General features: G+C 73.0%; 98 protein-coding genes and 1 tRNA gene (2 of these 99 only partly in view). 39 read left to right on the top strand and 60 right to left on the bottom strand.

Translation table 11 applies throughout. From position 1 onward, the window contains the following. Window positions 1-251: the 3' portion of a tRNA (cytidine(34)-2'-O)-methyltransferase gene (locus PO879_RS02810; RefSeq protein ID WP_278236423.1), read on the top strand. 241 nt of this gene lie to the left of the window's left edge; only the last 251 of its 492 coding nucleotides appear in the window; its start codon lies beyond the left edge, outside the window; the stop codon is at window positions 249-251. A gap of 29 nt (window positions 252-280) precedes the next feature. Here the strand turns inward: PO879_RS02810 and PO879_RS02805 are convergent, their stop codons facing one another. From PO879_RS02805 to pdhA, 10 genes are read right to left on the bottom strand one after another with little or no spacing between them, the layout of a single operon-like run. Continuing rightward, window positions 281-1000: a ThuA domain-containing protein gene (locus PO879_RS02805; protein WP_278236422.1), complete on the bottom strand. Its 720-nt coding sequence runs from the start codon at window positions 998-1000 to the stop codon at window positions 281-283. 13 nt (window positions 1001-1013) lie between these two features. Beyond that, window positions 1014-1613, bottom strand: a complete 600-nt coding sequence (locus PO879_RS02800; protein ID WP_278236421.1) for a thymidine kinase — start codon at window positions 1611-1613, stop codon at window positions 1014-1016. 53 nt (window positions 1614-1666) lie between these two features. After that, window positions 1667-2533, bottom strand: a complete 867-nt coding sequence (locus tag PO879_RS02795; protein WP_278236420.1) for an aldolase/citrate lyase family protein — start codon at window positions 2531-2533, stop codon at window positions 1667-1669. Then, complete coding sequence (locus tag PO879_RS02790) at window positions 2530-3027, bottom strand: MaoC family dehydratase (protein ID WP_278236419.1); 498 nt, start codon at window positions 3025-3027, stop codon at window positions 2530-2532. Before PO879_RS02790 ends, PO879_RS02795 begins: the two co-directional genes overlap by 4 nt. 10 nt (window positions 3028-3037) lie before the next feature. Further along, complete coding sequence (locus PO879_RS02785; RefSeq protein ID WP_278236418.1) at window positions 3038-4219, bottom strand: acyl-CoA dehydrogenase family protein; 1182 nt, start codon at window positions 4217-4219, stop codon at window positions 3038-3040. After that, window positions 4216-6297 (bottom strand): biotin carboxylase N-terminal domain-containing protein, encoded by a 2082-nt coding sequence (locus tag PO879_RS02780; protein WP_347568612.1) that lies wholly within the window; start codon window positions 6295-6297, stop codon window positions 4216-4218. Before PO879_RS02780 ends, PO879_RS02785 begins: the two co-directional genes overlap by 4 nt. A gap of 5 nt (window positions 6298-6302) precedes the next feature. Next, entirely contained in the window at window positions 6303-7925 is a 1623-nt protein-coding gene (locus tag PO879_RS02775) for a carboxyl transferase domain-containing protein (RefSeq protein ID WP_278236417.1), read from the bottom strand. Beyond that, window positions 7922-9334 (bottom strand): dihydrolipoamide acetyltransferase family protein, encoded by a 1413-nt coding sequence (locus tag PO879_RS02770; protein ID WP_278236416.1) that lies wholly within the window; start codon window positions 9332-9334, stop codon window positions 7922-7924. The genes PO879_RS02775 and PO879_RS02770 overlap by 4 nt, the downstream gene beginning before the upstream one ends. Further along, complete coding sequence (locus PO879_RS02765; RefSeq protein ID WP_278236415.1) at window positions 9331-10368, bottom strand: alpha-ketoacid dehydrogenase subunit beta; 1038 nt, start codon at window positions 10366-10368, stop codon at window positions 9331-9333. The genes PO879_RS02770 and PO879_RS02765 overlap by 4 nt, the downstream gene beginning before the upstream one ends. Next, complete coding sequence (gene pdhA, locus PO879_RS02760) at window positions 10365-11672, bottom strand: pyruvate dehydrogenase (acetyl-transferring) E1 component subunit alpha (protein ID WP_278236414.1); 1308 nt, start codon at window positions 11670-11672, stop codon at window positions 10365-10367. Before pdhA ends, PO879_RS02765 begins: the two co-directional genes overlap by 4 nt. Window positions 11673-11932: 260 nt before the next feature. Here pdhA and PO879_RS02755 point away from each other — a divergent pair, with 260 nt between their 5' ends. Together PO879_RS02755 and PO879_RS02750 are read left to right on the top strand one after the other, a co-directional pair. Beyond that, a complete protein-coding gene (locus PO879_RS02755; protein WP_278236413.1) occupies window positions 11933-12406 on the top strand; it encodes an Lrp/AsnC family transcriptional regulator in 474 nt (157 codons plus the stop codon). A gap of 67 nt (window positions 12407-12473) precedes the next feature. Further along, window positions 12474-14063 carry a DHA2 family efflux MFS transporter permease subunit gene (locus PO879_RS02750; RefSeq protein ID WP_278236412.1) on the top strand — a complete coding sequence of 530 codons (1590 nt, stop codon included), beginning with the start codon at window positions 12474-12476 and terminating at the stop codon, window positions 14061-14063. Window positions 14064-14094: 31 nt separating this feature from the next. Here PO879_RS02750 and PO879_RS02745 read toward each other — a convergent pair whose 3' ends face one another. From PO879_RS02745 to mgrA, 3 genes are read right to left on the bottom strand one after another with little or no spacing between them, the layout of a single operon-like run. Further along, complete coding sequence (locus PO879_RS02745) at window positions 14095-14724, bottom strand: nucleoside/nucleotide kinase family protein (protein WP_278236411.1); 630 nt, start codon at window positions 14722-14724, stop codon at window positions 14095-14097. Continuing rightward, window positions 14721-15608 carry a PfkB family carbohydrate kinase gene (locus PO879_RS02740; RefSeq protein WP_278236410.1) on the bottom strand — a complete coding sequence of 296 codons (888 nt, stop codon included), beginning with the start codon at window positions 15606-15608 and terminating at the stop codon, window positions 14721-14723. The genes PO879_RS02745 and PO879_RS02740 overlap by 4 nt, the downstream gene beginning before the upstream one ends. A gap of 20 nt (window positions 15609-15628) precedes the next feature. Beyond that, window positions 15629-16690: an L-glyceraldehyde 3-phosphate reductase gene (gene mgrA, locus PO879_RS02735; RefSeq protein ID WP_278236409.1), complete on the bottom strand. Its 1062-nt coding sequence runs from the start codon at window positions 16688-16690 to the stop codon at window positions 15629-15631. A gap of 65 nt (window positions 16691-16755) precedes the next feature. Between mgrA and PO879_RS02730 the strand changes: the two genes are divergently transcribed. Together PO879_RS02730 and PO879_RS02725 are read left to right on the top strand one after the other, a co-directional pair. Continuing rightward, window positions 16756-17559, top strand: a complete 804-nt coding sequence (locus PO879_RS02730) for a MerR family transcriptional regulator (RefSeq protein WP_278236408.1) — start codon at window positions 16756-16758, stop codon at window positions 17557-17559. 91 nt (window positions 17560-17650) lie between these two features. After that, window positions 17651-17929, top strand: coding sequence for a hypothetical protein (locus PO879_RS02725; protein ID WP_278236407.1), 279 nt, complete (start codon window positions 17651-17653; stop codon window positions 17927-17929). A 101-nt stretch (window positions 17930-18030) separates the two neighbouring features. On the opposite strand, the gene PO879_RS02720 is transcribed toward PO879_RS02725, so the two are convergent. Further along, the gene (locus PO879_RS02720; protein WP_278236406.1) at window positions 18031-20298 is read right to left on the bottom strand and encodes an LLM class flavin-dependent oxidoreductase; all 2268 of its coding nucleotides are present in this window, start codon (window positions 20296-20298) and stop codon (window positions 18031-18033) included. Window positions 20299-20418: 120 nt separating this feature from the next. Between PO879_RS02720 and PO879_RS02715 the strand changes: the two genes are divergently transcribed. After that, window positions 20419-20910 carry a MarR family transcriptional regulator gene (locus tag PO879_RS02715; RefSeq protein WP_278236405.1) on the top strand — a complete coding sequence of 164 codons (492 nt, stop codon included), beginning with the start codon at window positions 20419-20421 and terminating at the stop codon, window positions 20908-20910. 53 nt (window positions 20911-20963) lie between these two features. On the opposite strand, the gene PO879_RS02710 is transcribed toward PO879_RS02715, so the two are convergent. From PO879_RS02710 to PO879_RS02695, 4 genes are all read right to left on the bottom strand, one after another. Continuing rightward, entirely contained in the window at window positions 20964-22559 is a 1596-nt protein-coding gene (locus PO879_RS02710; RefSeq protein ID WP_278236404.1) for an altronate dehydratase family protein, read from the bottom strand. A 169-nt stretch (window positions 22560-22728) separates the two neighbouring features. Then, entirely contained in the window at window positions 22729-24084 is a 1356-nt protein-coding gene (locus PO879_RS02705) for an extracellular solute-binding protein (protein WP_278236403.1), read from the bottom strand. 78 nt (window positions 24085-24162) lie between these two features. Continuing rightward, window positions 24163-25119, bottom strand: coding sequence for a carbohydrate ABC transporter permease (locus PO879_RS02700; RefSeq protein WP_278236402.1), 957 nt, complete (start codon window positions 25117-25119; stop codon window positions 24163-24165). After that, the gene (locus tag PO879_RS02695) at window positions 25112-26035 is read right to left on the bottom strand and encodes a sugar ABC transporter permease (protein ID WP_278236401.1); all 924 of its coding nucleotides are present in this window, start codon (window positions 26033-26035) and stop codon (window positions 25112-25114) included. The genes PO879_RS02700 and PO879_RS02695 overlap by 8 nt, the downstream gene beginning before the upstream one ends. Before the next feature lie 250 nt (window positions 26036-26285). On the opposite strand from PO879_RS02695, the gene PO879_RS02690 reads away from it, so the two are divergent. Then, window positions 26286-28253 carry a DUF6807 family protein gene (locus PO879_RS02690; RefSeq protein ID WP_278236400.1) on the top strand — a complete coding sequence of 656 codons (1968 nt, stop codon included), beginning with the start codon at window positions 26286-26288 and terminating at the stop codon, window positions 28251-28253. Between the two features lie 19 nt (window positions 28254-28272). Then, window positions 28273-29418, top strand: coding sequence for a Gfo/Idh/MocA family oxidoreductase (locus PO879_RS02685; RefSeq protein WP_278236399.1), 1146 nt, complete (start codon window positions 28273-28275; stop codon window positions 29416-29418). A gap of 34 nt (window positions 29419-29452) precedes the next feature. Here PO879_RS02685 and PO879_RS02680 read toward each other — a convergent pair whose 3' ends face one another. The 5 genes from PO879_RS02680 to PO879_RS02660 form a co-directional block, all read right to left on the bottom strand. Continuing rightward, window positions 29453-30505, bottom strand: a complete 1053-nt coding sequence (locus tag PO879_RS02680; RefSeq protein WP_278236398.1) for a hypothetical protein — start codon at window positions 30503-30505, stop codon at window positions 29453-29455. A 203-nt stretch (window positions 30506-30708) separates the two neighbouring features. Continuing rightward, window positions 30709-32061: a Gfo/Idh/MocA family oxidoreductase gene (locus PO879_RS02675; protein WP_278236397.1), complete on the bottom strand. Its 1353-nt coding sequence runs from the start codon at window positions 32059-32061 to the stop codon at window positions 30709-30711. Window positions 32062-32166: 105 nt separating this feature from the next. Next, on the bottom strand, window positions 32167-33192 hold the full coding sequence (locus PO879_RS02670; protein WP_278236396.1) for a beta-ketoacyl-ACP synthase III: 1026 nt from the start codon (window positions 33190-33192) through the stop codon (window positions 32167-32169). A gap of 154 nt (window positions 33193-33346) precedes the next feature. After that, window positions 33347-38746 carry a fibronectin type III domain-containing protein gene (locus PO879_RS02665; protein WP_278236395.1) on the bottom strand — a complete coding sequence of 1800 codons (5400 nt, stop codon included), beginning with the start codon at window positions 38744-38746 and terminating at the stop codon, window positions 33347-33349. A 381-nt stretch (window positions 38747-39127) separates the two neighbouring features. Next, window positions 39128-42364, bottom strand: coding sequence for a hypothetical protein (locus tag PO879_RS02660; RefSeq protein ID WP_278236394.1), 3237 nt, complete (start codon window positions 42362-42364; stop codon window positions 39128-39130). A 293-nt stretch (window positions 42365-42657) separates the two neighbouring features. Between PO879_RS02660 and PO879_RS02655 the strand changes: the two genes are divergently transcribed. Further along, window positions 42658-43872 carry an AGE family epimerase/isomerase gene (locus PO879_RS02655; RefSeq protein WP_278236393.1) on the top strand — a complete coding sequence of 405 codons (1215 nt, stop codon included), beginning with the start codon at window positions 42658-42660 and terminating at the stop codon, window positions 43870-43872. On the opposite strand, the gene PO879_RS02650 is transcribed toward PO879_RS02655, so the two are convergent. Then, window positions 43869-44576: an FCD domain-containing protein gene (locus PO879_RS02650; RefSeq protein WP_278236392.1), complete on the bottom strand. Its 708-nt coding sequence runs from the start codon at window positions 44574-44576 to the stop codon at window positions 43869-43871. The genes PO879_RS02655 and PO879_RS02650 overlap by 4 nt on opposite strands. 99 nt (window positions 44577-44675) lie before the next feature. Here PO879_RS02650 and PO879_RS02645 point away from each other — a divergent pair, with 99 nt between their 5' ends. Genes PO879_RS02645 through PO879_RS02635 form a run of 3 tightly spaced genes read left to right on the top strand, consistent with a single transcriptional unit; the run spans window position 44676 to window position 47745 of the window. Beyond that, a complete protein-coding gene (locus PO879_RS02645) occupies window positions 44676-45479 on the top strand; it encodes a (Fe-S)-binding protein (protein ID WP_278236391.1) in 804 nt (267 codons plus the stop codon). Beyond that, window positions 45476-47035: a LutB/LldF family L-lactate oxidation iron-sulfur protein gene (locus PO879_RS02640; RefSeq protein ID WP_278236390.1), complete on the top strand. Its 1560-nt coding sequence runs from the start codon at window positions 45476-45478 to the stop codon at window positions 47033-47035. Before PO879_RS02645 ends, PO879_RS02640 begins: the two co-directional genes overlap by 4 nt. Further along, window positions 47032-47745 carry a lactate utilization protein C gene (locus PO879_RS02635; protein ID WP_278236389.1) on the top strand — a complete coding sequence of 238 codons (714 nt, stop codon included), beginning with the start codon at window positions 47032-47034 and terminating at the stop codon, window positions 47743-47745. Before PO879_RS02640 ends, PO879_RS02635 begins: the two co-directional genes overlap by 4 nt. Window positions 47746-47846: 101 nt before the next feature. Here the strand turns inward: PO879_RS02635 and PO879_RS02630 are convergent, their stop codons facing one another. Continuing rightward, on the bottom strand, window positions 47847-49004 hold the full coding sequence (locus PO879_RS02630) for an endo-1,4-beta-xylanase (RefSeq protein ID WP_278236388.1): 1158 nt from the start codon (window positions 49002-49004) through the stop codon (window positions 47847-47849). A 146-nt stretch (window positions 49005-49150) separates the two neighbouring features. Here PO879_RS02630 and PO879_RS02625 point away from each other — a divergent pair, with 146 nt between their 5' ends. Continuing rightward, window positions 49151-49804 (top strand): ATP-binding protein, encoded by a 654-nt coding sequence (locus PO879_RS02625; protein WP_278236387.1) that lies wholly within the window; start codon window positions 49151-49153, stop codon window positions 49802-49804. A gap of 135 nt (window positions 49805-49939) precedes the next feature. Next, window positions 49940-51142 carry a glycosyltransferase gene (locus tag PO879_RS02620; protein WP_278236386.1) on the top strand — a complete coding sequence of 401 codons (1203 nt, stop codon included), beginning with the start codon at window positions 49940-49942 and terminating at the stop codon, window positions 51140-51142. Window positions 51143-51290: 148 nt separating this feature from the next. Here PO879_RS02620 and PO879_RS02615 read toward each other — a convergent pair whose 3' ends face one another. Continuing rightward, entirely contained in the window at window positions 51291-53654 is a 2364-nt protein-coding gene (locus PO879_RS02615) for a rhamnogalacturonan lyase (RefSeq protein ID WP_278236385.1), read from the bottom strand. Window positions 53655-53912: 258 nt separating this feature from the next. On the opposite strand from PO879_RS02615, the gene PO879_RS02610 reads away from it, so the two are divergent. Further along, window positions 53913-54530 carry a GNAT family N-acetyltransferase gene (locus PO879_RS02610; protein ID WP_278236384.1) on the top strand — a complete coding sequence of 206 codons (618 nt, stop codon included), beginning with the start codon at window positions 53913-53915 and terminating at the stop codon, window positions 54528-54530. Between the two features lie 13 nt (window positions 54531-54543). Here PO879_RS02610 and PO879_RS02605 read toward each other — a convergent pair whose 3' ends face one another. Then, the gene (locus PO879_RS02605) at window positions 54544-55566 is read right to left on the bottom strand and encodes a LacI family DNA-binding transcriptional regulator (protein WP_278236383.1); all 1023 of its coding nucleotides are present in this window, start codon (window positions 55564-55566) and stop codon (window positions 54544-54546) included. Between the two features lie 239 nt (window positions 55567-55805). Between PO879_RS02605 and PO879_RS02600 the strand changes: the two genes are divergently transcribed. The 5 genes from PO879_RS02600 to PO879_RS02580 all read left to right on the top strand — a co-directional run bounded on the left by PO879_RS02600 (window position 55806) and on the right by PO879_RS02580 (window position 60830). Beyond that, window positions 55806-56942 carry a Gfo/Idh/MocA family oxidoreductase gene (locus tag PO879_RS02600; protein WP_278237438.1) on the top strand — a complete coding sequence of 379 codons (1137 nt, stop codon included), beginning with the start codon at window positions 55806-55808 and terminating at the stop codon, window positions 56940-56942. Window positions 56943-57046: 104 nt separating this feature from the next. Continuing rightward, a complete protein-coding gene (locus PO879_RS02595; RefSeq protein ID WP_278237437.1) occupies window positions 57047-58222 on the top strand; it encodes a dihydrodipicolinate synthase family protein in 1176 nt (391 codons plus the stop codon). Between the two features lie 85 nt (window positions 58223-58307). Next, window positions 58308-59189 carry a sugar phosphate isomerase/epimerase family protein gene (locus tag PO879_RS02590; RefSeq protein ID WP_278236382.1) on the top strand — a complete coding sequence of 294 codons (882 nt, stop codon included), beginning with the start codon at window positions 58308-58310 and terminating at the stop codon, window positions 59187-59189. Window positions 59190-59405: 216 nt separating this feature from the next. Continuing rightward, window positions 59406-60185, top strand: a complete 780-nt coding sequence (locus tag PO879_RS02585) for an ATP-binding cassette domain-containing protein (RefSeq protein ID WP_278236381.1) — start codon at window positions 59406-59408, stop codon at window positions 60183-60185. Window positions 60186-60326: 141 nt separating this feature from the next. Beyond that, window positions 60327-60830, top strand: coding sequence for an ATP-binding protein (locus PO879_RS02580; protein WP_278236380.1), 504 nt, complete (start codon window positions 60327-60329; stop codon window positions 60828-60830). Here the strand turns inward: PO879_RS02580 and PO879_RS02575 are convergent. The 5 genes from PO879_RS02575 to PO879_RS02555 are packed head-to-tail and all read right to left on the bottom strand — an operon-like array spanning window position 60820 to window position 66879. Beyond that, window positions 60820-62301, bottom strand: a complete 1482-nt coding sequence (locus PO879_RS02575; RefSeq protein ID WP_278236379.1) for a rhamnulokinase family protein — start codon at window positions 62299-62301, stop codon at window positions 60820-60822. The genes PO879_RS02580 and PO879_RS02575 overlap by 11 nt on opposite strands. Then, the gene (locus tag PO879_RS02570) at window positions 62298-64352 is read right to left on the bottom strand and encodes a bifunctional aldolase/short-chain dehydrogenase (RefSeq protein ID WP_278236378.1); all 2055 of its coding nucleotides are present in this window, start codon (window positions 64350-64352) and stop codon (window positions 62298-62300) included. Before PO879_RS02570 ends, PO879_RS02575 begins: the two co-directional genes overlap by 4 nt. Before the next feature lie 31 nt (window positions 64353-64383). Then, window positions 64384-65358, bottom strand: a complete 975-nt coding sequence (locus PO879_RS02565) for an alpha/beta hydrolase fold domain-containing protein (protein WP_278236377.1) — start codon at window positions 65356-65358, stop codon at window positions 64384-64386. A gap of 3 nt (window positions 65359-65361) precedes the next feature. After that, complete coding sequence (gene rhaI / locus PO879_RS02560; protein WP_278236376.1) at window positions 65362-66528, bottom strand: L-rhamnose isomerase; 1167 nt, start codon at window positions 66526-66528, stop codon at window positions 65362-65364. 12 nt (window positions 66529-66540) lie between these two features. Beyond that, entirely contained in the window at window positions 66541-66879 is a 339-nt protein-coding gene (locus tag PO879_RS02555) for an L-rhamnose mutarotase (RefSeq protein WP_278237436.1), read from the bottom strand. 257 nt (window positions 66880-67136) lie between these two features. Between PO879_RS02555 and PO879_RS02550 the strand changes: the two genes are divergently transcribed. Then, window positions 67137-68153 (top strand): LacI family DNA-binding transcriptional regulator, encoded by a 1017-nt coding sequence (locus PO879_RS02550; RefSeq protein ID WP_278236375.1) that lies wholly within the window; start codon window positions 67137-67139, stop codon window positions 68151-68153. A gap of 1 nt (window position 68154) precedes the next feature. Continuing rightward, window positions 68155-69159 carry a hypothetical protein gene (locus tag PO879_RS02545; protein WP_278236374.1) on the top strand — a complete coding sequence of 335 codons (1005 nt, stop codon included), beginning with the start codon at window positions 68155-68157 and terminating at the stop codon, window positions 69157-69159. A 104-nt stretch (window positions 69160-69263) separates the two neighbouring features. Here PO879_RS02545 and PO879_RS02540 read toward each other — a convergent pair whose 3' ends face one another. Continuing rightward, a complete protein-coding gene (locus tag PO879_RS02540) occupies window positions 69264-71921 on the bottom strand; it encodes an LPXTG cell wall anchor domain-containing protein (protein ID WP_278236373.1) in 2658 nt (885 codons plus the stop codon). A gap of 375 nt (window positions 71922-72296) precedes the next feature. On the opposite strand from PO879_RS02540, the gene PO879_RS02535 reads away from it, so the two are divergent. After that, window positions 72297-74369, top strand: coding sequence for a beta-galactosidase (locus tag PO879_RS02535; RefSeq protein ID WP_278236372.1), 2073 nt, complete (start codon window positions 72297-72299; stop codon window positions 74367-74369). Between the two features lie 138 nt (window positions 74370-74507). Here the strand turns inward: PO879_RS02535 and PO879_RS02530 are convergent, their stop codons facing one another. The 9 genes from PO879_RS02530 to PO879_RS02490 all read right to left on the bottom strand — a co-directional run bounded on the left by PO879_RS02530 (window position 74508) and on the right by PO879_RS02490 (window position 84266). Continuing rightward, entirely contained in the window at window positions 74508-75248 is a 741-nt protein-coding gene (locus PO879_RS02530; protein ID WP_278236371.1) for a cupin domain-containing protein, read from the bottom strand. Continuing rightward, complete coding sequence (locus PO879_RS02525; protein ID WP_278236370.1) at window positions 75245-76252, bottom strand: PmoA family protein; 1008 nt, start codon at window positions 76250-76252, stop codon at window positions 75245-75247. Before PO879_RS02525 ends, PO879_RS02530 begins: the two co-directional genes overlap by 4 nt. Next, entirely contained in the window at window positions 76252-77394 is a 1143-nt protein-coding gene (locus PO879_RS02520) for a Gfo/Idh/MocA family oxidoreductase (protein WP_278236369.1), read from the bottom strand. The genes PO879_RS02525 and PO879_RS02520 overlap by 1 nt, the downstream gene beginning before the upstream one ends. 36 nt (window positions 77395-77430) lie before the next feature. Next, window positions 77431-78075 carry a Poxvirus protein I5 gene (locus tag PO879_RS02515; RefSeq protein WP_278236368.1) on the bottom strand — a complete coding sequence of 215 codons (645 nt, stop codon included), beginning with the start codon at window positions 78073-78075 and terminating at the stop codon, window positions 77431-77433. Window position 78076: 1 nt separating this feature from the next. Next, window positions 78077-78994: a carbohydrate ABC transporter permease gene (locus PO879_RS02510; RefSeq protein WP_278236367.1), complete on the bottom strand. Its 918-nt coding sequence runs from the start codon at window positions 78992-78994 to the stop codon at window positions 78077-78079. Beyond that, window positions 78991-79992, bottom strand: coding sequence for a sugar ABC transporter permease (locus PO879_RS02505; RefSeq protein ID WP_278236366.1), 1002 nt, complete (start codon window positions 79990-79992; stop codon window positions 78991-78993). Before PO879_RS02505 ends, PO879_RS02510 begins: the two co-directional genes overlap by 4 nt. Before the next feature lie 64 nt (window positions 79993-80056). Next, entirely contained in the window at window positions 80057-81370 is a 1314-nt protein-coding gene (locus tag PO879_RS02500) for a sugar ABC transporter substrate-binding protein (RefSeq protein ID WP_278236365.1), read from the bottom strand. Window positions 81371-81757: 387 nt separating this feature from the next. Further along, a complete protein-coding gene (locus tag PO879_RS02495; protein WP_278236364.1) occupies window positions 81758-83287 on the bottom strand; it encodes a mannitol dehydrogenase family protein in 1530 nt (509 codons plus the stop codon). Next, window positions 83265-84266, bottom strand: coding sequence for a LacI family DNA-binding transcriptional regulator (locus tag PO879_RS02490; protein WP_278236363.1), 1002 nt, complete (start codon window positions 84264-84266; stop codon window positions 83265-83267). The genes PO879_RS02495 and PO879_RS02490 overlap by 23 nt, the downstream gene beginning before the upstream one ends. Before the next feature lie 127 nt (window positions 84267-84393). Between PO879_RS02490 and uxaC the strand changes: the two genes are divergently transcribed. Then, complete coding sequence (uxaC, locus tag PO879_RS02485) at window positions 84394-85812, top strand: glucuronate isomerase (RefSeq protein ID WP_278236362.1); 1419 nt, start codon at window positions 84394-84396, stop codon at window positions 85810-85812. A 40-nt stretch (window positions 85813-85852) separates the two neighbouring features. Here uxaC and PO879_RS02480 read toward each other — a convergent pair whose 3' ends face one another. The 3 genes from PO879_RS02480 to eda all read right to left on the bottom strand — a co-directional run bounded on the left by PO879_RS02480 (window position 85853) and on the right by eda (window position 88504). After that, window positions 85853-86527: a glycosyltransferase gene (locus PO879_RS02480; RefSeq protein WP_278236361.1), complete on the bottom strand. Its 675-nt coding sequence runs from the start codon at window positions 86525-86527 to the stop codon at window positions 85853-85855. Between the two features lie 215 nt (window positions 86528-86742). Then, window positions 86743-87849 carry a sugar kinase gene (locus PO879_RS02475; RefSeq protein WP_278236360.1) on the bottom strand — a complete coding sequence of 369 codons (1107 nt, stop codon included), beginning with the start codon at window positions 87847-87849 and terminating at the stop codon, window positions 86743-86745. 1 nt (window position 87850) lies between these two features. After that, on the bottom strand, window positions 87851-88504 hold the full coding sequence (gene eda / locus PO879_RS02470) for a bifunctional 4-hydroxy-2-oxoglutarate aldolase/2-dehydro-3-deoxy-phosphogluconate aldolase (RefSeq protein ID WP_278236359.1): 654 nt from the start codon (window positions 88502-88504) through the stop codon (window positions 87851-87853). A gap of 68 nt (window positions 88505-88572) precedes the next feature. Between eda and PO879_RS02465 the strand changes: the two genes are divergently transcribed. From PO879_RS02465 to PO879_RS02450, 4 genes are all read left to right on the top strand, one after another. After that, on the top strand, window positions 88573-89238 hold the full coding sequence (locus PO879_RS02465; RefSeq protein ID WP_278236358.1) for an IclR family transcriptional regulator: 666 nt from the start codon (window positions 88573-88575) through the stop codon (window positions 89236-89238). 83 nt (window positions 89239-89321) lie between these two features. Beyond that, a complete protein-coding gene (locus tag PO879_RS02460) occupies window positions 89322-90323 on the top strand; it encodes an NAD-dependent epimerase/dehydratase family protein (protein ID WP_278236357.1) in 1002 nt (333 codons plus the stop codon). Between the two features lie 27 nt (window positions 90324-90350). Continuing rightward, window positions 90351-91031 (top strand): HAD hydrolase-like protein, encoded by a 681-nt coding sequence (locus PO879_RS02455; protein WP_278236356.1) that lies wholly within the window; start codon window positions 90351-90353, stop codon window positions 91029-91031. A 49-nt stretch (window positions 91032-91080) separates the two neighbouring features. Continuing rightward, the gene (locus PO879_RS02450; protein ID WP_278236355.1) at window positions 91081-92145 is read left to right on the top strand and encodes an FAD-dependent oxidoreductase; all 1065 of its coding nucleotides are present in this window, start codon (window positions 91081-91083) and stop codon (window positions 92143-92145) included. A gap of 242 nt (window positions 92146-92387) precedes the next feature. On the opposite strand, the gene PO879_RS02445 is transcribed toward PO879_RS02450, so the two are convergent. Further along, a complete protein-coding gene (locus PO879_RS02445; RefSeq protein ID WP_278236354.1) occupies window positions 92388-94955 on the bottom strand; it encodes an ATP-dependent Clp protease ATP-binding subunit in 2568 nt (855 codons plus the stop codon). A 204-nt stretch (window positions 94956-95159) separates the two neighbouring features. Here PO879_RS02445 and PO879_RS02440 point away from each other — a divergent pair, with 204 nt between their 5' ends. Then, the gene (locus tag PO879_RS02440) at window positions 95160-95822 is read left to right on the top strand and encodes a hypothetical protein (RefSeq protein WP_278236353.1); all 663 of its coding nucleotides are present in this window, start codon (window positions 95160-95162) and stop codon (window positions 95820-95822) included. A 79-nt stretch (window positions 95823-95901) separates the two neighbouring features. Continuing rightward, complete coding sequence (locus PO879_RS02435; protein WP_278236352.1) at window positions 95902-96765, top strand: universal stress protein; 864 nt, start codon at window positions 95902-95904, stop codon at window positions 96763-96765. On the opposite strand, the gene PO879_RS02430 is transcribed toward PO879_RS02435, so the two are convergent. Together PO879_RS02430 and PO879_RS02425 are read right to left on the bottom strand one after the other, a co-directional pair. Continuing rightward, a complete protein-coding gene (locus PO879_RS02430) occupies window positions 96755-98092 on the bottom strand; it encodes an oligosaccharide MFS transporter (protein WP_278236351.1) in 1338 nt (445 codons plus the stop codon). The two genes, PO879_RS02435 and PO879_RS02430, sit on opposite strands and share 11 nt — an antisense overlap. Next, on the bottom strand, window positions 98089-99135 hold the full coding sequence (locus PO879_RS02425; RefSeq protein ID WP_278236350.1) for a glycoside hydrolase family 43 protein: 1047 nt from the start codon (window positions 99133-99135) through the stop codon (window positions 98089-98091). Before PO879_RS02425 ends, PO879_RS02430 begins: the two co-directional genes overlap by 4 nt. 207 nt (window positions 99136-99342) lie before the next feature. Here PO879_RS02425 and PO879_RS02420 point away from each other — a divergent pair, with 207 nt between their 5' ends. Together PO879_RS02420 and PO879_RS02415 are read left to right on the top strand one after the other, a co-directional pair. Then, window positions 99343-99921: an alpha/beta family hydrolase gene (locus PO879_RS02420; protein WP_278236349.1), complete on the top strand. Its 579-nt coding sequence runs from the start codon at window positions 99343-99345 to the stop codon at window positions 99919-99921. Window positions 99922-100003: 82 nt separating this feature from the next. Further along, complete coding sequence (locus tag PO879_RS02415; RefSeq protein ID WP_278236348.1) at window positions 100004-100792, top strand: hypothetical protein; 789 nt, start codon at window positions 100004-100006, stop codon at window positions 100790-100792. 3 nt (window positions 100793-100795) lie between these two features. On the opposite strand, the gene def is transcribed toward PO879_RS02415, so the two are convergent. After that, a complete protein-coding gene (gene def / locus PO879_RS02410; protein ID WP_278236347.1) occupies window positions 100796-101482 on the bottom strand; it encodes a peptide deformylase in 687 nt (228 codons plus the stop codon). Window positions 101483-101517: 35 nt separating this feature from the next. On the opposite strand from def, the gene PO879_RS02405 reads away from it, so the two are divergent. Continuing rightward, window positions 101518-102450 (top strand): CPBP family intramembrane glutamic endopeptidase, encoded by a 933-nt coding sequence (locus PO879_RS02405; RefSeq protein WP_278236346.1) that lies wholly within the window; start codon window positions 101518-101520, stop codon window positions 102448-102450. 81 nt (window positions 102451-102531) lie between these two features. Beyond that, window positions 102532-103347: a DUF4239 domain-containing protein gene (locus PO879_RS02400; RefSeq protein WP_278236345.1), complete on the top strand. Its 816-nt coding sequence runs from the start codon at window positions 102532-102534 to the stop codon at window positions 103345-103347. Between the two features lie 33 nt (window positions 103348-103380). Here the strand turns inward: PO879_RS02400 and PO879_RS02395 are convergent, their stop codons facing one another. Together PO879_RS02395 and PO879_RS02390 are read right to left on the bottom strand one after the other, a co-directional pair. Next, entirely contained in the window at window positions 103381-103770 is a 390-nt protein-coding gene (locus tag PO879_RS02395) for a DUF1622 domain-containing protein (protein ID WP_278236344.1), read from the bottom strand. Window positions 103771-103805: 35 nt separating this feature from the next. After that, window positions 103806-104474, bottom strand: coding sequence for a GAP family protein (locus tag PO879_RS02390; RefSeq protein ID WP_278236343.1), 669 nt, complete (start codon window positions 104472-104474; stop codon window positions 103806-103808). A 125-nt stretch (window positions 104475-104599) separates the two neighbouring features. On the opposite strand from PO879_RS02390, the gene PO879_RS02385 reads away from it, so the two are divergent. Beyond that, window positions 104600-104860: an ester cyclase gene (locus tag PO879_RS02385; RefSeq protein ID WP_278237435.1), complete on the top strand. Its 261-nt coding sequence runs from the start codon at window positions 104600-104602 to the stop codon at window positions 104858-104860. 24 nt (window positions 104861-104884) lie between these two features. Here the strand turns inward: PO879_RS02385 and PO879_RS02380 are convergent, their stop codons facing one another. Next, on the bottom strand, window positions 104885-105589 hold the full coding sequence (locus PO879_RS02380; RefSeq protein ID WP_278236342.1) for a methyltransferase domain-containing protein: 705 nt from the start codon (window positions 105587-105589) through the stop codon (window positions 104885-104887). A gap of 97 nt (window positions 105590-105686) precedes the next feature. Here PO879_RS02380 and PO879_RS02375 point away from each other — a divergent pair, with 97 nt between their 5' ends. Further along, complete coding sequence (locus tag PO879_RS02375; RefSeq protein ID WP_278236341.1) at window positions 105687-106529, top strand: hypothetical protein; 843 nt, start codon at window positions 105687-105689, stop codon at window positions 106527-106529. Here the strand turns inward: PO879_RS02375 and PO879_RS02370 are convergent. From PO879_RS02370 to tmk, 5 genes are all read right to left on the bottom strand, one after another. Further along, a complete protein-coding gene (locus PO879_RS02370) occupies window positions 106498-107061 on the bottom strand; it encodes a DUF2199 domain-containing protein (protein ID WP_278236340.1) in 564 nt (187 codons plus the stop codon). The two genes, PO879_RS02375 and PO879_RS02370, sit on opposite strands and share 32 nt — an antisense overlap. Before the next feature lie 108 nt (window positions 107062-107169). Beyond that, window positions 107170-107242 (bottom strand) — tRNA-Thr (locus PO879_RS02365). A gap of 280 nt (window positions 107243-107522) precedes the next feature. Beyond that, the gene (locus tag PO879_RS02360; RefSeq protein ID WP_347568611.1) at window positions 107523-109103 is read right to left on the bottom strand and encodes an alpha/beta hydrolase; all 1581 of its coding nucleotides are present in this window, start codon (window positions 109101-109103) and stop codon (window positions 107523-107525) included. Between the two features lie 121 nt (window positions 109104-109224). Continuing rightward, entirely contained in the window at window positions 109225-110361 is a 1137-nt protein-coding gene (locus tag PO879_RS02355; protein ID WP_278236339.1) for a DNA polymerase III subunit delta', read from the bottom strand. After that, window positions 110358-111080 carry a dTMP kinase gene (tmk, locus tag PO879_RS02350; protein ID WP_278236338.1) on the bottom strand — a complete coding sequence of 241 codons (723 nt, stop codon included), beginning with the start codon at window positions 111078-111080 and terminating at the stop codon, window positions 110358-110360. The genes PO879_RS02355 and tmk overlap by 4 nt, the downstream gene beginning before the upstream one ends. Before the next feature lie 126 nt (window positions 111081-111206). Here tmk and PO879_RS02345 point away from each other — a divergent pair, with 126 nt between their 5' ends. Next, window positions 111207-111605: a pyridoxamine 5'-phosphate oxidase family protein gene (locus PO879_RS02345; protein ID WP_278236337.1), complete on the top strand. Its 399-nt coding sequence runs from the start codon at window positions 111207-111209 to the stop codon at window positions 111603-111605. A gap of 44 nt (window positions 111606-111649) precedes the next feature. Here PO879_RS02345 and PO879_RS02340 read toward each other — a convergent pair whose 3' ends face one another. Then, the gene (locus tag PO879_RS02340) at window positions 111650-112723 is read right to left on the bottom strand and encodes a Gfo/Idh/MocA family oxidoreductase (protein WP_278236336.1); all 1074 of its coding nucleotides are present in this window, start codon (window positions 112721-112723) and stop codon (window positions 111650-111652) included. Further along, window positions 112720-113193 carry a MarR family transcriptional regulator gene (locus PO879_RS02335; RefSeq protein WP_278236335.1) on the bottom strand — a complete coding sequence of 158 codons (474 nt, stop codon included), beginning with the start codon at window positions 113191-113193 and terminating at the stop codon, window positions 112720-112722. The genes PO879_RS02340 and PO879_RS02335 overlap by 4 nt, the downstream gene beginning before the upstream one ends. An 81-nt stretch (window positions 113194-113274) precedes the next feature. Between PO879_RS02335 and PO879_RS02330 the strand changes: the two genes are divergently transcribed. Together PO879_RS02330 and PO879_RS02325 are read left to right on the top strand one after the other, a co-directional pair. Next, entirely contained in the window at window positions 113275-113493 is a 219-nt protein-coding gene (locus PO879_RS02330; protein WP_278236334.1) for a hypothetical protein, read from the top strand. Between the two features lie 22 nt (window positions 113494-113515). After that, window positions 113516-114586 carry a hypothetical protein gene (locus tag PO879_RS02325; RefSeq protein ID WP_278236333.1) on the top strand — a complete coding sequence of 357 codons (1071 nt, stop codon included), beginning with the start codon at window positions 113516-113518 and terminating at the stop codon, window positions 114584-114586. Between the two features lie 6 nt (window positions 114587-114592). Here PO879_RS02325 and topA read toward each other — a convergent pair whose 3' ends face one another. Further along, a protein-coding gene (gene topA, locus PO879_RS02320) for a type I DNA topoisomerase (RefSeq protein WP_278236332.1) crosses the window boundary here: on the bottom strand, window positions 114593-114923 show its 3' portion. Its footprint extends 2444 nt past the window's final position; 331 of the gene's 2775 nt are visible here — the last part of the coding sequence; its start codon lies off the right edge, out of view; it ends in the stop codon at window positions 114593-114595.

Raw genomic sequence — 114923 nt, 5'->3', positions numbered from 1 at the left:
CCGACGCCCGCGTCTTCGCCTTCTCCACCCGCGCCACGACGTCGTACACGGACGTGACCTACGCGCCCGGCGACGTGCTCCTCTTCGGCCCCGAGCCCACCGGTCTCCCGGAGGAGGTGCTGGCGCACCCGCGGGTCACCGACCAGCTGAAGATCCCGATGCTGCCCGGACGCCGCTCGCTGAACCTCACGAACTCGGCCTCGATCGCCATCTACGAGGCATGGCGGCAGACCGGCTTCGCCGGGTCCTGAACCGGGCCGTCCCCCGGGGGACGCGGCGATCAGGACAGCAGCCAGGTGGCCGCCCGCGCCAGCAGCCGCAGGTACGACGGCGAGTCGTAGGCCCGGACGTCGTGGCCCAGCCCGCAGTACACGGTCCGGCCGCCGTGCTCCTCGGTCGCCCAGAGCACCGGCTGCGAGGCGCCCTCGTCGTCCGGCACCCAGCCCAGCACCTCCGAGGACTCCGCGACCCGCAGGTCGCAGTAGCGCTCGTCCTCCAGCTCGACCGTGTCGGGCGCCCCGGCGACGATGGGGTGCCCGCCGGTGGCGAGCCGCACCGTGGCCGGGCCGAACGGCGGGTGGTACGACTCCCCCGGGACCCAGCGGCCGCCCAGCAGGTCCCGCCAGTCCTCCGAGTCCGCGAACGTGTTCGCCGCTTGGTGCACGGCCAGCACGCGGCCGCCGTCCCGGGCCCAGCGGGACAGCGCGGAGTGGAAGGGCCGCCACGCCTCGTCGTCGGGCCCGATACCGGCCTCGAGGAACCCCGGCCAGGACGTCCCGGAGTTGACGACCAGCAGGTCGACCGCGTCCAGGTCGTCGAGCGCGTCCGGGAAGGTGGACCGCACGACCACGGAGGTCGAGCGGCCATGCACGGTGAGGTCCCCCAGCACCTCGGCCAGGCGGTGGCTCGTGGCGGCGTGGTCGTGCCACGGGTCCTCGTAGCGGCCGCGGCCGGCCAGGACGAGGATCCGGTGGGAGCGGTCGTCGCGCGTCGTCGTCACGTCTCCGATCGTGTCACGGACGGGCCGGACGCGGCACGGTGGAACCGGTGACGATCGCCGTCTCCGGCAGCACGAAGCAGCGTCGGCACAGCGCCTCGTAGGTGAAGGTGCCGTCGTCGGGCAGCGGCTCGGACGCGCCGAGCGGCTCCAGGAACGGCACGCCGTCGCGCAGCACCTGGGTGAACGCGGCGTGCAGGTCCTGGCAGCGGTCGCACACCGCCCGCCGGTAGCGCACGTCGGTCGGCCCGAGCTCCAGCAGGGCGCGGATGGTGGCGAACAGCTCGCCGCGGTGGTCCAGGTCGATGCCGCAGGCCAGCACCCGGGTGCCGCGCAGCACGAGCTCCTCGACGACCCGCACGTCGGCCGGGGTGAACATGTGGACCTCGTCGATGGCCACGACGTCCTCGGTCGTGTGCAGCAGCGGTTCGAGGGTCTCCAGCTTGATCGTCGGCACCGACGCGCCCGTGCGCGAGACGATCTTGTCGTCGCGCACGTGGCGGGACGACTGCACCACCGCGCAGCTGAGCCGCGAGTAGGCCAGCGGCGCCATCTGCGCGATGAGGTCGAGCGACTTGCCGGACTTCATCGGGCCGAGCACCAGCGACAGCTCCACCGGTGCACCTCCCCCGCTCGTCGGTGGCGGGCCGGGTCCCGCCGGACAGCACCCTAACGCCCGCCGCTCGTGACCCCCTCGGCCCGGGCGAGCACCGACTCGGCGTGCCGCAGCAGCGGCGCGTCGACCATCTGGCCGTCCACACGGCTCGCACCGCTGCCCGACGACGACGCCCCCGGCGAGCCGGCCGCCGCCGCGAGCACGGCCCGCGCGTGGGCCACCTGGTCCGGCGACGGCACGTAGGCCTCGCGCACCGCGGCGGCGTGCGAGGGGTGCACGCACAGCGTCGCCGCGAAGCCCACGGCGACCGCGTCCTCGGCCTCCGCCCGCACCCCGTCGAGGTCCTCCAGGTCGAGGTGCACGGCGTCGATCGCGGCCTTGCCCGCCGCCGCGGCGGCCAGCAGCACCGCCGACCGGGCGTGCCGGGCCACGTCCCGGTAGCCGCCGTCGGCCCGTCGGCTCGAGGTCCCGCCGAGCGAGGCCACGAGGTCCTCGGCACCCCAGGCCAGTGCCACCACGTCCGGCCGCGCGGCGAGCGCCGGGGCCGCCACCACGCCGGCCGCCGTCTCGCACAGCGCGACGATGGCGTACGGGCCGCCGTCGGGCCGCAGCAGGGGTCCGACGTACCGGCCGTCCGCCTTGGGCAGCATGAGCACCCGGTAGGGGGTGTCGGCCAGCGCGTCGAGGTCGCGCTGGTGGTCCGCGGTCCCGACGGGGTTGACCCGCACGATCGTGCGTGCCGGGTCGAGGGGATGCTCGCGCACGGCCCGGCGCGCGTCGGCGCGGGCCGCCGGGTCGACGCCGTCCTCCAGGTCGAGGATGACGGCGTCGGCCCGCTCGGCGGCCTTGGCGTACCGGTCGGCACGGTCGGCGGGGCAGAACAGCAGCGCCGGGCCGAGGGTGAACGGTCGCGGGCTCATGGGGTCTCCCCGGCGGTGTCGGCCTCGTGGGCGGCGCGGGTCCACATCAGCACCGACCGGGTCGCGGTCGCGACCACGTCCCCGTCCTGGTTCCGTCCGGTGTGCTCCAGGGTGACGATGCCCTGGCCCGGGCGCGACGCCGAGAGGCGCCGACCCGTCACGACGGTCTCGCCGTACAGGGTGTCCCCGTGGAACATCGGGGCCGGGAACCGGACGTCGGTGAACCCGAGGTTGGCCACGATGGTGCCCCGGGTCAGGTGCGCCACCGACAGCCCGACGAGCGTGGCGAGGGTGAGCATCGAGTTGACCAGGGGCCGCCCGAACGGCTGGGTCGCCGCCCACGCCGCGTCGAGGTGCAGGGCCTGCGGATTCATCGTCACCGAGGTGAACAGCACGTCGTCGGCCTCGGTCATCGTGCGCCCGGGCCGGTGCACGTAGCGCACGTCCGGCTCCAGCTCGTCGTAGTAGTACCCGCGCTGGGTCTCCTCACGCATGGCGTCTCCTTCAGGCGGTGAGCCCGAGGTCGCGGGCGATGATCATGAGCTGCACCTCGGTGGTGCCCTCGCCGACCTCGAGCACCTTGGCGTCGCGGTAGTGCCGGGCCACGGGGTTCTCGTTGAGGAACCCGTAGCCGCCGAAGATCTGCGAGGCGTCGCGGGCGTTGGCCATCGCCGCCTCGCCGGAGGTCAGCTTGGCGACGGACGCCTCGGCCTTGAAGGGCTTGCCGTGGATGAGCTTCTGGGCGGCGTCGAGCCAGCACAGCCGGGCGGCGTGCACGCGGGCCTGCATGCGCGCGATGGTGAACGCGATGTGCTGGTTCTGCCCGATGGCGTGGCCGAACACCTCGCGCTCCGTCGCGTACCGCACGGCCTCCTCGAGGCAGCCCTGGGCGGCACCGGTGGCCAGCGCCGCGAAGGCGATGCGCCCCTCGTCGAGCGCCCGCAGGAAGTTCGCGTACCCGCGCCCGCGCTCGCCGAGCAGGTTCGACGCCGGCACCCGCACGCCCTCGAGGGTCAGGGGGTGGGTGTCCGAGGTGTGCCAGCCGACCTTGTCGTAGCTCTCCCCGACCGTCAGGCCCGGGGTGCCGGCCGGGACGAGGATGGTGGACAGCTCGGGCGTCCCGTCGTCGCGCCGGTCGGTGACGGCGGTGATGGTCACGACGCTGGTGATCGGGGTCCCGGAGTTGGTGATGAACTGCTTGGACCCGTCGATGACCCACTCGTCGCCTGCCGCTCCGGACTCGAGGCGGGCAGTGGTGCGGGTGGCTCCGGCGTCGGACCCGGCACCGGCCTCGGTGAGCCCGAACGCGCCCAGCGCGCGGCCCGAGACGAGGTCGGGCAGCCACTGCTCGCGCTGGGCGTCGGTGCCGTGCCGGTAGATCGGCATGATGCCGAGCCCGACGCCGGCCTCGAGCGTGACGGCGATGGACTGGTCGACGCGGGCGAGCGCCTCGACCGCGAGGCACAGCGAGACGTAGTCCTCGCCCTGCCCGCCGACCTCGGTGGGGAACGGCAGCCCGAACAACCCGAGCTCGCCCATCTGGTGGATGATCTCGATCGGCAGGCGCCGCTCGGTGTCGTACTGGTACGCCGCCGGCGCGACGACCTCGTCGGCGAACTCGCGGACGGTCTGGCTGAGCTTGCGCTGACGGTCGGTCAGGGCGGTGGACGAGGTATCGGCGATCATGACGCTCCTTCGCGCTCGACGACGGCGACCACCTGGTCGAGGCGGACCTGGTCGCCGGGGCGCACCAGGACGCGCAGGGTCCCTGCGGCCGGTGCGGTGAGGGGGTGTTCCATCTTCATGGCTTCGACGACGACGACGGCGGCGCCGGCGTCGACGGGTCCTGCGGGGTGGGTCGCGGTGACCGTGCCGGGCATCTTCGCCCGGAGCTCGAGGGGGCCGACGGCGGTACCGCCGTCCGGTGCGGCGCCGGCGACCCGCTCGGCGCGGCGCAGGCTCGCCCGGGCGGCACGGTCGAGCACCGTCCACGCGGAGGTGCGGCCGTCGACGGCCACCCACACGGTGTCGGTGTCGCCGGCGATGACCCGCAGCGCCGAGACCGGCCGGGTCCGCCCGGCCGTGGTGAGCAGCCACCGGTGCGCCGGACCGCCGGCGGGCCGGAGCGCGGCGTCGACGGGGTCACCGTCGTCGGGCACGAGGGTGGCGCCGTCCCGCGCACCGGCGAGCTCGAGGTCGGCCACCGTGCCGTCCGGGCCCCGCAGGCCGATCCGGCGCGGTGCGGCCCCGGCGTTGAGACGCCAGCCGTCGGCGGCCCACGGGTCGGGCACGCCACCGTCGGACGGTGCCGGCAGTCCGGCGAGCAGCGCCGCGGCCACCTGGCCCGCCCCACCTGCTCCGACGGTCCCGCCCGCGTCGTCGGTCCCGGCCGGACGCGCGGTGAGGCGGTCCACCAGCCCCGTGTCCAGGCGGCCGGCCCGCACGTCGGGGTCGGCGAGCAGGTCCCGCAGGAACCCGGTGTTGGTCTCGACGCCGAGCACGGTGAGGCGTGACAGCAGACCGTCCAGGCGGGCCAGGGCCTCGTCGCGGTCGGCCCCGTGCGCGACCGCCTTGGCGATCATCGGGTCGAAGTGGCCGGAGACGGCGTCCCCCGCGGCGACGCCGGCGTCCAGCCGCAGCGGCATCGCGGACGGCCCGGCCGCCACCCCGGCGTCGTCGAGGACGAGGACGTCCCCGACCGAGGGCAGGAAGTCCCGCGCCGGGGACTCGGCGTAGATCCGCGCCTCGATCGCGTGCCCGGTCAGGTGCACGTCGTCCTGGGCGAACCACAGCTTCTCCCCCGCGGCGACCCGGAGCTGGGCCTCGACCAGGTCGTGGCCGGTGACCATCTCGGTGACCGGGTGCTCGACCTGCAGGCGGGTGTTCATCTCGATGAACGAGAACGCCTCGGGCGCACCGGCCGGCACGAGGAACTCCACCGTGCCGACGCCGACGTACCCGACCGAGCGGGCGACCTCGCAGGCGGCCCGCCCCATCCGGTCGCGGGCGACGTCGTCCAGCGCCGGGGAGGGGGCCTCCTCGACGATCTTCTGGTGCCGGCGCTGCAGGGTGCACTCGCGCTCGCCGAGGTGGACGACGGTCCCCGCGGAGTCGGCGAGCACCTGGACCTCGACGTGCCGCGGGGTGTCCACGAGCCGCTCCAGCAGCAGGCCGTCGTCGCCGAACGCGGAGGTCGCCACGCGACGGGCCGAGGCCAGCGCGTCCGGGAGCTCGCCCGCGGACCGCACGACGACCATGCCCTTGCCGCCCCCGCCCGCGACGGGCTTGACCAGCAGCGGGAAGCCGACGTCGTCGGCCGCGGCGACGAGGGCGTCGTCGGGCAGCAAGGCGTCCAGCGTCCCGGGCAGCACCGGGACCTCGTGCTGGGCGACGAGGCGCTTGGCGGCGACCTTGTCGGCCATCGTCTCGATCGCCGCGACGGGCGGACCGACGAACACGATCCCGGCGGCTTCGCAGGCCCGGGCCAGCGCCGGGTTCTCCGACAGGAAGCCGTACCCGGGATGGACCGCCTCGGCGCCGGACGCGACGGCGGCCGCCACGACGGCGTCCGGGTCCAGATAGCCGGCGGGTCCTTCGCCGAGCGACACCGCGACGTCGGCCTCGCGCACGTGGCGCGCGTCGGCGTCGGCGCCGGTGTGCACGGCCACGGAGCGGATACCGAGGCGGCGCAGGGTGGTCATGACGCGGCAGGCGATCTCGCCGCGGTTGGCGACCAGGACGGTGGAGAACATCTCGGTGCGCACGGTCCTCACATCCGGAAGAGCCCGAAGGCGGGCTCGGGCAGCGGGGTGCGCGCGCAGACCGCGAGCGCCATGCCGAGCACCCGGCGGGTGTCGGGCGGGTCGAGGATGCCGTCGTCCCACAGGCGCGAGGTGGCGTGGTACGCCTCGCCGGCGGCCTCGTAGGTGTCGCGGATGCCGCGGCGGAACGTGGCCTCCTCGTCGGCGTCCCACTCCTCGCCGCGGGCGGCGAGCTGGTCGCGCTTGACGGTGGCGAGCACGGCCGAGGCCTGCTCGCCGCCCATCACGGACACGCGGGCGTTCGGCCAGGTCCACAGGAACCGGGGCGAGTAGGCGCGTCCGCACATCGCGTAGTTGCCGGCGCCGAAGGACCCGCCGACGACGACGGTCAGCTTCGGCACCCGGGTGGTGGCCACGGCGGTGACCATCTTGGCGCCGTCCTTGGCGATGCCGCCGGCCTCGGCGTCCGGGCCGACCATGAACCCGGAGATGTTCTGCAGGAACAGCAGCGGCACGCCGCGCTGGTCGCACAGCTCGACGAAGTGGGCGCCCTTGAGCGCGGACTCGCCGAGCAGCACCCCGTGGTTGGCCAGGATCCCGACCGGGTGCCCGTGGATGCGCGCGAACCCGCACACCAGCGTGGTGCCGTACTCGGCCTTGAACTCGTCCAGGCGGCTGCCGTCGACGATCCGGGCGATCACCTCGCGCGGGTCGTACGGCTGCTGGACGTCCACGGGCACGACGTCGTAGAGCCCGGCCGGGTCCGCGGCAGGTTCCTCGGCGGGGTGCACGGCCCACACGGGGTCCGGGTCCGGCGGCAGCGTCGCGACGATGCGCCGCACCCGGTCCAGCGCGTCCTCGTCGTCCTCGGCGAGGTGGTCGACGACGCCGGAGCGGCGGGCGTGCAGCTCGCCGCCGCCGAGCTCCTCGGCGGTGACGTCGGCGCCGATGGCCGCCTTCACCAGCGGCGGGCCGCCGAGGAAGATGGTTCCCTGGCCGCGCACGATGACGGTCTCGTCGCTCATCGCCGGGACGTAGGCGCCCCCGGCGGTGCACGACCCGAGCACGGCGGACAGCTGCGGGATCCCCGCCGCGGACAGCCGGGCCTGGTGGTAGAAGATCCGCCCGAAGTGGTCGCGGTCGGGGAAGACCTCGTCCTGGCGGGGCAGGAACGCCCCGCCGGAGTCGACGAGGTAGACGCACGGCAGCCGGTTCTCCAGCGCGATCTCCTGGGCACGCAGGTGCTTCTTCACGGTCAGCGGGTGGTAGGTGCCGCCCTTGACCGTGGGGTCGTTGGCCACGACCATCACCTGCCGCCCGGCGACCCTGCCGATGCCGGCGACCACGCCGGCGCCGGGCCACTCGCCCCGGCCGCCCGCCGCGTCGTCCACGCCGTACGCCGCCAGCGGGGAGATCTCCAGGAACGCGCTGCCCGGGTCCAGCAGCCGCTCGACCCGTTCGCGCGGCAGCAGCTTGCCGCGCCCGACGTGCTTGGCCCGCGCGTGCTCGGGACCGCCGCGCGCGGCGACGGCGGTGCGCTCGCGCAGGGTGGCCGCGAGCGCCCGCTGCGCGTCGGCGTTGGCCCGGACCTCCTCGGTGGCCGGGTCGACGGCGGAGGTCAGCACGGTCATACGGTCACCGCCTCGCGCGGCGCGGCCGTACCGTTGCGCCCCGCGGCGCCGTCGTGGGGCTCCGCGTCGTCCTGCTCCGTCGCGTCGGGCGCGGGCTCGTCGCGGCCACCCAGCAGCACCGCCAGCGCCGGGTCGGTGAGCAGCCCGCCCAGGTCCGCGAGGAACCGGGCGCCCTGCTCGCCGTCCACGACCCGGTGGTCGAAGGTCAGGCTGAACGTCACCACGTCGCGCAGCGCGATCTCGCCGTCGTGCTCCCACGGCCGGCGGGCGATCTGCCCGATGCCGAGGATCGCCGACTCGCCCGGGTTGAGCAGCGGGCTGCCCGCGTCGACGCCGAAGACCCCCACGTTGGTCAGCGTCAGGGTGCCGCCGGTGAGGCGGTCCGGACGGGTGCGCGCGGACCGGGCGGTCGTGGTCAGCTCGCGCAGGGCGCGCGCCATCCCCACCAGCGACAGCTCGTCGGCCCGCGGGACGTGCGGCACCACCAGGCCCCGGTCGGTCGCGACCGCGATGCCCAGGTTGACGTGCGGCGAGCGGACGAGCTCGGCCGCGCCGTCGTCGTGCTCCTCCCAGCGGGTGACGAGCGCCGGGTGCTGCGGGACCAGCCCGCAGACCGCGCGGGCGACGACCGTGAGCAGCCCGACCTTCGTGTGCCGGGTGCGCGGGTGCTCGCGCAGGCGGGCCACCAGGGCGAGCGTCTCGGTCACGTCGCAGGTGAGGTGGACCGTGGCCTGCGGGACCCGCGCGCTGGCGACCATCGCGGCCGCGGTGTGCTTGCGCACGCTGCGCACCTTCACGCGGTGCTCGGCCGGCCTCCCGGTGGTCGAGGTGGCGGCCGGGGCGGTGGCCTGCCCGGCGCTGGGTCCGGTGTTCCGCACCGGGGCGGGCGGGGCCTCGACGGGTGTGCGGGGCCGTCGCGTCGGCCTGCCCTTGCGGGCGGCGCGGGTGCCGTAGCCGACGAGGTTCGCGCCGGAGGACTCCCCCGACGTCCCGTTCGCCGACGCCGAGGACGGCGAGGACGGCGACCCGGTGGCGGGGCTCGGCTCCGGCGTCGTCGCGGGGACCGTGGGCCCGGGTGCCGTCGACTCGGGCGCCGGCTCGGGGGCGGAGGCGACATCGTCGGCCGAGGCACCGGCGGGGGCGTCGTCGCCCGCGTCGTCGCCGTCGCCGGTGCCGAAGGTGACCAGCGGCTCGCCGACCTCGACGACGTCGCCCTCCGCGGCGTGCAGCGCGGCCACGGTCCCGGCGAACGGCGACGGGATCTCGACCATCGCCTTGGCCGTCTCGACCTCGGCGATCGCCTGGTTGAGGGTGACCGTGTCGCCCACGGACACCTTCCACTCGACGATCTCGGACTCCGTCAGGCCCTCGCCGAGGTCCGGCAGGCGGAAGATCTCCTGGGCGCTCATGCGGCCACCTCTCCGGTCGTCATGGTCGGGGCGGGTGCGAAGGTCTCCAGCGGCAACCGGCCGAGCGCCTGGTCGATGCCGAAGCACACCCGGTCCAGGTCGGGCACGTAGTGCCCCTCGACCTTCGCCGGCGGGTAGGGCACGTCGTGGCCGGTCACCCGCACCGGTGGCATCGCCAGCTCGGCGAAGCACCGTTCGGTGACGGCCGCGCAGATCTCCGCGCCGACGCCACCCTGGCGGGGACCCTCGTGCACGACGACGAGCCGACCGGTGCGGCGCACCGACGCCACCACGGCGTCGGAGTCCCAGGGCGACAGCGAGCGCAGGTCGACGACCTCGACCGAGGCGCCGTCGTCGGCCATCGCCTCGGCCGCGTCCAGGGACGTCGACACGTGCGAGCCCCAGGTGACGACGGTGACGTCCTCGCCCGGGCGGACCACGCGGGCCGCGCCCATCGGACGGACGGCGGTCAGGTCCTCCACCTCCACCGGACCCTTGACGTGGTACAGCCGCTTCGGCTCGAAGAAGACGACCGGGTCGTCGCTGGCGATCGCCTGGCGCAGCACCGTGCAGGCGTCCTGCGGGTTCGACACCGACACCACGCGCAGCCCGGCGGTGTGCACGAAGTACGCCTCCGGCGACTCCGAGTGGTGCTCGGCGGCGCCGATGCCCCCGGCCACGGGGATGCGCACGGTGATCGGCATCCGCACGGCCCCGCCGGTGCGGGCGTGCATCTTGGCGACCTGGTTGACGATCTGGTCCCAGGCCGGCTGGACGAACCCGTCGAACTGGATCTCCACCACCGGCCGGAACCCGCGCCAGGCCATCCCGACGGCGGTGCCCAGGATGCCGGACTCGGCCAGCGGGGTGTCGATCACGCGGTGCGGGCCGAACTCGCGCTGGAGCTGGTCGGTCACGCGGAACACGCCGCCGAGGGTGCCGATGTCCTCCCCGAGGAGCACGACCTTGTCGTCGTCGCCGAGGGCCTGCCGCAGGCCGGTGTTGAGGCCCTGGCCCAGGGTCATGTCGGTCATCGGGCTGCCTCCTCGGGGGCGTCGGCGAAGCCGTCGAGGTAGCGCCCGTAGGCGTCCCGCTCGGCGTCCAGCGGCGCGTGCGGCTCGGCGTAGACGTGGTCGAAGACCGTGGTCCACGACGGGTCGGGGATCTCGGTGATGCCGGCACGCAGCTCGGCGGCCAGGTCGTCCGCAGCCTGCTGCGCCGCGGCCCGGGCGTCGTCGTCCAGCACGCCGCGCTCGCTCAGGTGGGCGGCCAGCCGGTCGATCGGGTCCCGCTCGGCCCACGCCTCCAGGTCGTCGGGGGTGCGGTACCGCGTGGGGTCGTCGGCCGTGGTGTGCGGGCCCATCCGGTAGGTGACGGCCTCGACGAGGGTCGGTCCGCCGCCGGTGCGGGCCCGGTGCAGGGCCTCGCGCGTGACCGCCAGGCAGGCGAGCACGTCGTTGCCGTCGACGCGCACGCCGGGCATCCCGTAGCCGCGGGCGCGCTCGACCAGCGGCACCTTGGACTGCAGGGCCACCGGCTCGGAGATCGCCCACTGGTTGTTCTGGCAGAAGAACACGGTCGGGGCGGCCCACGTGGCGGCGAAGGTCATCGCCTCGTGGACGTCGCCCTGGCTCGTCGCACCGTCGCCGAAGTAGGAGATCGTGGCCGCGGTCCGCTCCGGAGCGTCCTGGTCGCCCGCCGCGGGCGGGGCGATGCCGATCCCGCCGTCCGGCCCTCCATCGGCCGTGGCGTTCTCGATGAGCATCCCGACGGCGTAGCCGACGGCGTGCAGGGTCTGGGCGCCGATGATGACCTGCATCGGGGCGATGCGGTGCTCGTACGGGTCCCACCCGGAGCCGGAGACACCGCGCCACACGCGCAGCAGGTCGGTGGGCGCGACGCCGCGCACGTGCGCCACGCCGTGCTCGCGGTAGCTGGAGAACACGAAGTCGTCGGGCCGCAGGGCGCGGGCCGACCCGATCTGCGCGGCCTCCTGGCCGAGCAGCGGCGGCCACAGGCCGAGCTGGCCCTGGCGCTGCAGGGCGGTCGCCTCGGTGTCGATCCGGCGCGCGACCATCATGTCGGTGTACAGCCGCAGCATCGCGGCGTCGTCCACGTCCTCGAGCCAGCGGTCCAGGTCGGGGTCGCCGTGCCGGGTGCCGTCCGGGTCCAGGAGCCGCACGGGCTCGGCGGTGCTCCCGCCGTCGGGCCGCGTGCCGGCCTCCGGCGCCGTCCCGCCGTCGGCCGGGACGTCGTCGGACCGGCCGTTCTCGTGCTGCACCCACCCGGCCGGCACGTGGTCACGTGCGCCGCCGTGGGCACTGTCCGCCGAGGACACCGATTCTCCCGCTCGTGACAGGTCGTGGTGCGTCCTCGGATCCGTGGTGCTGGGCATGGGTGGCCTCACCTCGCATCGGGGTCGACGCTCCTCGTCGAGCGCCGTTGTGGCGAAGGTAACGCTGGTACGTCACACCGCACCACCAGCCCTCGGCGGGCTGCGCACCGTGCATCGTCCCGGCCGGGCACGGTGAGCAGACTGCTCACCGGGGGCCGGTCCGGTCGGCAGCTCGACCCGGCGTTCGGGACTAGGCTGACCGCGTGCACAGCATCGACGCCGTGGACCTGGACCTGCTGCGGGCGCTCGCCGACGACCCCCGCGCGACCACGGTCGCCCTCGCCCAGAACCTGGGGATCTCCCGCAACACCGTGGCCGCCCGGCTGGCGCGGCTGGAGGACGCGGGCGCGTTCCTCTCCTTCGACCGCCGCATCGACCCCGCGGTGCTGGGCCACCCGCTGCTGGCCTTCATCGAGATCACCGTCCACCAGCGCGACCTGGCACGGATCGTCGAGCACCTGGCCCGGATCCCCGAGGTCGTGCAGGCCTACGGGCACAGCGGCACCGCCGACCTGCGGGTGCACGTCGTGTGCCGGGACACCGACCACCTGTTCCGCATCGACGCGGCGATCCTGCGCGTCGACGGGGTGGAGCGGACCGAGACCTCCCTGGCCATGGGCGAGCTCATCCCCTACCGGGTGCAGCCGCTGGTGGAGAAGCTGCGCCGCGAGGTCTGACCCCCGCGGCCTCAGCGCCAGGGGGTAGAGTCACCAATACTCAGCATGCTGTGCATTGGGAGGGCTCGTGCCGGACCGCCGTCGATGGCTCGCGCTGGTGACCGTGTCGGTCGCCGTCTCGCTCATCATCGTCGACTCGACGATCGTCAACGTGGCGATCCCGTCGATCGTCGACGACCTGGGGATCGACTCCACCCAGGTCCAGTGGGTCCAGGAGTCCTACACCCTCGTCTTCGCCTCGCTCCTGCTCGTGCTCGGCGTGCTCGCCGACCGCTGGGGCCGGCGCCGCATGATGATGACCGGCGTCGTGGTCTTCGCCGCGTCCTCGCTGCTGGCCGCCACCGCACCCGACGGCACCGTCCTCGTCGGCGCCCGCCTCGTCCAGGGCCTGGGCGGCGCGATGATCCTGCCGACGACGCTCTCGATCATCAACGCGACCTTCCGCGGCCGCGAGCGCGGCATCGCCTTCGCCGTGTGGGGATCGACCATCGGCGGCATGGCCGCCGTCGGCCCGCTGCTGGGCGGCTGGCTCACCACCGACTACTCGTGGCGCTGGGCGTTCGGCATCAACATCCCGCTCGGGGCGCTGATCCTCGTGGCCGCGGCGCTCGTGGTGACCGAGTCGCGGGCGGACGAACGACGCGGGACCGACGGCGTCGCGGCGCTGCTGTCCGTCGTGGCCTTCGGCGGCCTCGTCTTCGGACTCATCGAGGGGCGCTCGCTCGGCTGGTGGACCACCCTCGACGACGCCGCCACCTGGTGGCCGTGGGCGCTGTCGCCCGTACCCGTCGCGCTGGGCGTCGGGGTCGTCGCGGCAGCGCTGTTCGTGCGCCGCGGCCTGCGCCGCGCCCGACAGGGGCGCCCGACGCTGATCCCCCTGGACCTGTTCGCCATCGCCTCCTTCCGCAACGGCAACGTCGCCGCTCTCGTGGTGTCCCTCGGCGAGTTCGGCATCCTGCTCTCGTTGCCGATCTGGCTGCAGAACGTCCTCGGCTACGACGCGCTGGCCACCGGCTGGATCCTCGTCGCGCTGGCCGGCGGGTCCTTCCTGGCCAGCGGCGCCGCCCAGGCGCTCACGGTCCGGTACGGCGCCGTGCCGATCGTGCGCCTGGGCATCGCGGCCGAGATCGTCGGCGTCGTGGGCCTCGGCGTCGTGGCCCGTCCTGACTCGACGTGGGTGTCGGTGGTGCCGTTCCTGGTCGTGTACGGCTTCGGCGTCGGACTGGCCACGGCCCAGCTCACCGGGGTCGTGCTGGCCGACGTGCCCGTGCGGGTCTCGGGCGCGGCGTCGGGGACCCAGAGCACCGCACGTCAGGTCGGGTCCGCCCTCGGCATCGCGATCCTGGGCACCATCCTGTTCACCACCACCGCGGCGGACCTCGACGCACGGCTCGCGGACCAGGGCGTTCCCGAGGCGCAGCGCGCCACCACGGTCACGGCGGTGGTGGACAGCGCCGGCGGCGCGATCGCCGGGCTCGAGCAGGACCCGGCCACGGCCTCGGTCGCCGACGACGCCCGGGCGGCCCTGACCCAGGGCACCCGGTGGTCGGCGTGGGCGGCCGGCGGGTTCCTGCTGCTCGGGCTCGGGGCGACCCTGACGCTGGGCCGACGCTCCCGGGAGACGACGGAGGCCCCGGTGGCCGACGACCGCGCCTGACGGGGTCGCCCGTCGACCCCGCCCCCGGCACTCAGCCGGGTGTGACGACGAGGTCCGCGGCGTCCCGCGTGCTCTCGATCAGCTCGGCGTTGACCTGGTCCGAGCCCCGCGCCCACCGGGACGCGTCGGCGGGGCTCTTGCCGAACGCCCGGTGCCGCGCCTCCAGCCGGGCCAGCCGGACGTCGTCGGGCACCTCGACGTACCAGACCTCGGTCATGCAGGCCCGTGCCCGCGGCCAGGCACCCGAGGGCGCCAGCAGGTAGTTCCCCTCGGTCACCACCAGGGACACGTCGGAGGGCACCTCGACGCCGGCCGCGACCGGCTCTTCGATCTCGCGCCGGAACACCGGGGCGTAGACCGGCGGGTCGCCGGGCCGGGCGTCCGCGAGCCGGTCGACCAGCGCCGCGTAGCCGCCGTCGTCGAACGTGTCGATCGCACCCTTGCGCCCCCGGCTGCCGTGGGCCGCCAGCACCGCGTCCGACAGGTGGAAACCGTCCATCCCGACGACGACGGCGAGGTCCGGTCCCAGCGCCTCGCCGAGTGCCGCGGCCAGCGTGGACTTGCCGGAGCCGGGCGCCCCGACGATCCCGAGGATCGCCCGCCGGCCCGGCACCGCGAGCGCCCGCGCACGCCCGACGAGCTCCGCCGTCGTCCCCGTCACCGGGGGGCCTCGGCACGCGTCTCGGCGCGCACCTCGGTGAGCCAGGCGCGCGGCCCGACGTGCGCCACGCGGGTCGAGGCGACCTCGTTCGCGGCCGCGCAGGCCACGGGCAGCGTGGCGCCGTCGGCCAGCTCGACGGCGAGCGCCCCGTGGAACGCGTCCCCCGCGCCGAGGGTGTCGCGGGCGTCGACCGGCGGCACGGCGACGGTCCCGGCCTCGCCGCCGGTGGACCACTCGACCGGCCCGCCGCCGTGGGTGACCACCACGCCACGCGCGCCGAGGGCGTGCGTCCCGGACACGACGTCGTCGTGCCCGGGCACCGTGAACCGGGCGGAGACCGCCGCCACGTCCGCGACGGGCAGCAGCTCGGCGAACAACGGCCGCCAGCGTCCGGCGTCGAGCAGCACCTGCGGCCGCGGGTCACGGTTCTCGAGGTGCCCGACGGCGGCACCCGCGATCACCGGGTGGTGCCCGTCGAACAGGACGACGTCGGGCGCGGGCAGGTCGCGCAGGAACGTCGGCGGCGGGGCCTCGGCCAACGCCGCGTCGGCCGAGACGACCGACCGCTCGCCGGTCGCGTCGTCGACCAGCACCGCCGAGACCGCGAGCGGGAAGTCCTCCCCGGGGGCCACGACGTCGTGCACCTCGACGCCGCAGGCCTCCAGGTCGGCGCGGGCGGCCCGGGCGACGGGGCTGCTGCCGAGGGCGGTGACGAGGACGGCCCGGGCCCCGAGGGCGGCGGCGGTGACGGCGGCGTTGGCGGCCGGGCCGCCCGCGGCGACGTCCTGGCGCGAGGCGGTGACCTTCTCGTCGCGGCCCGGTCGCCCGGCGGCGCGGTGCACGACGTCGAGGGTCGTCAGTCCGACGAACCAGCAGGTGCGCATGTCGTTCCTCCCCGGGTCGCTCAGCGTCCGGTGCCGTCGACGGCGTAGGGCTCGACGGCGGCGATCTCCTCCTCGGTCAGCGGCCCGGCGGCCAGCGCCCCGAGGTTGTCCTCGAGCTGTTCCACCGACGAGGCGCCGACGAGGGCCGAGGTGATCCGCGGGTCGCGCAGCACCCAGGACAGCGCGAGCTGGGCGAGGCTCTGGCCCCGCCCGGCCGCGATCTCGTGCAGGGCCCGCGCCCGGGTCAGGTACGTCTCGCTCAGGGCGTCGCTCGACAGGAACGGCGAGTCGGAGCGCGCCGCGCGGGAGCCCGCCGGAGCGTCACCCGACAGGTACCGCCCGGTCAGCAGACCCTGCTGCAGCGGGGAGAACACGATGGTGCCCACGCCCAGGTCCTCCACGGCGTCGAGCAGCGACTCGCTCTGGCGACCGTCGTAGGGGTCCTCGCGGTGCGGATCCTCGACATGCCGGTTGAACATCGAGTAGCTGGGCTGGTGGATGAGCAGCGGCGTGCCCAGGTCCGCCAGGATGCGCGCGGCCTCACGGGTGCGCGCCGGGGAGTAGTTGGACACCCCGACGTACAGCGCCTTGCCCTGCTGCACCGCCGAGGCCAGCGCCCCCATGGTCTCCTCGAGCGGCGTCGAGGGGTCCGGGCGGTGGTGGTAGAAGATGTCGACGTAGTCGAGCCCCAGGCGTCCCAGCGACTGGTCGAGCGAGGCCAGCAGGTACTTGCGCGAGCCGTGGTCGCCGTACGGGCCGGGCCACATGTCGTACCCGGCCTTGGTCGAGATCACCAGCTCGTCCCGGTAGGGCGCGAGGTCGGCGGCGAGGTGTCGCCCGAAGTTCTCCTCGGCCGAGCCGTAGGGCGGACCGTAGTTGTTCGCCAGGTCGAAGTGCGTCACCCCGAGGTCGAACGCGCGGCGCAGGATGGCGCGCTGCGTCTCGAACGGGTTGACGTCGCCGAAGTTGTGCCACAGGCCCAGCGACAACGCGGGCAGGTCGAGCCCCGATCGTCCCGTGCGGCGGTAGGTCATGGACTCGTAGCGGGTCTCGGCGGCGAGATATCGCGGTGCGAGAGGCATGCCGCCATCCTGGCACGCAGGAGGGGGCTTGACCCTCACACGATGGCAGACGGGAGAACGGTGTCATGTTGTCCATCGGAGCCTTCGCGCAGATCGGCCAGGTGACCCACCGCATGCTGCGGCACTGGGACGCCACCGGGCTGCTCGTGCCCGCCCACGTGGACGAGCTCACCGGGTACCGGTCCTACGACCCGTCCCAGCTCGCCCGGCTGCACCGGATCGTCGCGCTGCGCGAGCTCGGGTTCGGGATCGACGACGTCGCGGCGATCCTCGCCGACGGCGTCGCGGACGAGCGGCTCACCGAGCTGCTCGAGACCCGGCGGGAGGCGGTCGAGCGCGAGCACGCGCTCGCCTCCGCCCGGCTCGCGGACGTGGAACGCCGGCTCCGGCTCATCAGTGAGGAGCAGACCATGTCCACCATCGAGATCGTCGTCAAGCCCCTGCCCGCGCTGCGTCTGGCCGCGCGTCGGGCCCACGTGACCGAGCAGCCCGAGATCGGCGCCGTCGTCGGGCCGCTGTTCGGGGCGGTCGCCGAGGCGCTGCAGCCGAACCGCGGCCTGCTCGAGACCCCGGTCGCGCAGTACGCGATCGGCGAGGACGGGATCGACGTCGTCGTCGGGTACGCCTACGACGGCGAGCCGCGCGACGGGTTCGAGATCGTCACCCTGCCGGCGGTCGCCCAGGCGGCGTGCGCCGTCCACCTCGGGCCGATGGAACGCATCCCGGCCAGCTGGCAGTCGCTGCACGGCGAGGCGGCGGCGCGCGGACTCGCACCGGACGCACCGTGCCGCGAGCTCTACGTCCGGGCCGAGGGCACCGACCAGACCGACTGGGTGACCGAGCTGCAGCAACCCGTCGCGCCGGTCTGACCCCGCGCCGCAGGTACGATCTCTGCGCCCGGGAGATCGACGTCACGGGCACGACGGGCCGGATCCCCTGCCCGCGACACGAAGGGCGGGCATGCAGGACGACGGTACGCGGCACGGTGCGCCACGGTCCTGCGAGTGGGCCCTCGCTCTGGGGATCGCGGCGCTGGCCTGCGCGGTCGTGCCGGTCGTCGGGGACTGGGTGTCGGCACCGCTCGGCGTGGCCGCGCTCGGACTCGGTTCGTTCGGCAGCCACGTCGCCGACCGGGACGGCCTGCCCGGCATGTGGCACGGGCTCGTCGGGGCGCTGCTGGGGCTGGCCGCGCTCGCGGCCGTGCTGTTCTCCGTGGCGATCGGCGCTCTCGGCCCCTGACCGGCCGCGCCCCCGCCCGAGCCGTTGTGGGCGTGAAATCTGCAGGTCGGACCGGGGTCCGACCTGCAGATTTCACGCCCACAACGAGGGGCAGGTCGGGGTCAGAGGGCCGGGCGGACCGGAAAGTTCGCCCGGAAGAGGTTGTCCGGGTCCCACTCGGCCTTGACCTCGCGCAGCCGCGACAGCGTCGGCTCCGGGAACGCCTCGGCCAGCCGCTCGGGCCGGGTGTCCGTGTCGAAGGAGAGGTAGAGCCCCTCGGTGTACGGCGCCATCTCGGCGTCCCAGGCGCGGTCGATCCGCTCCTGGCTCGACGACATGGCCGACAGCAGGAAGTTCTGTCGCCGGTGCGCGTACGCGGTCGCGTCGTCCGGCACGTCGTGGGCAGCCCCGCCGGTGGCCCGGACCTGCAGGAAGTAGGCGTCGCCCGAGTGCGCGAGACGCTCGAAGGCGCGGCTCGTCGCCGTGTCCAGGTGGGGCACCAGCCCCGACCGCACGGCCGGGTCTCCCCCGCCGGAGTGGTGCTTGTCCCCCGCCTGGACGACGCCGGAGTACGGCATGAGGTAGGCCTGGTGCCCGAGCAGCGGTCCGGCGTCGGCGAGCCGTTCGAGCTGCTCGACGGCGGCGTCGGTGTCGTGGCCGGCGTAGACGGTCATGAGCTGGGCGACCGGTCCCTGGCCCGCACGCGCCGGGGACAGGATGAGGAAGCTGGTCAGCTCGCGCGGCGCGGACTCCACCGCGGCGCCCCAGCGTTCCAGCAGGCCGGCGGTGTCGGTCGCGTCGAGCGCCATCTGGGAGAAGACGACGTTCTCCAGCGCCATGGCCTCGATCTCCACCCAGGTGACGACCCCGAGGTTGCCGCCGGCGCCGCGCAGGCCCCAGAACAGGTCCGGGTTCTCCTCGGCGGAGGCGTGGGCGACCCGGCCGTCGGCCGTGACGACCTCCGCCGCGACGACGTGGTCGATGGTCAGCCCGTAGGTCCGTCCGAGGAACCCGACCCCGCCCGCGGTGGCGAGCCCGCCGACGCCGACACCGCCGTAGTCGCCCGAGCTGATCGCCCAGCCGCGCGGCGCGAGCGCCTCGGCGACCTGCCCCCAGGTGGCACCGGCGCCGAGCCGCACCCGCCGCGTCGCCTCGTCCACCACCTCGATCCGGTCCAGCGCGCCGAGGTCGACGACGATGCCGCCGTCGTTCGTGGACCGGCCGCTGATGCCGTGCCCGCCCGAGCGGATGCCCAGCGGGACGTCCTGCGACCGCGCCCAGGCGACGGCGTCGGCCACCTCCGCGGTGGTGCGCGGCCGCAGCACCAGGCCGGGGGCGCCGGAGCGCAGGTAGTTGTGGCGCACGGCGTCGTAGGCGCGGTCGCCGGGCTCGACGGCGCGCTCGGCCAGCGCGGCGGGCACCGCGTCGTAGTCGATGCCCTCGCGCCGCAGCTCGATCGCGGAGCGGCCGCGCCGGGTGGCCGCCGCGGGGGTGCCGGCCGAGGCCCGTTCGCGGGCCACCAGCTCGCGCACGGCCGGGGCGATCTCGCCGCCGAGGACGGCGAGCATCTGGGGGTCGTCGGTGGCCGTGATGAACGTGCCGACGCCGTCGTGCAGGGCCAGCCCCGCGAGCTCCTCGACCCACTGGTCCACCGGACCCTGCAGGAAGCCCTGCCGGTCGGCCGTGACCGCGCCCTGGACGTTCAGCAGGCGCCGGATCTCGGCCGGGTGCCGCCCGGCCTCCTCGGCCGTGGCGTCGATGATCGCGTTGCCGCGGGCCAGGTCGCCGTCCTTCATGTACCCCAGCGACGGCAGCCACCCGTCGGCCTGCCGCGCCACGAGCCGCAGCATGCGGGGCTTGTACGCGCCCAGCCAGATCGGCACGTCGTGCGCGGGGGCGGGACCACGCTTGGCACCGGAGACCCGGTGGTGCTCCCCGGCGGTGCGCAGAGGACGTCGCTCGCCGGCGTCCCAGACGCCCCGGATGATCTCGATCGCCTCGGACAGCGCGTCGACGGACTCCCCAGGAGTGAGCCGCTCGCCGCCCATCGACTCGATCGCGTCCCAGAACCCGCCCGCACCGAGGCCGAGGTCGATGCGCCCGCCGCTGAGCAGGTCGAGGCTGGCCACGGACCGGGCGAGCACCGCCGGCTGGCGCAGCGGCAGGTTGAGCACGTTGCCGGCGAGGTGCACGCGCTCGGTGACGGCGGCCGCGTAGGCGATCAGCGTCCAGGTGTCGAGGAACCCGGGCTGGTAGGGGTGGTCCTGGAAGGTGACCAGGTCCAGCCCGGCGGACTCGGCCGTCCGTGCCAGGCGCACGGGCGCCTGCGGGTCGCGGTTGGACGGGGTGAGGAACGTACCGAAGACCAGGTCGTGGCCGTAGTCCGTCATGCGGGGACCTCCGGGCGAGGGTGGCGCTCCCGAGCACGTCGCCCGAGAGATCGTCTGCTGCACAGACGATATCAGTGACAACTCGTCTCAGAGACCGCTCATTCCGGCTACCATGAGGCCATGAGCACCGGGACGACGGCGGACACGGCCACCGGGCACAGCCCGCTCGGCTGGCCGCTCGCCGCGCTGCTGCGCGAGTGGAGCGACGGGGTCACCGCCGCCTGCGCCGACGTCCCGCACGGCGCCCGCGGGTACGAGGTGCTCGCCGCCGTCGTCCAGGACGCCCCGCCGACCCAGGCCGCGTTGGCCGCCCGGCTCGGCATCGACCGCACCGTCATGACCTACCTGCTCGACGAGCTCGTCGGGTGCGGCCTCGTCGAGCGGCAGCAGGACCCCGCGGACCGACGCGCCCGACGCATCGTGGCGACCGAGCACGGACGCGCCGTGCTGGCCGACCTCGACGCCCGCGTGCGCGCCGCCGAGGACGCCCTGCTCGCCGACCTCAGCGCCGTCGAGCGGGACCACCTGCGGGCTCTGCTCGCACGGGCCGCGTCCGCCGCGGCGCCGGGCGACGACCGGTGCGCCGTCGTCGCCCGCGTCATCGACGCCTGATCCTTCCGCGGCCGGGCTCACCACGGTGGCGGGCGGCGTCCGGGACCAGACCGTCAGGTCACCGCACCCAGGTGCCAGGGGATGAACTCCTCGGTGCCGATCTCCAGCTCCTCGCTGACGGTGCGCTCTCCCGAGGCCACGGCGAGGATCCGCTCGAGCAGCTCGGCGCCGACCTCCTCCAGCGCGGCGGTGCCGTCGACGATGCGCCCGGCGTTGACGTCCATGTCCTCGCTCATGCGCTCGTACATGGGCGTGTTCGTGGCAACCTTGATCGACGGCGTCGGGCGGCAGCCGAAGACCGACCCGCGACCGGTGGTGAAGACGACGACGTTCGCGCCGCCGGCGACCAGCCCCGTCACGGAGACCGGGTCGTAGCCCGGGGTGTCCATGAAGGTGAAGCCGCGGTCGGTGATCGGCTCGGCGTACTCGTACACCGCGGCCAGGTCCGCCTGGCCGCCCTTGGCCACGGCGCCGAGCGACTTCTCCAGGATCGTGGTCAGCCCGCCCGCCTTGTTGCCCGGCGAGGGGTTGTTGTCGAGGGTGCCGCCGCCGGCGGCGACGTAGTCCTGCCACCAGTCGATGCGGTCGAGCAGCTTCTTCGCCACCCCGGGCGACGTGGCCCGGGCCGTCAGCAGGTGCTCGGCACCGTAGACCTCGGGCGTCTCGGCCAGCACCGAGGTGCCGCCGTAGCCGACGATCCGGTCCGAGGCCCAGCCGAGGGCCGGGTTGGCGGTGATGCCGGAGTAGCCGTCCGAGCCGCCGCAGTTCAGCCCGAGGACGAGATCGGCCACGTCGCACTCGGTCCGGCGCCGGGCGTTCACCTCGGGCAGCATCGCCCGGATCTCCTCGACGCCGGCACGCACCGTGGCGCGCACTCCCCCGGTCTCCTGGATCGTCATCGAGCGCACGACGGTGTCGTCGGGGATGGCGGCCAGCAGCGCGGAGGAGTCCTCCGGGTCCGGGGCGCCCACGCCGGGCATCCCCAGGTCGGTCACGGTCCCCGACCGGGCGGACAGCGCCGCCCCGGGCACCATCTCGCAGCCCAGGCCCAGCACGAGCACCCCGGCGACGTTGGGGTGGGCGGCGTACCCGCGCAGGGTGCGCAGCAGCACCTGCCCGCCCTCGGAGTCCGGCACCAGGCCGCAGCCGGAGGTGTGCGTCAGGGGCACGACCCCGTCGACGTGCTCGTACTCGTCGAGCGCGGCACCGCGGAACTGGTCGGCGATCATCCGCGCCGTCGAGGCCGAGCAGTTCACGCTGGTCAGAATGGCGACGTAGTTGCGGGTGCCGACCCGGCCGTCGGAGCGCCGGTATCCCCGGAACGTCGGGCGCGGCCCGTCGGGCACCACCAGCTCGGTGTGCTCGCCACCGAGGGGAGCCTCCCGCTCGCCCGGGTCGAACCCGAGGTTGTGGGCGTGGACGTGGTCACCGGGCTCGACGGCGGAGGTCGCGACACCGATGACCTGCCCGTACTTGCGCACCGGGTCCCCGGCGGCCACGGCCCGCAGGGCGAGCTTGTGCCCGCGGGGGACGGGGTCGCGCACGACGACGGCACCGCCGTCGGGCGTCCCGGCACGGTCGCCGGGGCTCAGGTCCCGGGTGGCCACGGCGACGTCGTCGCCGTCACGCAGCACGAGCAGGTCGTTCATCGCGATCGTTCCGTCCTTCGCACACGGGTCAGCCCCGCCGGTGGGCGGGGCCGGTTCCCGACCGCCCGCGGCCGGGGAGCGACGGGTGCGGGGCCGCCGGAGGCTCCGGCGACGACCCCGCACCCGTCGTGTCAGGTGAGCTGTGGCATCAGCCCACGCCGAACGGTCCTCAGCTCCCGGTCACCTCCGCGACCTCGGTGAGGAACTGCTCGGCGGCCTCTTCCGGCGTCATGGAACCGAAGAGCACCTCGGTGTTGAGCCGGATCATGACGTCCTGGACGTCACCGGCGCCGTTCGGCGGCACCGGCGGACCGTCCACGATGTCGGACTCGAGGTCGGCCATGAACTCCGCGACACGCGCGTCGGCGGCCTCGAGCTGGCCCTCGATGGACTCGCGCACCGACAGGTTCGACGGCAGACCGCGGTCGGTGAGCTGCAGCTGCGCGACCTCCGGGTCGTTGACCAGGAAGTCGACGAACTTCGCCGCGGCCTCCGGGTGCTCCGTGTCCTCGGCGACGGAGTAGAACATGGCCGGCTTGAAGTACATGCCGGTGCGCTCGAACTCCGACTCGCCCGGCATGCGCAGCAGCTCGAGCTCGTGGCCCGAGGCGGCGCTCAGGGCGCCGAGCTGGTTGGTCCACCAGACGCCCATGGCGCCGGCGTTCGTGCCGAGCAGCGAGCCCTCGGGGCCGGCGTTCTGGATCTCGATGGTGCGCGAGCCGTCCGGCGTACCACCCGACTCCTGCAGGTCCACGCCGATCTGGAAGAACTCGGCCACGGTCTCGGCGTCGACACCGAGCGAGCCGTCCTCGTTGTAGAGCGACTGGCCCTTCTGGCGGGCGAGGATGTTGAGCCCGGCCTCGTTGAAGCCGATGTCCTGGGTGCCCCAGACGCCGTCGCCGGCGGCCTCGGAGATCTGCGCCGAGATCTCGACGAACTCGTCCCACGTCCAGGTCGTGTCGTCCGGCATCTCGACGCCGGCCTCCTCGAACACCGTCGGGTCCGCCGTGATGGCGTAGGCGTTCACGCCGGTGGCCATGCCGTACAGGGTCCCGTCGACGCGACCGGAGTCGATGATGCTCTCGGGGACCTCGGAGGTGTCGATGTCGAGGGACTCCAGGTCCGCGAGCACGCCGCGGTTGGCGTAGTCGGCGATGAAGCGCTCCTCGTGGGTGATGACGTCGGGGGTGTCACCGCCGGCGACCGTGGTCGCCAGCTTGTCCCAGTACCCGCCCCAGTCGGTGAAGTCGGGCACCACGGTGATGTCCGGGTTCTTCTCCTCGAAGAGGTCGATGATCTCCTGGGTGGTCTGGTGACGGTCGTCGGAACCCCACCACGAGAAGCGGATCTCGACGCCGTCGCCGCCGTCACCGCCGCCCTCCTCGGACGACCCGGTGTCGTCGCCCTCGGCGGCCGGGCCGCCGGCGTCTCCCGAGCAGGCACCCAGCGCGAGGGTGCTCGCCGCGGTCAGCGCGATGAAGGCGGCGGCGTTCCGGCGGCCGCGTCGTGTGGTCGTTGCTCGCATGATTCTCCTTGTGTGTGCGTGACGAGAACGTCGTCGTTGTCATCCAGCAGTGGCCCACCGTCGGGCCGGGTCGGAGTGCTACTTGATGCCGGTCGTGGCGATCCCCTTGACCAGGTACTTCTGGCCGAAGAGGAAGATGAAGAAGATCGGGACGAGGGAGACGATCGACATCGCGAACAACGGGCCCCACGAGCTGGCGCTCGTGGCGTCGATGAACGTCCGCAACGCGATCGGGACGGTGTACATCTCGGGGTCGGTGAGGAAGATGAGCTGACTGAAGAAGTCGTTCCACGTCCAGATGAACGTGAAGATCGCCGTCGTCGCCAGGGCCGGGAGCGACAGCGGCAGCATGATCTGCAGGAAGATCCGGCCGTGCCCGCAGCCGTCCAGACGTGCCGCCTCATCGAGGTCCTTCGGCAGCCCGCGGAAGAACTGCACCATGAGGAAGATGAAGAACGCGTCCGTGGCCAGCAGCTTCGGCACGACGAGCGGGAGGAACGTGTTGATCCACTCCAGCTCGGAGAACAGGATGTACTGCGGCACGATGACGACGTGGATCGGCAGCATGATCGACATCAGCATGATGGCGAACCAGATCGGCCGGCCGCGGAACTTCAGCCGTGCGAAGGCGTAGGCCGCCATCGAGCAGGAGATGAGGTTCCCGAGCACCGATCCGAGCACCACGATCGCCGAGTTCAGCAGGTAGTGGTGGAACGGGTGCAGCAGCGCGAACCAGCCGTCGCCGTAGTTGGTCAGGTCGAGCTCGGTCGGGATCAGCCCCGTGTCACGGAAGATGATGTCGTTCGGCTTGAAGGAGCTCGACAGCATCCACAGCAACGGGTAGAGCATCACCAGGCCGAAGCCGATGAGCAGCGCGTGCTTCAGCAGCCGGCGCGCTCGGGGCTGCCACGACCGCTTGCGCGGGGAGTCCGGGATCTCGGCGGCGACCTCCGACAGCGGGCGCCGGGGGCGCACGGGTGACCGGTCGTCGGTGGTGGCGGCGTGTGCGTCGGGGCGCACGGGCGTGTCAGTCATCGTAGAAGACCCAGTACTTGGAGGCGAGGAAGTTGACGGCCGTCAGCCCGGCGACGATGAGCAGCAGCACCCAGGCCATCGCCGAGGCGTAGCCCATGTTGTACGAGCCGAACCCCTGGTTGTAGAGGTACAGCGTGTAGAACAAGGTCTCGTCGATCGGGCCACCTGTGCCGTTGGAGATCACGAACGCCTGGGTGAAGGTCTGGAAGGCGTTGATGAGCTGGAGCACGAGGTTGAAGAAGATGATCGGGCTCAGCAGCGGGATCGTGATGCTGAAGAACTGCCGGAACTTGCTCGCCCCGTCGATGGAGGCGGCCTCGTAGTACATCGTGGGGATCTGGCGCAGCCCCGCGAGGAAGATGATCATCGGTGCACCGAAGGTCCACACGTTGAGGATCATCAGGGTTCCCAGGGCGTAGTCCGGGTGGGAGACCCAGCCGACGCCCTGGATGCCGAAGTAGGCGAGCACCTGGTTGACCAGGCCGTCGGCGCCGAAGATCTGGCGCCACAGCAGGGCGATCGCCACCGAGCTCCCCAGCAGGGACGGCAGGTAGAACGCCGAGCGGTAGATCGCCAGCCCCCGCAGCCCGCGGTCGAGCACCATCGCCAGCGCGAGCGCGGCGGCGAGCTGGAGCGGCACCGAGATGAAGACGTAGCGGAACGTCACGCCCAGCGACTTCAGCCATCGGGGGTCCGAGACCATGTCGACGTAGTTCTGGACGCCGATCCAGCTCGGTGCCTCCAGCAGGCTGTAGTCGGTGAACGACAGGTACAGCGAGGCGAGCAGGGGGAAGGCGGTGATCAGCCCCAGGCCCAGGAACCAGGGCGCGAGGAAGATCGCTGCGGCCTTGCCGTCACCCTTCCGCGTCTCACGGGCGGCACCGCGCGTCTTGGCAACCTCCTGGATCACGGACATGACGGCACCTCCCCGTGCCGTGTCGCGGTGGACACCATCGTCGTCCTCCTGATCGTCGTCGATCGCTCCCGCCGGCCCGGGCGTCGGTGCCCGCACCGGGAAACCGGTTGCTGCTGAGGAACGTACCACAGGTGGAACCGGTTTCCCATGGTGTACGGTCAACTCCTGGACCGACCCTCGTGCCGAGCGCCGGTCGTGATCAGGACGTGATCCACGCGTGATCCACGCGTGACCGAGGACGGAGGCAAGGATGCCTGGTGCGACCACGCGCCGACCCGCGGTGACGATCGCCGACGTCGCACGAGCGGCCGGGGTCTCCCGCGCGACGGTCTCCCGGGTGATGAACGGCCGCAGCACCGTGGACCCCGCGATCTCCGCCCGCGTGCAGGAGGCGGCGATCGAGCTGAACTACCGCCCCAGCAACGTGGCGCGCAGCCTCTCGCTGGGCCGGACCACCACCGTGGCCCTCGTCGTCCCGGACCTCGCCAACCCCGTCTTCCAGGAGATCCTGCGCGGCGTCACCTCCGCCGCCGGCGAGGACGGCTACCGCGTGCTGGTGGCGGACTCGGCCGAGGACCCCGGCACCGAGGCGTCGATCGCCCGGGAGGCGCGCGCACGCTGCGACGCGCTCATCCTGGTCTCGCCACGCATGCCCGACGGCGCGCTCGACGCCCTGCTGCCGGAGGTCTCCCCCGCCGTGGTGGTCAACCGGGACGTCCCGCGCGGCGCCCCGAGCCTGGTGGTGGACTACGCCGACGCGATGGTGCAGGTCGTCGAGCACCTCGTCGAGCTCGGGCACCGGCGCATCGCCTACGTCGCCGGTCCCCGCGCCTCGGTCTCCGACATCGCACGACGCCGCGGCCTCACCGCGAGCTGCGAGCGTCACCCGGACCTCGAGGTCGTCGACCTCCCCGCGGGCTCCGACATCACGGCCGGGCACGCCGCGGCACCGGACGTCCTGGCCAGCCGCGTGACGGCCGCCGTGGCGTTCAACGACCTGGTGGCCTTCGGGCTGCTCGCCGCCCTGAACGAGGCCGGCGTCGCCGTCCCGGCGGACCTGTCGGTGTGCGGCGTCGACGACATCGAGCTGGCGCGCTACGCCACCCCGGCACTGACCACCGTCGCCGTGCCGCAGCAGGACCTGGGACGGCACGCCTGGCGCGAGCTGCACGCCGTGGTCGACGACGCCGGTCACGCGGCCGAGACGACGCGCTTCGGGGTCCAGCTCCAGGTCCGCGCGAGCACCGGACCGGTACCCCGTTCGGCCGTGCGCGCCACGGCCCTGCCCGAGGACCCGGTGGCCGCCGCCACCGCCGTCCCGGAGGTCACCCAGGCCGAGCAGGACCCCGCCTGGAGCCTCGAGCAGGGGGTGCCCGCGCTCTACCGCAGCGTCGACCGCGCACCGCTGGCCCGCTACGACTCCGGCCAGGACCTGCCGACCATCCACTCGCCGCGACCGTTCCTGCACCCGGTGAGCTCGCTGGCCGGGATCCCGCTGACGGAGTCGGGCCCGGTCGACCACCGCCACCACTACGGGGTCAGCCTCGCCGTGCCCGACGTCAACGGCACCAGCTACTGGGGCGGGCGCACGTTCGTCGCCGACGTCGGCCCGACGCTGCTGCCCAACCACGGCCGCCAGACGTCGGTCCAGACCACGATCGACCCGCTGTCCCCGAACGTCCTGCTGGACACGGTCGCCTGGACCGACGAGCACGGCCGCCCGGTGCTCGACGAGCGACGTCGCGTCGGGGCACGCCTGCTGGACGACGGGTGGGTGCTGGAGTGGCGCTCCACGCTGCACGCCGCGCACGGCCCGCTGCAGATCAGCTCCCCCGCGACGAACGGCCGGCCCGGCGCCGGCTACGGAGGACTGTTCTGGCGGCTCCCGCTGGCGCACCGGACGCGCGTGCTGTCCGCCGAGGGCGAGGGCGAGGACCTCGCGCACGGCTCGACCTCGCCGTGGGTGGCATTCGTGCAGCGCCACCGCGACGCGCGGGGCGAGGAGCACAGCACGACCACGCTCCTGACCCAGACCTCCCCCGCACGGCACTGGTTCCTGCGCGCCGCCGAGTACCCCGGCGCCTGCCCCGCCCTGGCCTGGGACACCCCTCTGCGGGTCCCCGCCGGCGGGACCGTCGAGACCGGCGTCGTGGCGGCCCTGCTGGACCGGGAGCTCGACATCGACGACGCCGCCGCGCTGGCCACCGGCCTGCGCTGACCATCCCAGGAGCACCTCCATGAGCAGCCCCCGCCTCGCCGTGGTCGGCATCCACGGCCACGGGACCAACCACGTCCGCACCGCGCTCGAGCTGACCCGTGCGGGCCGCGCGGAGCTGTGCGCGGTCGTGGACCCGCGCGAGCCGGACCCCGACCACCCGGCCCACGGGGCCGGGACCCCCTGGTACCCCACCCTCGGTGACCTGCTGTCGGCCGACGACGCCGTCCGCCCCGACGTCGTCGTGCTCTGCACGCCCATCCCCACCCACCTGCCGCTGGCCCGGGCGGCCATGGAGGCGGGCATGGACGTGCTGCTGGAGAAGCCGACGACGGCGTCGCTGGCCGAGCTGACCGAGCTCGTCGCCGTCACCGAGCGCACGGGCCGGTCCTGCCAGGTGGGCTTCCAGACCTTCGGGTCGCACGCCCTGCCCGCGGTGTCCGAGCTCGTCGCCCGCGGCGAGATCGGCGACGTCGTCGGGTTCGGCGCCGTCGGGACCTGGGTGCGCGACGCCGCGTACTGGGCCCGGGCGCCGTGGGCGGGCCGCCGACGGCTGGACGGTCGCGACGTCGTCGACGGCGTCGTGACGAACCCGCTCGCGCACGCGGTGGCCACGGCGCTGCGGATCGGCGGCGTGACCCGCGCCGAGGACGTCGCCTGGGTGGACACGGACCTCTACCGGGCCAACCCGATCGAGGCCGACGACACGTCCTCGGTCCGCGTCACCGCGGCGGACGGCACCCGCTACGGCTTCGGCCTGACCCTGTGCGCGGCCGAGCGGACCCGGGCCCGGGTGCTGGTGCTCGGCACCGCGGGCGAGATCGAGCTGTTCTACGAGTCCGACCGGCTCGTGCTGCGCAGCGACCGCCTCACCCTGGACAAGACCTACGGCCGCACCTCGCTGCTGGAGGACCTGCTCGAGGTGCGCGCCGACGACGACCCGCAGCGCCGCCTGCTGTGCGACGTGCGGGACACCGGCGCGTTCATGCGCGTGCTGGAGGCCGTCCGCACCGGCCCGGACCCGCGGCCGATGCCGGACGAGCTCGTCACGTGGGTCGGTGAGGGCGACGCCCGGCACCCGGTCGTCAGCGACGTCGCCGACTGGTGCGAGCAGGTCGCGCGCCGCCAGCAGACGTTCAGCGAGCTCGGGGCGCCCTGGACCCGCTGACGCACGGCCCCGCTGCGGCGAGCCGGCGGACGGCTCAGAGCGCCAGGCCGAGCGCGCTCAGCGGGACCGCGCGGCCCGAGGCCGCCGAGCGGGCGGCCGCGGCCGCGACCCCGGCGGCACGCAGCAGGTCGGACCCGTCGGCGCGACGGCGCAGCGGTCCGGCGTCGTCGCCGCCCGCCAGCAGGGCGCGGAGCATGGCCGAGCGCCCGTCGGTTGCGACGGCACCGGCGTCCAGGACGACGTCCGCGCCGCCGCCGTGCCGGTGCACCACGAGCCGGGCCCCCTGCCCGTGGACGACCTCGAGGTCCGCCCGGCCCAGCGTCCCGTTCACCGCGACCCGGTAGCCGGTGCGCGGACCGCCCGCCGTCTCGCTGCAGGTGACCGTCGCCCCGTCCTGGTAGCCGAGCACCATGCCGTGGCCGGACGCGACGCCGGATGCCCGGCCCGTGGACCCCGGCCCCTGGGCGAACACGGACACCGGCAGGTCGTCGATCCACCATCCGAGCATGTCGGCCCGGCGGCTGGTGCGCGCGGCCGCGGTCCGGGGGTCGCGGTTCGCGTGGAGCCACTCGGCGTGGGCCGAGACCACCGTGCCGAGCCGCCCGTCGGCCACGACCCGGCGCAGCTCCGCCGCGGCCGCGGCGTAGCGGTCGTCGAAGGCGGCGGAGAGCCGGCCCTCGGCGCGCCGCACGGCCTCGGCCAGCGTGTAGATCTCGCCGGCCCCGGCCGGTGCGCCGTCCAGCACGACGTCCGCGCCGGTGTCCAGGGCGGCGACGACGGCGGCTGTCGGGCGGGAGGACGCGACCACGACGACGTCCGGCGCCGTCTCGCGCACCAGCCGGTCGACGTCGGCGGCCTCGCTCGACGCCGAGCCGCCGACCAGGTCGGCGACCAGGTCGACGACGTCGGCGTGCGGCCCGGCCGGCGCGTCACGGACGGCCTCCGCCGTCGGACCGTCGCCCACGAGGACGGCCCGTCGTCGTGCGGTGCGCACGGCGGTGCGCGGCCGGTCCGGGCCAGGAGCCGGCGGGCGGCCCGCCGGACGTGCGGGGGCGGGTGCCGTCGCGGGTGCGGTCGTGGACGTCATCGTCGGTCTCCAGTGTCTGGCAGGTTGGCAAGCGCTTTCCGGACTGTAACCCGCCGCGCCTCCCGGGTCCAGACGTGTTCGACGATGTGAGACGGCACCACGCCCACCGCCACCGCCCCACCGCGAGATCGACGCACCCGTGCCGAGATCGACGCACGGTGCGTCGATCTCGGCACGGGTGCGTCGATCTCGCGGGAAGGGGGTCAGCCCAGGTCGACGCCGAGGCCGAGGTCGGCGAGACGCACCGGCTCCCCCGTCTCCAGCGAGCGGTTGCCCGCGTACCCCACGCCCGAGGCGCGCAGGCCGTCGAGGAACCCCGCGGCACGTCCCAGCGGGTCGACCTCGTCGCGGCCGTGGAACACGTCCGAGAGCAGCAGCGTGTCGCCACCGCCGTGCCCGCCGGCGGCGACCGCGACGATCGGGCGCTCCTCGGCCTGCTCCCAGTGCCGCTGCACGACGAGGCGCTCGCCCACGGGGCGCACGGCGTCCTCGGCGTAGGCGTCGCTGAAGCTCGGGTCCAGCACGGCGCGCCCGTCGTCGCCGAAGAGCACGGACCCGCGCTCGACGACCTCCAGCTCGGCGCGGCCCCGCGTGCCGTTGACCACGACGCGGTACCCCTCCCAGGGGCTGTGCGCCGTCAGGGAGTAGGTCAGCATCGCCCCGCCGGCGTACTCGACGACCAGGCCGAGCGTGTCCTCGGTGGTGATGCCGGCGTCGAACACCGACTTGTTGCGCACGTAGCCGTCGTGCGCCTGGGCCTCGGGTCCGTAGAGCTCGAGCAGGTACGGGTCCTTGTCGAGGTCCATCGCCCACGGGTCCACGCCCCGGGCCCGCAGGTCCTGCTCGCCCGCGGTGGGCTCGTAGTCCGTCTCGTGCGCGCCGTCGTCGCCGTAGAACCGGCGGCCGCCGCTGGCGAAGACCCGGGTCGGCACGTCGTCGATCCACCAGTTGACGAGGTCGAAGTGGTGGCTCGACTTGTGCACCAGCAGCCCGCCGTTGTTGACCTTCTCGCGGTGCCAGCGCCGGAAGTAGTCGGCCCCGTGGACGGTGTCCAGCGCCCAGTCGAAGTGCACGGACAGCACCTGCCCGATCTCGCCGGAGGCGACGACCTCGCGCAGCGCCGAGTTCCGCGGCGAGTAGCGGTAGTTGAAGGTCATCGTGACGTCGCGGCCGGTCTCGGCCACGGCGTCGGCGATCTGCCGCGCCTCGTCGGCCGAGGCGGCGATGGGCTTCTCCACCACGACGTCGACGCCGGCGCGCAGGGCCCGGGAGACCATCTCGGCGTGGGTGTTGTCGACGCTGGTGACCACGACGCGGTCGACCTGCTGCTCGGCGATCGCCCTCTCCAGGTCGGCCGGGGCGTAGACCGGGCGGGTGCCGCCGACCTTGGCGGCGACGCGCGCCTCGTGGACGGCGGCACGCACCGGGTTGGGCTCGACCCAGGCGACGATCTCGCCCTCGTCGGCGTGGTTCTCGAGCAGCCCGCCGACGAACATGCCGGCACGGTGGCCGGTGCCGACGACGGCGTAGCGGAGGCGGCTGGTGGTGGAGGACAACGTTGGCTCCTGGGGTCTTCCGGGTCAGAAAGCGGTTTCCACCACTTTACCGGACCCCTGCCCCGACCGTGCCTGGCGAACGACCAGGTGGGCGCCGGAGCGGACTCAGCGCTGCGGCGTCATGACCACCTGGCCGGCCCAGGTGAACCCGCCGCCGAAGCCGAACAGCAGCGCCGGCACCCCCGCGGGGATCCGCCCGTCATGCCACCACTTGGACAGGCCCAGCGGGATCGAGGCCGCGGAGGTGTTGCCCGACTCCGTGATGTCGCTGACCACGATGCGGTCCTCGAGCCCGAGCGACTTCGCCAGCGGCTCGATGATCCGCAGGTTCGCCTGGTGGGCCACCAGCACCTGGACGTCGTCCAGCGTGAGCCCGGAGGCCTCGACCACACGGCGGGCCCGCTCGGCGGCCCGGGTGATCGCCCACTTGAACACCGCACGGCCGTCCTGCGCGAAGCGCTCGGCCGGGGCCTCGATCCGCACCGCCGGGGTGATCTCCGGCTCGGAGCCCCACACGACCTGCCCGACGCCGGGCTCCTCGGCGGCCTGGAGCACCGCGGCACCGGCCCCGTCGGCCGTGAGGATGCAGGTGGACCGGTCGGACCAGTCCGTCACCGCCGTCAGCTTCTCCGAGCCGACGACGACGGCGGTCCGGGCGCTGCCGGCGCGGATGGCCTGGTCGGCGAGGCCCACGGCGTAGGCGAACCCGGAGCAGGCGGTGTTGACGTCGATGACGCCGGGTCCGACGACCCCGCGCAGGTCCGGCTCGTCCTCGCCCTCCGGCGTGCTCGCCCCCGGCTGGACCCCGGTACGCAGCGCGTAGGCCACCCGGCCCGCGGTGTTCGGCGAACGGTCGGCCGCGGTGGTCGTGGCCACGATCACCAGGTCGACGTCGTCGCTCGCCACCCCGGCGTCGGCCAGCGCGTGCTCCGCCGCCGCGGTGGCCATGTCCGCCACCGTGACGTCGTCGGCGGCGACGTGCCGGGTGACGATGCCGGTGCGCGACCGGATCCACTCGTCGTTCGTCTCGACGAACTGTGCGATGTCGTCGTTGGTCAGGGCCTTGGCGGGCTGGTGGTGACCGAGGCCGACGATCCGGGAGCCGGCCGCACCGGCGGGGAGCGAGAGCATGACTCCGATCATGGCACGCCGCGGCCCGCTGTCCCGCCTGCCCGTTCGGAAGGCGAGACGTCGCCGGCGACGCCCGGCACGACGACGGCCGGGGGCCACCGTCGCGGACGACGGCGACCCCCGGCCGGGTCGGCTCAGCTCAGCTCAGCTCAGCTCACGAGATCGTGAGCTGACGCCCCCTGCTCTCGACGGAGCCCAGCTCGTTGGCCACGGTGGCGGTGAGCTCGTACTTGCCGGGCTCCAGCGCCCCGAGGTCGAAGTCGACCGTCGAGGCCCCGTCGGGCAGGCTGGCCGTGGCGACCGTCTGCCCGTCGACGCGGAGCACTACCGACGTCACGGCGCCGCCCCGGACGCTGCGCACGGTCGCCGTGACCGTGCCGTCGTCCAGCTTCTCGGCGGTGACGACGACCTTCTTCGGCGCCTCGTCGACGACGATCGGCATCGTCTCCGCCTCGGTGGTGTACGCCAGACGCGGTGCGTCGGGCGTCTCCATGCCCTCGCCGATGAAGTACGAGGTGTGCGGCGGCTGGTTGTAGCCGGTGTTCTGCCAGGCCACGGCCAGGCGGTACTGGGAGTCCGACATGAGCGTCCGAAGCCGGTGCTCGGTCGGGATCACCGTGGTCGAGATCCGCAGGGCGGTGGAGTCCTCCGTGCGGCTGACGATCTCCTCGCGCCAGTCACCGAACAGGTCCGCCTGCAGTGCGGGCGTGCCCTTGGTGTAGTTGTTCGAGAAGGTCCCCTCGGCCCGGTAGATCTCCACCTCCTCGGCGTTCTCGTAGTCCCACTTGGCGATGGTCGGCACGCCGACGCCGGCGTCACCGTCCCAGTCGTGGTCCCCGATCTCGGACAGCAGGTCGCCGTCCCAGAAGGTGGTGAAGTTCGCCGCCGGGATGGACTCGGCGATCACCTCGCCGGACGAGGACACGAGCTGGCCGACGGGCGAGTCCCAGGCGGCGTCGCCGCCCACGGCCCAGCCCTCGGCGCCGTCGTACCGCGGGTCGATGTCGGCCATGGCGGCACGACCGGTGTCGACCTCGGCCGGGATCGACCAGAGGATCTCGCCGGTCTCGGCGTCGCGGAACGTCGCCCCCCGGTTGCCCGAGGCGGGGATGTTCTCGTGGGCCGCGAACTGCTCCAGGCCCGGACGCGACGGGTCGAAGTCCGACACGTGCATGGCGTCGCCGTGCCCGAGCCCGGTGTTGACCAGGACCGAGCCGTCGTCGTCGACGGTCATCGACCCGAAGACGAGCTCGTCCTTCTGGTCGCCGTCCACGTCCGCGGTCTGCATGTCGTGGTTGCCCTGACCGCGGTACTGGTCGCCCGCCTCGTCGGAGTCGAAGACCCAGCGCTCGCTGAGCTCCTCCCCGTCGAAGTCGAACGCCGCGATGACCGTCCGGGTGTAGTAGCCACGGCTGAACACCATCGACGGCGTCTCGCCGTCGAGGTAGGCGGTCGTCGCCAGGAACCGGTCGACCCGGTTGCCGTAGCCGTCGCCCCACGAGCCGACGTCGCCGCGCGGCGGCACGTAGTCGATCGTGTCGAGCACCTCGCCGGAGGCGCCGTCGAAGACCGACAGGTACTCCGGACCGGACAGCACGTACCCGTTGGACTGGCGGAAGTCCGCCCGGGCGTCCCCGACGACCGTGCCGACGCCGTCGGTGGTGCCGTCGGCGGTCTTCATCGCCACCTCGGCCTTCCCGTCGCCGTCGTAGTCGAACACCTGGAACTGGGTGTAGTGGGCGCCGGAGCGGATGTTGATCCCGAGGTCGATGCGCCACAGCTGGGTGCCGTCGAGCTCGTAGGCGTCCAGGTAGGTGTTCCCCGTGTACCCGGGACGGGAGTTGTCCTGGGCGTTGGTCGGGTACCACTTGACGACGTACTCGTACTCGCCGTCACCGTCGAGGTCCGCCACGGTGGCGTCGTTCGCGGTGTAGGAGTACGGCTGGCCGTCCTTCGTGTAGGCGTCGGCCGGCTTGTTCAGCGGGATGTCCAGCGTCTGGCCGTCCCAGACGGAGAACTCCTGCGTGGCCCACCGCTCCGTACCGTCCACGACGGAGGAGATCCGGTAGGAGGAGCCGGCCTGGCCGTCCGTGTCCACGTAGTTCGTCGACCCGCTGATCGGCTCGTCCGTCAGCAGCTCGCCGTCGCGGTAGACGTGGAACGCGATCGACGCCGGGTCCTCGCCCAGCATCCGCCAGCCGACGTAGACGCCGTCCTCGGACTGCGCCGCGACGGGCTGGCGGCCGATGCGCTCGGCCTGCCGCGACAGGTTCGTCACGGCCTCCGAGGTCACCGTCTCCGACAGCTCGGAGACACCACCGGCGTTCACCGAGGCCACCGCGTAGGTGTACTCGACGGTGGTGAGCACGTCGGTGTCGGTGTACTGCGCGTCCGCAGCCCGGTCGATCAGGACCAGCTCGCCGCCCTTGTCCTCGCGGTACACGTGGTAGAAGAGCGCGTCCTCGACGGGCTCCCAGCCCAGCGAGACCGCGTTCTTGGCGATGTCGCCCACGGCCAGGCCCGACGGCGTCGGGGCGGTCGGGACGTCCGGGTCCACCGTCGTCAGCCCGAGCTCGTTCGACGGCACCGACTCGTTGCCGGCGTCGTCCGTCGCCACGACGGTGTAGGTGTACTGCAGGCCGACGTCCGCCGTGGTGTCCACGAACTCGGTCACGCCGGACTCGACGTCGGCGAGCGCCGTCGGCTCCGCCGCGCCCTCGGCGAGGCGGTAGACGCGGTAGCCCGCCACGTCCTCGGCCGGCTGCCAGCTCAGCGGGACCTCGACGGCGGACCCGTCGATGGACACGTCGCCGGCGGTGAGCTCGGTCGGCGCGTACAGCAGCGGCGTGATCGTCAGGCCGTTGAACCAGCCCTCGGCGACGATGTCGATCGTCCCGTCGGTGACGACCACCGGCTGGACGATCTTGCTGGAGGTGCCGCCACGGCCGGCGTTCGACGAGCCGTAGTCGGTGCCCTCGATGGTCACGCCCAGACGGGCGGTCCCGATGAGGTCACCCCAGATCACCTCGACGGCGTAGGTGCCGTTCGGCACGTCGAACCGCATCGGGGTGCCGGCGCTCGGCAGCAGGAAGTCGCGCTGCAGGTCGTCGAGCTGGCCGTCGCCGGTGCCGCGGTCGCGGCCACCGGGACCGGAGTCCGAGGTGAAGCCGTAGCCGAGCTCGGCGGTGTACAGCGTGGTGTCGTCGAAGGCGGTGTACCCGTCCTCGGTGACGCCGTTGGAGGCGAGCTGCAGGTCGAACTTGTAGATCGGCGCCTTGGTCTCGATCGTGACCGTGGCCGACGGCTCCGAGTCGCCCGCCCCGTTGACCGCGACGACGCGCAGGTCGTACGAGGTGCCCTCGGTGAGCCCGCCGACGTTCGCCACGCCGATGGTCGAGGTGGTGACGAGGTCCCAGGCGTCGTCCCCGGCGTCGGACGCCTTGGCGAACACATTGTAGATGTCGGCGCCCTCCACCTCGGTCCACGTCAGGGTGGCGCTCGAGGCGGAGATGTTGCCCGCGACGACGCCGGCCGGCGCCTCGGGGACGTCGGCCGGCGGCTCGGCGTCCACGACCTCGTCCGCGAGCGGGACGTCCAGCTCGGCGGTGTCCAGCGCGACCAGGCGGGCCATCTGGATGGCGCCGTACTCCTGGAAGTGGGTGTCGTCCGTCGTGCCGTTGGGTCGGTTCGGGTACACCCCGGCCGGCACGTGCAGGAACACGCTCTTGGCGGCCTCCGGCCCGATCTCGTTCAGGTAGGCCCGCGAGGAGGCCGACAGGTCCACCAGCGGGGTGCCCGTGGCGGCGGCGACGTCCGTGGCGGCCTGGACGTAGTCCGGGAAGGAGACGTTGAACTCCCCGGTGTCCGGGTCGAACGACCGGCGCGAGACCGGCGTGACCAGGATCGGCTGGGCGCCGCGCTGGACGGCCCCCTCGACGAAGGTGCGCAGGTACCAGGCGTAGTCGCCCGGGGCGGCCCAGCGGTCGTCGACCCCGTAGCTGTTGTCGTTGTGGCCGAACTGGACGTACAGGTAGTCGCCCGGACGGATCTGCTTCAGCACGGTGTCGAGGCGGCCCTGGCTGATGAAGTTCTTCGAGGACCGGCCGCCGATGGCGTGGTTGTCCACCGCGACGTCGTCGGACAGGAACCGCTCGATCATCTGACCCCAGCCGGCCTGCGGCGCCCAGTACTCGTCGTACGTCTGGACGGTCGAGTCGCCGGTGACGAATGCGGTCGGACGGTCGGCCGCGTCGCGGTCGCCCAGACGCGTGATCGTCAGCGCGTTGAGGTTCGCGGCGCCGCCGGCGATCTGCAGGTTGAGCTGGGAGTCCACGAGGGCGATGTCGAACGACATCTCGAGGTATTCGCCGGCAGCCCGCTCGGTCTGCTGGACCTTGGCCATCTGCTCGGCGGTGATCGCGACGTCCGTGGCGGCGTCGGCCGCGCCGGCGATCAGGTCGACCGTGTAGTCGCCGTTCGGCAGGTCGACGACGAGCTGTCCGCCGTCGGTCGTGACGAAGTCGCCGCGCAGGGCGTTGTCGCCGCCGTCGTCCGTCGCCGTCACCACGGAGGTGTCGACGAACCCGAGGCGGTTCTCGGCGGTGTACGCGGTGTCGGCGTCGACGCCGACCGCACCGTCGGCCACGGCCCCGGAGCCGAGGTCGATCTGCAGGGTGCCGGACTCGGGGAAGCTCGGCTCGCTCGCCAGCGTGCTGACCACCGGCGCGGACGCCTCGGTGAGGCCGTCCGCGGTCACGGCGTGCGCGCGGTAGTAGTGCACGGCGGAGGTGTCGACGTCGGTGTCGGCGTGGAACACCTCGCGCGACCCGGTCCGGGCGATCTCGGTGTACTCGCCGTCCACGGCGTCGCTGCGGGTCAGCACGTACTCGCTGGCACCGGCGACCTCGTTCCAGCGCACGACGACCTGGTCGGCGCTCGCGTGGGCGATGCGGACGTTCTCGGGACCGGCGGCACCGGTGGTGCCGCCGTCGCCGGACCCGTCGTCGCCCCCGCCGTCACCGGACCCGTCGTCGCCGCCGTCGCCGGTCGACTCCGTGATCTGGATGCCGTTGACGTAGCCGTAGCCCTTGCCGGTGATGCCGAGGTTGAGCTGGCCGTCGGAGACCTCGGCGGACAGCGTGCCGCTGGCGGTCTGCTCGGCGTCGGCGTAGATGTTGGTGGCCTCGCCGCCCTCGGGAGACACGGAGGTCCGCACGCTCGAGGTCCCCGCGAGGGTGTCCCCGGTCCAGACCTCGATGTCGTAGGTGCCGTTCGGCACGTCCACCGCGAACTCCCAGTCGGACCCGAGCACGAAGTCTCCGGTGAGGGGGTCGACGTCGGTGGAGCGGTCGCGGGAGGCCTGCTCACCCGTGGTGATGCCGAAGCCGGTCTCCGCGCTGTAGGCGGTGCCGCCGTGGACCTGCGTGAAGCCCTCCGCGACGGGGCTGTCTGCGGTGCCGAAGTCGAAGGACCACTGGGCAGGCTCCTCCTCGGCCGCGGTCGCGGCGGCGGGCAGGAGCGGCAGCACGAGGGCTGCGGCGGCGGCACCGGCCACGAGGGACCTGGCGGTCCGGGCGGTCGGAGCGGTCGGGTTGTCCGGTTGGTGCTGGTAAGCGCTTGCTCGCTCGGCACGTGAGTGCCTGCTGGGCTGATGCACTGGTCACCTCGTCGTCTCGTCGTTGAGTCCGGCCTCGGCCGGCGACGCGCTGGCCCCTCGTCGGTGAGGTTTGTTGAATGGTTTTTTTGAATGGATTCAAGCGCGTCTGTGGTCATCATGCCTGCTCCGAGCGAGGCTGTCCAGACCGACCTGCTCCGGCACCCTCGTTCCCCGAGGGGCCCGTCCGCCTCGCGGGAGCCGACCCACGCAGCAGACGGCCGGGGGCCCCGTCGCGGACGACGGCGACCCCCGGCCGGGTCGGGATCGGGTCGGGTCACCTCACGAGATCGTGACCTGACGCTCCGCGCTCTCCACCGCACCGAGCTCGTTGACGGCTGTCGCCGTGAGCTCGTGCTTGCCGGCCGACAGCTCCCCGAGGTCGAGGTCGACCGCGGTCGACCCGTCGGGCAGGTCCACGGAGGCGGTCTCCTCGCCGTCGATCCGCAGCGTCACCGCCGTCGCCGGACCGCCCTGCACGATCCGCACGGTCGCCGTGACCGTGCCGTCGTCCAGCTTCTCGGCCGTGACGACGACCTTCTCCGGCGCCTCGTCGACGACGATCGGCATCGTCTCCGCCTCGGTGGTGTACGCCAGACGCGGGGCCTCCGGTGCCTCCATCCCCTCGCCGATGAAGTACGAGGTGTGCGGCGGCTGGTTGTAGGCCGTGTTCTGCCAGGCCACGGCCAGGCGGTACTGGGAGTCCGACATGAGCGTCCGCAGGCGGTGCTCGGTCAGGTCTACCGTGGTGGCGATCCGCAGCGCGGTCGAGTCGTCCGTGCGAGTCACGAACTCCTCGCGCCAGTCGCCGAAGATGTCCGCCTGGAGGGCCGGGTTGCCCTTCGTGCCGTTGTTGGACCGGGTGCCCTCGGCGCGGTAGATCTCCACCTCCTCGGCGTTCTCGTAGTCCCACTTCGAGATCGTCGGCACGCCCTGGTAGGCCTCGGAGTCGAAGTCGTGGTCACCGATCTCCGACAGCAGGTCGCCGTCCCAGAACGTCGTGAAGTTGGCCGCCGGGATCGACTCGGCGATCACCTCACCGCTGGTGGAGGACACCAGCTGGCCGACCTCGGAGTTCCAGGAGGCGTCACCACCCACGGCCCAACCCTCGGCGCCGTCGTACCGCGGGTCGATGTCGGCCATCGCCGCACGGCCCGTGTCCCGCTCGGCCGGGATCGACCAGAGGATCTCGCCGGTCTCGGCGTCGCGGAACGTCGCGCCCCGGTTGCCGGACTGACCCATCGACTCGTGCGCGGCGAAGAGCTCCAGACCCGGACGCGTCGGGTCGAAGTCCGAGACGTGCATGGCGTCGCCGTGCCCGAGCCCGGTGTTGTACAGCGCGTTCCCGTCGTCGTCGACGGTCATCGACCCGTAGACAATCTCGTCCTTCTGGTCGCCGTCGACGTCCGCCACCTGCATGTCGTGGTTGCCCTGACCGCGGTACTGACCGCCCTCGACGTCCGAGTCGAAGACCCACCGCTCGCTGATCTCCTCCCCGTCGAAGTCGAAGGCCGCGATGACGGCCCGGGTGTAGTAGCCACGAGCGAACACCATCGACGGGGTCTCGCCGTCCAGGTAGGCCGAGGCCGCCAGGAACCGGTCGACCCGGTTGCCGTAGCCGTCGCCCCACGAGCTCACGTCGCCGCGCGGCGGCACGTAGTCGACGGTGTCGAGCGCGACGCCGGACTCCCCGTCGAACACGGTGAGGAACTCCGGGCCGGACAGCACGTAGCCGTCGGAGCGGCGGTAGTCGGCGGAGGCGTCACCGATGACCGTGCCCGCACCGTCGACGGTGCCGTCGGCCGTCTTCACCGCCACCTCGGCCTTCCCGTCGCCGTCGTAGTCGAACACCTGGAACTGGGTGTAGTGGGCGCCGGAACGGATGTTCACACCGAGGTCGATGCGCCACAGCCGGGTGCCGTCGAGCTCGTAGGCGTCCAGGAGCGTGTTGCCGGTGTAGCCGGGACGGGAGTTGTCCTGGGCGTTGGACGGATACCACTTGACGACGTACTCGTACTCGCCGTCACCGTCGAGATCTGCCACGGAGGCGTCGTTCGCCGAGTAGCTGAACGCGTCCCCGGCGGGCGTCTCGCCGTCGGCCGGCTTGTCCAGCGGGAGGTCCAGCGTCTGGCCGTCCCACACGCCGAACTCGGCGGTGGCCCACCGCTCCGTGCCGTCCACGACGGAGGAGATCCGGTAGGAGGAGCCGGCCTGGCCGTCGGCGTCCAGATAGTTGGTCGATCCGCCGAGGGGCTCGGAGGTGAGCTGCTCGCCGTCACGGTAGACGTGGAACGCGATCGACTCGGGGTCCTCGCCCAGCATCCGCCAGCCGACGTAGACGCCGTCCTCGGACTGCGCCGCGACAGGCTGGCGGCCGATGCGCTCGGCCTGCCGGGACAGCTCGACCGACGCCGGCACCTCGACGACGGCGGAGCGCTCGGAACGTCCACCGAGGCCGACGGCCGCCACCTGGTAGGTGTAGTCGCGCGTCGGCTCGGCCGCGTCGTCGGACCAGGTGGTGTCGGCCGTCCGCTCGACCAGCGTGGTGGACCGCCCCGGGCGTCCCCGGTAGACGTCGTAGGCCAGGGCACCGTCGACCGGCTGCCAGCTCAGGTCGGTGCCCTCGGCCACGAGGCCTTGCGGCACTGCCGGAGCGTCGACGTCCGGGTCGGCGATCGTCAGCTCGACGGGTTCCGACGGCGCGGACTCCCGTCCGGTCTCGCCGACGGTCGCGACGCGGTAGGTGTAGTCGTGCGCGAGCTCGACGTCCACGTCGGTCCACGACGTCGTGCCCGCCGGCAGGTCGGCGACCCGCGTGCTCTCGCCGCCGTCGGCCGACCGGTGCACCCGGTAGCCCGTGGCGCCGTCGACGGCGCCCCAGCCCAGCTCGACGCTCGGGTCCGCGGAGGCCTGCACCGTCCCGGAGACGTCGGCCGGGACCTCGACCGGGATGAGGACCTCGAGGGCGTTCGCCCGCACGGAGCTTCCGGTGAAGCGCACCTCGAGCCGCCCGTCGGTGACGGGGACGCCCTCCAGGGTCCGGACGTTGACGACGCCCGAGTCCGCGCGGGCGTCGCTGAGCGTGACCCCGTTGGCCACCATGCCGGTGTTGCTGGACGCGATGCCGTCACCGGAGTGCAGCACGAGCGTGTACACACCGTTCGGGAGGTCGGCCAGGAACGGGGTGCTCCCCGGGAGCAGGAAGTCGCGGTCCTCGTCGGTGTCGGACCCTCGGTCCCGGCAGGCGTTCGAGGCCAGGGCCTCCTCGAGGCCGTAGCCGCGGGCCTCGTCGTACGTCGTGGACGTGCCGACCTCGACGTAGCCGTCGGCCACGGGGTTGCCGTCGCACTGGAAGTCGAAGTAGGTATCGGTCGGCTCGGAGCCGTCGGTGGCGCCGGCCGCGGGCACGGCGCCGGCGGCGGCCATCACGGCGGCGGTGAGCGCGGCCAGCGCCGTCGTCGTCAGGGGGTGTCGTGGTCGCCGGTCGTCGAACGTCCGGGACTCTCTCGATCGATGCACGGGTCACCTCGTCGTCTCGTCATCGAGTCCGGCTGGCAGCCGGTGCGCGCCCCTCTCGCCGGTGAGAGGTTCTTGGACAGATTTTCTGAATGGATTCATCAACGCGCACCCCCATCATGGCGGTCAGGGATAGCGCTGTCCACGGCACCCACCCGACCGAAGCCCGGTCGATCGGCCGCCATCAGCCCGGCGACGCCTTTCCGCGCCCTCGGCACGCGGACGAACGGTGACCTACGTTGGGACCGGGCGGGGCGACGCGCCCGCCCCCACGACCGACCGAGAGGACCGCTTCGGTGACCGATCACGGGCCGACCGACACAGATGCCGTCGACGCCCGTCGGTGGCGTGCCGCCGAGGTCCGCCGCCTGCTCGACTTCGGCGCCGCCGCGCTGGGCGGCCCGGACGGCGCGGCCTGGCTCGACGCGGACGGCGCGGCGGACCGGACCCGGCCGACGCAGACCTGGATCACCTGCCGGATGGCCCACTCGTACGCCCTGGGCCACCTGCTGGGCGTCGCCGGGTGCGACGCCCTCGCCGACCGGGCCCTGGCCGGTCTGACCGGCCCGCTGCACGACGCCGAGCACGGCGGGTGGTTCGCCGCCGTCGGGCCGGACGACGCCGTCGACGGCACCAAGGCGGCCTACACCCACGCGTTCGTGGTGCTCGCCGCCTCCTCCGCGGTCCAGGCCGGACGCCCCGGCGCGGAAGCCCTGCTCGACGAGGCCCTGGACGTCCTCGACGGACGGTTCTGGGACGACGGGCCGGGGATGCTCGTCGACGAGTGGGACCGCAGCTGGACCGTCCTGTCGACCTACCGCGGCATCAACGCGAACATGCACGGCGTCGAGGCGCTGCTCGCCGCCGCCGACGCGACCGGCGACCCCCGGTGGCACGACCGCGCCGTGCGGATCTGCGACCGGGTGGAGCAGTGGGCCGGGGCGACGCGCTGGCGGGTCCCGGAGCACTTCACGACCGACTGGACCCCCGACCTCGAGCTCAACGCGGACCGCCCCCGCGACCCGTTCAAGCCCTACGGGTCCACCCCGGGGCACGGTTTCGAGTGGGCCCGGCTCCTCCTCCAGGTCGACGTCGCCGGGGGGACCCCGGGCCGACGCACGGAGACCGCCCGACGGCTGTTCGACCGGGCCCTCGCCGACGGGTTCGACGGCACCGGGTTCGTCTACACGGTGGACTGGTCCGGCGAGCCCGTCGAGCGGCGCCGCTTCCACTGGGTCGCGGCCGAGGCCGTCGCGGCGGCCGAGGTGCTGGCGGCGGTGACGGACGAGCCGCGCTACCGCGAGCTCGCGACGTCCTGGTGGGACCTGCTCCGGGACCGGTTCGTCGACACCGACGGCGGCTCGTGGCACCACGAGCTCGACCCCGACGACCGCCCGGCGGCCACCGTCTGGGACGGCAAGCCGGACATCTACCACGCGGTGCAGGCGCTGCTCGTGCCGGACCTGCCGCTGAGCGGGTCGTTCGCCGAGTCCGCGCGGCGCAGCGTCTAGACGTCGCCGGCCAGACCCGTCTCGCGGTAGAAGCCCCAGATGTGGTCGTGGGTGACCTGGACGGCCCGGTCGACGTCGCCGGCGACCACCGCGTCGAGGATCGTCCGGTGCTCGCGGCACAGCCGGTCCGCCGTCGCGGGCCAGGTCGGCAGCTGCTCGACGCCGCGCGCGACGTAGGAGCTCACCGCGCTGCGCAGCCCGGTGAGGATCGCCTCGACGAGCTGGTTCTCGCCGAGGCGGACCAGGACCAGGTGGAAGTCCTGGTCGAGCCGGACGAACTCGTCGACCGCCAGGTCCGGGACCTCCATGGCGGCCAGGAGCCGCCCGGCCTCCGCGACCCAGTCGTCGTCCGAGCCGGCGCCGCGGCCCGCGGCCTCGCGGACCGCCCAGCTCTCCAGCGCGTCGCGCGTCGCGACGACGTCGTGGACCGGCAGGGTCCCGGACGCGACGTGCAGCCGCACGGCCGCGCCGAGGCCGGCCGCGGGGCGGTCGATGACGGTCGCACCGGCGTCCGGCCCCGAGCCGACCGCGGTGCGGATCATGCCCATGGCCTCGAGGATCCGGATCGCCTCGCGCACCGAGGGACGCGAGACCTGGAGCTCCTCCGCGAGCGCCCGCTCGGCGGGGAGCCGCTCCCCCAGCGCCCACCGGCCGGCGGCCAGGTCGGACTCGATGCGGGCGAGGACTCTCTCGTGGGTACGCACGGATCGATCCTAGCGTCGGTCTGACCACAAGCCGATTCATGGTCTACAGTGGTCGGACCTTACGTAGTGTCATCACGCCGCCGCCGAAGGAGCCGGACGTTGCGCATCGCCCTGGCCGCGACCTGTATCGCGGACACCCTCTTCCCCGGCGCCCCGCGCGCCACCGTGCGCCTGCTGGAACGGCTCGGGCACGACGTCGTCTACCCCCGCAGCCAGGCCTGCTGCGGACAGATGCACATCAACACCGGCTACGTGGACGAGGCCGTGCCCGTGGTGCGCAACCACGTGCAGACCTTCGCCCCCGTGGCCGACGGCGAGTGGGACGCCGTCGTGATCCCCTCCGGGTCGTGCACGGGGTCGGTCCGCCACCAGCAGGCCATGGTCTGCCGTCGCGCGGGCCTCGACGACCTGGCCGCCACCGCCGACGCCGTGGCCGCGAAGACCTACGAGCTGTCCGAGCTGCTCGTCGACGTGCTCGGCGTCACCGACGTCGGCGCCTGGTTCCCCCACCGGGTCACCTACCACCCGACCTGCCACTCGCTGCGCATGCTCGGCGTCGGCGAGCGCCCGCTGCGGCTGCTGCGCGCCGTCGAGGACATCGACCTGGTCGAGCTGCCCGAGGCCGAGTCGTGCTGCGGGTTCGGCGGCACCTTCGCGCTGAAGAACGCCGACACCTCGGCCGCGATGCTCGCGGACAAGACGGCGAACGTGCGCGGCACCGGGGCCGAGGTGCTGACCGCCGGCGACATGTCCTGCCTCATGCACATCGGCGGCGGCCTCTCGCGGGAGCGCGCCGGGGTCGGGACGCTGCACCTCGCCGAGATCCTGGCCTCGACCCGCTCCGAACCCACCGCCCTGCCCCGCGCCCGCTCGGGCGCCGACTCCGTGGAGGTCGCCCGATGAGCACGTTCCTCGGCATCCCCGGCATCCGGCGCCGGTCCGACGGCGCGACCGGCGGCGACGCCCCGGACGAGCCGTTCGGCCCGGTCCCCCACCCCGACGAGCCGCTGCGCTGGGGCGACGCCTTCCCGGCGGCGGCGAAGCAGACCCTGCGCGACGACCAGCTCCGCGCGAACCTCGGGCACGCCACCCGCACGATCCGCGGCAAGCGGGCCGCCGTCGTCGGCGAGGTCCCCGACTGGGAGGCGTTGCGGGACGCCGGCTCGGCCGTCAAGGAGCAGGTGATGGCCGACCTGCCCGACCTGCTGGCCCGGCTGGAGGAGAACGTCACCGCCCGCGGCGGCGTCGTGCACTGGGCCCGGGACGCGGCCGAGGCGAACCGCATCGTCACCGAGATCGCCCGGGCCAAGCAGGCCGACGAGGTCGTCAAGGTCAAGTCCATGGCGACCCAGGAGATCGGCCTCAACGAGCACCTGGCCGACGAGGGCATCGCCGCCATCGAGACGGACCTGGCCGAGCTCATCGTCCAGCTCGCCGACGACATGCCCTCGCACATCCTCGTCCCGGCGATCCACCGCAACCGGTCCGAGATCCGCGACATCTTCCGCCGGCGCATGGGCGACGCCCCCGAGGACCTGTCGGACGTGCCGCGCGAGCTGGCCATGGCCGCCCGCGCGCACCTGCGGCGCAAGTTCCTCTCGGCGAAGGTCGCCGTGTCGGGCGCGAACTTCGGCGTCGCCGACACCGGCACCCTGGCCGTCGTGGAGTCCGAGGGCAACGGACGCATGTGCCTGACGATGCCCGAGACCCTCGTGACGGTGATGGGCATCGAGAAGCTCGTCCCGACCTACGACGACCTGGAGGTGTTCCTGCAGCTGCTGCCGCGGTCCTCCACCGGCGAGCGCATGAACCCGTACACCTCGCTGTGGACGGGCGTGACCCCCGGCGACGGCCCGCAGGAGTTCCACCTGGTCCTGCTCGACAACGGCCGCACGGACGTGCTGGCCGACGAGGTGGGCCGCTCGGCGCTGCACTGCATCCGCTGCTCGGCGTGCCTCAACGTGTGCCCGGTGTACGAGCGGGTCGGTGGGCACGCCTACGGGTCGGTCTACCCGGGCCCCATCGGGGCGATCCTGACCCCGCAGCTCACGGCGTCCAGCGGCGGCCTGTCCGGCTCCGACGACGTCAACTCCTCGCTGCCCTACGCCTCGACGCTGTGCGGCGCCTGCTACGACGTCTGTCCCGTCAAGATCGACATCCCCTCGATCCTCGTCGACCTGCGGGCCCGCGAGGTCGACGCCGACCGGAGCCGGTCGGCCGTGGACCCGTGGCGGGCGGCCATGAAGGCGGCCTCCTGGGTGATGTCCGACGGCGGACGGTTCGGCGTGGCGGGACGTGCCGCCACGCTGGGGCACGCGCTCGGCGGGTCCGACGGCGTCGTCTCGCACGCCCCGCCGCCGGCGTCCGCGTGGACCCGGTCGCGGGACCTGCCCGCGCCGCCGAAGCAGACGTTCCGGCAGTGGATGGCAGAGCACGAGAAGGACGGGGGCGAGCGATGAGCGCGCGCGAGGAGGTGCTGCAGCGGATCCGGGCGGCGCTCGGGCAGCCGGGGACGGGGACGACGGCGGCCGGGCGGGTCGGCACGGCGCCCGCGGCCGTGGAGGTGCCGCGGGAGTACCGGACCGCCGGGGACGACGCGCCCGGGTCGGAGGCTGTCGTCGAGCAGCTCGTGGACCGGCTCGAGGACTACATGGCGCACGTGCGGCAGGTCTCCCCCGACGAGCTGCCCGCGGCGATCGCCGCGCTCGTGGCGGAGCTCCCGGGGGCCGAAACCGACCGGTCCGCCCCGACCGCGCTCGTGGCCCCGTCCGGCCTCGAGGCCGGGTGGCTGGCCGCCCTGACGGACGACGTCGTCGTGCACCGGGACACGCCGGAGGCGCCGCTGACGGCCGGCGACCTGGACGCGCTGGACGCCGTGGTGACCGCGGCGCGCGTCGCCTGCTCCGAGACCGGCACGATCGTGCTCGACGGCGAGCCCGACCAGGGACGCCGGGCGGTCTCGCTCGTGCCCGACGTGCACCTGTGCGTCGTGCGGACCGACCAGGTGGTCCAGACCGTGCCGGAGATGGTGCGCCGGCTGTCCGCGCACCCGGAGCGGCCGCAGACGTGGATCTCGGGCCCGAGCGCCACCAGCGACATCGAGCTCGACCGGGTCGAGGGGGTGCACGGGCCGCGCACGCTGCACGTGCTGCTGGTGTCGCCGAGGTAGGCAACGTCCGGCCGAGGTAGGCGTCGCCATCGCGCGGGGTCGCCTACCTCGGCCGGACGTTGCCTACCTCGGCCGGAAGTTGCCTACCTCGACCGAATGCCTTACTTGTTCAGACCCGGCGGGGTCCGCGGGGACCGGCCGGGCGTGGCCGCGGTGAGGCTCTCGAGCAGGACGTCGTAGGCAGGCTTCTTCTCGTAGGCCTCGGTCATGATCGTGGCGTACCCCTCGGGGAACACGTCGGGGACCCACGACCGCCCGTCGTCGAAGCCCCAGACCGTGAAGCTCGTGCAGGCGGCCACGTCCAAGCAGGCCCGGAGCATCGCGTCGTACCGCTCCGCCTGGAGCGCGATCTGCTCGGCGGTCGGCTCGCCGTCCTCGCCGAGCGGCATGCGGACGTCGGCCTCGGTGACCGCCACCTTCAGCCCGAGGTCGGCGAACCGCTCGAAGTTCGCCTGGATCGACGCGTCGAACCCGTACTGCAGGCTCAGGTGGCCCTGGGCGCCGAACCCGTGCAGCGGCACGCCGTCGGCGAGCAGCTCCTGGGCCAGCGCGTAGTAGGCGTCGGTCTTGGCGTTGACGCCCTCGGCGTTGTAGTCGTTGAGGAACAGCACCGCGGCCGGGTCCTCCTCGTGCGTCCACCGGAAGACGTCTCCGACGAGGCCGACCGGGTCCTCGGAGCAGGCCGCCAGGAACGGGTTGGCCTCGGTGCGCAGCCGCACACCGCCCGCGTCCCACTCGTCCTGGAAGAGCTCGTTGGCCACGTCCCACTCGTAGATGTCGCCGGCGTAGCGGCCGACGACGGTGCGGACGTGGTCCTCGAGGACGTCGCGCGCCTCGTCGCAGGTCCAGGTCTCGCTCGCCTCGGTCACCCAGTCCGGGTTCTGGCTGTGCCACAGCAGCGTGTGCCCGCGGACCTCCTGGCCGTGGGCCTTCGCGAACTCCACGAGCGCGTCCGCACCGGAGAAGTCGTAGACGTCCGGCTCGGGGTGGATCTCGGCCCACTTCATGTCGTTCTCGGGGGTGAGGGAGCCGAACTCCGCGGCGAGGACCTGCTGGAACGCGGTCGGTTCCTGGGGGTCGTGGTCGAGGAGGTCGCGCTGGCCCCAGACGGCGCTGCCGATCTCGAGGTCGCGGGGCGCCTCTGCGCGCAGGGTCGGTTCCGGCGGGGTGGCCTGGACCGCGGTGCCGGACAGGGCGAGGGCGGCGACCGCCGACGCCGCGACGGCGGCAGCACGCCTGGTGCTCGGGGAATGGGACATCGTCGTTCCTTCCTGTGTGGAGCCCGGCGGCTCGTCGTCGAGCCGTCGGACTCGCGACGATATCGTTATCGATATCGGTTTCGCAATGCCCGCACCCCTCGCGTGCCGGTCGCCCGCACGTCGCCGACGCCGCACAATGGGCTCCCGTGACCGACAGCGACCTGCCCGCTCCCGTGCCGCCGTCCGACGCCCTCTTCGACGTCCCGGCCGAGGCACGTCGTCCCGCCACCCGGATCGTGCTGCTCACCGGAGCCTCCGGCAGCGGCAAGTCCGCCCTGACGCGCCGGCTCGGGCTGCCCGTCGTCATGCTCGACGACTTCTACCGCGACCACGACCACCCCGGCATGCCGCACGCCTTCGGCATCGTCGACTGGGACGACCCGGCGAGCTGGGACCACGAGGCCGCCCTGCAGGCGCTGCGCACCCTCGCGACCACCGGCCGCACCGAGGTCCCCGTCTACGACATCCCGACGTCGCGCCGGACCGGCGCCACGATGGTCGACGCGCACGGCGAGAAGGTGGTGCTGGCCGAGGGCGTCTTCGCCGCCGAGCTCGTGTCCGACCTGCGCGCCGAGGGCATCCTGGCCGACGCCATCTGCCTGGCACGCCCGCGCCTGGTGACGTTCTGGTTCCGCCTGCTGCGCGACCTCGCCGAGTCCCGCAAGCCGCCGTTCACGCTGCTGCGCCGCGGCTGGGGGCTGCTGCGCGCCGAACCCGCCCTGGTGCGCCGCTGGACCAGGCTCGGGTGCCGCCCCCTCGCACCGCACGCCGCTGAGCACGAGATCCGCGCGCTCGCCTGACCCTCGACCCGGCGAACGCTCGCGGACCGCCAGGACTGTCCACGTCATCGGCCCGCAAAGTGTCATGAAGACGTAACACCACGGTCATCACCCCCACATCACGCACCTCCACCCTGAGAGCAGGAGGTGGTCAGCGTGTTCGAGCACAGTTCTCTTCGTGTCCTGTCCCTCTACGAGGGATTCTTCTCCGGCGGTGCGCGTGTCCTGCACTCGACCGTCGTATCCGGTCTGCACACCCACGGCCACCAGCAGCACTCGGCCCTCAGCATCCACGACGCCGTGCGACGCGAGACGATGCTGCAGCGGATGCAGGACGACCCGCGGTACCGGTCCCTGCGGTCGGTCGGCGTGCGGATCTCCACCCTCGGTCGGTCGACCGACGACGACCACGACCCCCGGACCTTCACCGACGCCGAGATGGAGATCGCCGCCCGCGAGGCCACCGGCGTCGACGTCGTGATGTCCCTCAAGGAGCAGCCGCTGCGCCTCGCCGTGCACCCGGGCTTCCCGGACCGCCCCGTGGTGGCCTGCCTGCACCGCAGCGACCCGGAGCACTCGGGCGCGGCGCTGGACGACCTCAAGGCCGCCGCCGACAGCGGCCGGCTCGTCGCCGGCATCTGCTGCGCGGAGTCCACCAAGGAGGCCTACGCCGCCGCCGGCGTCCCGGAGCACCTGCTGCGGGTCGTGCCCAACGGCATCGACCTCACCCGCTACCACCCGCTGCGCCGCGTCCGGCGCATGGCGCTGCGCGGTGCGCACGGCATCCCGGCCGACGCCACCCTGGTCGCCTACGCGGCCCGCTACGACGCCATGAAGAACCCCCGGCTCTTCCTGGCCGCCGCCCGCGCCTTCCTGGAGCGGGAGCCCGCCGGTCACGTGATGATGTGCGGCGCCGGCATGACCACGGAGAACACCGGCCTGGTCGCGGACCTCGAGGAGACCTTCGGCGACCATCCGGACCTGCTGGCACGGGTCCACCCGCAGGGCGTGCGCCGGGACATGGAGAACGTCTTTGCGATGGCCGACGTCGTGGCCCTCACCTCGGCGTTCGGCGAGGCCGCCCCGCTGTGCCTCATCGAGGGCGCGATGAGCGGCGCCGTCCCCGTCACCACCCCGGTCGGCGACAGCGCCCGCCTGGTCGAGCGCATCGGGTTCGTCACGAGCTTCGACGCCGAGGAGATCGCCGAGACGTGGATCGAGGCAGCGGCCCGGCGCGGCGAGCTGCGCGGCGCGCTCACTGCCGCACGCCAGCGGTTCAGCCACGTGCGGATGCTGTCCGGCTACGCCCAGGTGCTCGAGCAGGCGTTCCGCGGCACCGGCCTGCAGGTCGCCGCCTGAGGGTCCGGCCGCGACACCGCTCCGCCACGACGGACGGCGGGGGTCCGACCCCGACGGCACGGTCGCGCTCACGGGCGCTGCGCGCCCTGCGCTTCCCGCTTGACGACCGTGCCGTCGGGGTCGGACCCCCGCCTGCTGCTCGTCCTGCTCAGCCGGCGTTCGGCGGCAGCGGCACCTCCGTGTAGTCGGTGTCCGAGGCGAGGTAGAAGCCCGGGTAGGAGGGCTGGTTGTACGCGGTCTGCTGGCGGGCGACCTCCGCGCGGTACTGGGGGTCGTGCAGCAGCGTGTACATCTTGGTGTCCGTCACCTCGGTCGAGGTGTAGAGCCGGATCTCGGAGGAGTCGGCCGACCGCACGAGGATCTCCTCGCGCCAGTCACCGAGGACGTCGGCGATCAGACCGGCGTTGCCCTTGGTGTCGTTGTTGGTCAGCGTGCCCTCCAGCACGCGCTCGGAGCCGGAGGCCCAGTCGACGATCTTCGGCTCCCACTCGCGCACGTCGTTCGAGAGGCGGTCGTAGTCGAAGACCTGCGTGGACCCGTCCGCGGCCCAGCGCACCGACTGGTTCGTCCCCGGGGTCGACGCCGACAGCGTGTTCCAGTCCGAGTCGAGCAGACCGGAGGCGTCGGTGCCGCCCGGCATGGAGGACCACATCTCGATGCCCGGCACGTCCGGCCGGACGTCGCCGATCATCCCGCGACCGGTGTCGCGGCCCGAGTAGACGCCCTCGATGACCTCGCCGGTGGCGGCGTCGAGCAGCGAGGTGCCGAACGGGGCCCACGGGCCGCCCTCGTGCACCATGAACGCCTCCAGGCCCGGGCGCTCGGGCAGGATGTCGGTGACGTGCATGGCGTCGCCGTGCCCCAGCCCCGCCTCGGCCCCGGGGTTCGCGGACTCGGGCGGCATCTCGGCCGTGGCGTTCCACAGCAGCGAGCCGTCGTGGTCGATGGCGGCGGCGCCGTAGAGGATCTCCTGCTTGCCGTCTCCGTCCAGGTCGGCCGAGGACATCGAGTGCTGGCCCTGCGTGGTGATCCGGCCGAACTCGGGGTCGGTGCCCGGGGTGCCGTGCGGACCGTCGTTGAACGGGTTGTCCATCGGCGTCCACCCGGAGTCGACGTCCCAGCGCTGCGTCAGCTCACGGCCGTCCCAGTCGTAGGCGACGAGCGTGGTGCGCGTGTAGTAGCCGCGGGCGAACACGGCCGAGGGGTGCTCGCCGTCGAGGTAGGAGACGCCGGCCAGGAAGCGGTCGACCCGGTTGCCCGGCTCGATGCGGGACATGGCGTAGTCGCCCCACCGCAGCCCGTCGTCGTACCGGGCGGGCGTGTAGTCGACGGTCTCGAGCGGCTTGCCGGACTTCCCGTCGAAGACCGAGAGGTACTCGGGGCCGGAGACGACGAAGCCCTCGAAGGTGCGCAGGTCGTTGCGGCCGCTGCGCGCGGGAGCGTAGACGTCGACGAAGTACTCGGCCGTGGCCCGGGCGTCCGCCGCGGACAGCGGGTACGCGTAGTCCGGGAGGTAGTTCTCCGAGGTGGGGTCGTCGATGCCGGGCATCGCGTCGGCGAACGCCTCCTTGAGGGTGGCGGGCCACTGGCCGGAGGACACCTCGGGGTTCTCGGTCCAGCCGGCGAACATGTCGACGACGTGCTCGAGGTAGTCGTCGGCGCTCATGCGGTAGTCGTCGTCGTGCGTGATGCCGGCGGCGACGTCGTCCGCCGGGATCTGCACGTGGCGGGTGTCCCTGACCTGCCCGCTCGGGGTGTAGCGCGTGGCCTTCGTGCCCGGGGCCGTCTTGACCATGACCTCGGCCCGGCCGTCCCCGTCGAAGTCGTAGACGGGGAACTGGGTGTAGTGGGCTCCGGACCGGATGTTGACGCCGAGGTCGATGCGCCAGAGCTGGGTGCCGTCCATCTCGTAGGCGTCGAGATAGGTGTTGCCGGTGTAGCCCTTCTGGGAGACGTCCTTGGCGTTGGAGGGGTCCCACTGGACGACGAGCTCGAGCTCGTCGTCGCCGTCGAGGTCGGCCACCGACAGGTCGTTCGCGGAGTAGCTGTACTCCTCGACGACCAGGGTGACGCCGTCGTCGGGCTTGTTCATCGCGATCGCCCGGTGGTCCTGCCCCCAGGGGGTGACGACGGCGGAGCGGTCGCGCCGCTGCTCCGTGCCGTCGACCACGGGCACGACCCGGTAGCGGGAGTCCGGAGTCCCGGCGGTGTCGAGGTAGTTGGTGGAGTCGGTGACGGTGGCGATCCTCTCGCCGTCGCGGTAGACGGCGAAGTCCGCCCCGGTCATGCCGTCGGACGTGGCGCCGGTGACCTCGGAGCCCAGGAGGCGCCAGCCGAGGTAGACACCGTCGTCGGTGGTGACGGCGACCAGCCCGCGGTCGAGGGCCTCGAGCTGGACGGTGTCGTCCGGCCCGGCGTGCGAGGGCGGTACCGCGGTGGCGGCCGCCGTCGGGACGATGAGGCTGCAGGCCGCGGCGCTCGCCGCCAGCCAGGTGGTCCTGCGTCGTCGCATCAGGTTCCTTCCATGCGTCGTTGCATCGATGAACACGCTCGACGGAGGTGACCACGTCGGCACGCCGGTCGGCGTCCTCGCCACAGCGTCGGAGCGTTGAACCGACATCTTGTATCGATTCACACACGACCCTAGGGCACGACGGCGACATGTGCCAGGGGCACGCATCCGTCGCCTCCCGTTGCCCCGCCGGGACGGGACCACGAGGATCGGAGGTGTCCGGAATCCTCCGGACGCCGTGTCGCGGGAGGTGCAGCGATGCCCCGAGCCGCCGCGCCCGGCGGGCCGCCGCCGGCACCGGTCGCGGTGCACGCCGCCTCGGACCTCGACGACGTCACCGCTCTCGTCGGCCCCCGACGCCCGGACGCGACCGTCTGCTTCTGCCTGGGCTACCGGATCGGGTCCGCGGAGAACCGGCGCCTGCGCGGACCGGCGCGGCGCGAGCGGGTGCGCGAGCTCTGCGCCGAGGACCCGCCGCCCGGCGTCATCGCCTCCCTCGGCGGCGAGCCCGTGGCCTGGGCCGCGATCCACCCCCGCGCGGACACGGCCTTCGCGCGAAGCCGTTCGATCCCGCACGTCGACGACCTCGACGTGTGGTCGCTGTGGTGCCTGCGCGTGCGGCCCGGGTACCGCGGGACCGGCCTGACCGCACCGCTGATCGCCGGAGCCGTCCGGTTCGCGCTGGATCGCGGCGCACCCGCCGTCGAGGCGTACCCGCTGGACAACCGGGGCGAGACCGTCGACACCACGATGGCCTACGTCGGCACCCGGGCGATGTTCGAGCGTGCGGGGTTCCAGGTCGCCGCCGCGACGTCGTCGCGGCTCGACGGCTTCCCGCGCGTCCTGATGCGCCTGACCCCCGGCGACGAGAGCTGACGAGCGCTGATCCTCAGCGCGCGGTGGACTCGCGCAGCACGACCTCGTGCCCGACGGAGGCGCCGACGTCGGCACCGTCCTCGGACACGGCGGCCGCCACGGCCAGCCGCCCCATCTCCTCCAGCGGGATGTGCACCGTGGACACGGCCGGGACGTGGTCGTGGAGGGTGGGGATGTCGTCGAAGCCCGCCACCCGGACGTCGCGGGGCACGCCGACACCGATATCGCGCAGCCGGGCGATCAGACCGATCGCCATGACGTCGCTCACCGCGAAGACGCACGGGGCGTCGAGACCATCGGCGACCGCGGCGCGCGCCAGCTCGGCGACCCGGTCGCCGGCCGCGTACCCGCCGTCGCGGGAGAACTCGCGCTCGACGACCTCCACGACCTCGCCGCCGCCGGCGGTCACGGCCTCGGCGAACGACCCGGCGCGCTCCTGCGCCGTGCGGACGCGGCTCGCGGCGCTGAGCAGGACGAACCGCCGGTGCCCCTCGGCCAGCAGCGCGGTCGCGAGGTCCGCGGCACCCTCGGCGTTGGGCGGACGCACCACGACGGCCGGTCCCAGCGGCTGCCCGACGACGACCGCGCGCCCCCCGGACGCCTCGAACGCGGCGAGCTCGGCGGCCACCGGAGCGTCCTCCTCGGCCGACCACCGGGTGCCGACCACGACGACGGCGTCGACCCGGTGGGCGGCGAAGGCCGCGACGGCGTCGTGCTCGGCGGACGGGTCGCGGTCGGTGGAGGCCAGCAGGACCATGCGCCCGTGCTCGCGGGCGGCGGCCTGCGCACCGGCGGCGATCGAGGAGAAGTAGGGGTCGGAGATGTCCTGCACCACGAGACCGAGCAGGCCGGTGCGCGACCGGGCCAGCGCCTGGGCCTGCGCGTTGACGACGTAGCCGAGCTCCGCCGCGGCCGCGCGCACACGGCTGACCAGCTCGGGTCCGGGCTGGCGGGCCGACCCGTTGAGCACCCGCGACGCGGTCGCCAGGGACACCCCGGCCCGGTCGGCGACGTCCTGCAACCGCGCTCTGGCCACCTGATCCTCCTCGTCCGCTGCGGACCGGCCGTCCGCGGGGCGGACCGGGCCGGACGGCGACTGCTTGACGTGCCGCGGGAGACACCTTACCGTGAGACCGGAAAGCGCATTCCGTCCTCGACCACACCCGCTCCTGCCGAGCCGCGGCAGCTCTCGCCGCACGGCAGCACCGCAGCGACGCCCCGCGCGTCCGACGAAGGAGTCCGTCCGTGACCACCACCCGCACCCTGCGCATCGCCATGAACGGCGTGACCGGCCGCATGGGGTACCGCCAGCACCTGCTCCGCTCCATCCTGCCGATCCGCGAGCAGGGCGGTGTGACCCTGCCGGACGGCAGCCGCGTGCAGGTCGAGCCGATCCTCGTGGGCCGCAACGAGGCCAAGCTCGCCGACCTCGCCGCCAAGCACGGCATCAGCGAGTACACGACCGACCTGGACGGCATCGTCCACGCCGAGGACACCGACATCGTCTTCGACGCCGCGATGACCAACCTGCGCCCCCAGACGCTGTCGAAGGCGATGAAGGCGGGCAAGCACGTCTACACCGAGAAGCCGACGGCCGAGACGCTCGCCGAGGCGATCGAGCTCGCCAAGCTGCGCGACGAGACCGGCGTGACCGCCGGCGTCGTGCACGACAAGCTCTACCTGCCGGGCCTGGTCAAGCTGCGTCGCCTGGTGGACGAGGGGTTCTTCGGCCGGATCCTGTCGCTGCGCGGCGAGTTCGGCTACTGGGTGTTCGAGGGCGAGACGCAGCCGGCCCAGCGCCCGAGCTGGAACTACCGCGCCGAGGACGGCGGCGGCATGACCACCGACATGTTCTGCCACTGGAACTACGTGCTCGAGGGCATCCTGGGCACCGTCAAGACGGTCAACGCCCAGACGATCACCCACATCCCCACCCGCTGGGACGAGCAGGGCAAGCCCTACGACGCCACCGCCGACGACGCCGCCTACGGCATCTTCGAGATGGCCACGCCCGACGGCGACCCCGTCGTGGCGCAGATCAACTCCTCCTGGGCCGTGCGCGTGTACCGCGACGAGCTCGTCGAGTTCCAGATCGACGGCACGCACGGCTCCGCCGTCGCCGGCCTGTTCAAGTGCGTCTCCCAGCAGCGCTCCAACACGCCCAAGCCGGTCTGGAACCCCGACCTTCCCGTCACCGAGTCGTTCCGCGAGCAGTGGACCGACGTGCCCGCCAACGCCGAGCTGGAGAACGGCTTCAAGGCGCAGTGGGAGGAGTTCCTGCGCGACGTCGTCGCCGGGCGCGAGCACCGCTTCGACCTGCTGTCCGCCGCCCGCGGCGTCCAGCTCGCCGAGCTCGGCCTGCAGTCCTCGTCCGAGGGCCGCCGCCTCGACGTCCCGGAGATCACGCTGTGAGCGCCGCGGTGACGGGCGCCGCCGGCGCCCCGGTGCTCGAGGCCAGCGGCGCGACCGTGCGGCTGCCACGGTTCGACGACGGCGGTCGCGTCGCCGGGACCGAGGTGCGCGAACTCAACGCCCCCGGCCCGTGGCAGGCGCCGACCGGGTCGATCCGGTCGCGGGTCGCCTTCGCCGCCGCGCACGTGGTCCCGCAGATCGGGGCCGAGAACGTGCCCGGCGCCCCCGCCGTCGTCGACTGGGATGCCACCCTCGCCTACCGCCACCAGATCTGGCGGTACGGCCTGGGCGTCGCCGACGCCATGGACACCGCCCAGCGCGGCATGGGCCTGGACTGGGCCGCCACCCAGGAGCTCGTGCGCCGCTCGGCCGCCGAGGCCGCGTCCGTCGGCGGTGCCATCGCCTGCGGCGCCGGCACCGACCAGCTCGACCCCGCCCGCGTGGCCGGGTGGCAGCGCGGGGACGCGGCGGCGCTCGACGCCGTCGTCGAGGCGTACCGCGAGCAGGTCCGGGTCGTGCAGGAGGCCGGCGCGCAGGTGATCGTCATGGCCTCCCGCGCGCTGGCGAAGGTCGCCCGGTCCGCCGAGGACTACGCCCGGGTCTACGACGCCGTGCTCGCCGAGGCCGACCAGCCGGTGGTCCTGCACTGGCTCGGCACGATGTTCGACCCGGCGCTGGCCGGCTACTGGGGCTCGGACTCGGTCGAGACCGCGACGGCGACGTTCGTCGACCTCATCAAGGCCCACCAGGACAAGGTCGACGGCGTGAAGGTCTCGCTGCTGGACGCCCAGCACGAGATCGGGCTACGTCGCACCCTCGCGGCGCTGGACGGGTCACGCGTGCGGCTGTACACCGGCGACGACTTCAACTACCCCGAGCTCATCGCCGGCGACTCCCAGGGCTACTCGGACGCGCTGCTCGGCATCTTCGCGGCGATCTATCCGGCGGCCTCCACCGCGCTGCAGGCGTTCGACGCCGGTGCGGACGGGGACGACGAGGGCGCCGCGCGGGGGTACTCCATCCTCGCCTCGACCGAGAAGCTCGGGCGGCACATCTTCGCCGCGCCGACCTACTACTACAAGACCGGCGTGGCGTTCCTCAGCTGGCTGAACGGCTTCCAGGAGGGCTTCCAGCTCGTCGGCGGACTGCACTCCGGCCGGTCCCTGGCCCACCTGGTCACGCTGGCCCGGCTGGCCGACGACTGCGGCATGCTGCTCGACCCGGACCTGGCCGCGGTGCGGCTGCGGGCGCTGCTGACGACGAACGGGGTCGACTCGTGAGCGCGAGGAGCCCCCGCGGAGGGACGCCGAGGAACGAGGTGTACCGCAGCGAGGCACCGCAGCGGTCACGCAAGGAGGGAATCGCATGAGCGCGCAGAGCGCGGACCTGTCGCGCTGCTCGCTCAACACCGCCACGGTCAAGCACGCCTCGCTGCCCGAGGCGGTCCAGGCGGCGGCCGCCGCCGGGATGGGCGCCGTCGGGCTGTGGCGGCACCAGGTCGCCGAGCACGGCGCCGAGACCGCCCGCACGATCGTCGAGGACGCCGGGCTGACCGTCTCCTCGCTGTGCCGGGGCGGGTTCCTCACGGCCGCCACGGACGAGGGCGTCCGCGACGCGATCGCGGAGAACACCCGGGCGATCGAGGAGGCCGCCGCGGTCGGGACGCGCGAGCTCGTGTTCGTCGTCGGCGGCCTGCCGGGGTCCTCCCCCGAGGCGCCCCCGGCGCCCGGCACCGACCGTGACGTCGTCGCGGCCCGTGCCCGGGTGGCGGACCGGCTGGCCGACCTCGCGCCGATCGCGGCGGAGCACGACGTGCGGATCGTCCTCGAGCCGCTGCACCCGATGTTCGCCGCCGACCGCGCGGTGATCTCCACGCTGGGTCAGGCGCTCGACCTGTCCGCCCCGTTCGACGCCCGCACCGTGGGCGTCGTGGTGGACACCTACCACGTGTGGTGGGACCCGGAGCTGCGGGGGTCGATCGAGCGGGCCGGTCGCGAGGGGCGGATCGCGAGCTATCAGGTCTGCGACTGGAACCTGCCGTTCGGCGCCACGGCGCTGAACTCGCGCGGGCACGTCGGCGACGGGTACATCGACTTCGCGACGATCTCGTCCTGGGTGCGCGACGCCGGGTACACCGGCGACGTCGAGACCGAGATCTTCAACGAGGGGATCTGGGCGGCGGACCCGGTCAAGACCGCGCGGACGGTCGCGGAGCGCTACGCGGAGCACGTCGCCCCGCACCTCTGACCGTCCTTCCGTCGGGGACGTGCGCACGACCCGAGCTGTGGGCACCACCCTCGCTGTGGGCATGAAATATGCAGTCCTCCCCCACCGGAGGGCTGCATATTTCATGCCCACAGCACTGACGGGAACCGCGGGCGCGCGCCGTTCGTCGTACCGTGTGGCCCGTCGACACCCCTTTCCGTCGGCGGGCCACCAGTCCCCTGCACCCCGAAGGTCCCGATGAGCTCGAACACCGCCCCGATCCTGCGCGCCTCCGGCCTCTCCGCCGGCTACGGCGGCCCCGACGTCGTCCGCGACATCGACCTCGAGCTCACCACCGGCTCGGCGCCCGTCGGTATCGTCGGCCCGTCCGGCGCCGGCAAGTCGACGATCGTGCGGGCACTGGTCGGCCGTGTGAAGCCGACCAGCGGGCACGCCACGTGGCACGGCCGCACGGTCAGCCGCATCGGCCTGCGGGACAAGAAGGCCTTCCGCACCCAGGTCCGCCGGGTCGCCCAGGAGGGGATCGGCGACGTCGACCCGCGCTGGACCGTCGACCGCGTGCTGGGCAAGGCCCTGGCGGACGCCCGCAAGGCCGGCCGCGCCTCGGGCCGGACCGTCGAGGAGCTGCTCGACGACGTCGCGCTCGAGCCGCGGTTCGCCGTCCGCCAGGTCGGGACCCTGTCCGGCGGGGAGAAGCAGCGCCTCGCCCTGGCCTCGGCGCTGGCGACGCGCCCCGACGCGCTGCTGCTCGACGAGCCGCTCACCGCCGTCGACCCGGCGATGCGCGGCGAGGTCGTGCGCCGGCTCGCGGACGCGACCGCGGACCAGGGCACCGCCGTGCTGCTCGTCACCCACGACCTGGAGCTCGTCGAACGGCTCTGCCCCACCGTGCACGTCCTCGGCGAGGGGACCTTCGTCGCCTCCGGGAGCCTGTCGCAGGTCCTGTCGACGGCCGAGCACCCCGTGGTGCGTGAGCTCGCCGAGGCGGCGCCGCAGGCCGTGCAGCGCTTCCGCTGACGACGGCACGGAGCGGCCGCCCTCCCCTTCCCCGCCGACGGGCGGCGGCCCGGGGCCGGTTGTAGGCTCGACGCCGGATCGTTCTCGGAGTCCAGCACGGGGTGAGGAGTAGGGGATGCTCGTCCGGCTCGGGGGCGCGGGATGACCGGCGCCACTCACCCCGACCACGTCCTGGCCCGCTGGACGGTCGAGTCCGCCGACGATCTCGCCCGCATCCGCACCGACCTCGACCGCGCGTTGCGACGCCTGGCGGGCGGCACCTGCGACTGCTGCCTGGCCCCGTCGGGCGCCGAGCCCCAGCACGTCGTCCTCATCGCCAACGAGCTGGCGTCCAACGCCCTGGAGTACACCGGCGGCCCGGCGGGCCTGGAGCTGCGGTGCGACGGGACCACCGCCGTCGTCTCCGTGACGGACACCCGGCCCGACCTCCCGCCGATCCTCAGCCCCCACCGCGACCTCGGCAAGGGCGGCTTCGGGCTCCAGCTCGCCCTGCGCGTCGCCGACGACGTCGGCTGGTACCGGGACTCCGCGTGGGAGAAGCGCGTGTGGGCACGGTTCACGCTCGCCGCCCCGGACCGCGCGCGAGACGGGGCCGGGGCCCCGGGCCACGACGGACCCGGGGCGCCGGCACCGCTCAGCCGTTGACGAGCTGGGGTTCGTAGCGCCGCAGCCGCGAGGAGCGCCGGACGACGCCCCGCAGCCGGGTCAGGTCGCCGTCGAGCGCCCCCACGGCCCGGGCCTGGACCACGACGTTGCCGAGGGCGGCGCCCTCGACAGGTCCGGCGACGACGGGCAGACCCGTGGCGGCCGCCGTGAGCCGGCACAGCAGCTCGTTCTGCGAGCCGCCTCCCACGACGTGCAGCACCTCGACGTGCCGGCCCGACAGCCGGGTCACCTCGTGCAGCACACGACGGTAGGCGTCGGCGAGGGAGTCGAGGATGCAGCGCACCGTCTCCCCGACGCCCTCGGGCACGGGCTGCCCGCTCGCCCGGGCGGCGTCGGCGATCCGCGCCGGCATGTCGCCCGGCGGGAGGAACTCGGGGGCGTCGACGTCCACGACGGTCCGACGCGGCCGGGCCTCGGCGGCGGCCGCGAGCGCCTCGACCAGCGTGACCTCCGTGCCCGCCTCCTGCCAGGTGCGCAGCGTCTCCGAGAGCACCCACAGCCCCATGACGTTCTTGAGGTAGCGCACGGTGCCGTCGACGCCGAGCTCGTTGGTGACGTCCGCCTGCCGGCTCTCCTCGGTGAGCACGGGTTCGTCCAGCTCGACGCCCACCAACGACCAGGTGCCGGAGGAGACGTAGGCGAACCGCTCGTCCTTGGCGGGCACGCCGACGACGGCGGAGGCCGTGTCGTGCGACCCCACCGCGACGACCGGGACGGCACCCAGCCCCGTGGCGTCCTGGACGCGGTCGGTCAGGTGCCCGACGACGGTCCCCGGCTCGACGACGTCGGCCAGCTTCGACCGCAGGTCGCCCAGCTCGGGGTACTCGCGCTGCAGGGCGTCGACGACCGGGCCGGACCACTGCCGGGTGGTCGCGTCCAGCAGCCCGGTCGTCGAGGCGTTGGTGACCTCGGCGACCGTCACCCCGGTGAGCCACGAGCCGAGGAGGTCGGGAATCAGCCGGATCGAGTCCACGAGCGGCCACACGGCGTCGTGCCGGGCGGCCACGAGCTGGAACTCGGTGTTGAACGGCAGGGTCTGCAGCCCGTTGACGCCGTAGTGCTCGCCGGGACCGAGCCTGCCGAGCACCTCCTCCGCCACACCGCTCAGCCGGGGGTCGCGGTGGTGACGCGGGTTGGCCAGCAGCGAGCCGTCGGCGGCGAACAGTCCGTGGTCGACCGCCCAGGAGTCGATGCCGATCCCGGCGATCTCGACACCGCGCTCCCGGGCGAGGGCCCCGGCGGCGCGGAGGCCGTCCAGGGTCCCTCGCCACAGGTGCAGCAGGTCCCAGTGCAGCGCGGTGCCGTCGGACTCGGGGATCTCGACGGGGCCGTTGCCGAACCGTGCGACCTCGGTGAGGTCGACGTGCTCGTCCCCGGCCCCGCCGGTGACGACGCCGAGCATCACCCGGCCGCTGGTCGCCCCGAGGTCGACGGCGACGAACGCGCTCATCGCAGGAACGCCTGCGCCACACCCGCGTCGACGGGGATGTGCAGTCCGGTCGTGTGCGAGAAGTCCGCGGTGCACAGCGAGAACGCCACGTTCGCGATGTTCTCCGGCAGCACCTCGCGCTTGAGCAGCGTGCGCTGGGCGTAGAACTTGCCGAGCTCCGACTCCTCGATGCCGTAGGTCTTGGCCCGGTTGGCGCCCCACCCGGAGGCGAAGATGCCCGACCCGCGCACGACGCCGTCGGGGTTGATGCCGTTGACCTTGATCCCGTGCTCGCCGAGCTCGGCGGCCAGCAGGCGCACCTGGTGGGCCTGGTCGGCCTTGGTCGCCGAGTAGGCGATGTTGTTCGGACCGGCGAACACCGAGTTCTTGGACGAGATGTAGATGATGTCGCCACCGAGGTGCTGGTCCACGAGGATCCGTGCGGCGTGCTTGGACACCAGGAACGAGCCCTTGGCCATGACGTCGTGCTGCAGGTCCCAGTCGTCGGCCGTGGTCTCGAACAGCGACTTGGACAGCGACAGCCCGGCGTTGTTGACGACGATGTCCACGCCGCCGAACGCGAGCACGGCCTCGTCCAGCGCGGCCCGGATCGCGGCCTCGTCGGTGACGTTCGCGGCGAGCCCGACGGCGACGTCGGTCGACCCGATCTCCGCGGCGACCCCCTGCGCCTTCTCGGCGTCCAGGTCGGCGATCACGACGCAGGCGCCCTCGGCGGCGAGCCGCTCGGCGATGGCCTTGCCGATGCCGGAGGCCGCGCCGGTGACGAACGCGATGCGGGTGGCCAGCGGCTTCGGCTTGGGCTTGCGCTGCAGCTTGGCCTCCTCGAGCGCCCAGTACTCGATGCGGAACTTCTCCGAGGTGTCGATCGGGGCGTAGGTCGACAGGGCCTCGGCACCGCGCATCACGTTGATGGCGTTGACGTAGAACTCGCCGGCCACCCGGGCGGTCTGCTTGTCACCGCCGTAGGAGAACATGCCCACGCCGGGGACGAGGACGATCGCGGGGTCGGCACCGCGGATCGCGGGCGGCTCCTCGCCGCGCTCGCGCGCCTCGGCGGCACCCTGCTCGTAGTAGGCGGTGTAGTCGGCGCGGTACGCCTCGTGCAGCTCCGGCAGCCGCTCGACGATCTCCTCGACGCTGGCGGTCGCCGGCAGGTCGATCACCAGCGGCTTGACCTTGGTGCGCAGGAAGTGGTCGGGGCAGGAGGTCCCGAGCTCGGCGAGGCGGGGGTGCTCGGCGTGCGCGAGGAACTCCAGCACCGGCTCGGAGTCGGTGAAGTGGCCGACCTGCGGCTTGTCGTGCGAGGCGACGGCGCGCAGGTGCGGGGCCAGCGCGGCGGCCTTGGCGCGGCGCTCGGCCTCGGGCAGCGCGCCGTAGCCGTCGAGCGCCGGGCCGAAGGGCTCGGCCTTGCCGTGCTCGGCGATGTAGGCCGCCGCCGTGTCGATGATCCACAGCGAGTTGGCCTCGGCCTCCTCGGCGGTGTCGCCCCACGCGGTGATGCCGTGGCCGCCCAGCACGGTCCCGATCGCGTCGGGGTTGGCCTTCTTGATCTCGGCGATGTCCAGACCGAGCTGGAAGCCGGGCCGACGCCACGGCACCCACACGACGTTGCCGCCGAAGATGGTCGCGGTCAGGTCCGGGCCGTCGACGGCGGTGGCGATCGCGATGCCGGAGTCCGGGTGCAGGTGGTCCACGTGCTTGGCGTCGACGAGCCCGTGCATGGCGGTGTCGATGCTGGGGGCGGCGCCGCCCTTGCCGTGCAGGCAGTAGTCGAACGCCGCGACCATCTCGTCCTCGCGGTCGACGCCCGGGTAGACGTCGACCAGCGCGCGCATGCGGTCCAGGCGCAGCGCGGCCAGGCCCTTCTCGGTCAGGGTGCCCAGGTCGCCGCCGGAGCCCTTGACCCACAGCAGCTCGACGTCCTGACCGGTGACGGGGTCGGTCTCGACGCCCTTGGCGGACGTGTTGCCGCCGGCGTAGTTCGTGTTCTTCGGGTCGGCGCCCAGGCGGTTGGACCGCTCGACCAGAGCGGCAACGGTCTCGTTCGTCATCGAATGCTCCACAAGGTGGTGTGTCGGTGGATCAGGCGGGTGGTTCGTGGGTGGTCCCGACCAGCACGTCGGACGTGAGCCAGGCGGTGATGCGCGCGAGGCTGCGCGCACACCCGGGGTCGTCCGGCTGGTTGAGGTGACCGTGCAGGGTGTCGTCCTCGCGCACGACCATGACGTCCGTGCCGGCGACGGCCAGCTCGGCGGCGTAGGCCTCCCCGGAGGACCGCAGCGCGTCGTGGTCGGAGGTGACGATCAGGGTCGGCGGCAGGCCACGGAGGTCGTGCCCGGCCGGGAACGCGTACGGGGAGTCCGGGCCGCGCTCGTGTCCGAGGTAGTGGTCGTTCATGGCCCGCACTGCCGCCGGAGGATAGCTCCGGTCCGGCGGCAGCGCGGCGATCTTGGTGGCCAGCTCGGGCCACGGGTCCGGCAGCTCGTGGTGCGCCACCGGGTAGGCGAGCACCACGCTGCGGGGGACGGTGCGCGCGGTCGACGACGGCGGGACCGGCGCGGCGCCGGTGTCCCCGGCGGCGGCGTCGCGCAGCCGCAGCGCCACGCCCGCGGCGAGGTTCCCGCCGGCGCTGGCCCCGCCGAGGGACCAGCGGCCTGCCGGGACGCCCAGGTCGGCGTCGACCGCCCAGGCGAAGGCGAAGGCCAGCTCCTGGGACGCGACCGGGAAGCGCGCGCCGTCGGTGGCGGCGAGCATCCGCGCCAGGCCCTTCTCGAGCCCGTCGGTGGCCAGCACGGCGTGGTGGTCGAACGCGGGCGCCAACGCGTAGTCGACGCTGACGACGGCGACACCGCCGGCGGCGAGGATGCGGGCGACGTGGTCGGCCTCCGGCATGTCGAGGTCGCCGTGCATGAACGCCCCGCCGTGCGCCCAGACCAGCCCGGCCACGGGAGCACCGGAGCCGGGCCGGTACACCCGGACGCGCAGGTCGCCGTGCGGGCCGGCGAGCACCTCCTCACGGATGCTCGCCGTCGCCGTCGACGCCGTCGTCGTGCTCATGCCTCAGGCGCCCCAGCCGGCCTGCTGACCGCCCACGCGCTCGGCGGCGATCTTCGGCAGGTAGCCCGACTCGGCGAACGCGGCCATGGGGTCGGCGGGCAGGCCGCGCTTCTCGCGGTACTCGGCGAGCAGCGGGCGCACGTCGGTGTAGAAGGCGTCCATGTAGATCGCGTTGGCCCCCAGGACGTCGCCGTTCTCCTGCGCCGCGGTCAGGGCCTCCCGGTCGAGCAGCAGCGCGCGGGCGGTCATCTCCTGGACGTTGAGCACCGACCGGATCTGGCCGGGGACCTTGTCCTCGATGTTGTGGCACTGGTCGAGCATCAGCGCGACCTGGGAGCCCTCGTCGAGGCCGCCGCCGCGGATGACCTCGGCCATGATGCGGAAGAGCTGGAACGGGTCGGCGGCACCGACGATGAGGTCGTCGTCGGCGTAGAACCGCGAGTTGAAGTCGAAGGAGCCGAGCTTCCCGAGCCGCAGGAGCTGGGCGACGATGAACTCGATGTTGGTGCCCGGGGCGTGGTGGCCCGTGTCGAGGCAGACGAACGCCTTCTCGCCGAGCGCGGCGACCTGGGCGTAGGAGGTGCCCCAGTCCGGCACGTCGGTGTGGTAGAAGGCCGGCTCGAAGAACTTGTACTCGAGCACCATGCGGTGGTCGTCGCCGAGCCGGCCGTAGATCTCGGTCAACGCCTCGTGCAGCAGGTCCTGGCGGGTGCGGATGTCCGCCTGCCCGGGGTAGTTCGAGCCGTCGGCCAGCCAGATCTTCAGGTCCTTCGACCCGGTGGCGTGCATGATCTCGATGCAGTCGAGGTGATGGTCGATCGCCTTCCGGCGGACCGCGGGGTCGGTGTGCGTCAGCGAGCCGAGCTTGTAGACGTCGTCCTGGAACGTGTTGGAGTTGATCGTCCCGAGGTCGACGCCCTGGTCGTTGGCGTACCGGCGCAGCGCCGCGTAGTCGTCGACCTTGTCCCACGGGATGTGCAGCGCGACGGTGGGGGCCAGTCCGGTGAGCCGGTGGACCTGGGCGGCGTCGGCGATCTTCTCCTCGGGGGTGCGCGGCGTGCCCGGGGTGGAGAACACCTTGAAGCGGGTGCCGGAGTTGCCGTAGGCCCAGGACGGCACCTCGATGGCGAGGCGGTCCAGGACCGGGGTGATGTCGTCGAAGCTGGGCATGGTGTCCTTCTCTCAGTCCTGGTCGTCCGCGGCGTCCGCGGCGGCGAGCTGCGTCTCGAGGTGGAAGACCGGCGTCAGCTCGGTCATGGTCGCGTCCGGTCCGTCGCCGTCGAAGAACTCGGCCATCTCGGCCTGCCAGCGGGCGTTGACCTCGGTCAGCCCCATCCGGGCCCGCGCGGCGTCCGGGTCGGCGCTCTCGAAGTAGCCCACGACCTGACCGTCGGGTGCGGTGAAGATCGAGTAGTTCTCCCAGCCGGCCTCGTGCAGGGCCCGCAGCATCTCGGGCCAGACCTCGCCGTGGCGGCGACCGTACTCCTCCAGCCGGTCCGGGTGGACCCGGAACTGGAACATGACCCGGCGCTTACCGTCGTCTCCCACTGTTCCTCCTCGCATCATCGTCGACGCGCGATGAATCGTTTCAACGCCTCCAAGGTACCCGTGTCCTCCCGTGCGGCGCAAGAGCCGTCCTCACGGACGCAGGGAAGCGGTTTCCAGCCTACCGGCGCGGCAGGCGGCGACGGACCGCCCGAACCGATACGATCCGTGGCACCACTGCCACCGCTCACCTCCGGCGGCAGCGCACGCTACTGTCGACGGGGAGAGGAAGCATGCCACCGCGCACCAAGCGCCGGACGTCCATCGCCGACGTCGCCCGGCTCGCCGAGGTCTCGGTCGGCACCGTCTCCAACGTGCTCAACCGTCCCGACCGCGTCTCCCCCACCACCCGGGAGCGCGTCGAGGCAGCGATCACCGAGCTCTCCTTCGTGCGCAACGGTTCGGCCCGTCAGCTGCGGGCGGGCACCATCACCACCGCCGGCGCGATCGTCCTCGACGTGGCGAACCCGTTCTTCACCGACGTCGCGCGCGGCATCGAGGACCGGCTCGAGGAGGCCGGGTACACCCTCATGCTCGCCAGCTCGGACGAGGACCCCGACCGGGAGGCCCGCTACCTCAAGCTGTTCGAGGAGCACGGGGTCCAGGGCGTCATGGTGGTCCCCTCCGGCCCGGACATCGACCACCTGCGCACCCTGCACGACCGCGGCCTGCGCGTCGTCCTGCTGGACCGACCCTCCACCGACCCCGCACTGTCGTCGGTGGCGGTGGACGACCGCGCCGGAGCCGCGGCCGCGGCCCGCCACCTGATCGACCTCGGCCACGAGCACCTGGCCTTCCTCAACGGCCCGCACACGATCCGGCAGTGCGCCGACCGCTCGGCCGGTATCCACGACGCCCTCGTCGAGGCCGGTCTCGACCCCGCGACGTGCCTGGAGGAGATCACGATCACCGCGCTCAACGCGGACGGCGGCCAGGCCGGGACCGAGCGGGTCCTCGCCATGGAGCGCCGGCCCACCGCGACCCTGTGCGTCAACGACCTCACGGCGCTCGGCGCCCTGCGCACGCTGCGCGCGGCCGAGGTGCCCGTCCCGTCCGGCATGGCCGTCGTCGGCTACGACGACGTCACCTTCGCCGGCGAGCTCGCCACGCCGCTGACGTCGGTCCGCCAGCCCATGCACGCCCTGGGCTACCGCGCCGCCGACCTGCTCCTGGCCGACGACGAGAGCGCCGAGCAGGTCGTCTTCCAGCCCGAGCTGGTCGTGCGGGAGTCCACCACCGGAACGGGATGACATGACGGAACGCCGCACGACGAACCGACCCGCCCAGCGCCCCACCGCACCGCACGCACCGCTGCCCGCCCCCGTATGGCGCGACCCGGTGCACGACGGCGCCACCGACCCGCTCGTCGTCCGGCACCCCGACGGCGACTGGCGGATGCTGTGGACGCAGCGCAGGCCGGCGGCCGACGGACCGGGCGTCACCTGGGTGCACGGCACCGACCTCGGGGTCGCGACGTCCGACGACGGCGGCGCGACCTGGCGCTACATCGGCACCCTCGGCGCCGCCGACGGGCTGCCGGTGACCGGCACGGCGCCCCGCGACACCTACTGGGCGCCCGAGGTCGTGGCGGTCGACGGGACGTTCCACATGTACCTCACCGTCGTGCCCGGCGTCCCGGACCGGTGGGAGGGGAACGACCGCAGGATCCACCACCTGACCAGCCTCGACCTGGAGCGGTGGACCGATCACGGCCCGCTGCCGCTGAGCTCCGACCGCGTCATCGACGCCTGCGTCCACCGCCTGCCCGACGGCGGGTGGCGGATCTGGTACAAGGACGAGGCCGACGACTCGACCACCTGGGCCGCGGACTCGCCCGACCTGTGGACCTGGACGGTGCACGGGCAGGTGATCGGCGGACGCCCCCACGAGGGCGCGAAGACGTTCCGGCTGTCGGGCCGGTACTGGATGGTCGTCGACGAGTGGCGGGGACAGATGGTCTACCGGTCGGACGATCTCGAGCACTGGGAGCCGCAGGGCCTGATCCTCGACGAGTCGGCGGACCGGCCCGACGACGTGGCTCCCGGGCACCACGCCCACGTCGAGGTGCTCACCGACGACCCGGACGCCCCGGACGCCGTCGCGTGGATCGTCTACTTCACGCACCCCGGGCGCACCGCCGCCGACCCGGACTCCGTCGAAGGCCGCCGCTCGAGCGTCCTCGTCGCCGAGCTGCGGGTCGACGCCGGTCGACTCGTGTGCCACCGCGGCGACGTCCGCTCCCGCCTGTCGCGCTGACGACCCGCGCCGACGACCGGCCGTCCGGGGGCCCTCGTCCGCCCGAACGCCGAGGGCCCGACCGGGACGATCCCGGTCGGGCCCTTCAGCGGGTGACCCTCAGGTCAGGCGCGCCGGCGGAGCCAGAGGAACGCGCCACCGGTAGCGATCAGCACCAGGGCGCCGATCGCGACCAGTGCGATGTCCGAACCGGTCTGCGGGAGCGGGTCGCCGTCAGAGGCGATCTCTGCGTCCGGTGTCGGCTCGTCGCTCGCGTCGACCGGATCGGAGGGCGCCGGCGTCGGGTCCGTCTGCGGCGGCTCGGCCGCGCAGTTCGGCGTGGCCGGCGGGTAGGCCAGGTCGACGGCCACCTCCGGGTTGACCACGAGGGTCGCTGTGATGTCACCGCGGGTCCAGGCGTAGTTGCCGTCGGTCTCCACCCAGGTGCCGTCGGCGCGCTGGGCCCAGCCCGGCCAGCCGGTGGGCGTCACGCCGTCGTCGGCGACCGAGGCACCGGGCCACAGGGTGCGGCCCGACAGCATGCCGTCGGCGTCGAGCTCGCCCAGCGGCAGCGTCTCCTCGTGCGTGCCGTCGCTCAGGACGAGGAATGCACTCGTGGCCGCGCTCTGGCCGTCCGGGTCCGTGAGCCGGACGTCGTAGTTGATCCACGGGGCGTCCGCGACGCACTCACCCGCAGCGAGGGACCCGGCCAGCGTCGGCTCCGCGCATGCCTCGAGCGAGTCGGTGAACGTCCAGCTCCACTCCTCGGCGCTCTGCCCCTCGGGCTCGGCGAAGACGTAGCCCGGGTTCGGCGTCGCGGCCACGACGACACCGGTCTCGGTGCTCTCGGTCGTGAAGGTCACCTTGTCGGACTCGGGGAGGTCCACAGTGAGGTTCACCTCGGTCCCGCACTGATCGGCGGGCGTCGGCGCCGGCGGTGTGATCTCCTTCGGCTCCGGCGGGCACTCCTCCTCGGCGGCACCCAGGTCCAGCTTGAACCACTTGACGTGCGGGTTCTGCGCCGATCCGTTGAGCAGGATGTGGGTCGACGGGTCGACCTCGGCCTTGATCGTGTACAGGCCGGACGGGGCCTGCCACATGGAGTAGGTGACCCCGTCGATCTCGGGGAACGTCACGGCCTGCTCGGCGCCGATGCCGCAGACGAGCTGGACGGCGGGCGGCTCGGCCGTGACGCAGTCACGATTGTCGGTGAAGAACAGCCACACGGCCTTGCCGTCGACGACCTTGTCCCACGTTCCCTCGTCGGCCAGGACGTATCCCTCGGCCGGGGTGAAGACGACGCGCCAGCGGGTCGTGCCGTCGCCCATGTCGACCTTCGAGCCGAGCTTCCACGACCCCTCGAGGGAGTCCTCGGGCAGCAGGACGTCGTCGGACTCCGTACCGCACTGGTCGACGTACTCCGGGGCCGGAGGCGTCACGACGACGTGCTCCCAGCAGTCGGCGACCTCGACGATCTCGACCTCGAGGCTGGCGACGCCGTCCTCGACGATCCAGCCGTCACCCAGCGATCCGAAGACCTGCCCCTCCGCCGGCGTCACCGTGATCGTGTAGCTGCCGGGCACCAGGTCGTCCAGGTCCTCGACCGTGCCGGTCGGGCCGGTGACCGTCACGGAGGCCGACGAGACGCCGGTCACCGCGATCGACGCCGGCGCGAGCGTCTGCCCCTTGACCACCTGCGGCTGCGGCAGGCACTGCGCCTGGGTCACCTGCACCGTCGGGGAGATCTCCTCGGTCGGTCCGCAGTCCTCGGGCGCCTCGATCGTGAAGTCCCACTTGTACTGCTTCTTGACCTTCCGCGACCCGTCGGAGACGACGCGGTAGTCCCCCGGGGGCAGGTCGTCGAGGCTCAGCGTGGCCGTCGCGCCGGCCTCGATGGTCGCGAAGGTCACGATCTCGCCCGGGGCGCCGATCGTGCCGTCGGCGCGGTAGTAGGTCTCGGCGGTGCCACCGGTCCCGTCACCGAGATCCTTCACCTGGAAGTTCCGGGTACCGTGCTCGCTGCCGACGGTGACGGTGTAGGTGAAGGAACCGCCCTCGGTCTCGCCGTCGACGCAGACGGCGGGCGTGGCCTCCGCCTCGAAGGACGGCTCGACGGGCTCGTCGCAACCGACCTCGACGTGGCCCTTCCAGTGGTAGTTCGTGCCGGCGACCTGGGTCCACACGAAGGCCCAGGACTCCCAGCCCGGCCACTCGGGCTCGGACGTCGGGTCGAAGACCTGCTCGCCCGTCCAGGTGCCCTCGTCGTTGTGGATGTTGATCGTGACGACTTCGTCGGTGTCCAGGTTCTTCACCTTGACGTTGACGTCGTTCGCCTGCCCCTCGGGGATGTCGTCGGGGTAGGTCACCGTGAGCGTGCCCTCGCACGTCGGTGCGGGGTACTCCCAGTTCCAGTCCCACGTGTCCACGACGAGCTTCACCGCGAAGTGGCTGATCGCCGCCTTCTCAGGTGCGTCGATCGTGACGGTCGGGACGGCCGGCGAGAGCTGCTCCGACACCTTGTCCGTGCCGGCCTTCACGCAGACCTCGGAGACGAGGTAGCCGTCGGGGGCCGTGACGGACACGGCCATCGGCTCGTCGCCGTCCTTGGTCTCGGTCACCTCGACGAGGAGCTCTTCGTCGCCGGTCTCCTGCACGAAGGCGCCGCCCTCGTACTCGTACTTCACCCACCCCTCACCGGTCGTGCAGACGCCGTCGTTGGTGGCGACCGCCTGGGGCAGCGCGACGACGGCGCCGAGCAGGAAGATCGCGACGGCGGCGACCATCGCGATAGGTAGACGTAGACGAGCAGCGGTCATCGCTGGGAACTCACTCTCAGGGGCTTGTCGTGGAGAGACGGCGCGGGCAGCCTATGGGAGCGGGACCCGTCGGCGGTAGCCCGCTGCGACGACCGTTACCGTGCAGTGATAAGGCATGACAGGCACTCTGTGTCTCTTCTGCCCGGCATCGCAGGCTTTTCGCCGGAACGTCGGCGACCCCGAACCCGTGACCAGGAGCGATATTTCACCCGCTGACCATCGCGGATCGGTCTCCCGATGACCAGCACGGACCCCCCGCCGCGTCAGCCGAAACGGGTCGGGCACGAGGACCCGCCCTCGGATCGTTCCATTTTTGAATCGATTTATGGCACACTGGTCGGCATGCAACGACGCGTGACTCCTCCCCCCTTCGACCCCGCCGCCGTCCGCCCGTGGAACGCGCGGGTCGACGGCCTGGGCTACGGCGGGGACTACAACCCGGAGCAGTGGCCCGACGACGTCCGGCAGGACGACCTGCGCCTGATGCGCGAGGCCGGGGTCAACATCCTCAGCGTCGCGATCTTCTCGTGGGCCACGATCGAGCCGCGCGAGGGCGAGCTGGACTGGACCTGGCTCGACGAGACCATGGACCGCCTGCACGCGAACGGTGTCCAGGTGGCGCTGGCGACCGCCACGGCCTCGCCGCCGCCGTGGCTCACCCGCAAGCACCCGGAGATCCTGCCGCGCCGCGCCGACGGGACCGTGCTGCACCAGGGCGCCCGTCAGGCCTACGCCGTCACGCACCCGCTGCACCGCGAGTACGCCCTGCGCATGGCGACCCGCATGGCCGAACGGTACGGCGAGCACCCGGCGCTGGCGCTGTGGCACGTCGACAACGAGATCGGGTGCCACGTCCCGCGCGACTACTCGGACAGCGCGGCGGCGGCGTTCCGCGTCTGGCTCGCCGAGCGCTACGGGACCGTCGACGCCCTCAACGAGGCCTGGGGCACGGCCTTCTGGTCGCAGCGCTACGCGACGTTCGACGACGTCCTGCCCCCGCTGGTCGCCCCGATGTCGAGCAACCCCACCCAGCAGCTCGACTTCGACCGGTTCAGCTCGGACGCGCTGCTGGGCTACTACCGGGACCTGCGCGACACCCTGCGCGAGATCACCCCGCACGTGCCCACGACGACGAACCTCATGACGACGTCCACCACCAAGGGCATGGACTACTACTCGTGGGCGGACGACCTCGACGTCGTGGCGAACGACCACTACACGATCGCCGCCGACCGGGACCGGCACGTCGAGCTGGCCCTGTCGGCCGACCTGGCCCGGGGCGTGGCCGGCGGCGACCCGTGGATCCTCATGGAGCACTCGACCTCGGCGGTCAACTGGCAGCACCGCAACCGCAGCAAGCTCCCCGGCGAGATGCTGCGGAACTCGCTGCAGCACGTCGCCCGCGGAGCCGACTCCGTGATGTTCTTCCAGTGGCGCGCCTCCCGGGCCGGGGCCGAGAAGTTCCACTCGGCGATGGTCCCGCACGCGGGCGAGGACACCGACGTCTGGCGCAACACGGTCGAGCTCGGCCGGGTGCTGCGCCGACTCGGCGAGGTCCGTGGCTCCCGCGTGCGCTCCCGCGCCGCGATCGTCGTCGACTATCCCGCCTGGTGGGCGGCCGAGCTCGACTCCCACCCGACGCAGGACCTCGACTACATGGCCGAGGTGCGGTCCTGGTACGCCGCGCTGTGGCAGCACGGCGTCACGGTCGACCTGGTGAGCCCCCGCAGCGACCTCGACGGCTACGAGCTGGTCGTCGTCCCGACGCTCTACCTGGTCGACGACGCCGGGGCCGACGCCCTCGCCACGGCCGCCGAGCAGGGTGCCACCGTGGTCGTCACGTTCTTCTCCGGCATCGTCGACCCGCACGACCAGGTGCGGCTCGGCGGCTACCCCGGGGCGTTCCGCGACCTGCTCGGCGTCCGCACCGAGGAGTTCTACCCCCTCCAGGTCGACGAGCGACTCCAGGTCTCCGGCAAGGCCGTCGACGGCGAGGCCCGCGCCGACCTGTGGAGCGAGAAGACCCACCTCGCCCCGGGCACGGAGGCGGTCGCCGCCTACGACGACGGCGCGCTCGCCGGACGGCCCGCGGTCACCCGTCGAGCCGTGGGGACCGGCACCGCCTGGTACGTCGGGACCCGCCTGGACGAGGCCGGGACGGCGGCGCTGGCCGGACGGCTCGCCGAGGAGGCCGGGGTGCTGCCCGACGTCGCGGCGCCCGCCGGCGTCGAGGTCGTCCACCGGTACGCCGACGACGGGCGGACCTCCTGGCTCTTCGCGATCAACCACGGCGACGACGAGGCCGTGCTCGACGGCGTCTCGGGTGCGGAGCTGCTGAGCGGGACGACGGTGGACGGTGCGCTGACCGTGCCGGGCGGCGCGGTGCGGGTGGTCCGGCAGACGTCCGGCGCCTGACGCCGCGCACGGTTCCGCTCCCCCACCCCCGTCGACCCCCTCGCCCCCCCCGTTGTGGGCATGAAATCTGCAGGTCAGGACCGGTCCTGACCTGCAGATTTCATGCCCACAACGTGCGGGGAGGGGACGGCACGGGGGTCAGTCCGACGGGGTGAGCGGCCAGGTCTGCAGGCGTCCGCACATGCCGTAGCGGCGGGGCCCCGGCCGGGCGTCGCGCGCCGCGACCCGACCGTCGGCGAGCGTGGCCGCCGACGCCGTGGCCAGCGCCTCCAGCGCGGAGTCCGTCTGCCCGGCGGCCGACCCGACCGACGACTCCCAGATCTCGCGCCACCGGCTCGTCCGGGGCGCGACGAGGTCCGCGGCCGCCGCGTGCAGAGGCTCCAGGGCCGACGGTCCGTCCCGTTCGACGGCGGCGCGCAGCGCGGCGTAGCCCTCGAGCGCCAGGTCCCGGCGCGCGCGGGCCGCCGCGGCGACCTGCGCGTCCGTGGCGCCGTCGTCCACCCGCGGCAGGGCGGCCGCCGCGGCGTACCGCTCCGGGTCGGCGACGACGTCGGCCGGGAAGGTGATGACGGCGTCCCCGGCCTCCGGCAGGCCGGCGTTGGACATCACGACCAGCACCTCCAGCCCGCCGAGGTTCACCGCCCGGTGGATCACCCCGGGGCCGAACCAGACGATCCGGCCCGGTGCCAGGTCGTGCACCGCGTACCCCTCGGGGCCGAGCGTCTCGACCCGGCCGCGGCCGCCCAGCGTCACGTAGGCCTCGGTGGAGGTGGTGTGCAGGTGCGGCGAGCCGCTGCCCTGCGGAGCGTCGTCGGCGGGCCAGTCGTAGACCTGCAGGTGGCTGACGGCGACCCCGCCCGGGAAGAGCGGAGCCGTCACCGGGCTCCCGCCGGCGTCACGTGACCGGTCTCGAGCCCCGCGCCCTCGCCGGCCAGCACGTGCCGGCCGAGCGCGGCCAGCGCGGAACCCCGCGCGCCGTCCGCCGCGCCGTCGGCGACGACCACGGCGTAGTCGAAGGTGAGGGTCTGCCCCGCGGCGAACGGCACCTCCTGGCTGAAGAACGGTGCCGGGCACACGCACGCGAAGGGCACCGAGCGCACGAACCACTGCGGCGTGCCCCCCGGGTTGGAGCCGGGGTCGACCATGACCACGGTGGACGACCGCGAGCCGCCCGCAGCGCTCGGCGCCTCGCCGTCGTGCCGGCCCACGAAGCCCAGCCACTCGGCCCGCAGCCCGCGGACGTCCTCGGCGTCGGCCGCGGCCGCTCCACCGTCGTCGGTGGGCACCAGGACCTGCCCCTCGGTGAAGGAGCGCGGCCCGCGCCAGAACAGGCCCCCGTAGCCGGCGTTCTCGCGACCGTTCGTGGTGGGGCTGCCGATGTCGAGCGGTCCGGCGGAGACGTTCGTCATGACCGACCGGAAGGTCAGCACCCAGGCGTCCGGTGCGTCGTCGGGCACCACGACCTGCACCGTGCGCTCCTCGCGCACGACGACCTCGCCCGGCGTCCCGTCCGCGGCCGGGGGCGTGCGCCAGGAGAGCTCCTCGGTGAAGCCGCACGGCCCCAGGGCGGTGAACTGCTCGTGCTCCATCGAGCCGTCGTTGTCGAGGTCGACGTAGGTGCCCTGCTCGCGGACGTAGTTCGGCCCGCCCCAGAAGTTCCAGGGCCCCACGTGCGGCAACGACCAGGCGATGCCCTTGTGCCAGACGTGGTCCCACGGGCGGTAGGCGGACACGACGTCGCCGCCGCGGGTGCGCAGCGGGTGCAGGTAGGGCCGGGGGCTCTCGTAGGGGACGTCGTGCGGACGGTAGACGTAGGTGAACAGGTCGACGCCGTCGCGCGAGCCGGTCATCGCGGCGCCGTCGGAGTTCAGCGTGACTGCCATCAGGAGGTCTCCTCGGTGGTGTCCTTCAGCGGGGGCCACGGGGCCCCGGTCCCTGCCATGGTCTCGTAGAACGGGTCCCCGGGGGAGACCTCGCCGCGGACCACGGGGGCGCCGGTGAAGGCCGACTTGTAGATCGCGGCGGCCAGCTCGAGCGTGCCGCGCACGTCCGCGACGCCCACGGGCGGGGCCTGGCCCGCCACGAGCGCGCGGTAGGTCGGCACGAGCTGGCCGAGATGGCCGGAGCGGCCCTCGTCGATCGCCCCGTCGGCCGATGCCGCGACGTCGTCGGCCCAGCGCGTGGCGACGTCCTCGCGACCCGGGGCGGGGGTGACCGTCCAGTGGCTGTCGTCGTACCCGTACAGGTGGCTGAGCTCGATCGTGGCGGCCTCGGTGTCGAAGCGCAGCTGCGAGGTCTGGCGCGGGGAGAGCAGCGAGTTGGTGATGCTCGCCATGGCGCCGTCGGCGAAGCGGACCATCGCCATGGAGACGTCCTCGGTGTCGACGTGGCGGGCCAGCCGGCCGGCCATCGCCCGGACCTCGTCCCACTCCCCCAGCACGGACAGCATCACGTCGAACTGGTGGATGCCGTGACCCATCGTGGGGCCGCCGCCCTCGGTGTCGAAGCGGCCGCGCCAGGGCACGTCGAAGTACTCGGGCGGACGGAACCACAGCGTGTCGCACTGCGCCACCAGCGCCCGGCCGAGCGTGCCCTCGGCGAGCAGACGGCGCAGCCGCACGGCGCCGGGGCCGAACCGGTGCTGGACGATCTGGGTCACGGTGGCGCCGTCGGCCTGCTCCTCGGCCGCGGCCAGGGCGTCGATCTCGGCGAGCGAGAGCACGGCCGGCTTCTCCACGACCACGTGCACGCCGGCGGCCAGCGCGGCGCGGGCCTGCTCGAGGTGCAGCGACGGCGGGGTGCAGACGTGCAGCACGTCGACGTCGCCCGCGGCGAGGAGGGCGTCGAGATCCGTGCCGTGCCGGGGGATGCCGTGCTTCGTGGCGAACTCCTCGGCGCGCACGGCGTCGATGTCGACAGCGGCGGCGAGCTCGACGGCCTCGAGGCCGGCGTGCTGGGGCAGGGCGTTCACGGCCTCGGCGTGCGCGTGGGCGATCGCGCCGGTGCCCAGGATGGCGACCTTCATGGGTGTCACTCTCTCGATGGTCGGACCGGGTGTGTTTCAGCGGACGGACGGCATGCGGCGGCGCCTCTCGACCCCGACGACGGCCAGCACCAGCAGACCGCCGACGACGAGCACCAGCGGCAGCAGCATCCAGACCAGGACGGCGGCCATGACGACCGCTCCCAGCAGCAGCGCCGAGCCGGACAGGTCCTCGACGGCGCGGTCGCTGCCGACCGACAGGGCTCGGCGGGTGGTCGCCGCCGGGTCGGGCTCGCCCTCGTCGTCGGACCACGCGCCCGTGGCCCGCAGCACGACGACGATCGCACCCGCCGCGAAGAGCGCCACCACGAGCGCGACGATCTCCCCGCCGGGCAGCAGGCCCGACGTCGCGAGCTGCCAGTCGCCGACCAGGAGGACCGCGAGGGCCCCGACCGCCAGGCCGAGGGGCCACAGCGCGCGCGTGGCGGCGGCCCACTCGCGCCAGTAGCGCGCGAGCCGGGTGTCGGCGCCCACCACGTCCCGGCGCAGGTAGGCGACGCCGGCGGCGAGCGAGGGCACCAGCGTGACGAGCAGGAGGCTGCCGACCGCGACGAGGACGCCCACGAGGGCCACCTCGCCGAAGAGCTGGATGCTGCGGTAGAAGCCGCTCGGGCCCCCGCGGCCGGAAGACCGGGAGGCCCGAGCGTCAGGACGGCGTGCCATGTCAGCCCTTGATGCCCTGCGTGGCGACGCCGTTGATGAGGAAGCGCTGGAAGACGACGAAGAAGATCATCACCGGCAGCAGTGCGAGGACGGCCATGGCCATCTGTGCACCGTAGTCCGAGACGGTCGTCTGGTCGACGTACTGGCGCAGCGCGATCGGCATCGTGTACAGGCTCGGGTCCTTCAGGTACAGCAGCGGCCCGAGGAAGTCGTTCCAGGACCAGATGAAGGTGAAGATCGAGCTGGTCACGATCGCCGGGCGCATCAGCGGCAGGATGATGCGGAAGAAGATGCGCCCGTGACCGCAACCGTCGATGCGGGCGGCCTCGTCCAGCGACCGCGGGATGCCGCGGATGAACTGGATCATGAGGAACACGAAGAACGCCTCGGCCGCCAGGAACTTCGGCAGCAGCAGGGGCAGGTAGGTGTTCACCAGACCCAGATTGTTGAACAGGATGTACTGCGGGATGATCGTGACGTGGAACGGCAGCAACAGCGTGCCGATCATGACCGCGAACATCGGCCCGCGTCCGGGGAAGCTGATCCGGGCGAACGCGTAGGCCGCGATCGTCGAGGACAGCACCGTACCGACGACGGACAGCACCGCCAGCAGCAGCGAGTTGTTGAAGAACGTCCAGAACGACACCCCACCGATGCCCGCCAGGGCGGTGGTGTAGTGCTCCATCGTCCACACGTCCGGCAGCAGCTGGGTGTTGCCGATGATGTCCGAGTTCGGCTTCATCGAGGCGAAGACCATCCACGCCGCCGGGTACAGGACCACGATCGTGGCCCCGACCGCGACGAGGTGGAAGATCACCGACTTGACGCGACGCTTGTTGCGGGCCGCGGCCCGGCGGGCCAGCGCCTCGTGGTCGACCGGAGGGGTCTGCGGGGCAGGGGTTTCGGTGAGAGTCGTCATCGTTCGTCTCCCGTGTAGTGGACCCAACCCTTGGACGAGCGGAACAGGATCACGGTGATGACCGCGATCACCGAGACCAGGATCCAGGCCATCGCCGAGGCGTAGCCCATCTGGAAGTCCTGGAACCCGCGCAGGTACAGGTACAGCGTGTAGAACATGGTCGAGCCCGCCGGCCCACCGGTCCCGCCGGAGATGATGTAGGCCGAGCTGAAGACCTGGAACGCGGCGATCGTCTCCAGCAGCAGGTTGAAGAACAGCACCGGGCTCAGCATCGGCAGCGTGATGTTGCGGAACTTGCGGATCGGGCCGGCGCCGTCGCACTCGGCCGCCTCGTACAGCTCGGTGGGGATCTGCTTCAGACCCGCCAGGAAGATGACCATCGGGGCACCGAAGCCCCACACCCCCAGCAGGATCAGCATCGGCAGCGAGAACGCGGGGTTACCCACCCAGCCGCCGACGTCGATCCCGACCGCCTGCTGGATACGGTCGACGATCCCGTCGTCGATGAACATCACCTTCCACACGATGGCGATGGACACCGAGGCGCCGATCAGCGACGGCGCGTAGAAGATCGACCGGTAGGCACCCTGGCCGCGATGCTTCATGTTCAGCAGCATCGCCACCGCCAGCGCCGCGGCGAGCTTGATCGGCGTGCCCAGCAGCACGTACCCGGCCGTCACCTGCGCGGACTGGATGAACCGCGGGTCGTTGAACAGGTCGACGAAGTTCTCGAAACCGACCCACTCGGGCGCCGTGAAGAGGTCGTAGTCCGTGAACGCCAGGTACAACGAGGCGAGCATCGGAAAGGCCGTCAGACCGAGGAATCCGATGATCCACGGAGACAGGAAGAGGTAGCCGGACCGGATGTCTTCCGGCTTGTACTTGCGCTTGCCCTTCTGCGGGGGCAGCGGGGTCTCGGCGTCGGTCCGCTGCAGGTGCTGCGCGGGTACCGGCTGACCCGGTGCGGCGACGGGTGCGCCAGGATCGATTGAAGCCATGGGGGAACCTCCGGTGCGTGCGGCCCCGCGATGCCACGCGGGGCCGCACGCTACGTGGGGAGCGTCAGGACTGGCCGACGGTGTCGTTGGCGAAGGCGAACCACTGCTCGACGAACTCGTCGACCGTGATGTTGCCGTAGCCGAGCTCCTCGGCCAGGCGCATCCACTCGGCCTCGATGGAGCCGAAGCCCTCGACCGGCAGCGGGGCCGACTCGGTGACGTCGGGAGCCACCATCTCCTCGTACTCGAGGACGGTGGCGTCGACCGAGCCCTCCTCGACGTTCATGGCGTCACGCTGGGCGGCCACGGCCGGCACGCCCTTCGAGGTGCCGAAGATCTCGCCGACCTCCGGGTCGTTGACCAGGAAGCTGATGAGCTCGGCGGCCTCGGCCGGGTGCTCGGAGTTGGCGCCCGAGGACAGCAGCATCGACGGCTTCCAGAACTGCTGGGGCCCGTTGTCACCCGCCGGCATCGGCAGCATGTGGATGTTCTCGGTGCCCGCGTCGGAGATGTAGCCGGCCAGGAAGTTGTCCCAGCTGGCCTCGGCAGCGGCCTCGTTCGAGGTGAACCCGCCCAGCGGGGCGAGCTGCACGGCGCGCTCGGTCGGGAAGAGCTGACCGGCCTCGCGCAGCTCGGAGGCGAGGTTGAGGAACTCGGTGACGGCGGCCTCGTCGAAGTTGAGCTGCCCGTCCTCGGTGAACGGCTGCTCGCCCTGCTGCAGGAACCACTGCAGGAAGAACCAGAAGGTCCCGGTGTAGTCACCGGAGCCGTAGATGGCCGGGTCCTCGCCCGCGCCGGCCTCGGAGGCCTCGGCGATGAAGGCGTTGAAGTCGTCCCAGGTGTAGCCCGGCTCGAGCGGGTCGACGCCGATCGTGTCGAGCACGTCCTGGTTGTAGAACAGCGCGAGGGTGTTCTGCGAGGTCGGGATGCCGTACTGGGCGCCCTCGATGGTGCCGGAGGACAGCAGCGCGTCCTCGAAACCGGAGGTGTCGATCTCGCTGCCGACGTACTCGGACAGGTCGGCGAGCTGACCGGTGCCGCCGTACTGGCGCAGGTAGGACAGGTCCATCTGGAACACGTCGGGCAGCGACTGACCGGCGGCCTCCGTGTTGCGGGCGGTCCAGTAGTTCTCCCAGTCCTGGAACTGGGTCTGGACGGTGATGTTGGGGTTCGCCTCCTCGAAGAGGTCGATCGACTCCTCGTACCGCGCGGCACGGTCGTCGTTGCCCCACCAGGCGACGGTCAGCGTGACGTCGCCGCCCTCGGCGTCGCCACCACCGTCACCGGACTCGGTGTCGCCACCGCTGCACGCGGTCAGGACGAGAGTGACCGCAGCGGTCGCGGCGGCCGCACCGGCGGCCTTACGCGTGATCCTCATCGGAGCCTCCTTGCTCTGTTCTGTCGACGTGAGGTGCCCCCTGTGGCAGCCTCAGTCGCCGTCGACTTGAAACGATACAATACAGATCTCCAGCCAGATGTAAAGCCCCGCTGGAAAGCGCTTCATCACGATCCGGCAACAAGAAGGTGACCTGGGCCACACCCCGGAGGGGGTGCATGTGAGCGATCACACCGCCGCAGAGCCTACGTGCCGGGCGTGTCGAGGCCGCACCGGGGCGCCGGTTTTCCGCACAGGACCACCGCACGACCGTGTCCGGATCGTGACCTGCTGGTGCGGACCCGGTCGCGACCCGTGCGGGGCGGCGCCGGTCCCGGAGGAGGCGCCGGAGGCGGAGGAGGCGCCGGTCCCCCAGGAGGCGCCGCGGTCTCACCGCATCGTGGCCGTGTGCTCCGCGAGCGCCTCGACCTCGACGGCCACGGCGTCGAGCAGCCGCGGGTCCTGCGCGGCGTCGCCGGGGAGCAGCCCGGGCAGCGCCGTCAGGGCGCGCGTCACCTCGACCGGGTCGGCGTGCTCCGCCGACCCGTCGCCCACGGCGGCGACCAATCGCTGCAGCTCCTCGCCGCGGGGGTCGTCCACCGCCCGGCCCTCGACGGCCTCGCGCCGGACGACCTCCGCCCAGCAGGCCAGCGCGTAGGCGGCACCGTGCGGGACGTGGTCGGCGGCCAGCCGTGCCGCGATCGTGTCGCCCCAGCGGTAGGGGATCTTCTGGGTGCCGTCCATCGACACCTGCCGCGTCGTGTGCCCGGTCGCCGGGTTCGCGAACCGCTCGAGCAGCGACTCCCCGTAGGCGGACAGGTCCGCACCGGCCGGCGGGGTGAGCGTCGGCAGGGCGTCGTCGAACAGCAGCTGGCGTGCCCGGGCCGCGATCGCCGGGTCCTGGACCGCCTCGGCCATCGTCGTGTGCCCGGCGAGGCGACCCGCGTACGCGAGCAGCGAGTGGGTGCCGTTGAGCAGCCGCAGCTTGGCCCGCTCCCAGACGGAGACGTCGTCGGTCAGCGTGGCCCCGGCCTCCTCCCAGGCCGGGCGCGGTCCGGCGAACCGGTCCTCGATCACCCACTGGGAGAACGGCTCCCCCACGACGAGGCCTTCGTCGCGCACCCCCAGCTCGGCCTCGACCGCGTCCCGCTGCCCCGGCGTCGTGGCCGGCACGATCCGGTCGACCATCGAGCAGGGGAAGGTCACGTCGCGCGCGAGCCAGTCCCGCAGGTCGTCGCCCTCGGCGCCGGGCAGCGCGGCGTCGACGGCCTCGCCCACGAGCCGGGCCAGCACCCGACCGTTGTCCACCATGTTGTCGCAGGTGAGCACGGTCAGCGGCCGCCGCTCCCCCGCGGCTGCGGCGGACCGCTGCCGTGCCGCCAGCCCGCGGACGAGCAGCCCGATCGCGCTCGCACCCGGGACGACGTCGGCGGCCGCGGTCCCGTCGTCGGCCCCGGCAGAGGTCTCGGCGGCGAGCGCCGCCAGGTCGCCGTCCACCTGCGACCGGTCGAGCGCACCCGCGCCGTCGCGGCAGTACCCCTTCTCGGTGACCGTCAGTGTGACCAGGTGGGTGGTGGGCGCGGCGATCGTCGACAGCACCCGCCCGGTCTCCTCGGCCGGCCAGGCGACGTCGAGCACCGAGCCCACCAGGTCGATCGAGCTCTCGTGCGCCCCGGCGGTCAGGACGGTGTACACCCCGCCCTGGGGTCGGAGCTGGTCGCGCACCCGTGCCGACCGCTGCGTGACGCCGAGGATCCCCCAGCGCCGGTCCCCCGTGGCGCGCGCGGCCTGCTCGGTGCAGACCGCCTGGTGCGCGCGGTGGAAGGCCCCGATGCCGAGGTGCACGAAGCCGACGGTCTCGGGCGTCACCGGCGGCTGGGTCCCGGCGGGCAGGTGGTCACGGTGCAGTCGGTCGGTCACGGGAGTCCTCCGGGACGGTGGCGGGTGGTGCGGTGGACGAGCGGACCACCAGGTCGACGTCGAGCGGTGCGGGGGCGCCGCCGTCGTCGGCCAGGAGCAGGTCCACGGCGGCGCGCCCCAGGGCGCGCAGGTCGGCCCGCAGCGTGGTCAGCGGTGGGGAGACGAGGGAGGCGACGTAGGAGTCGTCCGAGCCGACGACGGAGAGGTCGCGCGGGACGTCCAGCCCACGGGCCCGCAGCCGGTCGACGAGTCCGACGGCCACGAGGTCGTTGAAGGTCAGCACCGCGGTGGCGCCGCAGGCCACGACGAGGTCGGCGGCGGCCTGCCCGCCCTCGACCTGCGGCCGGAACGCGCCGAGCGGGACGACCTCGACGTCGTCGTACCGTTCGGCCGCCGCGGCCAGGCCGGCACGACGGCGCCGGTCGCTCCAGGAGCCGGCGGGCCCGCCGACATACGCGACGCGGCGGTGGCCGAGCGCACGCAGGTGCTCGAGCGCGCGGCGCATCCCGGCGGCGTGGTCCGCCGCGACGGCGGGCACGCCCGCGGCCGCCTGGTTGACGAGCACGACCCGCCGCCCCTCGAGCGCGGCGAGCGCGGCCTCGACGGCGCGGGGCGAGCAGAGCACGACGCCGTCGGTCTGCGGGGCCAGGGAGCTCAGCACCTCTGCCTCGAGGTCCGGGTTCTCCTCGGTGTCGACGACGAAGAGCCCGGCGCCGTGGTCCCGGGCACGCGCCTGGGCACCCTTGGCGACCGCCGCGAAGTAGGGGTTGGACAGGTCCGGGACGACGAGCCCGAGGGCTCCGGTCCGGCCGGCGCGGAGGAAGGAGGCGGCCCGGTTCGGGCGGTACCCGAGCTCCCGGGCCGCGACCTCGACGCGTTCGCGCGTGGGGGCGGCGACCTTCTGCGGCGAGGCGAGCGCCCGCGAGACCGTGGAGATGGACACGCCGGCCGCCCGGGCGACGTCGTGCACCGTGACCATCTCTCCGCCTCTCTGCGAACGTTTGCATCCGGATCTTCAGCATCATCGTAACGCTTGCTCACTGGCAGGACGATCTCGGCAGCGCGTAGGATGCAAACGTTGTCATCATCTCGACGAGGAGGCGGACATGAGTGAGCCGTGGACCCTGCACCCCGACCGGGCCCTGCCCGCGGACCCGACGACGCGGGAGATCGCCCGGGAGATCTACGCCTCGACCCGGTCGCTGCCGATCGTGTCGATGCACGGCCACGTGCCGGTGGAGTGGTTCGCGGACGACACGCCGTTCGGCGACCCGGCCCAGCTGTTCGTGGTCCCCGACCACTACCTGACCCGCATGCTCGTCTCCCAGGGCGAGACCCTGCCCCGCCTCGGCGTGGGCTCCACGGGTACCGAGGAGGTCGAGCAGGACCCACGAGAGATCTGGCGGCGGTTCTGCGCCGGATGGAAGCACTTCCGCGGCACGCCGACGCGCTACTGGCTCGAGCACGCGTTCGTCGAGATCTTCGGCGTCACGCAGCGCCCGTCGGCCGAGACCGCCGACGCGATCTACGACCAGGTCGCCGCCCGCCTCGAGTCCCCGGAGTTCCGGCCCCGCGCACTGCTCGACACCTTCGACATCGAGGTCATCGCGACTACCGACCCGGCCTGGGCCTCGCTGGAGGACCACGCCCGGCTCGCCAAGGACGGCTTCGGCGACCGCGTGCTGCCCACCTTCCGTCCCGACCCGCTGCTGCACGTCGACCGGGAGGCCTGGCGCGACGAGATCGACCTGCTCGCCCGGGCCGCCGACGTCGAGGTCGACGGGTACGACGCCTACCTCGAGGCGCTGCGCGTCCAGCGTCGCCGGTTCGTCGAGGCCGGGGCCCGCGCCACCGACCACGGCCACCTGTGGGCCGACACCACCCCGCTGGACGACGGCGAGGCGCGCCGGATCTTCGCGGCCGCGCTGGCCGGCGAGGTCACGGCGGACGAGGCCCGGGCGTTCAGCGGGCACATGCTGTTCGAGATGGCCCGCATGTCCTGCGAGGACGGCCTGGTCATGCAGCTCCACCCGGGCGTGCTGCGCAACCATGCCAGCGCGCCGTTCGCGGCGTTCGGACCGGACAAGGGCTACGACATCCCGGCGGTCACCGAGTTCACCCGTTCGCTGCAGCCGCTGCTGGACGCGTTCGGCCACCACCCCGGCTTCCGGTTCATCGTGTTCACCGTGGACGAGGACGTCTACTCCCGCGAGCTGGCCCCGCTGGCCGGGGTGTACCCAGCGATGAAGCTCGGTGCCCCGTGGTGGTTCCTCGACGCCCCCGACGCGATGCGACGGTTCCGCGAGGCCGCGACCGAGACCGCCGGCTTCAGCAACCTCAGCGGGTTCGTCGACGACACCCGGGCGTTCTGCTCCATCCCCGCCCGGCACGACCTGGCCCGCCGCGTCGACGCGGGCTACCTCGCCCGGCTGGTGGCCGAGCACCGTCTCGAGCAGGACGAGGCCGTCGAGGTCGCCGGGGACCTGGCCTACCGCTCGGCCCTGGCCTCGTACCCGCAGCCGTGAGCGGTCGCCCGGCGGTGCGTCGTCGACGTGCCGCCGGGCCTCAGGCCGGGTCGCCCCGCACGAAGCGCTGCCGGGTCTCGGCGAGCACGGGACGGTCCGCGCGCAGCACGCCGGCGACCCACAGCACGCCGAGCAGCGCGAGCAGCGCCGGGGACATCAGCCACCCGACGGCGGCCGCGAGCACGATCAGGACGAGGACGACGAGGGTCGAGCGCGGCAGCCGCCCGAGGAAGTACAGGCCGAGCCGGGCGGTGTCCCGGGCCCGGAAGGCGAAGAAGGACGCGATCACCGTGCTCTGCACGAGCCACAGCAGGACGAGCACGCCGATGCCGATCGCGACACCGACCGCCCAGGCGGGCGCCGTGCCGGCCGCGTCGACGACCGTGAAGGCCAGCACCGCGAGCGCCAGGACGGTCGGCACCCAGAGGGTGAGCGCGTCGACCACGTTGAGCCGGTAGCCCCGCCCGAAGGCCGCCGCCGGCCCGAGCCCGTCGTCCTGCGCCTTGTCGCCGAGGGCGAAAAGCGCCGCCGAGAACGCCGGGCCGACGAAGAGCAGCCCGAGCGCGGCCAGGGCCGCCGCCGCGGCCCCGGACCCCAGGAAGCCGACCAGCAGCACGCTGGGCGACACGGCGAGCGCGAACAGGATCCCGACGACCAGGAGCCGCAGGGCGGTCGGTGTCGCGTCCGGGGTCACGGGGCGGTCCGATGAGGTCACGGGCCCACGCTACCGAGGCGACGTCCGTCCGTGCGCCGGTGCGTCCGTGCGTCGGTGCGTCCGGGCGGCGACCTTCCGCCGAGGTAGGCAATCTCTCCGCCGAGGTAGGCAACTCTGGGCCGAGGTAGGCGAGGAACCCGTGCCTACCTCGCGGGAAAGTTGCCTACCTCGGCGGAGGGTTGCCTACCTCGCGGGCGGGGCGGGCGGACCGGTGCTCAGCGCTGGACGCGCGCGCTGCCGCCCGAGGCGAGCTTGGCGACCTCGGCGAGGGTCGCCGTCGTCGTGTCGCCCGGGGTCGTCATGGCCAGCGCCCCGTGCGCGGCCCCGTACTCGACGGCCTCGGCCAGGGAACCCAGCTCCATCAGGCCGTAGGCCAGGCCCGAGGCGAACGAGTCCCCTCCGCCGACGCGGTCCAGGATCTCCAGGTCGGACCGGTGGGTCGCCTCCGCGAAGCCCTCGGCACGCGACCACGCGATCGCGCCCCAGTCGTTGACGGACGCGGACTTCACGCCGCGCAGGGTCGTGGCGATCGCCTGGAAGTTCGGGTACTCGGCCGCGGCGGTCTTGATCATGGCCCGGAAGGCGCCCGTGTCCAGGTCGGTGAGGTCCTCGTCGACGCCCTCGACCTCGAAGCCGAGCGACGCGGTGAAGTCCTCCTCGTTGCCGATCATCACGTCGACGTGCTCGGCCAGGCGCCGGTTCACCTCGCGGGCCCGCTCGACCCCGCCGATGCCCTTCCACAGGGAGGGCCGGTAGTTCAGGTCGTAGGACACGATCGTGCCGTGCCGGCGGGCGGCGGCCATCGCGGCCTCGGCGACCTCAGCGGTGGACTCCGACAGCGCCGCAAAGATGCCGCCCGTGTGCAGCCAGCGCACGCCGGAGCCGAACAGCGCGTCCCAGTCGACGTCGTCGGGCCGCATCTGCGAGGTGGCGGTGTGCCCGCGGTCGCTGGTGCCGATCGCCCCGCGCACGCCGAACCCGCGCTCGGTGAAGTTCAGCCCGTTGCGGACCTCGCGGCCGATGCCGTCGAAGTCGCGCCACTGCACCCAGGAGGTGTCCAGGCCGCCGGTGAGCATGCAGTCCTCGACGAGTCGACCGACCTCGTTGTCCGCGAGCGCCGTGACGATCGCGCCGCGCAGGCCGAAGCACCGGCGCAGACCGCGCGCGACGTTGTACTCGCCGCCGCCCTCCCAGACGTCGAAGCTCCGGGTGGTGCGCACGCGCCGCTCGCCCGGGTCGAGGCGCAGCATGACCTCGCCCAGCGCGACGACGTCGTAGCGGCACTCGGCGGCGGGGCGGGTGGTGATGGACGGGTTGGTCATCTCAGCTCTCCTTCGTCGGTGCGGCCAGCGCCACGGCGTCGGCGGTGCGGCGGGTGATCTCGTCCCACGCGCCGGCGTCCACGAGGGACTTGGCGACCATCCAGGAGCCGCCGACGGCGAGCACGGGCGGCAGGGCCAGGTAGTCGGGCAGGTTCTCGGCGCTCACGCCGCCGGTGGGCACGAACCGCAGGTCGCCGAACGGGGCGGCGAGCGCCTTGAGCGCGGCCGGGCCGCCGACGACGGAGGCGGGGAACAGCTTGACCGTCGAGACCCCGAGGTCGAGGGCGGTCATGATCTCCGTCGCGGTGGCCACGCCGGGCAGCACGGGCACGCCGTGGTGCTGCGCGCGGCGCACGACGGCCTCGGACAGGCCCGGCGAGACGATGTAGCGGGCCCCGGCGTCGACGACGGCGTCGACCTGGTCGGCGGTGGTCACGGTCCCGGCGCCGACGACGACGTCGGGGCGCTGCTGGGCGACGGCACGGACGGCGTCGAGGCCGCCGGCGGTACGCAGGGTGATCTCGGCGACCGGGAGGCCGCCGGCGACGAGCGCGTCGGCGAGGGCGAGGCCCTGGTGGGCGCCGTCGACCACGACCACGGGGACGAGCCGGTGCGCGGCGAGGGTCTTCAGCACGGTGTCGTCATCGACTGACATTCTCACTCCGTTTCGCTATGGTGAACGTCAGTTGTTCACTACGAAACGCACTCTACCGGACGGTCTCGATGGAACCCAGCCCCCTCGGCAGCGTCGACAAGGCGCTGCTCACCCTCGACGCCCTCGGCCGCGCCGGCGCGGCCGGCACCACGCTCGCCCGGCTCGCCACCGACGTCGGCGTGAACAAGTCGACCCTGCACCGCACGCTGTCCGCGCTGCGGCACCGGGGGTACGCTGAGCAGTCCGACGACGGCGGCTACCGCCTCGGGCCGGCCGTGCTCGCCCTGAGCAGCAGCTACCTCGCCGAGGAGAACCTGCCCGCGCTGCTGCGTCCCGCGCTCGAGGCGCTGCGCGACGAGGTCGACGAGCTCGTGCACCTCGGCGTGCTCGCCGGCCAGGAGGTGGTCTACCTCGACAAGGTCGAGCCGCAGCGTGCCGTCCGGGTGTGGTCCGCCGTCGGACGGCGCCGGCCCGCGGAGACCACGGCGCTGGGCCGGGCCCTCGCCGCCCCCTCCGCGGGTGTCGCCACCGAGACCGAGGAGACCGAGCCGGGGATCGCGTGCGCCGCCGTCGCGGTGCTGCGCGGCGACCGGCCCGTCGCCGCGGTGTCGATCACCGCCCCGGTCGAGCGGATGACCGGCCCGTCCCGCGACCGCCGGATCCGTGCGCTCACCGAGGTCCTGCCGCAGCACCTGCCGCCCGGCCTGACCGTCTCCGGACCGGCGTCACGCTGAGTCGGCCGTCCGCAGCCGGTCCCTGACCGTCCGCATCGTCGGCCGCCCGGCGGGGCCCACCGCCGTCGGGCAGCATGAGCCGTATGACCCGCAACCCGCTCGACATCCTCTTCCTCGGCGGCTCCGGCATCATCAGTGCCGCCTCCGTGCGCCGGGCGGTCGCCCGGGGGCACCGCGTGACCGTGCTCAACCGGGGCCGCTCCACGCATCGTGAACTGCCGGCCGACGTCGAGCAGCTCGCCGCGGACGTCACCGACGACGCCGCCGTGGACGCCGTGCTGGACGGCCGCGACTTCGACGTCGTCGCCCAGTTCCGGGCGTTCTCCCCGGACCACGTCGCCCGCGACATCGCCCGCTTCACCGGCCGCACCGGCCAGTACGTGTTCGTCTCGAGCGCCTCCGCCTACCAGACGCCCCCCTCCCGGCTGCCCGTCACCGAGTCGACCCCGCTGCGGAACCCGTACTGGGCCTACTCGCGCGACAAGATCGCCGGCGAGGACCTGCTCGTGCGCGCGTACCGCGAGAACGCCTTCCCCGCCACGATCGTGCGGCCCAGCCACACCTACGACCGCACGCTGCTGCCGACCCTCGGCGCCTGGACCGACGTGGCACGGATGCGCGACGGACGTCCCGTCGTCGTCCCCGGGGACGGCACCAGCCTGTGGACGCTCACCCACACCGAGGACTTCGCCGTCGGGTTCGTCGGCCTGCTCGGCCACCCGCACGCGATCGGCGACACCTTCCAGATCATGGGGACGCACGCACCCACCTGGAACCAGATCTACACGTGGCTCGCCGCCGCGGCCGGGGTGCCCGACCCCGAGATCGTGCACGTCGCCTCCGAGACGATCGCCCACGTGCTGCCCGACCTCGGGCCCGGCCTGCTCGGCGACAAGGCCCACTCGATGGTCTTCGACTGCGCCAAGCTGCAGGCGCTCGTGCCCGAGTTCGCCACGACGATCACCTACGACGACGCCGCGCACGAGCAGATCGCCTGGTGCGACGCGCACGCCGCCGCGCGGGAGACCGACCCCGTGCTGGACGCGGGGTTCGACCGGCTGGTGGCGCACGCCGGGGCGATCTGACGTCGGACCGACCCGTAGGCTCACGGGGTGACCCAGCCCCTCGTCCTGCTCGACCTCGACGGCACCCTCATGGACTCCGCCCCCGGCATCACGTCCTCGGTCGCCCACGCCTACCGCGCGCTCGGGATCCCCGTGCCCGACGACGCCACGCTGCGCACGTTCGTCGGCCCGCCGATCACGGACTCCTTCCCCGACCACGGGGTCCCGCCCGAGCGCACCGCCGAGGCCGTGGCGGCCTACCGGGAGGCGTTCACCGCCGGCGGCATGTTCGACAACGCGGTGTTCGACGGCGTCCCGGACGTGCTGCGCGCGCTGCGGGACGCCGGGTGCACGCTGCTCGTGGCGACCAGCAAGCCGGAGGTCTACGCGAAGCCGATCTGCGACCGGTTCGGGATCAGCGACCTGGTCGACGGCGTCCACGGCGCCCCGCTGGACGAGGGCACCTCCACCAAGGCGGACGTGATCGCGGCGGCACTGGCCGCGCAGGGGCGCCGCTCCCCCGTCGACCCGGCCGAGGGCCCGGTCCTCATGGTCGGCGACCGCGAGCACGACGTGCACGGCGCGACCGTCCACGGCATCGACTGCCTCGGGGTGTCGTGGGGCTACGCCGCGCCCGGCGAGCTCGAGGCCGCCGGCGCGGTCGCCGTCGTCGACGAGGTCCCCGCACTGGCTCCCGCGGTCCGTGACCTCCTCAGCCCCGCCTTGTGAGCCCACCGCTTCCGTCGGAGACTCGTCGCAGGACGACGGGAGTGCATCCATGACCGAACGCCCGGAGACGCTGATCATCGGTGCAGGTCAGGCCGGACTGTCCACGGCGTACCATCTCCAGGCTCGGGGGCGCGAGGCTCTCGTCGTCGACGGGTCCGACCGCGTCGGCGACACCTGGCGTCGTCACTACGACTCGCTGCGGCTCTTCACCCCGCGGGGCATCATCGGGCTGCCGGGCTCGCCGTTCCCCGGCGACCGGAAGTCCGTACCCACCAAGGACGAGGTGGCCGACTACCTGGCCACCTATGCCGCGCGGCACGGGCTGGCGGTGCGCACCGGCGTGACCGTCGAGCGCGTCGTCCGCCACGACGGCGGGTTCCGCGCCGACACGCCGGACGGGCCGATCCACGCGGATCACGTCGTCGTCGCGACGGGCAAGGCCCGGCACCCCCGGGTGCCGTCGTTCGCGTCCGAGCTCGGCGACGACATCGTCCAGCTGCACTCCGCGGAGTATCAGCGCCCGAGCCAGCTGTCCGCCGGACCGGTCCTGGTGGTGGGCGCGGCGGTGTCCGGCGGGGACATCGCCGTCGAGGCCTCCCGGACCCACCCGACCACGCTGTGCGGGAGGGTCACCGGCCACATGCCCTTCCGCAGCAACGGTCCCCTGACACCGCTCATCCCGTTCATCGGCAATCGTCTGCTCAGCATGCGGAGTCCGCTGGGGCGGCGGTACCGGGCGGCGGAGCGCGACCACGGCCAGCCGCTGCCGGTCGAGCTGCTCCGATCGATCCGGGAGGTACCCGACGACCGTCTCGAGTGGACCGATGACCGTGTCGTGGGGGTGCAGGACGGGCTGCCGATGACGGCGTCGGGCCGGGCCCTGGACGTGGCCAACGTCATCTGGTGCACCGGGTACCGGCACGACTACACCTGGGTCGAGCCACTCCGCATCGATGCGGCGGGGTGGCCGGAGCAGGTCGACGGCGCCGCCACCGGGAGTCCGGGTCTGTTCTTCGTCGGCCTGCCCTTCCAGTCGGCCTACGGCTCCGGGTTCCTGTACGGCGTCGGGCGCGATGCGGCGAAGGTCGCCGCGCAGATCGATCGGGGCACGTGAGCCCGAGGGCCCGGCCTACCTGGCCGGAAGGTTGCCTACCTCGGCGGAAGGTTGCCTACCTCGGCGGAAGGTTGCCTACCTCGGCGGAAGGTTGCCTACCTCGGCGACCGGTCCTGGCGTCCTGGGGTCCGGGCGCCCGGGTACGGACGCGGGCACGACGAAGGCCCCGGAACCCTCGCGGGGTTCCGGGGCCTTCGGTGTCAGGCGGTGCCGCTCACGCGGTCAGCGCGTCACGCGGGGAATCACTCCGCGCCGGCCTGCATCTGGCCGGTGGGCGGCAGGTCCTTGACCGAGACGCCGGACGGCGACTCCAGCGCCGCCGCGGCACCGACGGCAACCGGGCCACGGTCGTGCTCGGACTTGGGGACCCCGCGGAAGGTGAACTCCCCGAGGATGCCCTCGCCCTCGCCGTCGACGACGACCATCTCGCCCTGCTTGAGGTCGCCGAACAGGATCTTCTCGGACAGCGCGTCCTCGATCTCCCGCTGGATGGCCCGCTTGAGCGGCCGCGCACCGAGGACCGGGTCGTAGCCCTTCTCGGCGAGCAGCTTCTTGGCGGCCTGCGTGAGCTCGATCGCCATGTCCTTGTCGCGCAGCCGGCGGTCCAGCTTGGCGATCTCGAGGTCGACGATCTCGATGATCTCCTGCTCGGACAGCTGCGGGAAGACGATCATGTCGTCGACACGGTTGAGGAACTCGGGCCGGAAGTGCTGCTTGAGCTCCTCGTTGACCTTGGCCTTCATCCGCTCGTACGACGTCACCAGGTCGCCGCCGGCGTTGAAGCCGGTCTGGACGCCCTTGGCGATGTCCCGGGTACCGAGGTTTGTCGTCATGATGATGACGGTGTTCTTGAAGTCGACCACGCGACCCTGGGAGTCGGTGAGACGACCGTCCTCGAGCACCTGCAGCAGCGAGTTGAAGATGTCGGCGTGCGCCTTCTCCACCTCGTCGAACAGCACGACGGAGAACGGACGACGGCGCACCTTCTCGGTGAGCTGGCCGCCCTCGTCGTAGCCGACGTAGCCGGGGGGCGAGCCGAACAGCCGCGAGACCGTGTGCTTCTCCGAGAACTCGGACATGTCGAGCTGGATGAGCGCGTCCTCGTCGCCGAAGAGGAACTCGGCGAGCGCCTTGGCCAGCTCGGTCTTCCCGACGCCGGTGGGGCCGGCGAAGATGAACGAGCCACCGGGACGCTTCGGGTCCTTCAGGCCGGCGCGGGTGCGACGGATGGCCTGCGACAGCGCCTTGATCGCCGCGTCCTGACCGACGACGCGCTTGTGCAGCTCGTCCTCCATGTGCAGGAGCTTGGAGGACTCCTCCTCTGTCAGCTTGACCACCGGGATACCGGTGGACATCGCCAGCACCTCGGCGATCAGCTCGTCGTCGACCTCCGCGACCGTGTCGAGGTCGCCCGACTTCCAGGCCTTCTCCTTCTCGGCGCGCTTCTGCGTGAGCTGCTTCTCGGTGTCACGCAGGCCCGCGGCCTTCTCGAAGTCCTGCTCGTCGATCGCCGACTCCTTCTCGCGGCGCGCCTCGGCGATCTCCTCGTCGAGCTCCTTGAGCTCCGGCGGGGCCGTCATGCGGCGGATGCGCAGGCGCGCGCCCGCCTCGTCGATGAGGTCGATCGCCTTGTCCGGCAGGTAGCGGTCGTTGATGTACCGGTCGGCGAGCTGGGCCGCGGAGACCAGCGCGGAGTCCGTGATGGACACGCGGTGGTGCGCCTCGTACCGGTCGCGCAGGCCCTTGAGGATCTCGATGGCGTGCTCCATCGAGGGCTCGTTGACCTGGATCGGCTGGAAGCGACGCTCCAGGGCCGGGTCCTTCTCGACGTGCTTGCGGTACTCGTCGAGCGTGGTGGCACCGATGGTCTGCAGCTCGCCGCGGGCCAGCATCGGCTTGAGGATGCTGGCCGCGTCGATCGCGCCCTCGGCGGCACCCGCCCCGACGAGGGTGTGGATCTCGTCGATGAACAGGATGATGTCGCCGCGGGTGCGGATCTCCTTGAGCACCTTCTTGAGGCGCTCCTCGAAGTCACCGCGGTAGCGCGACCCGGCGACGAGCGCGCCGAGGTCGAGCGTGTAGAGCTGCTTGTCCTTCAGCGTCTCGGGCACGTCGCCGCGCACGATGTCCGCCGCGAGGCCCTCGACGACGGCCGTCTTGCCGACGCCGGGCTCGCCGATGAGGACCGGGTTGTTCTTGGTGCGGCGGCTCAGCACCTGCATGACGCGCTCGATCTCCTGCGTCCGGCCGATGACCGGGTCGAGCTTGCCCTCGCGGGCCGCCTGGGTCAGGTTGCGGCCGAACTGGTCCAGCACGGCGGAACCCGACGGCTGGCCCTCCTGGGGGCTGCCCGCGGCGACCGGCTCCTTGCCCTGGTAGCCGGACAGGAGCTGGATGACCTGCTGGCGCACCTTGTTCAGGTCGGCGCCCATCTTGGTCAGCACCTGGGCAGCCACGCCCTCGCCCTCGCGGATGAGGCCGAGGAGGATGTGCTCGGTGCCGATGTAGTTGTGGCCGAGCTGCAGCGCCTCGCGCAGCGACAGCTCCAGCACCTTCTTGGCGCGCGGCGTGAACGGGATGTGCCCGCTCGGGGCCTGCTGGCCCTCGCCGATGATCTCGGTGACCTGCGCGCGGACACCGTCCAGGGAGATGCCCAGGGACTCGAGCGCCTTGGCCGCCACGCCCTCACCCTCGTGGATGAGGCCGAGGAGGATGTGCTCGGTCCCGATGTAGTTGTGGTTGAGCATCCGCGCTTCTTCTTGAGCGAGGACGACGACCCGACGGGCTCGGTCCGTGAATCTCTCGAACATGTGCTGCTCCTCATGCGGGCGGCATTCCTGCACCCCGTCGGTGTGACGGCGACAGCCTGACCGCTACGACTCTATTCGCTCCCAACTCGACCGAGGGCCTCCGAATGCCCGTGTTCGCCAGGGGCGTGACGGCGTGGCCCGTTGCCGACTCCGGCCGGCGGGGGAAAGGTAAGGGCAAGCGGCCACACGCACCGGGAGGTCCACATGGACGACGTCGGACGGGACGCAGGGCACGAGGACACCGGCCGGGATGCTGCGCCGGCGGAGGAGCAGGCCGGGGAGGTCGATCCGCGGATGGCGCGGTTCTCCGGCCGCGTCGGGGAGGTCGACGACCCGCTGACCTGGGGCCTCGACCTCGAGGACGAGGCCCTGACCGGGTGCGAGGACGACGCCGACCCGACGTCGGACCGGTTCGTCCGCTCCTACCGCACCGTCGCCGGGGAGTCGCTGGAGGTGGAGACGCTCCGCACGCCGGTGTCCGAGGACGCGGTGGAGGACGTCGTCCGGGCCGCGGCCAGCGGGGCTCTCGCCGCGCCGCTGCACGCCGACATCGCGGCACCGGTCGAGCCGGACGCGGAACCGGCCCCCCGGCCGGGCCGGGACTTCGCCGACGACTTCGCGGACTACCGCAGCGCGATGCGGGCGATCGTCACCGAGGTCGACGAGGTCGACCTGCGTCGCGCGCCCTACGCCGTCGACGGCCGGTCGACGGCCGCGACCTGGGTGCAGGTGCGCGACGTGGTGGCCGTGCACGTGGCGACGCCCGGACGCGGCCTCGTCGTGACGGGTCCGGCCGACCTCGTGGACCGGATCACGGTGCTCACGCGCCCGATCCGGTCGCTGCTGCAGCCGCCCGAGCGCCGCTGACCCTCCGCCGCCGCCCGCACGACGTGGCGCCGGGACGCGTCGTCGTGCCTGGTCACGGTGACCGTTCTACGGTGGATCCATGGACGGCATCGTGGTCGGGGTCAACGGTTCGGTCGAGGCGGACGAGGCGCTGGACTGGGCGGTCGCAGAGGCACGGACGGCCGGCCTGCCGCTCGTCGTCGTGATGGCCGCCCACGAGCGGGACGACTCCGCGCTCGGCGAGGTGCTCGCTGCACGCCGCGCGGAGGCCGAGGAGATCGTGGACCGCGCACGGGAGCGCCACGGCGGCGACCTGGACGCGGAGATCACCGTGGTGCACGGCCCCGCACCGGAGGGTGTGATGGCCGCGGCCGACGACGCGGACATGCTCGTCCTGGGCCGACGACGGCGGAACCGGCTGGGGCGCCGGCTCCTCGGCTCGGTCTCCACCACGGTGGTCGAGCACGCGCGCATCCCGGTGACGGTGGTGCGCCGCCCGGAGGACGGCGACCAGAGCGGTCCCGAGCAGCCGTCCGACGAGACCCGGGTGGTGGCGGGGGTCGACACGTCCGGCCACTCGGTGGCGGCGCTGCGTCACGCCGGCACGGTCGCCGCCCGTCTGGACGCGGTGCTGGAGCCGGTGTTCGCCTGGCAGATCACGACGCTCGCGCCGCTGCCGGGCTCCTGGGGCTGGGCGCCACCGATCGACGACTACGAGGACTTCGCCCGGGAGCGCCTGGAGGACGTGATCCGGTCGGTCGAGCTTCCGCTGCCGCCCGACCGGATCAGGCCGCGGGTCGTGCACGGCCAGGCCGCGAAGGTCCTCATCGAGGCCTCCGCGGGTGCCGACCGGATCGTGGTCGGCACCCGCGGGCTCGGCGGTTTCGACCGCCTGATGCTGGGCTCGACCGCCCGGCAGGTGCTCGACTACTCGAGCAGCCCCGTGACGGTCCTCAACGGGTGACCTCGGCGGCCTCGACGTCGTCCTTGCCGGGGTCGGGGCGACCCCGGTCGTCGCGCATGAGGACCATCGCGATCACCGTGACGGTGACGACCACGACGCCCATGACGATGTAGGACGCGCTGAAGCCGATGGCGTCGTAGGACAGGCCGAAGACCCAGGAGAAGATGAACACGCCGGCGGCCTTGGCCATGTTGAAGCCCACCATGTAGGCGGTGGCCGAGATGCTGACGTCGAACATCCGGGTGATGTACTTCCACACCGAGACGAGCATCAGCGGCATCTCGATCGCGGCGAGCAGCCGCCACACGATGAGCATCTCGGTCGAGACGATGAAGGCCGAGCCGACGACCCGCACCACCAGCACCGCGGCGAACAGGATCAGCCCCCAGCGGGCCCCGATCTTGTTGATGACGAACGGCATCACAACCATCACGGCGGCCTCGAGCAGGATCTGCACGAACACCACGCGGGAGAACAGCACCTGCGGGTCGGCGATCCCCGTGACGTGCTGGTTGAAGTAGATGGCGAACTGCTGGTCGAAGACGTCGTACAGGGCGGCCGTGCCGAACATCAGGACCATGAAGCCGACGAACGACCGGTTCCGCAGCAGCTGCTTGACGGTGCCGGAGTCGACCTGCGGCATGCCCGAGGAGGGCTCCTGGTCGGCGGCGATGGCGGCATAGCCCGCCTCGCCCGGCCGCGGGGTCCGCACGACGAACAGCAGGACACCGAGCACGATCGCCGAGAAGGTGCCCGCCCACCAGACGTTGTCCGGGTCGGCGGCCCAGATGAATCCGCCGACGAGGGAGGCCGTCGCGCCGGCCAGCGAGCCGAACAGCCGCACGTGCCCGTATTCGAACCGGTTCGCTCGGGCCGTGCGCTCGTTGAACGCCTCGATGACGCCGACGCCGCCCTGCAGCACCAGGGAGAGGTACACACCGGCGACGACGGCCGCGAGCACCTGGTTGAAGGTGACGATCGGCAGGAAGACGAACGTGAAGAACGGTCCGATGAACGCCGCGCAGAGCACGACCCACGCGAAGAGGTGCTTGCGGAACCCGAGGCGGTCCTGGATGTAGCCGTAGAACGGCTGCAGGCAGAAGGACACACCCGCCATCACCGAGTAGATCAGACCGATGTTCCCGCTGGTCATGCCCGCGTGCTCCTCCAGCCACGGGCTGAGGAACGTCATCGTGAGCTGCCAGATGGCGAAGTAGAAGAAGAACAGCCCGCCGATGTTCCAGAACGCGGGCTTCTTCAACGACGCGACGGCGCTCGGGGAAGCGGCACGGGCTCCCTCGTGATCGGTCGTGGACGTGGTGCTCACAGCGCTGCCTCCTCCAGGTCGTGCGCCAGACCGGAGGGCGGCAGCACCTCGGTCGTCGTGGGGGTCGGTCGGGTGTCGGGCACCGGGGTGCCCCAGATCGGGTCGCCGTCGGCGTCGAAGGGCAGGACCTGGGCCCGGGCGTGCCGGTTGGGGTCCCACAGCGGGTCGCCGACGATCTCGGTGTAGTCACGGGCGTGGTAGACCAGCACGGTCTCGCCGTCGGGCGTCTCGGTGAACGAGTTGTGCCCCGGGCCGTACTGGCCGACCGACGGGTCGGAGACGAAGACCGGCTCGGTGGACTTGGTCCACGAGGCCGGGTCGAGCAGGTCGGCGTCGACGTCGGCGGTGAGCACACCCATCGCGTAGTCGATGCCGGTCGCGGAGCCGGAGTAGGTGAGGAACAGGCGACCGCCGTGGATCAGGACGGACGGGCCCTCGTTGACCCAGAAGCCCTTGATCTCCCAGTCGAGCTCGGGCCGGGTGAGCTCGACGGCCGGCGTGGCGAGCGTCCAGGGGTTCGCCATCCGCGCGATGTAGAGGTTCGAGTGCCCGTAGACCTCGAGGTCCTCCTGGGCCCACACGAGGTACTGCTCCCCGTGCAGGACGAACGTCGTGGCGTCCAGCGCGAACGACTCCCAGCCGGTGTCGACCTGGCCGCGCTCGACCCACTCCCCCGTCAGCGGGTCGTCGGCCGTGCACTCGAGGACGAAGACCCGGTGGTTGAAGGTCTCGTTCTCGCTGGGGGCGTCGACCGTGCCGTGGCCGACCGGTGCGGCGGCGTAGTAGATGTACCAGGCGTCGTCGACGCGGTGGATCTCCGGCGCCCAGATGAGGTGCGACTGCGGACCGGTGGCGTGCTTGGTCCAGATCGTCACCTCCTCCGCCGCCTGCAGGTCCTCCAGCCGCGCGGCGCGGCGCAGCACGATCCGGTCGTAGGCCGGGTACGAGCCGGTGAAGTAGTACTGGCCGTCGTGGCGCAGTACGTGGGGGTCCGCGCGCTGCAACACGATCGGGTTGGGCGCGACCTGAGCGTGGTCCGTCATCGGTGCTCCTCGGGGGTGGCGACACGGGGGCGGACCGTCCGTTGGTCGACTCCCGTCCACATCAGGGTAAACGATGTAATACATCGTTGGAAACTCCGTGCCGCCAAGACGCGCACCGCTGACCAGCGGCGACATGACGGGTGATGGACGTCACCGGCCCGAGGCGCCCTCGTGCGCGGCGTCGAGGGTCCGGGCCACACTGTCACCATGTCCTCCACGACCACCCCCGCCGGCCTGCTCCTGACACCCGGGGCCGGCGCCGACCGTGAGCACCAGACGCTGCGCGCCGTCGAGGACCACCTGGCTGCCCTGGATCCGCCGCTGCCCGTGACCCGGGTCGACTTCCCGTACCGGATCGCGGGCCGGCGCGCCCCCGACCGGCCGTCCGTCGCCGTCCCGCACGTCCGCACCGAGGCCGAGGCCTTCGCCGACCGGCTCGGGGTCACGACGGACCGCCTGCTGCTCGGCGGGCGGTCCTACGGCGGACGGATGTGCTCGATGGCCGTCGCCGAGGGAATGCCCGCCGCCGGGCTCGTCCTGCTGAGCTACCCGCTGCACCCGCCCGGCAAGCCCTCGACGCTGCGCGTCGACCACTTCGGACACCTCGACGTCCCGGTGCTGTTCGTCTCCGGGGACAAGGACCCGTTCGGCCGTCCCGAGGAGCTCGCCGAGCAGGCAGCGGCGATCCCGGGACCCGTCACGCAGGTGACCCTGGCCGGCGCCCACGACGTCAAGGCCGTCGACGACGTCGCCCGGACCGTCGCCGACTGGGTCGCCACGCTCTGACCACTGCCCCGAGGCCCCCTGGTTCGCCTACGATGTGGCTCGCCGTCCGGCACGAGCCGGTCCCCAGCGTCGGAAGGTCCCCGTGCGTCCCGTCCACCTCGTCTCTCGCGCCGTCGCGAGCATCGTGCTGGCCGGTGTCGCGGGCGGCCTCGCCGTCACCGCCGCGGCCGCCGACGACGACCTCACCGTCACCGTCGACGGGGTCAGCTATCGCGACCGCGACCAGCGCGACCACGAGGACCGCGTCGGCTACTCGATCCGGAGCCTGGAGGGCTGGCGCTACGAGTGGCTGACCGAGCCGATGACGATGGGCCGGGCCGGGGACGTCGCGTTCAGCCAGGCGTCCGCGACCATGCCCGACGGGTACTGCGTCGTCTACGTGCGGGTGCCCGGGGTGGGCGAGTGGCACGAGCACTCCGGCGGCGCCCGGTGTACAGGTGAGCGCCGCACCTCGCAGCCGTCGGCCCCCGCACCCTCCACCCCGAGTGCGCCGACCCCGACCGAGGCCCCCGAGCCCACGCCGACGTCCGCGGAGCCGACTCCGGCCGAGGAAGACCCGACCCCGTCGCCGACGCCGTCTCCGAGCGCCTCACCGACGCCGTCGCCGAGCCCGTCCCGCTCGGCGTCGCCGTCAGCGTCGGCGTCACCGAGCCCGACGGCGTCCACCGCCTCGCCGTCCGCCGCCGGCCTGGGCGACCCGACCGCGGGCGCGGCCGACCAGGACGGTGAGCCCGGCGACAGCGACCTGTGGAGCGCCCAGGAACGCCTGCTGGACGGGGACGCCTGGGCCGCCATCGGGCTCGGCCTGGCCGCCGTTGGCGTAGCCGTGGGCGGCGCCGTGGCCTGGCGGGCCCGGCACCTGACCGACTGAGGGTCAGCGCCCCCCGGCGGGCTCGGCGGGGTACTCCGCCGGGCGCTTGCCCAGCTCGACGGCGATCTCGCGCCGCTCGTCCAGGATGCCCGGACGCTCCTCGTCCCGCTGTCGCAACGCGTCGCGCTGGAGGTCGCCCGAGAGGTGGTCCCAGTACAGGACGCCGTCGAGGTGCTGGCTCTCGTGGATGAAGCACCGGGCCAGGTAGCCCGTGGCCTCGAGCTGCACCGGTCCCCCGTGCTGGTCGACGCCGCGCACGGTCGCGGCGGCGCGGCGCGCGAGCGGCTCGTAGGCGCCGGGGACCGACAGGCAGCCCTCGTCCTCGGTCACCAGCTCGGCCGAGCCGTCGACCGTCAGCTCGGGGTTGACCACGTGGCCCACGTGCCGATCGCCCCGGTCGTCGGTCAGGTCGTAGACGAAGACGCGCAGGTCGACACCCACCTGAGGTGCCGCGAGACCGACGCCCTGGGCCACCTCCATCGTGGCGAACAGGTCGTCGACCAGCCGGGCCAGCTCCGGGGTCGAGAACGTCTCGACCGTCCGCGCCGGGCTGTGCAGCACCGGCTCGCCGATCTCGGTGATCCGCAGCACGCGACCGCGACGGGCCTCCGGTACCTGCGCCGGGTACGGGTCGGCGGGCTCGCCGAGCAGATAGGTCGTCGGCCGCCGACGCCCGAAGGTCCACACCATGCCCCGAGAGTACCCGCGCCCACTACCCTGGCTCCATGCGTGCGCTCTGGGTGTACCTCGCGATCAGCCTCGGGCTGTCCTGGCTCGTCGCCCTGCCGCTGTGGCTCGGCGACGGCCTCGAGACGCCGCGGTTCACCCTGGTGGCCCTGGCGATGATGTGCACCCCGGCGCTGGCGGCGTTCGTCGTCGTCCGGTTCGTCGAGCGACGGCCCCTGGCCCGGTCGCTCGGCCTCGTCCCGGTCCGTCCCTGGGGCCGGTTCTTCGCCTGGATGGGTCTGGCCTTCCTCGTCCCGCTGCTCCTCGTGGCGGCGGCGCTGGTCGTCGCGGCCGCGTCCGGCCTCTACACCACCGACCTCACCGGTTTCTCCGGCCTGCAGGAGACCATCGACGCGCAGTTCGCCGCCCTCGGGGTGACCGAGGAGCTCGAGTTCCCGATCGAGGTCCTCGTGGTCGCCCAGCTCGCCAACATCGTCGTCGGCTCGGTGATCAACCTCGTGCCGGCCCTGGGCGAGGAGATCGGCTGGCGCGGCTGGCTGCTGCCCCGTCTGACCGACCGGTACGGCGTCCTCGTCGCCGTCCTGCTCTCGGGCGTGATCTGGGGTGTCTGGCACGCGCCGCTGGTCCTGCTCGGCTACAACTACCCCGACGCGTCACCGCTGGTGGCGCTCGCGACCATGGTCGGCTTCTGCACCGTGACCGGCGCGGTCTTCTCCTGGCTGCGGATCCGCAGCGGCAACGTCTGGGCGCCCGCGCTGGCGCACGGTTCCCTCAACGCGGCCGCCGGGATGCACGTGCTGTTCGGCGCGGCCGGGACGTCGGTGGACACCACGCAGGCCACCATCCTGGGGTGGAGCGGCTGGATCGTCCCCCTGGTGCTCGTCGCCGTCCTGGCGGCGACGGGACAGTTCCGGCCGCGGCCCTCCGCCGCCGCGAGCGATCGCGAGCCGCTCGGACGCATGGAACTCTGACGACTGGAGGGCCGTGCCGACCGGCATGGCCGTGGCGGCCCCGGCTCGCAAGGCCCGGGCGCACGGAGCGGGGGCGAGGAGATGTCGTGGAGCCCGGGCGTCACCGCCCTGATCGTGGTCGCCGTCGGACTCGTCGCGGCCGGGGTCACGCTGCTGGTCCGTCGCTCGGCACAGCGCCTCGGGACGGTCGACCCGGCTCCGTGGAGCGCCACGCTCTCCTACGTGGCCACGGCCTACGGGATCGTCATCGGCTTCTCCATCCTCTACCTGTTCGGTGCTTTCGCCGACGCCCGCGGAGCGGTCGGCGACGAAGCCACCTCGATCGGGACGGCGTTCGAGGAGGCCGGGCTGTTCGACGACGCCGGCACGGACGTGCGGCACGCCCTCATCTGCTACGCGGAGGCCGCCTCGGCCGACGACTGGCCGGCGATGCGCGAGGGGACGGCGGCCCCGGAGGTCGACGCCGCCTACGCGGATCTCGTGGCGTCGCTGGGGCAGGACGCGCCGGCACTGGAGGGAACCTTCTACTCGGCCGCCGCGACGAACACCGTCGTGCAGATCGGGTCGATCTCGACGGCGCGGGAGACCCGCATCGTCACGGCGGCGACCAGCCTCCCGGTCCTGCTGTGGGGCCTGGTCCTGGGCGGTGGGCTGCTCGTCGTCGTGCTGCTCTTCGTGGTGACGCTGCCGAGCGCTCCGCGCACGCAGGCCGTGCTCGTCGGACTCTCGACGACGTTCACGGCCGTGCTGGTCCTCCTGGTGATGGCGCTGAACAACCCCTTCGCCTCCGGACCGGGCCGGGTCTCACCGACGCTGATCGACGAGACCGTGGTCTCGATGACGCAGTCGGCGCCGGAGCTCGCCGACCTGCCGTGCCCGGCCGGGGGCGGCTCCTGAGCAGGGCGTCGTGCGAACCGGGTCGGATCGGCCTCAGTCCTCCACGGGCCGTCGCCCAGCGGCCCCCTGCCACGGCCACCGGCCGTGCAGCTCGACCATCAGCGACCAGGACAGGAACGTCCGCACGACGACGAGCAGCCCCAGGGCCGCGACGTTCTGCAGCGTCGGCTCGAGCGTGACGGTCCGGATCACGTCGGCGGCGATCAGCAGGTCCAGGCCGAGCAGCAGGCCCCGTCCCACCGACTGCTTGACCTGCTCGACGGCGTCACGCACCCCGGCGGTGCGCAGCACCCTGGCGCCGGTGACGAACGCCGCCACGACGGCGACCGTGATGACGACGATCGCCACGACCTCGATCCACACGGAGATGCTCTCGGCGATGCTCCAGTCGCCGATCGCCGGTACCGCCTCCACGTCGTCCATCCGGGCCTCCCCGTGCCGTCCGGTCGTCTCGCCGATCAGGTCAGGATCTGCAGCGCGTCCCCGAGCAGGCTGACCCCGAGGACGAGCAGGACCACCGCCATCACCGTGGCGTTGTTCGCGATCAACCAGGTCTTGGTGCGGTCCAGCACGGGGGCGAGCCGGCGTCCGGCGACCAGGTAGCCGAGCACCGGGAGCGTCACGGTGAGCGTGGCGAGGGCCGTGACGACGACGACGGCGACGACCGTCTCGCCGGTCGACAGCGGCAGCGCGGCCAGCGAGGCACCCGCGGCCGCGGCGAGGAGCAGGTTCTTGGGGTTCACCGCCGACAGCGCGAGTCCCAGGCCGAGCGCGGCGACGGGACGGAGCTCGTCGATCCGGGACATCCACCCGGGGACGGGCGGCTCGTCGTCGGGACCTGGGCGCCTGGACCACTGCCGACCGGCCAGCACCAGCAGGAGGCCGCCCAGCACGAGCTTGGTCCATCCCACCGCAGTGCCCGGGCCGGTACCGCCGGTCCCGAGTCCGGGCAGGAGCACCACGATCGTGACCACGCCCGCGACCCCGGTGATCCAGGCGAGCAGGAACACGATGCTGTTGACGCGGGCGCGTCCGCTGAAGAGCATCAGGATCACCGCGGCGATCGGGATCGGGCTGATCGCGATGCCGACCGCGTAGCCGAGCGTGACGCCGACCGCCTCACCCATGCCGCCCACCTCCCGATTCACGCTAGACACGCTCCGCCGTCGTTCGCACGCCACCGGCCCGAGGGCGTTGCTAGCGTGGCTCGGGTGGACCGGGCAGAGGTCGTGCGGGCCGTCTTCGACCGGGGCTGGAACGAGCAGCGGTTCGACGTGCTCGTCCCGGCGCTCGGGACGTTCGACCTGCACGTCGAGGGTCGGAGCCGGACGACGTCGCGGCGGTCCACGCGACGCTCCACGGCACCCATCGGGCTCCCTGGCAGGGCCTCGCCCCGACCGGTCGCACGATCGCGGTGGAGCACATGTTCTTCTTCCGGTTCACCGAGGAGCGCATCACCGACGTGTGGGAGATGCTCGACCGTCCGGCGATGACCGCCCAGCTTCAGGGCTGAGGGCCGGGCCGCGGACGGCCGGGTTCACCGGGCCTCGAGGACGAAGAACAGGAAGCCGAAGAACGTCGACCGCTCCCCGGTGCGGACGCGCGGGGGCAGGAGCTCCCGCGGGGTGTCGGGCGACGGTTCGGGCTCGTCGATGGTGGAGATGCTGAACCCGGCGGTGGCGAACTCCTCGGACATCGCCCGCAGGGACCGGTGCCAGAACGTCAGCCACGCCGTCTCGCCGTCGAAGTCGAAGGCCTCCGTGTACGGCCAGACCGCGAAGTGGTCCGCCTCCGGGCGGTCGACCACCTGGTGGACGGGGTGGTTGACCGAGAGGAGGAGACGGCCCCCGGGCCTCAGCACCCGCCGGATCTCGGCCAGCGGGCCGGACCAGTCCTCGAGGTAGTGCAGCACGAGCGAGGCGACGACGTCGTCGAAGGTGCCGTCCGCGAACGGCAGCGGCTCGGCGAGGTCGGCGACGTGCAGCGGCACGCCCTCGCCCAGGTGCTCGCGCGCGAGCTCGATCATCGCCGGGCTGCCGTCGAGCCCGGTCACGTCGGCACCCCGATCACAGAGCTCGGCCGTCAGCGGGCCGGTCCCGCAGCCGGCGTCGAGGATCCGCCGGCCGCGGACGTCGCCGGCCAGCCGGAGCATCGCGGGACGCTCGTAGTAGGTGTTGAACAGGCCCGAGGCGTTCGCCTCCTGGTACTCCCGCGCGAACCGGTCGTAGTGGTCAGCCTGCATGGGTGCCTCCGTCGGCGACTCGACGACCAGCGAAGACGCCACCGTAGCGTGCCGTCGTCGGACGAACTCGCTCTCAGGAATGGGGCATGCTGGCCCGATGGACCTCCAGAAGCTCCGGTATGCCAGCGAGATCCGTCCAGCACAGCTCGTCGATCTCGTCCAGCCGGAGATCAACGGCGGGAAGTGCGACGCGAAGCAGTTCTCGGTGATCGATCAGAACCCAGAGGCCGACACACTTCGCGTCAGTGGTCTCGGACAACGCGATCTCGAGCGCCTCGTCACGGACCATGGTCACCGGTTCACCGCGATCGAGTTCTGGAAGTGCCCGGGGCTGGAGGACCTGACACCGCTGGAGGACCTACCCGACCTTCGCGTCGTCTCGTTCTTCTGGAACCAACGCACGACCCGCCTCTGGAATCTGGCACGCACACCGCACCTGCGAGCGCTACGTCTCGAGGACTTCAGGAGACTCCACCACCTGGACGATCTTCGCGGCGGACGAGCTCTCAGGGAACTTCACCTCGGTGACGCCATCTTTCCCGAGTCGACCTTCGCGACACTGGAGCCTCTGGCCGACCTCACGAGTCTGCGGAGCCTGACCCTGCAACCGAAGCGCGTCGACGACGACCGAGTCCAGCCTCTCGGATCTCTCATCGGCCTGGATAAGCTCTGTGTTCCCGCCAACCTCTTCACAACCGAGCAGTTCGCTTGGCTGCGATCGCGGCTCCCTGCCGCCCTGGAATCGCGCGCGCTGGCCCCGCTCCGGCACCTTGACGAACCCATGGGCCGGGACGGCAAGACCATCGACGTTCTGCTCACCGGCAGGCGCAAGCCCGGCCTCAACTCCGAGCTCGACGCCGCACGGATACGCAGACACGTGGAGAAGTTCTCCGCGATGGTGGCCGCGTTCAAGGAGGATCCGACCCTCGAACCCTCCTGACGGGCCGCGACCGATTCTCTGAACCAGGTCCGCCACACCGTGATGACTGGCAAACTGCCGACAGGACCAGGCCGTGGTCCCACTCGCGGGTCAGGATGTCGTGCAGTTCTTCGCTGTCGCTGGCGACGCAGTAGGGGGTGTGGTCCGGGTGGCGCATCACGAGGTCGACGGGCGCGGCGAGCACGTCCCACGGTTCGATGATGTTGGCCAGGTAACCGCTGAGCCGGAGGTCGACGTACTCGGGGGCCCACCAGGTCCGGAACGCGGTCTGGAGGTCGTCGGGGTGCACTCCCACCCAGACGCCGTAGGTGAAGGTGTGGCCACCGTCGAGGCGGATCGGCGGCAGCGCGCGGACGAACGGCCCGACATCGGGGACCTGCATCATGACCGCCTGCGTCGGGTCCGGATCCGTCGTCCAGACACCCTCGGCCTGGTGCTGACGCTCGGTGCGCAGCACGGGCTCCGGCAGCCGGAAGCGGACGTGTCGATCGTGCGTCTCGGCGGGTCGACCGCAGGTGGCGCACCGGATCATGATGCGCATCGTGGCAGATGGGCTCCGCTCCGGGCAGGGCCGAGACAGTCCTCGGCCCGAACGAAGAAGGCCCCTCACCAGCGTTTCCACTGGTGAGGGGCCTGTCGGAGCCGCCTGTCGGAATCGAACCGACGACCTATTCATTACGAGTGAATCGCTCTACCGACTGAGCTAAGGCGGCGTGCCACGCGCGACAGGGAACGGATCCCGATCAGCGGGCGAGGCAACACTACCCGACGCCGAGGCCGGACTCCAAAGCGATCCGAGCGCCGCCGTCGTCGGATCCGTCACAGCCCGGGCCACGTCGCCGAGCGCGCCGATCGCCTACCTCGGCCGAAGGTTGCCTACCTGGGCCGAAGGTTGCCTACCTGGGCGAAAGGTTGCCTACCTCGCCGGAGAAACGCCTACTTCGGCCCGACCCGGCCTACCGCGGCAACGAGCTGCCTACCTCGGCGGAGGGGTCAGCAGGTGAGGCCGTCCTCGGGCACCGTGCCCTCGACGAGGTAGTTCTCCACGGCGTCGGCGATGCAGTCGTTCGACCGGCCGTAGGCGGTGTGTCCCTCCCCCTCGTAGGTCACCAGGACCCCGGAGTCGAGCGCGTCGGCCATGCCCTCGGACCAGACGTACGGCGTGGCCGGGTCGTTGGTGGTGCCGATGACGACGATCGGGTCGGCCCCGGACGCCGCGACGTCGTACTCCTGCTCGGCCGGCGGGTAGGGCCAGTCGGCGCAGGACAGCCCGCCGTAGCCGAAGAACGACCCCATCGTGGGCGCCGCCTCCTCGATCTCGGCGGCCTCGGCCCGCATCGTCTCGAGGTCCGTGGCGCCGGCGCTGTCCAGGCAGTTGATCGCCGTGAACGCCTCGGTGGAGTTGGTCGCGAACGAGCCGTCGGCGTTGCGGTCGTTGTAGAAGTCCGCCAGGTACAGCAGCGTGTCCCCGGTGCCGACGTTGATGGCCTCGTCGAGCGCCTGGGTGAGCACCGGCCAGCTCTGCTCGGCGTACAGCGTCACCGCGACCCCGTAGAAGGCCAGCGTCTGGGTGACGTCCCGGTCGCCGCTGGTCGGGTAGGGACGGTCGTAGGCGCGGTCCAGGACGTCGCGGACCTGCTGCATGCCGGCGTCGACGGACCCGGTCAACGGGCAGTCGGCCCCGGCCTGGCAGTCGGTGACGTAGGCGCGCAGCGCGTTCTCGAACCCGACGGCCTGGCCGGCCGAGATCTCGTCCGCGTCCAGCGTCGGGTCGATCGCGCCGTCGAGCACCAGCCGGCCCGCACGCTCGGGGAAGAGGCTCGCGTATGTCGCCCCCAGGCTCGTGCCGTAGGAGAAACCGAGGTAGTGCAGCTGCTCGTCGCCGAGCACGGCGCGCAGCAGGTCCATGTCCCTCGCCGCGCTCTGGGTGTCGACCTCGCCGAGCAGCTCACCGGTGTTCGCCGCGCACGCCTCCGCCCAGGCCGCGGTCGACGCGCGCGCGGCCTCGAGACCGTCGTCGGTGGACAGGTCGAAGTCTTCGCTGAGGTACTCGTCCTTGGCCTCGTCGTCGTAGCACTCGACGGCGGTCGAGTCCTGCACCCCGCGCGGGTCGAAGCCGACGATGTCGAAAGACTCGCGCAGCGGCTCGCCGAAGGACCCGTTCTCGACGAAGTCCGCCCCCGAACCGCCGGGTCCGCCGGGGTTGACCAGCAGCGAGCCGACCTTCTCCCCGGTGGCGCGCGTCCGCACCAGCGCGAGCTCGATGCTGCCCGCCTCCGCGTCGTCCCAGGACAGCGGGGCCGTCGCGGTCGCGCACTCGTAGCCGCCGCGGCAGTCCGTCCACTCCAGGTCCTGGGCGTAGAAGTCCTCGAACCCCTCGGGGGCACCGGCCGCCGACGGCGTCATCGGCGCCGCCGTCGTCGCCTCGTCCACGGGCGTCGCGGTCTTGCCGGGCGTCTCCGCCGTGCACCCGGCGAGAGCCAGCGCGGCGACCACGGTCCCGGCCAGCGCGGCGATCCGTCGGGAGGCCGGGAGGTCGGTCTGCGGGGGCGTGCGGCGTGCGGGGAATTTCACCCGCCCAACCTACCGGCCGGAACCGGCCGTGACGGGCACCTTCACCGAACCTTCTCCTGCCGTGATTCTCCCCGCGCGTCCGAGACCCGCGCGTCGGAGTCCGACGCGCGGAAGACGGCCGTCAGCCCTGCGGACGCAGCGCGACCGTCATCGCCTCGACGGCGAGCAGGGGCGCCACGTTGCCCGCCAGCCGCTCGCGCGCCTGGCCGATCGCGTCCATGCGGCGCACCGTCTGCTCCGGTGTCGAGTCGCGGGCCAGCCCGCGCACGGTGGCGGCCTGCTCGGCGTTGACGAGGTCGACGTCCGCGCCGAGCTGCACGACCAGCACGTCCCGGTACAGCGACAGCAGGTCGACCATCGCCCGGTCCAGGACGTCACGCTGGCTGCGGGTCGCCCGGCGCTTCTGGTCGTCCTCGAGCTGCTTGACCTGGGACCGCAGCTTCGGCGGGACGGTCTCACCCTCGGCGACGCCGAGGGCCCGCAGCAGCTCGGCCCGCTCGGCGGCGTCCCGCTCGGTCGTCGCGGCGGTCGCCTCGGCCTTGGCGACCTCGACGAGGTCGGCGGCGGCCAGCACCGCGTCGGGGACCCCGCGGATCCGGCGGGCGATCTCGAGCACGTCCGCCCGACGGCGCCGTGCCTCGGGGTCGCGGGCCAGGCGGCGGGCCATCCCGACGTGGGACTGCGCGGCCTGGGCCGCCTGCAGCGCGACGGCGGGGTCGGTGCCGTCGCGCCGCACCAGCAGCTCGGCGACGTCGCGGGCCGGCGGGACCCGCAGCACGACGCCGCGGCACCGCGAGCGGATCGTCGGCAGGACGTCCTGGCTGCTCGGCGCGCACAGCACCCACACGGTGTGCGCCGGCGGCTCCTCGATCGACTTCAGCAGCACGTTGGTGGTGCGCTCCACCATCCGGTCGGCGTCCTCGACGACGATGACGCGGTACCGCCCCACCGAGGGCGTGCGCGCGGCGGTGGTGATGAGGTCGCGCACCTCGTCGATGGCGATCACGACCTTGTCCGTGGCCACGACCGTCAGGTCCGGGTGCGTCCCGGCGAGCGTGGTGGTGCACTCGCGGCAGTGCCCGCAGCCGCCCTCGGGGCACTGCAGCGCCGCGGCGAACGCCCGCGCGGCGACGGACCGCCCCGAGCCGGGCGGGCCCGTCAGCAACCAGGCGTGGGTCATCGCGGCCGGGTCGGTCGCGGCGCGCCGCAGCACGCCCACGGCCTCCGGCTGGCCGACGACGTCGTCCCACACGGTCACGAGACGTCCTCCGGGTCCGCGCCGGACGGGTCGGCGGGGGCCCGCACCGCGGACACCTCGGGGTCCGCCAGGCGCACGGCCTCCTCGACCACGGGCGTCAGGTCGAGGCGGGAGGCGACGTCGACCCGGATCTGCGCCTGGATGTCGTCGACGGTGCCGGTGGCGTCGATGACGAGCCAGCGGTCCGGGTCGGCGACGGCGCGGCGCAGGAACGCGTCCCGGGTGCGCCGGTGGAAGTCGAGGCCGGCGCGCTCGAGGCGGTCCGGGCGTCCCGCGCGACGGGCCGCGGCCGTGGCGGGGTCGACGTCGAGCAGCACGGTCACGGCGGGCAGCAGCCCGTCGGTGGCCCACAGCGAGAGGTTCTCGACCTCGTCCTGGGAGAGCTCGCGGCCGCCGGACTGGTAGGCGACCGAGGAGTCGAGGTACCGGTCGGTCACCACGACGGCGCCGCGCTCCAGGGCGGGCCGGACCACGGTGGCCACGTGGTGCGCCCGGTCGGTGGCGTAGAGCAGCGCCTCGGTGCGCGGGTCGACGTCGTCGCCGTGCAGGACGGCCCGTCGCAGCTCCGCCCCCAGGGGGGTGCCGCCGGGTTCGCGCGTCAGGACGACCTCGCGGCCCGTGACCGCGCCGAGCCACTCGGCGAGCAGGCGGGCCTGCGTCGACTTGCCGGCGCCGTCGCCGCCCTCGAACGACACGAAGTACCCGGGTGCGCTGCTCACGCCCACACCCTAACCGGGCCCTCCCACAGCCCTCGTGCTGTGGTATTTGTCGCATCCGGGGGTCTCGTGACGCAGGACCCCTCGGGGAGCGGGACGATAGGGACACGACGACTGAAGGGGACGACGATGACCGACGACGGAACGACCACGACGCTCACGGACGACGAGTGCTGGGCCGTGCTCGCCGACCAGCCGATCGGCCGCCTGGCGACGGCCGTCGCCGGTGAGCCGGAGATCTTCCCGGTCTCCCACGCCGTCGCGGACGGGCGCATCTACTTCCTCACCCGACCGGGCAGCAAGCTCGTCGAGGTGACGGTCAACAACCGCGTGGCCTTCGAGGCCGACGAGTGGCGGTTCGACACGGCCTCCAGCGTCGTGCTCAAGGGCACCGCGGAGGTGCTGGAGACGGACGAGGACATCGCCGCCGCCGAGGCGACCGAGCTGGTGCCCTACCTGGACGACGGCAAGAACGTGTGGGTGCGGATCACGCCGACCGAGATCAGCGGCCGCCGGCTGACCCGCTGACGACAGCCCTCCGGAGCGCCGACGGCGCCCCGGAGGGGTACGGGTCACTCCCCCGGGTACGTGACCCCGAGCTGCGCCCGCACGTCGTCGAGGATGCCCATCACCTCGAGCGTGTGGCCCCACGGCATCCGGGCGCTCTCGGTCCGCCCCTCCGCGAGGCAGCGAGCCACCTCGGCCGCCTCGTAGGCCTTGCCCTCGCCGACCGGGGACGTGAACGACCAGCTCGTCCCGTCGTCGCGCACGACGGTGAAGTCGGCCGGGGTGAAGAACCTCTCGGGGATCTCGATGCGGCCGCGGGTGCCGATGATGCGGGCGCCGGCCGCCCCACGGGCGGTCGAGGACGTGTGCAGCACCGCCTGCGCCCCCGAGTCGTAGGACAGGATCATGCTGACGTGGTCGTCGACGCCGGTCTCGGCGAGCGTCCCGCGGGCCACGGTCTCGGCGGGCACCCCCAGCAGGTCGTGGACGAGGGTGATCGGGTAGATCCCGAGGTCGAGCAGCGCGCCGCCCGCCAGCTCCGGGGCGAACAGCCGGTGCGTGGGGTCGTAGTCGCGGTAGACGTCGAAGTCGGCGAGCACCGTGCGCACCTCGCCGATCTCGCCGCGGGCGATCGCCGCACGGATCGCCGCGACGTGCGGCAGGTAGCGGGTCCACACCGCCTCCAGCAGGAACACCCCGGCCTCGCGGGCCGCGTCCAGCAGCGCGCGCGACTCGGCCACGGAGCGGGTCAGCGGCTTCTCCACGAGCACGTGCTTGCCGGCGGCGATCGCGAGCCGCGCGTGCTCCAGGTGGTGCGAGTGCGGGGTGGCGACGTAGACGACGTCGACCTCGTCGTCGGCCACGAGCTCCTCGTACGAGCCGTGCGCCCGCGCGCCGGGGGCGTGCGCGTCGGCGAACGCCTGGGCCTTGTCCACGGAGCGGGAGCCGACGGCGGTCACCCGGGACGCCGTCCGGTCCCGGACGCCGTCGGAGAAGGACCCGGCGATGTTCCCGGCGCCGAGGACGCCCCAACGGATCGCCGGAGCGTCCATCAGGTCGGGGACGGTGCCGAGCAGGTCGTCGGCGGTCAGGCGGGTGGCGTAGGCGGACGGGTCGACGGCGGCGCTGAGGTCGGTCATGGCCCCACCGTATCGGCGCGCTCGCCGTGCGCGGCGGCGATGACCGCGTCCGAGGCGGCCCGCACCCGCTCGAGCTCGTCGAGTCCGAGCCCCGAGGCGGCGACGACCCGCCCCGGCACCTCGACCGCCTCGGCACGGAGAGCCCGGCCGGCCTCGGTCAGGTGCACCTCGACGACCCGACCGTCGGCCGCGGACCGGCGCCGCGCGAGCAGACCCTGGGTCTCCAGCCGCTTGAGCAGCGGCGAGAGCGTGCCCGGGTCGAGGTAGAGCCGGTCGGCGAGTCCGGTCGCCGTGGTGGTGCGTCCGGCGCCGTCGTCCTCCCAGAGCCCGAGCAGCACGAGGTACTGGGGGTGGGTCAGCCCGAGCGGCTCGAGCACCGGGCGGTACAGCGCCACCATCGCGCGCGAGGCCGCCGACAGCGCGAAGCAGACCTGCGCCTCGAGCGCCAGGGGGTCGTCCGGTCGATCCATGCGCTCAGGGTAGGCCGGGACCGCTCGGCAGCATATGGTTGGTGCACCAATCATTGGCGCACCACTGATCAGGGAGATGCCGTGGGACTGTTCCGCCGCCGCCCCGACGACGACCGCACCTGGGGCATGCGGTTCACCGAGTCGTTCCTGCCGGTCTTCGGCCCGGCGTCGATCCGGCGCACCCCGCCCGTCCCGCCGAGCGCGGAGGACCGGGCCCGCGAGGCACGGCTGCGCAGCACCTACGAACGGGTCACGGGTCCGGACGGCCACGCCTACGTCGTCGAGCGCCACCCCGACTGATCGCCCGCCCCGGGACACCGCCATGAGGACACCTGCCACCGCCCTCCCGGTCTCCCTGCGCCTCGGGCAGATCCCCGCGATGCTCAACGCCGAGCTCGCCGACCATCCCGTGTACGACGGCTTCGAGCTCCAGCGGTTCGACGACCCCGAGCGCGGCACGGGGCTGCTCGCGTTCCTCACGCGCCGCGAGGACGGCGCGGTCGACTACTACCCCCAGCGCGGCCTGCGGCTGGACCGCGGCACGTACGCGATCGGCGGCGGGATCCGGTCATGGACCGAGACCGACTTCGACCGGGCCCGGCTGGAGGTCGACGCGGCCGGCACGGTCGCCCAGGTGCGGTTCACCGACGTCGACGGCCGCCTCGTCGAGATCGACGTCGACGACCGGGCGGCCGGACCCCGGCACCCGGCCCGGCTCCTCGCCCCGGTCGGGGCCGACGTCCGCCGCCCCGCCTCGCTGATGCTCGTGTGGATGCCGGAGTTCGACCTGCTCCGTGCGGTCCCGGGCCGCGATCCCGTGGTCCGCATCGGCGGCCGCGACGCCGCGACCGGACGTCTGCCCGCCCGCCGCCTGCACCGCCGGCACCTCGTCAAGACCTCCGGGCGGCTGTGGGTGCTCGAGCTCAACCGCGACGGCGACGACCCCGCGAGCGCCGGAGGTCCCGGCGAGGCCGTCCACGCTGCGGGCACGGACGATCTGCGGGCGGTCCGCCGCACCGTGGACGGGCACACCGCCCGGGTGGAGTTCCGCCCGCCGCTGCCGGACCCGGAGGCCCTCGCCGATGGTGCCCGCGCCACCGGGGCGTGGCGCGTCGGTGTCGACGACGCCGTCCTCACCGGCGGCACCTGGTCCGTCACCGCGACCGGCAGCCGCGTCGAGATCGACCTGGAGGTCACCCAGCGGTGGCGGCCCCGCGGCCTGCCCTGGCTGATGCGCCTGGTCACCACGGCGGTGCCCGTGTTCCGCACCTGGCCCACGACGTACGCGTGGCACGCCGCGATCCCCCGCGACGATCGCGCCCCCGTCACCGCCGCCTGGCGACGCACCGGCTCCGGCGGCGGCGCCGGCTATCGGCGCGCCACGGGCGGCTGACCGCCGCTACTTCTTCGCCGTCGACGACTTCTTCGCGGGAGCCTTCTTCGCCGGCGTCTTCTTGGTCGTCGACTTCTTGGCCGACGCGCTGCGCTTCTTCGGCCCCTGGGCCCGCTTCTCGGCCAGCAGCTCGATCGCCCGCTCGGCGGTGATCGACTCCGGGGTCGCGTCCCGCGGCAGCGTCCGGTTCGTCTCGCCGTCGGTCACGTACGGACCGAACCGGCCGTCCTTGACCACGATGGGCTTGCCGCTGTTCGGGTCGTCGCCGAGCTCCTTCAGCGGCGGCGCGGCCGCCGCCCGGCCGCGGCGCTTGGGCTGGGCGAAGATCTTCAGCGCC

The sequence above is a fragment of the Isoptericola sp. AK164 genome, from assembly GCF_029643425.1.
Taxonomy (GTDB): Bacteria; Actinomycetota; Actinomycetes; order Actinomycetales; family Cellulomonadaceae; genus Isoptericola; species Isoptericola haloaureus.
This window is presented reverse-complemented; position numbering and strand designations above follow the sequence as displayed.

Excerpts from the sequence above, each read along its gene's own strand:
- PO879_RS02500 (WP_278236365.1), bottom strand. The coding sequence starts at position 81,370 with ATGAGGATCACGCGTAAGGCCGCCGGTGCGGCCGCCGCGACCGCTGCG.
- PO879_RS02610 (WP_278236384.1), top strand. The coding sequence starts at position 53,913 with ATGCCCCGAGCCGCCGCGCCCGGCGGGCCGCCGCCGGCACCGGTCGCG.
- PO879_RS02400 (WP_278236345.1), top strand. The coding sequence starts at position 102,532 with ATGTCGTGGAGCCCGGGCGTCACCGCCCTGATCGTGGTCGCCGTCGGA.
- PO879_RS02775 (WP_278236417.1), bottom strand. The coding sequence starts at position 7,925 with ATGACCGTGCTGACCTCCGCCGTCGACCCGGCCACCGAGGAGGTCCGG.
- rhaI (WP_278236376.1), bottom strand. The coding sequence starts at position 66,528 with ATGCCCAGCTTCGACGACATCACCCCGGTCCTGGACCGCCTCGCCATC.
- PO879_RS02525 (WP_278236370.1), bottom strand. The coding sequence starts at position 76,252 with ATGGCAGTCACGCTGAACTCCGACGGCGCCGCGATGACCGGCTCGCGC.
- PO879_RS02545 (WP_278236374.1), top strand. The coding sequence starts at position 68,155 with ATGACGGAACGCCGCACGACGAACCGACCCGCCCAGCGCCCCACCGCA.
- PO879_RS02340 (WP_278236336.1), bottom strand. The coding sequence starts at position 112,723 with ATGACCGACCTCAGCGCCGCCGTCGACCCGTCCGCCTACGCCACCCGC.
- PO879_RS02450 (WP_278236355.1), top strand. The coding sequence starts at position 91,081 with ATGACCGAACGCCCGGAGACGCTGATCATCGGTGCAGGTCAGGCCGGA.
- PO879_RS02695 (WP_278236401.1), bottom strand. The coding sequence starts at position 26,035 with ATGTCCGTGATCCAGGAGGTTGCCAAGACGCGCGGTGCCGCCCGTGAG.
- uxaC (WP_278236362.1), top strand. The coding sequence starts at position 84,394 with ATGAGTGAGCCGTGGACCCTGCACCCCGACCGGGCCCTGCCCGCGGAC.
- PO879_RS02600 (WP_278237438.1), top strand. The coding sequence starts at position 55,806 with ATGAACGGCGTGACCGGCCGCATGGGGTACCGCCAGCACCTGCTCCGC.
- PO879_RS02540 (WP_278236373.1), bottom strand. The coding sequence starts at position 71,921 with ATGGTCGCCGCCGTCGCGATCTTCCTGCTCGGCGCCGTCGTCGCGCTG.
- PO879_RS02465 (WP_278236358.1), top strand. The coding sequence starts at position 88,573 with ATGGAACCCAGCCCCCTCGGCAGCGTCGACAAGGCGCTGCTCACCCTC.
- PO879_RS02795 (WP_278236420.1), bottom strand. The coding sequence starts at position 2,533 with ATGAGCCCGCGACCGTTCACCCTCGGCCCGGCGCTGCTGTTCTGCCCC.
- eda (WP_278236359.1), bottom strand. The coding sequence starts at position 88,504 with ATGTCAGTCGATGACGACACCGTGCTGAAGACCCTCGCCGCGCACCGG.
- PO879_RS02720 (WP_278236406.1), bottom strand. The coding sequence starts at position 20,298 with ATGACGGACTACGGCCACGACCTGGTCTTCGGTACGTTCCTCACCCCG.
- PO879_RS02630 (WP_278236388.1), bottom strand. The coding sequence starts at position 49,004 with ATGTCCCATTCCCCGAGCACCAGGCGTGCTGCCGCCGTCGCGGCGTCG.
- mgrA (WP_278236409.1), bottom strand. The coding sequence starts at position 16,690 with ATGCCTCTCGCACCGCGATATCTCGCCGCCGAGACCCGCTACGAGTCC.
- PO879_RS02680 (WP_278236398.1), bottom strand. The coding sequence starts at position 30,505 with ATGACGTCCACGACCGCACCCGCGACGGCACCCGCCCCCGCACGTCCG.
- PO879_RS02635 (WP_278236389.1), top strand. The coding sequence starts at position 47,032 with ATGAGCGCGCGCGAGGAGGTGCTGCAGCGGATCCGGGCGGCGCTCGGG.
- PO879_RS02390 (WP_278236343.1), bottom strand. The coding sequence starts at position 104,474 with ATGGGTGAGGCGGTCGGCGTCACGCTCGGCTACGCGGTCGGCATCGCG.
- PO879_RS02580 (WP_278236380.1), top strand. The coding sequence starts at position 60,327 with ATGACCGGCGCCACTCACCCCGACCACGTCCTGGCCCGCTGGACGGTC.
- PO879_RS02380 (WP_278236342.1), bottom strand. The coding sequence starts at position 105,589 with ATGCAGGCTGACCACTACGACCGGTTCGCGCGGGAGTACCAGGAGGCG.
- PO879_RS02395 (WP_278236344.1), bottom strand. The coding sequence starts at position 103,770 with ATGGACGACGTGGAGGCGGTACCGGCGATCGGCGACTGGAGCATCGCC.
- PO879_RS02615 (WP_278236385.1), bottom strand. The coding sequence starts at position 53,654 with ATGCGACGACGCAGGACCACCTGGCTGGCGGCGAGCGCCGCGGCCTGC.
- PO879_RS02405 (WP_278236346.1), top strand. The coding sequence starts at position 101,518 with ATGCGTGCGCTCTGGGTGTACCTCGCGATCAGCCTCGGGCTGTCCTGG.
- PO879_RS02740 (WP_278236410.1), bottom strand. The coding sequence starts at position 15,608 with ATGCGCACCTGCTGGTTCGTCGGACTGACGACCCTCGACGTCGTGCAC.
- PO879_RS02640 (WP_278236390.1), top strand. The coding sequence starts at position 45,476 with ATGAGCACGTTCCTCGGCATCCCCGGCATCCGGCGCCGGTCCGACGGC.
- PO879_RS02345 (WP_278236337.1), top strand. The coding sequence starts at position 111,207 with ATGACCGACGACGGAACGACCACGACGCTCACGGACGACGAGTGCTGG.
- PO879_RS02590 (WP_278236382.1), top strand. The coding sequence starts at position 58,308 with ATGAGCGCGCAGAGCGCGGACCTGTCGCGCTGCTCGCTCAACACCGCC.
- PO879_RS02555 (WP_278237436.1), bottom strand. The coding sequence starts at position 66,879 with ATGTTCCAGTTCCGGGTCCACCCGGACCGGCTGGAGGAGTACGGTCGC.
- PO879_RS02565 (WP_278236377.1), bottom strand. The coding sequence starts at position 65,358 with ATGAGCACGACGACGGCGTCGACGGCGACGGCGAGCATCCGTGAGGAG.
- PO879_RS02510 (WP_278236367.1), bottom strand. The coding sequence starts at position 78,994 with ATGACGACTCTCACCGAAACCCCTGCCCCGCAGACCCCTCCGGTCGAC.
- PO879_RS02785 (WP_278236418.1), bottom strand. The coding sequence starts at position 4,219 with ATGATCGCCGATACCTCGTCCACCGCCCTGACCGACCGTCAGCGCAAG.
- PO879_RS02520 (WP_278236369.1), bottom strand. The coding sequence starts at position 77,394 with ATGAAGGTCGCCATCCTGGGCACCGGCGCGATCGCCCACGCGCACGCC.
- PO879_RS02670 (WP_278236396.1), bottom strand. The coding sequence starts at position 33,192 with ATGCTCTCGCTCCCCGCCGGTGCGGCCGGCTCCCGGATCGTCGGCCTC.
- PO879_RS02690 (WP_278236400.1), top strand. The coding sequence starts at position 26,286 with ATGCCTGGTGCGACCACGCGCCGACCCGCGGTGACGATCGCCGACGTC.
- PO879_RS02425 (WP_278236350.1), bottom strand. The coding sequence starts at position 99,135 with ATGACGGACCACGCTCAGGTCGCGCCCAACCCGATCGTGTTGCAGCGC.
- PO879_RS02550 (WP_278236375.1), top strand. The coding sequence starts at position 67,137 with ATGCCACCGCGCACCAAGCGCCGGACGTCCATCGCCGACGTCGCCCGG.
- def (WP_278236347.1), bottom strand. The coding sequence starts at position 101,482 with ATGGTGTGGACCTTCGGGCGTCGGCGGCCGACGACCTATCTGCTCGGC.
- PO879_RS02710 (WP_278236404.1), bottom strand. The coding sequence starts at position 22,559 with ATGAACGACCTGCTCGTGCTGCGTGACGGCGACGACGTCGCCGTGGCC.
- PO879_RS02705 (WP_278236403.1), bottom strand. The coding sequence starts at position 24,084 with ATGCGAGCAACGACCACACGACGCGGCCGCCGGAACGCCGCCGCCTTC.
- PO879_RS02715 (WP_278236405.1), top strand. The coding sequence starts at position 20,419 with ATGAGCACCGGGACGACGGCGGACACGGCCACCGGGCACAGCCCGCTC.
- PO879_RS02460 (WP_278236357.1), top strand. The coding sequence starts at position 89,322 with ATGACCCGCAACCCGCTCGACATCCTCTTCCTCGGCGGCTCCGGCATC.
- PO879_RS02325 (WP_278236333.1), top strand. The coding sequence starts at position 113,516 with ATGAGGACACCTGCCACCGCCCTCCCGGTCTCCCTGCGCCTCGGGCAG.
- PO879_RS02575 (WP_278236379.1), bottom strand. The coding sequence starts at position 62,301 with ATGAGCGCGTTCGTCGCCGTCGACCTCGGGGCGACCAGCGGCCGGGTG.
- PO879_RS02505 (WP_278236366.1), bottom strand. The coding sequence starts at position 79,992 with ATGGCTTCAATCGATCCTGGCGCACCCGTCGCCGCACCGGGTCAGCCG.
- PO879_RS02435 (WP_278236352.1), top strand. The coding sequence starts at position 95,902 with ATGGACGGCATCGTGGTCGGGGTCAACGGTTCGGTCGAGGCGGACGAG.
- PO879_RS02770 (WP_278236416.1), bottom strand. The coding sequence starts at position 9,334 with ATGAGCGCCCAGGAGATCTTCCGCCTGCCGGACCTCGGCGAGGGCCTG.
- PO879_RS02790 (WP_278236419.1), bottom strand. The coding sequence starts at position 3,027 with ATGCGTGAGGAGACCCAGCGCGGGTACTACTACGACGAGCTGGAGCCG.
- PO879_RS02515 (WP_278236368.1), bottom strand. The coding sequence starts at position 78,075 with ATGGCACGCCGTCCTGACGCTCGGGCCTCCCGGTCTTCCGGCCGCGGG.
- PO879_RS02730 (WP_278236408.1), top strand. The coding sequence starts at position 16,756 with ATGTTGTCCATCGGAGCCTTCGCGCAGATCGGCCAGGTGACCCACCGC.
- PO879_RS02375 (WP_278236341.1), top strand. The coding sequence starts at position 105,687 with ATGGACCTCCAGAAGCTCCGGTATGCCAGCGAGATCCGTCCAGCACAG.
- PO879_RS02535 (WP_278236372.1), top strand. The coding sequence starts at position 72,297 with ATGCAACGACGCGTGACTCCTCCCCCCTTCGACCCCGCCGCCGTCCGC.
- PO879_RS02370 (WP_278236340.1), bottom strand. The coding sequence starts at position 107,061 with ATGATCCGGTGCGCCACCTGCGGTCGACCCGCCGAGACGCACGATCGA.
- PO879_RS02765 (WP_278236415.1), bottom strand. The coding sequence starts at position 10,368 with ATGACCGACATGACCCTGGGCCAGGGCCTCAACACCGGCCTGCGGCAG.
- PO879_RS02585 (WP_278236381.1), top strand. The coding sequence starts at position 59,406 with ATGAGCTCGAACACCGCCCCGATCCTGCGCGCCTCCGGCCTCTCCGCC.
- PO879_RS02700 (WP_278236402.1), bottom strand. The coding sequence starts at position 25,119 with ATGACTGACACGCCCGTGCGCCCCGACGCACACGCCGCCACCACCGAC.
- PO879_RS02490 (WP_278236363.1), bottom strand. The coding sequence starts at position 84,266 with ATGGTCACGGTGCACGACGTCGCCCGGGCGGCCGGCGTGTCCATCTCC.
- PO879_RS02685 (WP_278236399.1), top strand. The coding sequence starts at position 28,273 with ATGAGCAGCCCCCGCCTCGCCGTGGTCGGCATCCACGGCCACGGGACC.
- PO879_RS02335 (WP_278236335.1), bottom strand. The coding sequence starts at position 113,193 with ATGGATCGACCGGACGACCCCCTGGCGCTCGAGGCGCAGGTCTGCTTC.
- PO879_RS02725 (WP_278236407.1), top strand. The coding sequence starts at position 17,651 with ATGCAGGACGACGGTACGCGGCACGGTGCGCCACGGTCCTGCGAGTGG.
- PO879_RS02570 (WP_278236378.1), bottom strand. The coding sequence starts at position 64,352 with ATGACGAACGAGACCGTTGCCGCTCTGGTCGAGCGGTCCAACCGCCTG.
- PO879_RS02475 (WP_278236360.1), bottom strand. The coding sequence starts at position 87,849 with ATGACCAACCCGTCCATCACCACCCGCCCCGCCGCCGAGTGCCGCTAC.
- PO879_RS02420 (WP_278236349.1), top strand. The coding sequence starts at position 99,343 with ATGTCCTCCACGACCACCCCCGCCGGCCTGCTCCTGACACCCGGGGCC.
- PO879_RS02440 (WP_278236353.1), top strand. The coding sequence starts at position 95,160 with ATGGACGACGTCGGACGGGACGCAGGGCACGAGGACACCGGCCGGGAT.
- PO879_RS02445 (WP_278236354.1), bottom strand. The coding sequence starts at position 94,955 with ATGTTCGAGAGATTCACGGACCGAGCCCGTCGGGTCGTCGTCCTCGCT.